The following is a 115,343-nucleotide window of genomic DNA, read 5'->3' as shown; positions in this document are numbered from 1 at the left end:
GAAAATCTACCGAGCTGGCCAACGGGCTTATCTGCCTCAAAGGAGGCGACCTGGCACAGGAGATCAGCGAATCAGGCCTCAGGCCTTCGCTATGGTCTATAGATCAGATATTTCCGGAACCACATTTCGCAGACAAATATGTGGTGTGGGCGGGCAAATAAAATTTCCGTATATTTAACTCCGTTAATTAACTCTTTCTTCAATTCTTATAATGCCTCAAACCCCATAAGAATTGAAGAAGAACCAAAGAGTTGAAGTTGATCAAGCCTGAATCTACCTTATATGAAGACATTAATGCGCTCTGCCGCTTTCCTGGCCATTGCCTTTGCGGTTGCCGGCAACAGCTATGCACAATCTATCGTCGGCGCCGGCAATACTACTGCCACCACCGATGCCGAAACATTCGTACCCAACGCCTTTAGTCCTAACGGCGACGGCCTGAACGACAAGCTCGTACCGGTTTTCTCCGGTAAGAAGCAATATACCCTTTCCAGCTTTAAGGTATTCAACCGCGGGGGACAAGAGGTCTTCAGCGCGGGTAATGGCACCGAGGGATGGGATGGCACCTTTAAAGGGCAACCTGCCGAGTCGGCAACCTATACTTATCTTCTCCAGTTGGTTGACGCCGATGGCAAAGAGAAAAAGGTAACCGGCTATGTAGCCCTTATCCGCTAAGCGCTGCGCTTTCCTTATGGCTTTACTATATAGCCTGAGGGCTGCTGGTTTGGCTTTCTACGCCTCCGGCTGCCGGCCATTTACCAAAATTTGCTATTTTTGAAGACAATTTGCGGAAGCTGCTCCCGGGCTGCTTCCGTTTTCATTAGCGGAAGGTGCCCTGCGCCAGGTTCATTTCTTAAGCATATGCCTTATTCCATACAGATAGAAGCGCTGCGCAAACATTATCCGGGCGCCGAGAATGTAGCGCTGCAAGGCCTTAGCCTGAACTTCAGGAAGGGGATCATTGCCGGACTGCTGGGCCCCAATGGCGCAGGCAAAACCACAACGATCTCCATCATCTGCGGATTGGTGCACCAGGATTCCGGTAGCGCCAGGGTACTGGGACTCGATTGCCGCCACGACATTGTAGCCATCAAAAGCAAGATCGGCGTGGTGCCGCAGCAGATCGCCCTCTATCCGCAATTGTCGGCACAGGAGAACCTTGAATATGTGGGCAGGCTATATCGTATCCCCTCCCGTATTCTGAAGGATAAAATTGCTTTTATGCTCGAACGTTTCGGCCTCGACAGCCATTCGCATAAGCGTATTCACCAGTACAGCGGCGGGATGAAACGCCGCACCAATATTATCGCCGGACTGCTGCACGAGCCCGAGATACTGATCCTGGACGAGCCTACAGCCGGCGTGGATGTGCAGTCGCGGAACATGATCCTGGATTTCCTGCAACATTACAACGAGGAAGGTAAGACCATCATCTATACCTCACATTTGCTCGAAGAAGCAGAACGGATCTGCCACGAGGTGGCAATTATCGACTCGGGCCGGCTCATTGCTCAGGATACGCCGCAGCAGCTGATCGCCAATGCAGCCGATTGCCGGAACCTGGAAGATGTATTCCTGCATTATACCGGCCGTACCGTAAGGGAATAATACCGGTCGTCTTCACCAACTTTTTATACAAAAAATACCAGATCAATTTGAGCAGCGCCAGAAAAATGGTCAAAAGGGCACCCGTCGCAGTCTTTTCCAGGCTGAAAAGAGTACGTATCCCCGGCGCCCACGGCGCCAATGTATATGGGATTGGCGCAGCCTTTTTTAAGAGCATCAAGAGCATACGCCTTGCCGAAAGGGCTGCGGCCATATCGTTCAACTTCCTGATGGCCATACCACCTTCGCTCATTTTCCTGGTATCGCTCGTTCCTTTTCTGCCGCTGGACACAGCGCAGGAGACCATTCTCAGTTCCATTCGCATGTTATCGCCCAATCCCAGGCTGTTTGCGACGGTTGAAAGCATTATCACAGACTTCATGAACAATAAACGCAGGGAATTGCTGTCCTTCGGTTTCCTGTTCACCATCTTTTTGTCTTCCAATGGCGTTATGGGCATCCTGCGCAGCTTCGACCGTGATTCTCCCGGGCACATACGACGCACGGGCATGGTACGCCGCTGGAAGGCCATCCGGCTCACCCTCGGACTGATGCTCGTTTTTCTTATTTCCATTGCCCTTATTATCATCCAGACCAGCCTGCTCGACCGCTACCTGGTGAACCTGCTGGGCAGTACTATGATCATCAAGCTCTTCAGCTGGATCACTTTGGTAGGCATCATTTATATCACCATCTGCATCCTGTACAAATACGGGCCTTCGCTGCAGCATCAGTTCCGCTTCTTTTCCACGGGAGCGTTTATTGCCACCGCGCTGTTCGTCATCATTACCTACGGCTTCTTTTTCGTGGCTAACCATTTTATCAATTACAACAGGGTCTATGGTTCCATAGGCACCCTGCTGATGTTCATGGCCTGGATGTTCATTACGGGGCTGGTGATCCTTATCGGCTACGAGATCAACCTCGCCATATTGCTGCAAACCGGAAAAATACCGCTGGAAGCACCCCCGGAAGGTCATGAGGCCCCGAAGGAGTAATGGCGATCCGTGGCGAATGGCTATAATTCCGTAACTTTCCGTTTCCGTAATTTCAACAATACACACATACTATGAAAAAGCTACTTGGTTTATTCGTTGGCACGGCGCTGATGAGCACCTCATTTGCCCAATCCGGCTCCCTTGCGATCGGAAGCGGATACCCGTCCCAGCCTTCACACTTGTCTGATGTCTTTTCGGGACAAACGCCCGCTTCGCTTAAAGAGCTAAAGACCGGCAAAGGCCTCCTCGTTATGTTCACCTGCAACACTTGTCCGTTTGTGCTCAAAAATGCCGTGCGTACCAAGGATATCCTGGCCATGGCCAAAGCAAAGGGATTGGCCGTTGCGCTCATTAATTCCAATGAAGCGCAGAGAGGCGATGCCGACGCACCGGCGCAAATGCTGGCCTATGGCAAGAAAGAAGGCTATACCAGCTATTACATAGACCAGAATTCTGAGCTGGCCAACAGCTTCGGCGCCTCCCATACTCCCGAGGTTTTCCTGTTCGACGGCAAAACGGACAAACTGGTCTATAAAGGCGCGATGGATGACAATCCTTCCGATCCTGCCAGCGCCAAAGAAATGTACCTCAAAAATGCCATCGATCATATGCTGGCGGGAAAGGCGATCGAGCCGGCAGAAACCAAATCTGTAGGCTGCAGCATCAAAAGGATCAAAAAATCTTAAGACCTATCGTCTTCCACGCAAGGGGCTGCCATACCAACGGCGGTCCCTTGCTGCTTATGGGGCTCCTGCCACCTGCCCGAAGCTATACCCGGCGATATCAGGATCACTTTTCCGACAGCATGTTTTGTTTTCTGTAATTTTAATGGATATTTGCCGCCAGTGATCCATGAAGCCGAAATAGCGCAGTTATTTGCCGACCATTACGAGTCGCTTCACCGCTATGCCTTTACCCTGCTAAAAGATGAGGATGAAGCCAAGGATGCCGTGCAAAGTGTATTCCTTACCATTTGGGAAAAAAAAGAAACGATACAGATCAACAGCTCGCCCAAAGCCTACCTTTTCCGCAGCGTCTACCATGAGTGCCTGAATTATATACGGAAGCAGGATGTGCTGAAAAAGCATCATGCACATGCCGTAGCCGGACTGGAAGATAGCCGGCAGCAACCCTTTGCTTTCGAAGACGCGCTTTTCATCAGGGAGAAAATCGACAAAGTGCTGCAGGAGCTGCCGCCACAATGCCGCGAGGTCTTCGTTAAAAGCAGGGCGGAACAAAAGAAATACAGCGAGATCGCTGCTGAACTTGGTATAGCCGTCAAAACGGTGGAAGCACATATGAGCAAAGCCTTGAAATTAATCCGGCAGGTACTAAGGGTTTTCATCCTGTTGTTTTGTCTATATAATGATCTGCCACAGTTATGATCGATTTTGATATAGTCATAAAATATATAGCCGGGAAAGCGGCGCCAGAGGAAGCGATCCACGTTGAAGAGTGGATCGGGGCCTCGGGAGAGCATCGCGCGTTCTTCCATTCGCTGCACCAGAGCTGGCTGGAACAAGGCCCTGAGGCTTACCAGGTACCCGATGTCAAAAAAGAATGGGAAGCCTTCAGGCAGAAAGTACAGCCTTCGGCGCCGGTTGTAAAGCCGCAGTCGCCCACCAGGTTATGGCTGGGCAGAGCAGCAGCTGCTGCCGCCATTATAGCGGTCGCCGCTGCCGGGTTTTACCTGTTCAACAGCAAGAACCAGAATGAGCCTACCCTGATTGCCGTAGCTAAAGACAAGCCGCAGGAAGTACGCCTGACTGATGGCAGCAGCATGATTGTGGAACCCGGTGGGGAACTGGTGTACCCGGTCCGCTTTAAAAAGGATAGCCGGGAAGTGACCCTGGTCGGCAGTGGCTCGTTCAGGATAGCCCCTCTGCCCGGACAGCCGTTTACCGTTCATCTTGGGGAGCTGCATGTGCGTACAGCCGGCACCTCCTTTTCGGTACACAGGGGAGATAAGGACCTGAGTGTGCGGGTTAACGAAGGCGAAGCCACTTTTTACAACAAAAAGGACACCCTGCACATCACTGCGGGGGCGACCGGACGATATATCTGGAAAGGTAGGCAGTTAAGGCTGGAAGCAGCCGTACCGCTTACCGGAACGTTTCATTTCAACAACACGCCACTAAACGTGGTCGTCGCTACGTTAAATGCACATTTCAAGGCGAACATACGGCTGGCAAATGCCCGGCTGAACAGCTGTACCCTGAGCGCCGGCTTTGAACGCCAGACCTTAGACGACATCCTAAGAGATATCGCCGAAACCTTTGACCTGAGTTATAAAACCAACAAAAGCTATATCGATATTAATGGCGCAGCCTGCAAATAATTATCCAAGGTTATGCCTGTCTCTTATCGTCGTTTTGTTTTCTGTATTCCCAGCGCTTGCTCAGAAAACAAACCCTATGTTTTACAAGGAGATATTGCTTGGGCATAAACCTTACACCCTGCATACGCTCACGCGGGAGATCCAGCGGCAGAGCGGTATCACTTTTTCCTACAACGCCGCGAAGATCGATCCCAAACAAAAAGTGAGGATCAGCAAGCAGTTGGACAGGCTCACCGTTAGTGATCTGCTAGGACTATTAAAAAAAAGAACCGGTGTCGGCTACCGGATCATCAATCAATCCCATATCATTTATATAGCTGCCGGGTCATCGCCGGGCAAGCAGAAAAAGCGTCAAAAGCGCGCCCCGTCAAAGCCGGAGAAAGACAGGCAAACCTTTGCGCAAATCGACAGAAAATCGCCGCCGGCAACAGTTGCTGGGGTCGCCGGTCCCGTGCCGGAACTGCAATCGGTAGTGATCGTAGGGGATTCTTCCCTCGCCATGAGCTATTATCTTTCGGGAGGTGGTGGTAGTGGCGGCGTTTATGGAGGCGATGAAGCGCCCCGGAAATACCCGGTTGTGGATGAAGCAGAAGATGAGGAGACAGACGAGGTACAAAACGGGAATGGAACTACCACACGGATCCGCAGCAGTAACGGATTCTACACCCCTTTGGGACAAAGTGCTACCGTGCTTTATCTGAAACAGAACATCCTGATGGCAGGCGGGCTCTCAGCCGACGAGCTTTACTATATCGACCCCACGGTGCGGGCCGGCTTTAGCTTCCTTTATGGAACGATATCCTACAATACGGGGAGTAATGCCCACTGGCGCTATGGCCTGGGCAGTACTGTTCCTATCGGTGAGCGCTGGAGTCTGCGCCTGGAATTCAATACGGGCGCCCCACAGGGCTCGGCCTACAATATCCATGCTTTTGACACCACCCGCATCCCTATTGATTCCGGCGGCGTACGGCTGGTGATCAATGAGCGCAATACGCCCCTGCTCGTACAGTCGAAGCTCAGCCGTTTTGTATTGGGTGCAGAGTGGAATATGACGGGAAATTTTTACCTGGGAGGTAGCCTGGTCTTCAACCACCTGCATACCACCTATTCCAGCAATGGCAGTCCGGTGACCCTTAGTGATATCCTGCCCATCGGCTACGATGCCGACGAGAAATACCGGTCCATAAACCCACCCTACCTGCTTGGCAACAGCTATTCGGGCAACAGCACTTCCAATAACAAAATCTGGATCGGCATACAGCTAAGCCTGATCTACAAGCTCAGTTTTTTTAACCAGTAGTAGCACCGTAATCGGGGTTACAAGTATTGATCGGCAAGCCAGACGATAGCCATCATAGTACATGCGCCCAGCTTCAGCTCTCTATGGCTTATTGCTTCAAATACATCGTTGCGGCTATGATGCAGGTCAAAGTAACGTTGCGAATCCGGTAACAGGCCGGCCAGGGGTACCCCCTGTTTTCTCAACGGACCAATATCGATACCACCCTCTTCCTGGGTGAAATCATATACACCATAAGGCAGCAGCAAGGGCGCCCAGGAGCGTATTTTCTGCTTCAGCGGCTCCGGCATTTCCAGGCCGATGCCTCGTGGCGAAAAACCACCGGCATCGCTTTCCATCGCCAGAATATGCTTTTCACCCGCCGTCCTGGCAGAATCGGCATAGGCAACGCCGCCTTTGGCGCCATTTTCCTCATTCATGAATAGTACTGCTCTGATGGTACGCCGGGGCCTTTTGCCTGATGCCTTCAGGGCACGTAATACTTCTATGGATTGCACGCAGCCGGCGCCGTCGTCGTGAGCACCTTCGCCTACATCCCAGGAATCCAGGTGCCCGCCCACAACGATAATTTCATTGGGAAGCGTAGCGCCCTTCAGCTCTCCGATCACATTGTAGGAACGTTTTGTACCCTTCATGCTACAGTTGGATACCAGCTGTGCTTTGGGCTGTCCCTTGGCGCAAGCCGCGGCCAATTTATCGGCCGAAAAGTTGCCGATGGCTACTGCGGGTATATGTGCGACACCATCGTCGTAGCGGCTGGCGCCCGTATGCGGCACATCGTCGGCGCCCGTACTGACAGAGCGTATGATCACGGCGGCGGCATGCTTCCCTGCAGCCTTGTTGAGGGCAACCCAGCGGTATTTGACTGCATCCCCGTATCCTTCGAAGGTGTTGACAATATCCTGGCGGAACTTGTAGTTAAAAAAGATGATCTTATCCCGTACCTGGTCTTCCTCAAGCTTTTCAAAAGCGGCCAGATCGGGTACACATACGATCTCACGTTCCAGCGTCTTGCCTCCGGTACCTTCCGTATTGCCCAGCGATAGCATAGGTATTGGCTGTAAATGGCCGTCCAGCTGTACCTTCAGCGTCTCTTTTCCCCTTATCCACAAAGGCACGTCGACGGGTTGCAGCCATACGCGGTCGGCGCCGGCCGCTTCCATTGCTTTTTTTCCCCAGGCCACCGCTTTATCTGCTGCAGGCGATCCGCTAAGGCGGTGCCCGATCGTTTTGGTGAGCACCCTCAGGTTATCGTAGCAGACGCCGTTCCAGAGAATATCGTCTGACAAGCGCCGTAGTGTCGCCGAATCGGGGTTTTGAGCAAAAGAAGCCATTGCTGCGGCCAGCAGCGGAATAAGGACCATCATTTTTTTCATGGGGTAAAAATAAGATAAAGATCGCTAGATAGCTTAGCCGCGGGCAGGCAAAAAAGCGGTATGACGGCCATTCTCTTCGTGTTCCACTACCCTTCTCTGCAACAGGCTTGCGCCGTTTTTCGTAAGTTTGAGGCCTATTGATATCTCTGATGCCGGAACTGGAACTACCATACGAAGAGCTGATCATTCAAAAGATCATTACCGAAACGCCCGACACCAAAACCTTTGTGCTGCAGCAAGCTTCAGGAACGCTCTATACCTACAAGGCCGGTCAGTTCCTTACACTGGTCTTTCCGAGGCCTTCCGGCGAGCAGCGACGTTCTTATTCTCTTTCTTCTGCCCCTGGTATTGACCCGGCTCTTGCCATAACGGTAAAACGCGTGGAGAACGGTGAATTTTCAAGGTACTTTATCGATCACGCACAGGAAGGCGAACGGCTGCTGAGCGCAGGTGTTGGCGGGCTTTTTACGTTACCAGATGATACGGCCGTTTACCGCCAGGTGTTCTTTGTTGTTGCCGGAAGCGGGATCACGCCCGTCTTTTCCCTTATTAAAACGATCCTCAAAACCCGTCCGCATCTTTCTGTGGTACTTATCTACAGCAACCGCAGCGCAAAGGGTACTATTTTTTATGAAGCGCTGATCGAGCTGGCACAGCAAAGCCAGGGGCGGCTCATTATTGATTTCCTGTTCAGCACTTCCAACAATATCCTCAAGTCCCGGCTCAACAATAGCCTGCTGGCTAGCTTGCTGAGCGAATATGGCCAGGCCAGGCCCGAAGAGATACTGTGCTATATCTGCGGCCCGGTTGACTATATGGATACCGTAAGCATTACCCTGCTTACCGAAGGCATACCGCGCGACAATATCAAAAAGGAAAACTTTGTGAGCTATGTGCCGGAGCTGACAGAACAGCCGCCCGATACCGATCCGCACCAGGTCAGCATTAAGCTCAAGGACCGCACGGTGGCCCTGACGGTACAGTTCCCGGTATCGATATTGCACCAGGCGCAAAAAGAAGGCATTGCCCTGCCCTACAGTTGTGAGTCGGGGCAATGCGGCAGTTGCGCCGCCCGCTGCACCCGTGGAAGAGTATGGATTGCCTACAACGAAGTGCTCACCGACAAAGAGCTGAACGAAGGACTCGTGCTTACCTGCCAGGGCTTTCCCATCGGCGGCGATGTGACGCTGGAATATGATTAAAACAGAGGAATCAATCTGCTTATGCCATCAGCAGGAAGATCACCGGGCGTTTATGCAGATCTGGCGGGGCTTTGGTCCAGGCGCCTATCGTTTGGGTGCTGATGCGTTCCTGTTCACCCGTAATATCGACGGCGATGCACAGCTTCGTGCTATGCTTGCACAGTCGCAGCAGCTCTTGCAGCAATTGGTTGTTGCGATATGGCGTTTCAATAAATATCTGTGTTTCGTTGTGCTGCGCCGAAAGCTGTTCCAGCTCTTTGATCGCCTTACCCCGCAAGGGATCTTTTACCGGTAGATACCCTGCAAAACGGAACCCCTGCCCGTTGAAGCCCGAGGCCATCAGCGCCAGCAATACCGAGCTGGGACCGGTTTGCGGCACCACCAATGCGCCCATTTCCTGCGCAGCCGCCGCCAGCACACTACCGGGGTCGGCCATACCCGGACAACCCGCTTCGCTCATCATGCCCACTTCATACCCGGCCTTCAGCCATTGCCGCAGCAAAGCCAGATCCGGCGCCGTTTGGTTATTCACTTCCACAAAGCGGATCGCGTCTATGTCTACCTGGCGATCGATGCTTTTAAGATAACGCCGCGCCGTGCGAATGTTTTCGACAAAGTAGAACTTCAGCCGGCAACTGAGCGCCTTTACGCTTTCCGGTAGGGTATGCAGGGCATTTTCGGCCAGGGGAACCGGTATCATGTATAGCTTGCCCTGCGCTGCCGCCTGTGGGGTCATTTCTGGTTGTGCCATAGCGGTAAAGGTAAGCATGAAAAAAGGCCGTACAAAATAGTACGGCCTTGATATGATCATGAAGCGACGCTAAGCGAACATCTTCTCTTTAGATTTCTTGATTTGTGCGACCAGCGAATCATAAGCCTGGTCGAAAGATTCTTCAAACCCCTTGGATTCATGCTTGGCAAAGAGCGAGCGCTTGGGCACCGATACTTTAATTTCCGCCACCTTGTCCCTTACTTTCTGAGAGAGATTTTCGAGACGAAGATAGACCTCAACGCCCGTTATTTTATCATGGAAGGTTTTCAGCTTATCAAGTCTCTTTTGTACATGTTCCAGCAGCTTCTGGTCTGCGTCAAAATGAACGGTCTGAATTTGTACATTCATAGTTCTTCATTTTAAAGTTAAACAATAAATAAGGTCGGGTAGCGGTGCTTCATAATGGAAAGGTATAAAAAATATAATGACAAAATAACTTTCGGAAAGGCTTTATCTAACTTTTAGGATGCGCCTTCCGGTACACCTCTCTAAGCCGCTCGATATTGTTGTGTGTGTAGATCTGTGTCGCGGCCAGACTGCTATGTCCCAGCAGCTCTTTGATGGCATTCAGCTCTGCACCTTTGTTGGAAAGCTGTGTAGCAAATGTATGCCGGAGCACGTGCGGACTCTTCTTGCTCAATGTCGTTACAGATTGAAGATGCTTGCGAACAACACGATATACGTACTGGGCATAAACCGGCTTGCCCTCCTTGATACATAACAACGCCGGGCCGGCTTGGTTGAAAAGTCTTCTTTTTTCTGCCATGTATTGCTGTATATCCGTTAGCAGCATTTCGCTCACCGGTATCAGCCGTTCCTTGTTCCGTTTGCCCAGTACGCGTATCTGCTGGCGGGCAAATTCGATATCCTGCTCTTTAAGACCCACCAGCTCTGCCCGTCGCATGCCGGTCTGGTACAACAACTCGATAATGAGCCGTTCGGTATCGCCTTCAAAACCTTCGGGATATTGCACGGCCTCGCTGATCTGCTCGGTCTGCTGTTCTTCGAGGAAGGAAGGAAGCCGTTTCGGCGCTTTGGGTGTGCTTACCTGCCGGGTTGGGTTTTCCGATACCAGTCCCAGGCGCAGCAGGTATTTGAAAAACGACTTCACAGCCGACATCTTGCGCTGCAGGGTCCGCTCGCCCATTTGCTCTTCCTTGAGCTGCGCCAGCCAGGAACGGATGTGAATATGACGGATAAGGCCTACTTCGGCTATATCGAACTGCCCATGAAGAAAATGAAGGAATTGGTCGAGATCATTACGGTAAGCCGTAAAAGTATGCTCAGACATGCGCTTTTCGAAGCGTATATATCGGAGAAATTCGGGTATTGCAGCTTCAGTAAGCAAGAGCAAATCATTTAGGGTCACTGACCGCCCCGAACAAAATAAGGCGGACTGTAAATATACGAATTTACAGTCCGCCAAAAAAAATTATAATAAACTAAATGGCCACCCCGGAGGAAGGACCATGGAAGTCTATAGATAAGTCATGCGAAAGCTTACAGTTCCACTTTTCCAGCAAGGATCTGCTGACGGTAAGCCGCCTTCAGGATCTCTTTACGGCGCTGAACGGAAGGCTTGGTAAAGGCCTGACGTGTACGCAGTTGGTTCAAAGTGCGGGACTTCTCAAATTTTTTCTTGTATTTTTTGAGCGCCTTGTCTATGTTTTCGCAATCTTTAGCATCTAAAATAAGCATAATAGTATACCCCCTTTTTTTCCTTTGGGAGAGCAAAGGTAAATATATTTTTTAAATTCAACAAATCGTTGTCTGGATTTTCATATATTTTTGCAGCTTCCTTTATGCAACGTTCCTCCTCTGTAATCCTGGCTATTGAATCTTCCTGCGACGAGACGGCTGCCGCTATTCTCATCGGCGATAAGGTGGTCAGCAATATCATCGCTACACAAAAAGTACACGAACAATATGGGGGCGTAGTACCCGAGCTGGCCTCCAGAGCGCACCTGCAGCAGATCGTGCCCGTGGTCGACAGGGCCATAAAGCAGGCGGGTATCGGAAGAAAGGAGATTACGGCGGTAGCATTTACCCAGGCCCCGGGGCTTATCGGCTCGCTGCTGGTGGGCGCCTGCTTTGCCAAAGGCCTGGCGCAGGCCCTGGATGTACCGCTGATCGCGGTACATCATATGCAGGCTCATGTGCTGGCCCATTTTATCGACGACCCGAAGCCTTCTTTCCCCTTCCTGTGCCTCACCGTATCGGGCGGCCATACCCAGATCGTGCTTTGTCATTCCCACCTGGAAATGGAAGTGTTGGGCGAAACCCTGGACGATGCCGCAGGCGAAGCTTTTGACAAGGTAGCCAAAATGCTGCAGCTACCTTACCCCGGTGGTCCCCTTGTCGACAAGCATGCGCAAAAAGGGGATCCGGAGCGATTCCCATTCCCCATACCCGAGATCAAAGGGCTCGATTTCAGCTTCAGCGGGATCAAAACTTCCGTATTGTATTTCTTACAGAAGCAACAAAAGACCGATCCCGACTTTGTAGCGCATCACCTGGACGATATCTGCGCTTCGGTGCAGCATACTATTGTAAAGGCACTGCTGCAAAAGCTGGAAAAAGCTGCCCGCCAACGGGGCATTAAAGATATAGGCATTGCCGGCGGCGTATCGGCCAATAGCGGTCTCCGCCAAGCCCTCGAAGCCAGCGGCCGCAAAAACGGATGGCATGTTTACCTTCCTAAATTTGAATATTGTACCGATAATGCCGCCATGATCGGCATGGCCGCCTGGTTCAAGCTGCAGCAGCAACAATTTACCGACCTCGCCGCTGTTCCTTCGGCGCGGGCACAATGGACATAAATGCCCAATTCCTGGTTCCAGTTCAAACAATTTCGCGTGGCACAGGACCGTTGCGCCATGAAGGTATCGACCGATGCCTGCATTCAGGGTGCCTGGACGGCCCGGCAGCTGCATAACCTTCCTCCTGTGCATCGTATCCTGGACATCGGTACGGGTACAGGCTTGCTTAGCCTGATGCTGGCGCAGGAACAGGAACAAGTGACTATCGATGCCATAGAACTTAATGAAGACGCTGCCTTGCAGGCCGCAGAAAATTTCCTTGCCAGCCCCTGGAATAGCCGGCTAAAGGCGTTGCACACTGCATTGTCGGATTTCGGCAGCCGGCCCGGTCAGTACGATCTTATTATCTGCAATCCGCCATTCTTTCACAACCAGCTGGGTTCGGAGCGGCGGGCTCGCCACGATGCCCGGCATAGCACCGCCCTGAATAAAGATTCCCTGGCCCGGGCCATAGCCATGTTGCTGCACGAAAAGGGATATGGCAGCATTATGTACCCGCTAAGCGAATGGGACGACTGGTTGGCCACCGCAGCGCGCCACGGCCTGTATCCCGCCGCTGTGCTGGCCATACATCCCGGGAACCATACTGCAGCCAACCGGATGATCGGCATTTTCAGCCGGGCAGCGCAGCCTTATGAGACCTCAGACATGGTGATCTACGAAGATGACAGAAGCTATACGGCAATGTTCCGGGAGTTATTAAAATCTTACTATCTATATTTATAGTTGACAATGAAAAAACAAAAATTGTTTTGGCATAATATTTGATGATATTTTTTTTAAAAATAATTAAATATGAAAATCAAAATTCTTTTTGCGATTATCCTTTGTGTATTTGTAAAAACTAATACCAAAGCACAATTCACAATTCCCACTGTAAACGAACTGACTGTAGTTTGGGAAGGAGCTGCAGACTACAGACCTACTACTACATTTACCATTAAAGTCACAAAAAACGGAACTCAATTTTCACACACATTTAGCGGTCCTGGGGTTTGGGCGCCACCGATGTTCATTGGTAACAATGTTATAGGAGACATACAGGGTCTTATAAATGGCGTGCCAGCATTTTACACAACTTACGCAGATTGGAGCAGCAATGCTATTGTTGTCGGCGGTCCCGAAATGAAGTGGTACTTTGACACCTGGAATGGTAAAATTTGGTATTTTTACGTAAGTAAGGGTACATCAACGGAATGGCACTATCGCATTGGCAACTAAGGCTAAAGCAGGATACTTGAGGCTATCTCAGACTTTTTGAGATAGCCTCAAGCATTCTATCTCTTCACAATTTCTTGTAAGCGCTTGCGCTTCATGCTTCAAAGAATTACTTAGTTATTTTCTACTGCCCAAGGATTACCCTGTATCCTATGCGGAGTTGACCTAGTCTAGCTTGGACTAGAACTCAAAGGAATATGTGGGTCACAACCTCCTCATGTCGCGCCTGCGGAGCAAGAACGATGAGTATTATCCGGCTTCGTCTACAAACGCTTTATTCTTATGGAACAATATTCGCACTTCTGAGTTGTAAGACGACAAAGGTTAATCTAAATAAACGCCCCAGCTAAGGTAATATCTCAGGCCAGGGCTAAAAAAAGCTGCCCGGAAAACCGGGCAGCTTTGCATCATTTTTATTATTATTTCGCTTTAGTTATTTTCCACAGCCCGCAGGACTACGCTGTATCCCTTTTTGAAACCGCTGCCGCCACTACCGCCTACCTTGGGCTGGAATTCCCAGTAGATACGCTCGCGATACACCAGGCCTACATTATAAGCATATACTTCCTGGCTGTAATTGCGGTATGCATAAGCGGTGCTGTCGACATCAGGATCATTGAGCTGATCGTCGATCTGGTTTACGGTAACCGTATGCTCGTACAGGTTGTTGCCGGGATCAAATTCGTTATCGAAATTAGCGTAGGTATATTTCCACTTGTCGTTATCGTATTCGGCATTGTCCTTATCGCCAAGTGCGATGAGGGCATTGCCGTTCCAGCTGGGGCTACTGGCCACAGGGAAAACCATTTTGATAAAGGTGAGGCCACGCTGCATCAGCTCGACCCTGTTTTCTGTGGGGGTTACGCTCAGCACATCGTTGGGCATATAAGGATCAGTATCGTTCTTGCGACGTTCCACGTTGATGCGGTAGCTGAGCCGTCCGGCGGCATCGCGAAAAGTATCAACTACCGTATAGCGCAACTGTCCCTTATAAGGTAGAGGCACTCCCAATTGGTCGTTCCAGATGGTCGAATCGTAATCGTAAACGATATACTTGCCAATCTCGGTAGGGAAGAATTGATTGCCCTTTGCGATCTCGGAAAGATCTTCTTTTTCTTTCTTACAGGAGTACAGGCCAACCGATAGAAGCAGGAGCGGTAATAGAATTTTACGCATAGCTGAATTTCAGAATTAAAAGGATGCCGCTACGATAAGCGATACAACGAAAAACGGACGTAAGATAAAAAATATTTTTTCATTCAAAAACATTTTTTGTCTTAGGTCCGTGAGAAATATATCGTGCCCCGTTAAAGGTTGTCGCTGCGCCACCCGGAGCGTATAATACCGCCCGCGATCACATCGTCGCCTTCGTAGAACACGGCCGACTGGCCGGGAGCGATCCCTTTTACTTCTTCATAAAAATTCACTTCAACGGTATCGCCTGCCAGATGCAGGTGGCTCAAGGTTCCGGGATCCTTGTAGCGTATCTTGGTAATGGCCTCCATACCCTCGGGAATGGCCGCATATTTCACCATATTGAGCCCGCCAACGGTCATGATATTCTGTTCGAGCTCATGCGCATCACCCAGCACTACCGTATTGGTCTCGGGAATGATGCGGGTCACGAAAACGGGGCGTCCCAGAGCAATGTCAAGCCCTTTGCGTTGACCGATGGTATAGAAAGGATAGCCTTTGTGCTGTCCTACAATGCTGCCGTCGGCCAGCACGAAGTTGCCGCCGTTTACCCTTTCTTCGAGCCCGTCTACGTTCCGTTTCAGGAAACCACGGTAATCATTATCGGGCACGAAGCAGATCTCGTAGCTTTCTGCCTTTTTCGAAAGCTCGGGATAACCCATGTCCAGCGCGATTTGCCGCACTTCTGTCTTGAGATAATCGCCCAGCGGGTAAAGGCTCCGGCTCAGACAATCCTGGCCCAGCCCCCACAGTACATAGCTTTGGTCCTTTGTCAGATCTTTGGCCTTTGACAGCACGAAACGGCTGTTCTCTTCGCGTATTTTTACATAATGCCCCGTGGCAATAAAATCACAATCGAGGGCATTGGCCCGCTTCAGCAGGGCCGACCATTTGATATGGGTATTGCACAACACACAGGGATTGGGTGTGCGTCCGGCAATGTACTCGTCAATGAAATTTTCGATAACGGCGCCGCCAAATTCTTCGCGTATATCCAGCACATAATGCGGGAAACCGTGCTGCACAGCAGCCTGGCGCGCATCGTTAAAAGAATCCAGGTTACAGCAGCCGGTTTCCTTACGGCTTCCGCCTGCCGAAGCGTAGTCCCAGGTCTTCATGGTGATGCCCACCACTTCATAACCCTGCTGATGCAGCATCAGGGCGGTAACGGTGCTATCAATGCCACCACTCATCGCAACCAAAACTTTTCCGTTACGGCTCATAACTATCTATTTGTAAAAAAGAATGCAAAGGTACGGAAATGCTGAAAAAGGAGCTTTATGCCCCTATTCAAAATACTTATCCCTAAGCCTATTTAAAATCGGCCGGATCAAGCTGCGAGAATTTCTTTTTCCCGCGGACAAAATATTGCATGATGATACTTCTGCGATAAATGCCTTTTTCATCCCGAGTCGTTACCAGGCTTTTCACGGTAAGCCGTTTACGATGCCATTTACCGAAAGACAAGAAAAAACTCCAGTGCGCTCTCATAATGGCCAGGATGTTCTTTACCTGGCCGGAAGCCAGGAGCTGCAGACCAGCGACTCCGTCGAGCAACAACCGAAGTGGCAGGAGCCAGACGAGTTTGCCACCCTTTTCATTCTTCAGCAACAGCACCAGGCTGTTCCGGAAGTTATAAAAGGTCTTCTGAGGACTGCCATAGGAAATAATGCTGCCACCAACATGGAAGACAGTGCTCCCGGGTACATACCCGATCTTGTAGCCGGCATTTTTCATGCGCCAGCACAAATCCACTTCTTCCATATGGGCAAACAGATCGGGATCGAGCCCACCGAGGTGATGATAGATCTCGGAACGCACCACGAAGCAGCCGCCGGAAGCCCAGAACAGGTCGGCAGGCGTATCGTATTGCCCTTCATCGGGCTCCAGCGTAGAAAAGATACGGCCACGGCAGAAGAGGTAGCCCCATTTATCCATAAAACCACCTGCAGCGCCTGCATATTCAAAATAAGCACGGTCGCGGTAGTAGCGGATCTTTGGCTGGCAGGCCGCCATATTTTCATCGGCTTCCATGGCCGCGTGAATAGGCGCAAACCAATTGTCGGTAACCTCGAAATCGGAGCTGAGCAGGATATAGTATTTTGCCTGTATCTGCTTCAATGCTTCGGCGTAGCCCCAGGCAAAGCCATGGTTCTCGCTTAGCCGGATCAGCTGTACGTAGGGAAAATGATGTTGTATATACTCGGAAGTATCGTCGGGAGAGGCGTGATCGACTACGAAAACATCATAGCCTTGCCTGGCCTGCTCTACGATTTTTGGCAGAAACAACTCATGCCATTTGCGGCTGTTATAGCTCAGAATGACAACGGCAGTATCCTGCGAGGCAACGATCATGGTAGTCCGGGAAGGATACTTTACGGATTAGTCTGATATTCAGGATTGTACAGTGAGCTTTTGTTCACAGGCACATCATCGGCAGGTTTGAAGGAATGCGTCCACAGGCTATAGCATCCGGCCCAGGCGAAGATGAATGTACCGAAAAAGCCCAAAACGAAGAAAAACCGGGAAGTTGAGGTTTTGGAAGTCCTGATGTCCAGATCGTCCTCAATAAATTGGTTGTTTTGATTTTCCATTGAAAGCTGCATTGCGAATAAGGCCACAAAAGTAATAGAATTTGGCAAAAAGTCTAAATATTTTTTGATGTCCCTCCAACAATATTGACCACTGAATGTACTTACAACATTGGCTGGCAAGGCTTAAATAAAAAATAAATCCGGTTCTATATCTTTTTCGTATCTTTGCACACTTTTTTTCTCATAAATTAAACTATCCATATCCTGTAAGATATGAAATTATCCCAATTTAAGTTTGACCTTCCGATTAACCTGATCGCCCAGCACCCTTCCAAACAACGTGACGAAAGCCGCCTGATGGTGGTACATAAAGATACCGGAAAAATAGAGCATAAGATCTTTAAAGATGTGATGAACTATTTTGACGATAAAGATGTGATGATCGTCAACAATACGAAGGTGTTTCCTGCGCGTCTTTATGGACGGAAGGAGAAGACCGGCGCACGCATCGAGGTATTCCTGCTGCGTGAGCTGAGCAAGACGAACCGCCTGTGGGACGTAATCGTGGACCCTGCCAGAAAGATCCGGGTGGGCAACAAGCTTTACTTCGGCGACAACGACGAGCTTGTGGCAGAAGTGATCGACAACACTACCTCCCGCGGTCGTACGATCCGTTTTCTTTTTGACGGCAACGAACAGGAGTTCAAAACTGTTCTGGACAGCATGGGCGAAACGCCACTGCCCAAGTACATCAAGCGGAAGCCAGATGAAGAGGACCGCGAGCGGTACCAGACGGTTTATGCCAAGTATGAAGGCGCTGTCGCTGCACCTACTGCCGGCCTGCATTTCAGCCGCGAGTTGATCAAAAGAATGGAGATCAAAGGCGTAAAGTTTGCCGAAGTGACCCTGCATACCGGCCTGGGCACCTTCCGCCCTATCGAGGTAGAAGACCTGAGCAAGCACAAAATGGATGCGGAGTATTTCAATGTTGACGAATATGCCTGTGACATTGTCAACAAGGGCATACAGGAAAAAAGAAAGATCTGCTCTGTAGGCACCACTACGCTGAGGGCGTTGGAAAGCTCCGTAACAGCACGCGGCCTGTTGAAGCCGGAGGCCGGATGGACTAACCTGTTCATTCATCCGCCGTTCAATTTTTCCATTGCCAATTCATTGATCACCAATCTGCACCTGCCTAAGACCAGCCTGCTGATCATGGTAGCGGCTTTTGCCGGCTACGATCTGGCTATGGAAGCTTACCAGACAGCGATCAAGGAAAAATACCACTTCTTCAGCTACGGCGATGCCATGCTGGTAGTATAACGGTTATAGAAACTCACAAAAAAGCGCTCTTTCCTTTGGAAAGAGCGCTTTTTTGTGAGTTAGACGTTAGAGATTAGATGCTAGATATTAGATACTAGATACTAGAATTGTGTATTGGCATTGGGGATATCAGAATTTGGAATTTGAATATCTGATACCTAATACCTGATACTTAATACTTGATACCTAGTACCTAATACCTGATACATAATACCTAATACCAACCCTCATCACTCCCATTTAAACACCCGCGATGCGATAAAATAGCCGATGACGCCCCAGAGCAGCAAGATACCGATATCTGTTTTTACCGCCCATAAAGAAGCGCCTTCAAAGGCTACTTCGCGCAGGGCATTGTTGAGATAAGTAAGGGGCAATGCCTTGGATACCGGCTGCATCCAGGCAGGAAAGGCCTCGACGGAGAAAAAGGTGCCCGCCAGCAGGAATTGTGGTAAGGTAATAATATTGGACAGCGGCGGAATGGTCGCTTCGCTGCGGGCCAGGCCACTAATGATAAAGCCGAAACTCATGAAAACAAGCAGACCAATAGCACAGATCACCAGCATATTGATGACGGTAAGCACTCCCTGTACCAGGGTATAGCCAAAGAAAAAATGACCTACCAGGATGATGAACAGCGCGCCGGCCAATTGGAAGAGCATGCGGGCTACCCCTTCGCCCAGGATAATGAATTCGCGCCGTATGGGCGTGGCAAAAAAACGCTTCAGCACCAGCGCCTGCCTCAGGTTAAAGAAGACGAATGCGGTACCGAATACGCTGGCCGCAAGTAAGGAAAAGCCCAGCTGCCCGGGAAGAATAAAGTCGATGGTCTTGAACTTGCGGCTGCGCACAACGGTCTGCTCCACCTGCAACAGGCTACCCAGCCGTGCCGCGGTTTGCGGGTCGGTGGTCAGAACAATTTTTTCGATCACCGATTGCAGCTGGCGGGCTTTGTCCTGGTCGGCGGCATTAATATCCATACTTACCTTATAGCCCCCGCCCTGCTGCATTTTTGCAATTGAGAGCAATACGCTGATGTCCCCTTTTTCCAACTGCTGTCGCAGCTCCGGCGCTTCCCGTGTAGCAGTAAGCTTTACGATGGCGGACTGCTTCAGCCCCATATACACGGGATTAAGGGTATCTGAAGCGGGGGCAATACCGACTTTGATCGCATATTGGCTACCCTCGCCCAGGAATCCGAATACAAGGATAAACACCAGGGGGAAAGCGATCGTAAACACAACCGAGGAGGGGCTTTTGGCGATAGAGCGTAATGCTGCTTTCGCTACGGCGGCAAAGGCCTTGAACTGACTATAAGGATGCGGCATCGTGGGGCAAATAATGAGCAAAGATATGCCGTAACGCTTTGAAGCAGATAAAAAAGCGGGTGCAGCTAAATAAAAAGCGCCGCAACGGATACGGCGCTTTAAGTAACGCTACCGGCGCAGCTACCAGAAAAGGATATTGGCGCCTACCTGCCAGCCTCTGGACGATATAGAATAATCTACGAAAGAGGCCAATGCAGAAACCGGTATATTATACTGCCCGTAAATATCGACCCGCTCATGGAGCATCACGCCGGCACGTACCGGCACGCTCATCCATAAAGCATCCATTTTAGGTTCCGTTTCCTGGTCGTAATGGCCGCCGATCACCCCGGCTATCGTGTATTTCTGCTCATAAAGGTTATTTTTGTAGATAGCATAATTAGCCGTAAGACCTACGCCGGCATTGATCTTCAGCTTATGGGTGTTGTAGAAGTTATAAATAACCTGGGGACTGAAGGCAATGTTGTATTGATCAAATTTATGCCCGATATAGCCGTCACCATCGCCCTTGGGCTTATGCAGGTCGGCCTTGGATAAGGAGAAGGCAGCATCGAGACGAACGATCACCTTTTTTACATAGGGATTGGTAAACAGGTCGATACCCGCCGATACTTTAGGCATATAAGAGACTTTGCTCTCGGCACCGGAGGCGAGCTCATGGTTACCATTGTATTTTACAGAACTGCTGAAAAGGCTAAGGCCGGCATAAAACGCAACATTACTTTTCTGACCGGTCTTCTTTTCCTTGGCTGTAGCGCCATTGAGCAGGTCTACGATCGCCGCAATGCCTGGGCTGGTGTAATTGGCACGCTGTAGCTTCTCCAGGAAGGCGGCGTTATTTCCATTATGCGTTGCGGCAATATTGCTCAGCTGGTTCCGGTATCGTTCATCGGTAATCACTTTCTCACCTGCTTCTACTTTGGGCGAAAAGTATTTTTTATAGATCAGCTCCTGCACCTCCCGCGCATTGACATCCCTGATGTAATACCTGGTTTTAAGCTGATCCTGGTAGCTGTACAGGTCTAGCACACTGCCTTTGCGCAACACCCGCAGGAAAACGGTATCCTTAGCCACAGTATTATCCGGGCCTACGCTCAGTTGCTCGATAGGCGCTATTTTATCCATGCTCTTGTTCAGCACGAAACGTTCAAAATGGTCCATACCCTCTATTTCGAAATCACTGATCTCCTTTACAGTATAGATTTTGGCATCCTTACCGCTCTGATCGGTAGCAAAAGTAAACTGAACAGGATTCCGGTCCCATTCTTTAAAGTCGATCCAGCCACTTTGCTTTTCGCTGTTGCTGGTTGTGATAGTAGCCTTCTGAAAGTTACGCTGGGCCAGAACCGGCGAAGCGATCCAAAGGAATGCCAGAGAGAGTGAAATTTTTCTCATAGATAATGTATGGCGGTAAAAATGTTTTCTTATTAAATTATAAAACAGGGTACCGCAACTACGGCACCCTGCAAATATAACAAATGCTATATTCAATTAAAAAATAAATCAAACTACAAACCAAACCATACCGGTGTTGTCAAATCGGGTGTAGGTGCGTTGGGATTCGATACCCTTTCGTTCTGCGGCGTGGGATAGCGTTTGGGGATTACATTGAGGCGACCATTGGGATTGACCCTCAGTGCCGGGAAGCCTGTTCTGCGATAGTCGCTGTAGGGCTCGCCTGATCCGAATAAGGCGATCCACTTTTCATAAATGATCCGACTGACGTTGATATTGGCTGAGGTATAAGTGGCTATATCGGCGCCGTCATAAGCACCATTGGTCACCAGGCTGCAGGATTCCTTGATGGCATCATTCAGTGCAGTAGCAGCGTCTGTCGCATTACCCTGCCGGAACTTCACTTCAGCTTCCATAAACTTGGCTTCCATAAAGGAGATAATATGCACACCTACGGTTGGGCCTCCCGCCAGGTAGCTGCCCCATTGGGAGACGCCTTCGCTGACAGGGTTATCAATGGGCGTACCCACTACATCGCCAATGTCGGTAGAATCAAAATAGTAGTACAAACGAATGTCTGTAGGGCGGAGCTTAATGGAATCCACGAAAGGTTCAGAAGCCATTGCATAGAACTGGCGGTTGTTCTGGAAGTCGTACCATTGGTTGAATTCGTTGGTACGGGTGCCGTGGCGGGTGACAAAATCATCATCCCTGCTCTGGATACCGTCGGTCAGGCTAGCCAGGATCTTGGCCGGATCATAGCCGGGCTTGTTGCTGAGACGCAGCAGGTAGCGGGCCTTAAGCGTATTGGCGGTTTTTATCCAAAGGCTTACATCACCATTAAAAGCGACATCATCGCTACCAGGCACCAGCTCATTGGCCCCGACATCCATATTCAGCTTGGTAATTGCATCGTCCAGCAAGCCTACGATCGCCTGTATCACGCTTTCCTGCGAATCGTATTTGGCCTGATAATTGGTCTGTCCCTGCAAGGCTTCCGAATAAGGCACATCGCCCCATAGGTCTGTTACCTGCCCCAGGTTCATGGCCATCAATACGTCGGCCATACCGGAATAATATGGATTGACAGCACCATAACGGGTTTGCAGGTCTTTACAGGAGAACATGGCCTGGTAGTTCTGTGCCCATTGGTTGTCGAACTCGTTTTCGGCCATGATATAATTATTGATCGGCAGCAGCTGACCATCTACGCCGGCATTCTGCTGTACCAGGACGGAAGCATCCTTAACCAGGAAACCCTCGTAGGAGTTAAAGGTAGAGACTTCAATAGCCGTCAGCAACAACCCGGGGGTAACCTCCACCGGCGAATTGGGACTAACGAAAAAATCATCGCCACGCTTGCACCCCGAGAAGCTGAGAGCAGCCAGAGCTGCGACCAATGTGATATATTTTATATTGCGTTTCATATTGCTAAATTTTAGAGGCCAAGCTTAAGGTTGAAGATATAGGATTTGGAACCGGGGTTATTGAAGTAATCCCATCCGCCAATATTAGAACCGGAACCGGTAAGGCTGGTCTCAGGATCCACGCCTTTATATTTGGTGCTCAGGAAGAGGTTCCTCCCGGTAAAGCCTACCTCTACATATTTGAAGGGGTTGCCGGAACCCGTGTTGCGGAAGGTATAGCGATAGCTCAGTCCTATAGAGCGGAGGCGTACCCAGCCACCATCCTGGACAGCATTTTCCGCGGCGCCCAGATCGCCCAGGTAATAGCGGAAATAATCCTGTGCGGGCATCGCCGTGGTATTGGTTTGTCCTTCTTTCGCAGTACCAGGCGCATATACACCCGGAATCACATAGTCGTGATCGCGTTCGGCCGATTCATCGGTCCTGCCTACGTTATTCAACCTGGCCCAGGTGCCGTTCCAGATCGAGCCGCCATGACGGATGTCCCAAAGCATGGAGAAGGTGAGCCCTTTGTAGGATACATTACAGTTCAGCCCCATAAGCCAGTCGGGGTTGGGGTTGCCTATATTTTTGGCCACATCCAGTATAGGATAGCCATCTTCGTCGACCAAAAGCTGGCCCGATGCATTCCGCTCCCAGGTGGTGCCGTAGAATACCCCATACGGTTCGCCCACGATGGCAAAAGAGCCGATAGCAGTAAAACCGCTTTCAATAGACAATTCTGTTACGCCTTGCGCCAGTCCCAGCACCTTGGAAACGTTCTTGGACCAGTTACCGCCGACACTCACATTCCAGTCTTTATTTTTATAGACATCAAAATTCAACGACAACTCTACCCCCTGATTACGGAGTTTACCGGCATTTACATATTCGGCTACATAACCGGAGCTGGGCGCCACAGGGCGCTGCAGCAACAGGTTGTTACTCACCTGGTGATAATAAGTCGCCTCGAAGCTGATACGATTATCCCAGAAACGCAGCTCGGTACCGATCTCCTTACCGGTAACAGATTCTGCTACCAGACCACCAGGCTGGTTTACGTTGCCGGGCATATAGCCACTCTGTCCCAGGTAGGGGAAACCGTTACCGTTGGTAGAACCGTCGGTAAGGAATGGCTGTAAGTAGTAATTACGATCGGCATAGATCTGCGGCGGAATACCCGCTTTGGAAATAGCCGCCCGCAGCTTACCATAGGAAAGGAAGTTATTGGAGGGTATATGCTCGGAGAAGATCCAGGACATATTGGCCGTAGGATAAAAGAACGATTTGCCTCCTTTACCAAAGCTGGTATTCCATTCGTTACGTCCTGTAAGCGTGAGGTACAGGAAAGACCTGTAGCCCAGGCTCAACTCACCGTAGATCGCCTGCGACCGCTGGTAGCCATCAGTGTTACTAGCATACAAGGTAGCAGCATTGTTCAAGTTATAAAAATCAGGTACGGACAACTGGGTACCCCTGATGAAGCTGGTACGGGTTTCGGTGTACCAATAGTTATAACCGGCCATGGCGCCGAAATCAAAATCACCGAAGCGTTTGTTGTAGCGCAAGATCAGATCGGAATACACCTGGAGGAAATTGGTGCTGGATTTATTGACCTGACCGGTTCCGTCGGAGGCATCGTTGCCTTTAGAGCCCAGATCATAGATCTGGCGATCTTGCTTGCCATAGGCATCCACACCGATCTTGTAGGTGAGCACCAGCTCCTTCATGATATTGGCGGTGAAGTAAGTATTACCGAAGACTCTGTCGATATAGCTGTCGTAAGGATTGCGGTTTACAGAAAAGAGCGGGTTGTCGTAAGCCGTGATATAGTTTTTGCCTGTATGGGTGGTGGGGTCATAAAAATCTTTAGTCACGTCATAAGAAACCGGCATACGGAACAAAGACAGCATGGGACCCGATACATTGCTACCGTTCTGTACCATGCGGGTCTCCGTATGTGTATAGTTGGCCGTACCACCTACCGTAAGCCAGCTGGCAAGCTTGGCTTCACCGTTCATGGTAAGATTGGTGCGTTTCAGCTTTGAATTGGGGATGATGCCTTTTGTGGTATAATTACCCAGACTTACCCTGAAAATAGCATTATCTGAACCGCCGTTCAGGGCAAGGGTATTGTTGAAGCCCATGCCGGTCTGGAAGAAGTTGCCGAAGTTGTCGTACCGCGACAGGTTGGTGGTATCGATACGTGGTCCCCAGCTGTTGGGCGTATTGCCGGTCTGGAAAACCCCGTTATTACCCTGTGCATATTGGTCCTGTGTCTTGGGCAGCCTGCTTACTTTGTTCACTTCGACAGAAGAAGTAAAAGTGATGCCCAGTGCCTGGCCTTTGCCATAGCGGCCTTTTTTGGTCGTGATCACGATGGCGCCGTTACCGCCGTTGGCTCCATACAGTGCCGCAGCGGCGGGGCCTTTCAGTACCGATACCGATTCAATATCGTCGGGGTTCAGGTCCAGCGCACGGTTCGATTCGTTTACCCCGGTAAGGTTAATGTTGAACGGATTATCACCGGCAAAGGATTGATTGGACACGTTGGAAGAGCCGTTATCGACAGGAATACCGTCGATTACCACCAGCGGCGCATTGTTACCGGTGAAGGTAGAGTTACCACGCAGCAATATTTTGGTGGAAGCACCCGGCGTACCTGCGCTGGAAGTAACCTGCACACCCGGCGCCTTGGCCGAAAGCGACTGGATAGCATTACGCTCTCCTGACTTTTCAATCATATCGCTATTGACCTCGCTGACCGAATAGCCCAGCGCCTTTTTTTCCTTTTTGATACCCAGGGCCGTTACTACGGTTTCTCCCATCACCTTGGATGTGGTCGACATGCGCACCGACACCGCGCCGGAGCCATCGCCTGCCTTCACTTCCTGCTGACCGAATCCTATGGCGCTAATGACCAGGATATCGGATTCATCCGGCACCTCTAAATTAAAGTTCCCGTCTACGTCGGTTATGGTACCGGTGCTCGTCCCTTTTACCTGAACGCTCGCACCGGGAATACCTTCCCCTTTGTCATCTAAAACCTGTCCTCTGACAGGCCGCCCTTGTGCCATGGCTAGCTGCAATCCTGACCATAAAAAGATTGCAAGCATGAGTAGTAGTTTTTTCATACACGAGTATATTTAGTTAACCAAATATACTCGCATCACATGATAAATCAAAGCGTTATGACGCAGTTCCATAATAATTTATTAACAAAATAGAAATAGGCAATAATTAACCTACTTCTAAGAGCAAGAAAAACAATTATTTGAATGCCATATTTCAATCATATTCATGAATGCCAAAAATTATGTTAACAAATATCTGTTAATGCAAACAACAAAAATAGCCTCCGCATAAGCGAAGGCTATTTCATTGAAAGCGAACAAATTAATTATTCTTCTACCTGTGTCTGGTATAAGTATAGTTTAGCATATTGACCATCCTGTTTCATCAATTCCTCGTGGTTGCCGGTTTCAACAATATGGCCATCCTCCAGCACAATGATTTTATCAAAATTCCAGCCCTTAAAGATCCGGTGGGTGATCACGATCGCCGTTTTGCCCTCCAGGTATTGCCCCAGGTTGTGCTGGATCGTTTGTTCTGTGCGCGTATCGACTGCTGAAAGGCTCTCGTCCAGGATGAGCACAGATGGGGCCTTTATCAGGGCCCTGGCCAGCGAGATCCGCTGCTTTTGCCCACCCGATAGCATCACACCTCTTTCTCCCGTTATGGTCTCATAACCTTCCGCCAGCTGACGGATATCGCCGTCGACAGCGGCCATTACCGCTGCATTTTGTACTGCAGACATATCCTGCTCTTCCAGGCCCAACCCTATATTGTTCGCTACAGTATCCGAAAACAGGAAAACATCCTGCGGTACATAGCTCACCTGGCCACGCAGGCTTTCCAGCTGCCATTCCTTAATCGGCACATCATCGATCCGTATTTCGCCTTCCGCTACATCATACATGCGTAGCAGAAGGTGCACCAGCGTCGACTTGCCCGAGCCCGTCTTGCCTATCACTGCTATCTTTTGCCCCGGAAGTATGTCCAGGTTGAAATGCTCCAGGGCTTTGATACCGGTGTGGGGGTAAACAAAGGTCACATCCCTGAACGATATTTTACCTTTCAACGGCTGCGCCAGGGCTTCCGGCGCATCAAAAATATCGGGCTCCGACAGGAGGAACTCATTGATCCGCCTTTGCGATACGGCTGCCCGCTGGATCATGTTCGCCGTCCAGCCGATGGCCGAAATCGGGAACATGAGCAGGTTGATGTAGAAGACAAATTCGGCAATATTCCCCGGCGTCACCTTTCCTTCTATGGCCTGCCAGCCGCCTACCAACACCGTAAGCAACATGCTAAGCCCTATGAACAGGTTCATCGCCGGAAAATAGATCGACTCGGTAAGCGACAGGTTGATGGTGCTTTTCCGGTAGGCCTGGGAGATGCGGGCAAAAGTATTGATAGCGCTTTGCTCCTGCACAAAAGACTTGATTACTCTGATGCCGGAATAGGATTCCTGGGCCTGCGAGGTAAGCGACGACAACTCGGCCTGTATCTGCTCGCTCTTACGGTTCACGATCTTATTCACATAGAAGATCGAAAGCGCCAGGAAGGGTAAGGGCGCCACTACATAGAGTGTCAGCGAGGGGCTTACAAGGATCATTTTCCAGAAACAAAGTGCGATCAGGATCACGAGATTGATCACGTACATCATAGCCGGCCCGGTATACATCCTTACACGCGATACATCTTCCGATATGCGGCTCATCAGGTCGCCTGTAGCATTGCTCTTATAAAAGGCAGTGCTCAGCTTCTGGTAATGCCCAAACACCTCATTCTTCTGATCATATTCAATATGGCGGGACATAACAATGATCGTTTGCCGCATAAAGAACATGAAGATGCCGCGCAATAAAGCATAGGCCAGCAACAAGAGTCCTGCCATCATTACCAGGTGCATCAGATGTCCGCGAAGGCCTTGCGCTGCAGGACTGTTGCCCAGCACATGATACCGGCTTACATTGCGATACACCTCGTCCAGTGTATTGCGTACGACCTGGGGTGAGAGTACTGCGAAAATATTGGAGATAATAATGAATACGGTACCCAGCAGCAAATGCCATTTGTACCGCAGAAAATATTTGTTCAGAACTGAGAGCTGCTGCAATGGTTACAGGTTTTGAGGCCGAAATTCAGGAAAACCGCGGTCCGCCGTTGTTTTCCAAATGTGAAAACCTGGGCAAAGATACGACAATACGCCCTGCATTGCTTATCTTTGGCCGTTTAGCTTCTCTATGAAGGTATCTGCAAAAAATATAGCTACGCACCTGCTTTTGTTATTGTTGCTCCCAGCTTGTGGGAAAAAGGAAAAAGAGCTCAGCCCTGCCCGGATCAATGCGCTTGCGGACAGCATTGTGAACAGCAGAATGGATAAACTGCGCCGGCAGGCGAAGGAAGACCTGGACCGGCGTATGCCCATCGAGCTGAAACCAAAGATCGATTCGATCCGTAATGTTTCGCATGAGATAGGACCGGTACCGGTTTTTCCGGGCGACGACGGTACGCCTGCCAGAGCCGATACCGGCAGCATGCTGCAGCTTCAGACCCGGACGCCGTCCAATGATACGCAGAGATAAAGCGGTACAGCCGCCTTCCCATAAAAGCAAGGAGCCGTTCCCCTCGAAACGGCTCCTTGCTTTATTATTTCCGCAGCTGCTGCTAATAGCCGCGTCCTGCCTTGTTTTCCATATAGTTCATAAAGGCGCGGTTGGCCACTTTGTTGCCACCCGGTGTGGGATAGTTGCCGGTAAAATACCAGTCACCCTTGTTGTGCGGACAGGCCTCGTGCAAGCCTTCGATGGATTGGTAAATGATCTGTACCTCTGCTTCAACATCTTCGGGACGCAGCAGCTGACCTATCTTTTCGCTGATCTCCTCAGGCGTGAACGGCGCATAGATGTCTTTGACAAAGTTCTCCTCGTGCAGCCGGTTGTGCTCTCTTGCCGTATTACATTTGAGATAGGCCTCCGTAAGCACATGGTTCATATTACGATCCTTCAGCAGCTCTACGGCAGCCTGGAACGCAATAAAATCGGCCATACGGCTCATATCGATGCCATAGCAATCGGGATAGCGGATCTGTGGCGCCGAAGAGACTACAATAATTTTTTTGGGCTTGAGCCGGTCCAGCATTTTGATAATGCTTTGCCGCAGCGTGGTACCTCTTACAATGCTGTCGTCGATCACGACAAGGGTATCCTGCTGAGGCTTTACCGTACCATAGGTAATATCATATACGTGTTGCACCATCTCGTCGCGTGTCGAGTCGGAAGTAATAAAGGTGCGCAACTTTACATCTTTAATGGCCAGCTTCTCGATACGCACCCTACGGCGGATCAGCTCGCTGATCTCTGCATCGGTCATCGTATTCCGGTTGCGGATGATCCGCTGGATCTTCAGTTCTTTCAGGTAATCCTCCAATCCCTTGATGAGGCCGTAAAAAGCCGTTTCAGCAGTATTAGGGATAAAAGAGATGATCGTATTCTTTAAATCGTTGTCTATCGCCTTCAACACCTGGGGTGCCAGGTTATTGCCCAGTGCCATGCGTTCCTGGTAGATATCGGCATCGCTGCCACGGCTAAAGTAGATCCTTTCGAAGCTGCAGGCCTTTTTTTCCGCAGGCTCCAGTATTTGCGGCACGCTCAGGGTACCATCTGCTTTTACGATCACGGCACAACCCGGCGGCAATTCTTTGATCTCGTGCTGCTGCACATTGAAGCTGGTCTGGATAGCAGGACGCTCCGACGCAACGACTACGATCTCATCGTCGTGATAATAATAGGCCGGCCGTATGCCATGCTTATCGCGCAATACGAAGCTGTCGCCATTGCCGATAAGTCCGCCGCAGACATAGCCGCCGTCGAAGCGACTGGCCGCGTTGCGCAGCATCGCTTCCACATCGGGATTCTCGGGCGACTTGGCTTCTTCTTCGCAGAGGAAGTGATGCACGGTATCGATCATCGCGCCCAGGTCGCTGGTCCGCATGGTCTCGTCCGGGTTCTCCTTCAGCATCGCAAACAGCTCATCGGTATTCACCAGGTTGAAATTGCCCGCCATGGTCAGGTTACGGGCAGGGTTAATGTCCGATTTTACAAAGGGGTGGCAAAATTTCACGCTGTTTTTGCCCTGTGTACCATAGCGCAGATGCCCCAGCATCACTTCGCCCATAAAACGCAGGTATCCTTTCATTAAGCCGGGATAGTCCCGCAGATTGGGATACATACGTTCAAGCTCTGTTACTTCGTCCTGTACCGATGCAAAAATTTCCTTGATCGCTCCCGGTCCTGCGATGCGCAGACGGTGCATGAATTGGTAACCCGGCTCTACGTTAAGCTTCAGCGTAGCAATACCGGCCCCATCCTGGCCCCGGTTATGCTGCTTCTCCATCAGGAGGTAAAGCTTGTTCAATGCGTAAAAGGAAGTACCGTATTTACGGTGGTAGTAAGAAATGGGCTTGAGCAGCCGAATGTAGGCAAGCCCGCATTCGTGTTTTAAAGCATCTGACATGAGGACGCAAAGTTAAGTCTAAATTAATAAAATGCGCAAATGTGCAGCCCTGATACAGATATAAACAAAAACGTTCCGGTATCGGTACCGGAACGTTTTTAACAGGCCTACCTGCGGGGTAAAGGCGGGTGCGGCGGTAATGGCGGATGTGGCGGTAATGGCGGGTGCGGCGGGCGATGGTGTGGCAACGGCGGCCGGGGCGGCAAAGGTCTTACGTAAGGTCGGGGATGCGACCGGTAATAATGGCGGCGGGGATGGTATCCCCGGTGATACCGCTTATTGTAATGCTTGTAATAGCCACGATGTGGGCGTCGTTGCGCGTAGCTTTCCGGTGCCGAAAATAATCCGAGCGTCAGGATCAATACCACGTACCAAATTAATTTTCTCATGTGTTTTAGATTTTTACAGGAAAAAACACTGGTTTTCCCGATCTGTTATGATGACAAGCTAAAAGCAAAAATGTTCTGGCAATCGTCTTGCCAGAACATCAGATAGCAATAGTATTCAGATAGCTATTTAAGGCAAAGGTGGATGCGGTGGCAAAGGCGGGTGCGGCGGCAAAGGAATATTGATGCTGATGCCTCCTGTTGCATAGGGCCTTGGTGGTGCATAATACGCCGGGCGGTAATAGGGACGGCGATAATACCTGCGGTATGGCCTTTGATAGCTGTAATAACGGGCCGGGGCATAAGGTCGCTGATAACCATAACCCTGCCGTGCGCCCTGATAATAACCATGCCTGTAGGCTCTTTCTACTCTCCGTTGCTCTTTGTAGCGTTGCTTGTAATGGCCTCTGTGCCAGCCTTGGGCTCCTGCGGTGAAATTCATGAATAATCCGAAGAACGCGATAAGGGCCGCTGTCAAAAGATACTTTCTCATAAAATGGCTTTTATTCAGTTAACGATGTTTCCTGCGCAGGGATCATCTTTATAGCGATAATTGGCAGCATGCACAACCATCATATCAAGATGCACTAATAAGACGAGGACTGAGGTTGAAGGTTTAGCGCCTGCCCGCCAATATAAATACAAAAATGTGTTAACATAAATCGTACTTTTGAGCTCCTACGGATTACAGATTAAAACAATGTTCCATTTCAGCCCACTACCCCTTAATGATGCCTTTCTGGTTACCTTGCCTGCTTTCAACGACGACCGCGGCAGCTTTATAAAGGTTTTTCAGCACAGCATTTTCGCACACGAAGGCATTGATTTTCGCCTGCAGGAGAGCTACTTTTCCCTTTCGGCCAAAGATGTGATCCGGGGCATGCATTTCCAGTTGCCGCCTCACGATCATGCCAAGGTGGTGTACTGCCCTTCGGGCGCTATACTGGATGTAATGGTCGACCTGCGCAGCGACAGCGATACTTATGGCAGGTACTATGCGACAACGCTTTCGGCCGACAATCACCTGGCTTATTATATTCCAAAAGGATTTGCGCATGGCTTCAAGTCGCTAAGCGAAGGCGCGATGACCTGCTACCTGGTCTCTTCGGAGCATAGCCGCGAACACGATACAGGCATCCGCTACGATTCTTTTGGCTTCGATTGGGAATGCTATGCCCCGGTGCTTTCAGAAAGGGACCTTTCTTTTTCCCGGCTGGAAGACTTCAGCAGCCCCTTTTTGCGATAAACACATTGCATAACAATTGCTTTACAGTACAAACTGTTTTATTCCCTGAAATTTACCGGGTAAACAATAAAAACATTTTATGGCAAAAACAGCATTGATCACCGGTAGCACAAGCGGCATAGGCCTCGCTACCGCCAAAGCCTTCGCGGCAAAAGGATACAACATTGTCTTTAACGGACTGGAGGAGAACGGCGCAGAGATCGCAGCCGGCGTAGCCCAGGAGTTTGGCATAGGCTATCTCTTTTCTCCCGCCAATATGATGCAGCCCGAAGCGATAAGGGCGCTGGCCAAGGAAGCGCTGGATAAATTCGGATCGGTTGAAGTACTGATCAACAATGCCGGCATACAATTCGTGGCGCCCATTGAAGATTTCCCCGAGGACAAGTGGGATGCCATCATCGCCATTAACCTTACGGCTGCGTTTCATTTAACCAAAGCCATACTGCCCTCGATGAAGGCCAATAAGTTTGGCCGGGTGATCAATATATCGTCTGCGCACGGCTTGATCGCATCGCCTTTCAAAAGCGCCTATGTTGCCGCCAAGCACGGCATTATCGGCTTTACCAAAGTGCTGGCGCTGGAAGGCGGCGAGCACGGCATTACCGCCAACGCCATTTGCCCGGGCTATGTGCACACGCCTATTGTCGACAAACAGATCCCCGACCAGATGAAGGCGCATAACATGACGCGCGAAGAGGTGATCGAAAAAGTATTCCTGGCGGAGCATGCCATCAAGGACTTCATTTCGCTCGATACCATTGCCCAAACGATCCTTTACCTGGCCGACAGCGAAGCGGCAGCTACCATCACGGGCATTGCTATGCCACTGGATGCCGGCTGGACCGCGCACTAAGCTTATTGTTCATCAAAACAACTTATAGTGACAGATTACACGATCAGCACCAATAATATCGAGCTACATTACGTCGAATACCATCCTAAAGGGAATCCCACCCTTGTGCTGATGCACGGCCTGACCGCCAATGCCCATGCCTTCGACGGATTGGTCAATCATGGCCTTACAAGACATTTCCGTCTTATTTCTCCCGACCTCCGGGGCCGTGGCCTTAGCAGCAAGCCGGCCTTTCGCTATGGCTTGGAAGACCATGCCCAGGATATACTGGGTCTGCTGGACCATCTCGGCATTGAAAAAGCATTGTTGGGCGGTCATTCTTATGGCGCCTTGCTTAGCGTATACATGGCAGCCCATTATCCCGAACGCGTGGAACGGCTGGTGATCCTGGATGCTGCTGCCGAAATGAACCCCAACGCTCCCGCTATGCTGGGGCCTACCCTTAGCAGGCTGGACAAGACTTTCCCTTCTTATGCCAGCTTCCTGGAAGAGATGAAGGCGGCACCCCAAAACACTTTCTGGGACAAGGATATGGAAAGCTATTACAAAGCCGACGCCCACATAAGGGAGGATGGTACTGCCAATCCCTATCCCAATCTTTCCAATATTATAGAAGTGGCTACCGGTGTGGCACAACAGCCCTGGGTACAGACTTTTGAGCAGGTAATGCAACCTGCGGTACTCATCAACGCGCTCGACAACTATACCATGGACGAGCCGCTGCTGCCCGATTTCAAAGCAAAAGAAACGGTGGAGCTGATGCACCATTGCCGGTACGTAGGCGTAGACGGCAATCATCAGACCATGCTTTACGGCGCCAACGCCGACCGCGTTGTACGGGCGATCGAAGCCTTCCTCCTCTAAGCATTACCCAAGATATACTACAGAGCGCCTGTCTATATTTTCGTATTATTGCGAAAAACAAGGCAGGCGCTTTTTCTGCGCCTTGGTTATGCGTAAGGAACAATATCTCGGATCACCGCTGCTACTACAACAGCTGCCGGTATTTTTCCAGCCCTGGTGGCTGGATATCGTCAGCAACGACTGGCAAATAGCCCTCGCACCCGGCCCCGATGGCGCCCCGGCAGGCATATGGCCTGTTGCGAGGGAAAAGAAAATAGGATTAGCTATAGCCCGTAATCCCTTGCTGACACCTTACCTGGGACCGCTGTTCCTGCAATCCCTTTCCGAAAAAGAAGAAGCGGCTGTTTTTGAGGCGCTCTGGCAGCAGCTTCCCCGCTGGGACAGCTTCGATATGGAAACTACCGTTGCTTTTCACCAGGCGGCATTATTGCAGCAGAAAGACTTTGAGGTATCGGAAAAGATCACTTTTGAGATTGGTCTGGCGCCGGAGGAAGACATGCTCTGGCGCGCTATGAACAGCAATCACCGCAACCTGATCCGGCAGGCTGAAAGCCACCATTCCGTTGTTGAACATACCGGCTCAACCGAACGCCTGCTCACGCTTCACCGCGAAACCTTCGCCCGGAAGAATAAAGCCTATCCTTTCGATCCGGCGCTCATCGATCGCCTGGTGCATACCAGCAGGGAAAAGAATAGCGGCGGCCTGTGGTACCTGCAGGACGAGCAGGGCCACACCAATGCAACTATCTTCACCGTTTGGGATCATCAAAAGATGTACCTGCTGCTAAGCGCGGTAGATCCTGAAGCGGCGCATCCCGGCGCTGTAAGACTGCTGATATGGTATGCCATAAAAACGGCAAGGCAAAAAGGCTTGTCTGCATTCGACTTCGAAGGCAGTATGGATCCAGGTATCGCCGCGTTTTTCCGCCGTTTCGGCGGCAGCCAAAAAACGTACCTTTGTGCTTCCAGGAACCGTTCTTTGCTCTGGAAAGTAAAAAAGACACTTCTGGGCTGATCAAACAATAGTGCTATGACAAAGAAAAAGCTCAACAGCTTCAGCGGACTGGTATTTTCTACCAATCCTGACATGATGAAGGAGGAGCCACCGGAACAGCAGGACACAGCTGAACCCAAAGCCCAGAAGCTGCGGGTGCGTATCGAAAAGAAACACCGCGGCGGCAAAACAGTAACCATAATTGATGGCTTTGACGGTACAGAAGACGACCTGAGCGAGCTGGGCAAAAGGCTAAAAACCAAATGTGGCACGGGCGGCAGCGCCAAGGATGGGGAAATACTGATACAAGGCGACTACAAAGACAAAGTGATTACATGGCTGAAAGAATGGGGCTACACCCAAACGAAGGGCTGATACTCAGGGCTTACGCAGTACTATTTCGACTCTCCGGTTCTGCTGCCGGTGTTCCTCGCTGTCGTTTGGGGCAATAGGATCGGCATCGGCCCAGCCCTGGATGTGGATCTTATCGTCGCCAATGCCCATTGCTCCCAGCAGACTGGCCAGCGTTCTGGCGCGGGCAGACGATAGTTCCTCATTGATGGCCGGCGTACCGGAGTCATCGGTATAGCCATTCACAAAGAATTCGACGCGCGTCTGCTCCAGGTACGGAGCGATCATGGCCTTCAGCTGTGCCTGGTCGCTATCGCTGAGTTGCACATTGCTGCGCAGGAAATAAAAGCGGGCCAGCAACGTATCGTAGAGCGGAGGGCTGTAGTTGAAGTCCAGCAATGGAAAATTGAGCGTATCCGGCGCCAGTACATGCGCCGTTGTGAAAGAAATGGTATCGTTATAATCGGCATAGCCCACGCGGTACACATGCAGGCCATATTTGCGATGGAGTAGTACAGAAGCCATATAGCTGGCATCGCCCCTGTTGCTCTGGTAATGGTATAGCTTTTCCCCAGTCTCCGCATCGCTCCATTCGATCTGGGCATAATTAAGTCTCCGCTTATCGAGGCTGTCGTAAGCAATACCAAAAACATAAGTATAAGGTTCCGGCTGCGCTGTCTCCGGCATGCGGACCTCGTACAGATCCATGTTACCCAATCCCCCCTCCCTGTTAGAAGCCAGGTAAGCCTTCCGGCCATCGGCGCTCAGACACAGGCTTACGTCATCGAAAGGCGTATTGAAGGGATAACCCATATTTTCGGGCCGCTGCCATTTATCCTTCTTTTTGCGGCTGTAGAAAATATCGTTGCCCCCCAGGCCGGGATGGCCGTCGGAAACAAAATAAAGGGTCTGGTTATCGGAAGCGATAAACGGAGCCGTTTCATCGAAGGGTGTATTAACCTCAGGCCCCAGGTTCTCCGGCACCTGCCACAGGCCGTTCTCAAAGCGGGACACCCAGATATCCTTTCCCCCATAGCCTCCCACCCGGTCGCTTACGAAATACAGTTCCTTATTGTCACAGGATAGCGCAGGCATCCCTTCGTATCCCGGCGTATTGATGGTAGCGCCGAAGGGCACAGGCTGCGACCAGCCCGCGTCTTTGGTATAAGAAAAATAGAGGTCGCAACCACCCGCTTCCCATCCGTTCTCGCTACGGTTGCCACATCGCATAAAAAAGAGGTAGTGTCCATCTGCAGAGCGCATTTGCGCTCCTTCCTGCATTCCCGAATTGGGCGGGCTGCCCATATCGCGGGCAATGAACCAACCGCCGCAGGAGTCGCGCTGTGCTATATAAAAGTCCTCATCGACCCCATTGGTGCGACGGGTAAATACCAATGTGCTGTCGTCGATACTTACCGAAGGAAAGTATTCATCGTATACCGAATTGATGCGTGCGCCCATGTTGATGGGCGTATCTGTAGGCCTGGCATTGACCGCATACTTTCCAAACTGGGCATTTTGCCGGAGGCGGTCGTATTCCCCTTTGAGGGATGGCGAAAGCGCGGCGGACCTCTTCCATTGATCCAGTACTGACGAGGCCTGTTCGTATTGACGTGCCTGGCATAAGGCGCGGGCGAGCGGCAGCACAAAAGCCTGCGTACAGGAAGGGCAGGCGCCGGAAGCCTGCCGGAATACATCGGCAGCTTTGCTGTACTGACCGTTGTCACAATACAGCATGCCTAATGCCGTGTACGCATCGGTAAAATTCGGAGCTTCACGAAGACATTTTTGAAGTAGTGTTTCTGCCTCTGTGCTACGATGCAGGCGAATGCATTCCTGTGCACGGCTATACAGTCGCTGTGCTTTTGGCGTTACAATCCCCTGCGCATTCGACATTCCGGCACTGTACAAAAGGACCATAAGTAAAGCCAGGTAACGCATCGGGGAAATTATCGCTGTTTATTAGGGCTTCGCAATAAACAGATTTTTTCCCAGATTTTAAAATAAACGGGTCGCAATTTATGCTATAGGCCAGACCCTCCCTCCCATATTCCGGGAACATTCCTTGGGTGCCCTGCCGGCAACAATGGGTAAACCACAGGGGCAGGTAATGGCAAGTACCCGTTTTTCTCCTATCTTTTGCCCGGAAGATATGAGGCAAATTAATTAGTGTTTTAAATAGTTTTTTAGGGTTATTTTCGCTTCGTCTAATCCATTATACATTTTATGCGTAACAAGATAATAATGGCTTTCGTTGCCTCTGCCTTCTCTTTCGCGGCTTATGCCCAGCAACAGCAGAATGTGGCCGTATGCTCCGACAAAGCCATGCATTCCGAACTGGTATCGCTTGACAAATCACTGGAAGAAAGAGGATTTGCCCTGGAACAGTTCAAGATGATGAACATGCCTTCAGGTTCCTATGTCCCGGTAACGGTAACCATGCAGGAAGGCAAGATGTACCAGATCAATTTCATCGCCAGCAAGAACTTCCAGCAATACCACCTTACCATAATGGACAAGGACCGCAAGAAGCTGGTCGACAAAAAGATCAAGACAGGCGGCGACCGGCAGCTCTCCGAAAGCTTTGCCGCACCCTATACCGGCAATTACCTGGTTATTGTATCGCAAAAAATAAAGGGACAAGCGGAAGCCTGCGGCGGCCTTTCCGTGCTGAAAAACAAGTAAAGCAAGCGTATCTATGATCCAGGCTATCAAAAGGAAATTGAAGCTCAGACCCGAAATGGGCTTCAATTTCTATATGGCCGATTTCGTATTCCGGAAGCTCCTCCGTCAGAATGCCCGCGTAAAATGGGCCATTCACCATACCAGCACTATACACAGCCCCGAAAAGATTACGAGGGGCCGTAGCACCTGGCCAGGGGATTCGCCCGGCGTATACATCAATGCGCTCAATGGCATCCTCATCGGCGACTTTACCAATATCGGTCCCAACGTAGCGATCGTGTCGGCCAATCATGATTTTATCAATAACGATGTGCATGTGACCGCCTCACCGATAGCGATCGGCAGGTTTTGCTGGATCGGTGCGGGGGCAGTGATCCTGCCGGGCGTCCGGCTCGGCGACTTCACGATGGTAGGTGCGGGTGCTATCGTCACCAAAAGCTTCGAAGAAGGCTATTGCGTGCTGGCCGGCAACCCTGCCCGGCTGCTACGTACGCTCGACAGGGAGGCCTGTGCTGCTTTTGCCGCGGCAAAAGCCTAGGGCTTATCCGCCGAGATGATCTTCCAGCCAGGCAATGTACCAGGCCGTCTGTATGCGGTTGATGTTTACTTCCTTATTGCTCCAGCGCAGGCCCAGCTGCCGGTCTTTTAGAAAACTACGTGCGATCAGCTTGAAATTGACCGGATCGGAAAAGAAGATTCGGCGCATCCGGTTGCGGGCGCCGGCGATTTTTTGCAGCACAAAAGGATAGCGTTTTTTGGGGAAAGCCACACTATACGGTTCAAAAAAATAGCGAAACACGACCTGGTCAAATAATTTCCTTCCCCATTTATACTCCCAGGGCAGATTTTGAAAGAAGAGCAGCAGATCCTTATCCCATAAGGGAACCAAATGCTCGTGGCCCCAGAATTCATATATCCTGTTGGAATTGATGATAAATTTTGACTGGCGCTCTTTCAGGTTCCAATGCTCAAAGTATTCGTAAGGCTGTGCTGGTATGGCCGGGAGGTGGATACGGGAAAGCAATGACCGTTTATCACCAGTACGGAATACATAATGCCGCTGCAGCAACCGCTCCGCAACATTATCTTCCGTAAGGCCCGCCTCCAGGTGCCCGCCGGCGATAAAATCCCCGGTATGGCCGGGAACGATCACCGCATCTTCCGGGATCATTTTTTGTGTTACCAACTGCCTTATCGCGAAGTAATCTTGTGTAAACAAGGCTGAAGTGCCATTGACCACGAAAGGCAGGTAAGCTTTGAATTCCGGTGTGTGCAGGAAGTCACCCACCAAACGCGGCGTGTAAGCAATAAAATGCCAGGGAAATCCCAACTCCGCCGCTACTCTTGCCGACATGCGCACATCGGGGCTGGAAGGAATGCCATAGGTGAAGCAGATCACTTTGCTATAGCCCTGCTTTTTCAACAAAACGGCGATCAACCGCGAATCGTAGCCCCCGCTCAGCGGCACCACGGCCGTGCGCCCGGCCAGGGCTTTGACCAGGCGTTCTCCTGCCTTATCAAATAAGCCCGCCAGCTGATCCGGCAAGGCATCGAAAGTCCCTGTAAGGGGTTTATCCGCTACATAGAAATGATAGCAATATTCCTGCACCTGGTCGTCCACTCCTACCAGGCAGGCGCCGGCCTGTACCTGGCATACATCCTTCAGCAAGGTGCTGTTACCGGTAACATAACCGGTGTATAAAAATTCCTCCTTTGACAGGGTATCCATCTGCAAGAGACCAGGCGCCGCGTGTTCCACCGCATCGCTGATCCGCAATACACCTTTATCCAGAGAATAGTATAAGGGAAAGGTCCGCGTCCGGTCGGTGGCACAATACACACCGGCATCCGTCTGTATCACCACGGCAAAAAGCCCGTTGGCCTGCCGAAGGCGATCCTGCAATGTCTCTGCGCTGTCGGCACCGCGGAAAAACGCTACAAGACCGGCTTCACGCAAAGGATTGTCCTCCGTATCGTAGATAAAGCCTTTTACCGAGATACCATCGCTGGTATACCAGGTGTAACCGTAATTGTATACAAGCCTGACTTCAACTTTCATGACAGCCATTGATCGATCAGAAAAAAAGGAAGGATACCGGCAGCAAGCACGGCGAGCGTGTACACCAATATCTGAAGCTTTCCTATGCCCGCCGAGGACAGCAGGTAAAATACGAAGCAGAAGAAGATAAGCGCACCTATCGCACCAAACCACACCACTGTAGCTGCCGCGTCGTAGTGCCGCCAGAGGCACAGCAGGAGCACCAGCGCCCGGGAGACAAAAATGATGACCTGGAGCAGCAAGCCCTGCTTTTGCTTACCCTGTACAAAAAAAAGATTGGACAAAGGAGAGGAGATGAACACAAACAGGAACCACAGGCTCAGGGATTGGGCATACTGCCCTGCAACGGTCCAGCTGCTACCAAAGAACCAGCCGAAGAGCTTATCGCCCCAGAACAGCAATGCCGCCATGGGCAAGGTCCCCAAAAGGAGCAGATGCTTGTACAATGCCCAGGTAAGCTGCCGCAGCTGTTCCTTATCACCGTTACCGGAAGCCGCCTTCTGAAAATAAACCTGGCCTATGGCCGCGCCCACGAGTGTCATGGGAGCATTAAGCACCCTTTGCGACAAGGCGTAGAAACCGACAACGGTATTTGAAAAAAAGGTAGCGAAAACATAAACCGGAAGCTGTAAGGAAGCCGTATTCAGTAAGAGAGAAGGCAATGTGAACTTTGGGAAATTGCGATAACGCCAGGCCATGCGCCTGAGATCCGGTGTGATCCGGAACGGTTCTTCCTTTTCCTTCTTTTTCAAGTAAACCCTGATAACGCCCAGGTTGCCGCCCAACAAAGAAAGCAGGTTGCCCCATAGCAAGCCGGCGGCCTGAGCCCCGGCCATTCCTGCAGCGACCTGCAAGCCACCTGCCGTGCCCGACCGTATCACAGTAGCTACGGCAATGCCCTTGTAAGCTTGCTGCCGCACGCTATAGTACCGTAATATTTCAAAAACGCCGGAAAACAATACTGCTACCGGCACCAGGTACAGCCAAAAGCCGATCCGTTTGTCCTTAAAGCATGTGAGCAACGGCGCGTGCAGCAGCAGAACAAGCAGCAGCAACAATATGGAAGCGCTTACCGTAAGCATGAGCGCCAGCCGTACCAGCTTCCGGGCATCTCTGTCAACACCGGGCAACAGGATCGACAATTCATATTGCCCCGTTACCACCACGGTAAGCAGGGAGGTAAGGGAAACGAACAATGTAAGCAAACCAAAATCGGCGGGTGTATACAAGCGGGTGAGCACGGGTGTGATAAGAACGGGTATGGCCTGCGCCACCGTGGTTCCGGTGGTCAGCGTCAGCACATTGCGCACAAAATCGGTAAGTTTTATCTTTCTTATCATCCGTAGAAGCCGCTCATATCGCGGGTTCCTTTTGCAAAAGAAACAAATTAAATCCGAATGCTCCTGGTTAATTGTTTCCCAGCCGGTTATCGCTTTTCGATGATTATTCCACGGCACATCGGTATATTTGCAGGCTTTTTTGTACTATAAGTAGCATATGATCGACAATAAAAATATTATCTCCAACGAGGAACGTGCCGTGCTGGTGGGCCTGATGCAGAAGAACAATACCGAAGCGCAGCTCATGGAGTATCTGGATGAGCTGGCTTTCCTGGCAGAAACCGCCGGGGCGACCGCCATCAAAAGTTTTTTTCAAAAATTACCACATCCCGACAGCCGCACCTTCGTAGGTAAAGGCAAGCTGGAAGAGATCAAGCAATACGCCATACGGCACAATGCCACGCTTATCATTTTTGACGATGAACTGACCGGGTCGCAGATCAGCAATATCGAAAAAGAAACGGGCATCAAGACCATCGACCGCTCCGACCTGATCCTGGATATTTTTGCCCGCAGGGCCAAAACGGCACAGGCCAAAACCCAGGTGGAGCTGGCCCAATATCAGTATATATTGCCCCGCCTGAAGGGTATGTGGAAACACCTGGAACGGCAGGGCGGCGGCATAGGCTCGCGTGGTCCCGGTGAGACCGAGATCGAAACAGACCGTCGTATCGTAAAAGATAAGATCACATTGTTGCGCAAGCGCCTGAGCGAGATCGACAAACAGTCTTCCACGCAAAGAAAGGAACGCGGCACCTTTATACGTGTGGCCCTTGTAGGCTATACCAATGTAGGCAAAAGCACGCTGATGCAGGTGCTGAGCAAATCGGAAGTATTTGCTGAAAACAAGCTTTTCGCCACCCTGGAAACCACCACCCGTAAAGTAGTGTTTGAACGTACGCCCTTCCTGCTCAGCGATACGGTAGGATTCATTCGCAAGCTGCCGCACCACCTGGTAGAAAGCTTCAAATCTACGCTCGATGAAGTACGCGAGGCCGATATTCTGCTGCATGTGGTTGATGTGTCGCACCCCCAATACGAAGACCAGATCGCAGTGGTGAACACCACCTTGCAGGATATCGGCGCTTTCGACAAGCCGATCCTGATGATCTTCAACAAAATGGATCAATACGAGTTGCGCACCTTCGACGAATGGCTCGACGACAGCGTAAAAAAAGACCTGTTGAAGCAATTACACCGGCGCTGGGACAATGAAACGCATGGCAATGCCATTTTTGTTTCTGCCACCGAGCGCTCCAACATCGACCTGTTGCGCGAGACCATACTGGAACGGGTGAAACGCCTTTATGAAGAGCGCTACCCCTTTCTCAACAGCTTCTATTAATCCGTGCTATTGTTGAGATGAATCACTTTATTGCTACCTGGAAAGGCGAAGAAGTAGGTATATTGAGCGATCCATGGAATGACATGTGGCGACTGGAAGGCCAGTGGACATTTAAAAATTCACCACAAGCCGTCATCATGCAACAGTTGCTACAGGAAAAGGACGCTATGCAACGCCTTGAAGACCCTACCTTAACCATCAACCTGGTACTCACCAACGCAGAGGATTGCACTTTCAAAAAATATGCTTTGGCCATGATCCTTGAAGAGGAAAGGCTTGTATTGAGGGAAGTAGTGAGCGCAGAAGGACTGGCACGTTTTTTTTCCGGCCATGGCCATTGACTGAGCTATCGTAAGGACACTTCCTGCAAATAACCTTCAGGATAATTGACCGCCTCCAGGTACAACCCATGCCCGGCTACGCTGAAATCGGCCAGTGTACAGTCCTGCGCTTCGATAATACGGCGGAAATCCTCCGGGCTATGCCTGCCGCGGGCCACCTGCAGCTGCGTACCTACCAATCCACGCACCATCCCCCTCAGGAACCGGTTGGCTTCCACTACATAATGCAGCTCTTCGCCGGCGGTTTCCCAATAGGATTGAAAGATCGTGCACAGGAAAGTATGCGTTTGGGTATTGCGTTTGGAAAAGGTCTCGAAATTGCGGTATGCCATCAGCATCTGAGCGGTATGGTTCAGCACCTCCCGGTCAATAGCAAAAGGATAATACAATGCCCGGTGGTGGCGGAAAGGATCTTTACGCGTATAGATACGGTAACGGTAACGCCGGCTCACCGCATCGAAGCGGGCATTGGCCTCTGGCTTTTCGCTGGTATACACAGCATGAACCGCCATGCTGAACGGCAAAATGGCATTGAGCTTATAACGAAACTGGGGATGCAGCGCCTCTGCTTCGTCAAAATGATAAAAATTGCTGAGTGCATGCACGCCCTCATCGGTACGGCTGGCGCCGAAGGTCTCTACAGGCCTACGCAGCAAGGTAGACAAGGCCTTATTGAGCGTACCCTGAACGGTAAGCAGATCGCCTTGTACCTGTGAACCATGAAAGGCCGTGCCTTCATAGCCTACTTCCAGGAAATAACGCATGAAACAGGTTTAAGAAAGCTTTGCTTTAGCCAATCCCGCCTTAGTCGCGGCTTCACGCTTTAATTTCTTCTCAACGACAAAAGGGGCAAATGGCAGCAGGGAAGCAAAGAAGACCAGTGCTGCCCGGCCAAAGGACCACTTATACCGGGCCCAGCAGGCGATAAGAAAAGTACCATAAAGCACAAACAACAAGCCATGCACCCAGCCGGCATAGAGGCTGAAGTCGACCGCCCAGGGCAGCTTGAGCCCATATTTGAGCGGCATGGCCACGCCAAGGAGCAACAGGTAAGATATCCCTTCGAGCAGGGCGATAAAGCAAAAACGGTTCAACAATCGGTTATCCATAAGCCTGAAAAATTGGGGCAAAGGTACTACCCATTTCGCTATTGACCGGGATGCTTTCGGCGAATAATCGGCAGACACAATAAGGCACAGCCGCAAATACTATCTTTGGCCTGTAAACAAAAGACAATATGACTATACTGGAACAGCTGGCTTCCGCCGCGGGCCAACGGGTGCAGGATCTGAACATAGCCCTGGCGCAGCAGATCGCTGCAACAAAGGACAAAAAAGCCGTACAGGAGCTAATTGCCGGCCTGGAGCACAAAACAAAAGCACTGCGGCACGATTGCATCAAGACAATCTATGAGGTCGCCGCGCTGCAGCCTGGCCTGGCGAGCCCTTATGTACAGGTATTCCTGGCCTTGCTGGACAGTAAAGATAACCGGCTGCAATGGGGCGCCATGACGACGCTTTCGGCTATTGCTGCTCAAGTACCTGCCGGGCTGTACCAGGCCTTACCGCGCCTGGTAGCCATAGCCGATGCCGGCTCGGTGATCACGCGCGACCACCTTGTACGAATATTGGTGAGCCTTGCCGGTATCCCGGCCTACGCCTCCGATGCCGTACCGCTGCTGCTGGAGCAGCTGCTCCAGGCGCCGGTCAACCAGGTACCCGCTTATGCCGAACAGGCGATGCCCGTAATCCCGCCTACAGACAAAGAAAAGTTCAGGCAGGTGCTGCACACGCGCCTGAACGATATCGAACAGGAAAGCAAAAGAAAACGCATCGAAAAGGTGCTGAAAAAGCTGAAACCCTAAAGGAGCGTGCCGCTCAGGAAGAGCACCGCACAAATAAAGTAGATCAGGAGTCCTGTCACATCAACCAGGGTCGCGACAAAGGGCGCGGAGGATGTGGCAGGGTCGGCCCCAAGCCGCTTCAGTAATATCGGTAGCATAGAACCGCTCAGCGATCCCCACAGCACCACAAAGATGAGCGATACACTAATGGTGCCGGCGATCAGCAGCCAGTGTTCGCCATAGATATTGGGCGCGATCAGGTGCCAGATAAAGATACGGAGGAAGCCTACCAGGGCCAGGCAAACGCCCAGCATAAAGCCGGAGATGATCTCCCGGCGCATAACCCGCCACCAATCCCGGATGGTGACCTCACCCAGGGCCATAGCCTGGATAATAAGCGTAGAGGCCTGCGAGCCGCTGTTGCCGCCGCAGGAAATAATAAGGGGAATAAACAGGGCCAGCACCGTGGCTTTATGGATCTGGTCTTCAAAAAAGCCCATGGCTGTGGCCGTCAGCATTTCGCCTACCATCAGGATAGCCAGCCAGCCTACCCTCTTTTTTACCAACTCAAAAATGGAAGTATCAAGATAAGGCTCGTCCAGGGCTTCTGTACCACCGATCTTCTGGATATCTTCGGTGTACTCTTCCTTCGCCAGCCACAGGATATCATCGACCGTAACAATACCCAGCAGGATATTATCGTGATCCACGACCGGGAGCGCCACGCGGTTGTTCATACGGAACACCTCAATAGCCTCCTCCTGCGGATCATAAGCATTAAGTGCAATGAGACGGTCGTCAGTAAGATCGCTTACCATCGCTTCGGGCGAGGCCAGCAGCACTTTTCTTATACGAAGATCGTCCAGCAGCACGCCTTTATCATCGATCACATAGATCACATCGATCGTTTCGGAGTTGACACCGTAACGGCGGATGTGCTCCAACACCCGCGCCACGTTCCAGTGTTTTTTCACGGCAACATAATCGGGGGTCATCAGGCGGCCTACACTGTCTTCTTCATAACCCAGCAGCGCCAGGGCCTCTTTACGGTCTTCGGCGGGCAGCAGGATAATCAACTTTTTTACCACATCGCCATGCAGCTCGCTGAAAAAAGAGGTACGGTCGTCGGGCGGCAGCTCGTTGATCAACTCTGTGATCTTAGTACCCGACAGCTTCTTTATGATACGCTCCTGAACAGGAAAATCCAATATACGAAACACATGGACCGATCGGCTCAAGGGTAGCATTTCGATGAACCGCGGCCCATGCTCGGGTAGCTCATCGACAAGGTCCTTGACTTCCGAAATATTCAGCTCTTCCAGCAGATGGTTGAGCGCCTGATCGTCGTTACGCTCGATCAGCAGTTCGGTTTCTTCGATAATGGTTTCGATATTCCTTTCCATAATAGAGGAGCAGTCTGTATTTGCTGGTAAATATTAAATTTTGCGCAAAAGTCGGGTATTTTTCCCGGCAATGAAAATTAAGTTTAGCCGCCGGATTTTTTCATTTTTCTCTTCTAAGAACCGGCCGGCCGGCAACGTCTTTTATTGTAACGAGCCCCTTTTAAATCTGTCCTCATGAAGATTCCCCTTTTGGCCCAAACAGCACAGGCATGCGCTAAATATATGGCGATCGCCGGATTCCTGGTCCTGATGCTTTCAAGCACTGGTTGCCGGAAACAGGAGCAGGAAGCGACCTGCGACTGCGATCAGCTACGCACCGGCTTGCGTGCAGGCGACCATACTTCTGTTGCCCTGGAGATCCTTCACCTCACGACAGACTTACAACCTGTGCCGACCGCTAACGATGCGTACGGCCAACACGATAACCTGTTCCTGCTGGCCGACCGGATGAGCCGGCAATGCGGCTTCCGGGCCACCGTGCTGCACTACAACGGCATCGAAACACTCCCACCGCAATCGGAGATCAGGGTCGCCGACGGCCCGTCCTTTTATAAGATACTCGATATCGGCTACGACGACCAGCATAAGCTGAACCTGCAAGGCATGCACGAGTAGCCGGATGACACTACTGCAGGCGCCGGAAGGAATGATCTCCTCACCGGGGAAACAACACGTCCTATAACCAATAAACAATCTCTTATGTACAAGAAGCTACCTGCGGCGGCACTATGCACCGCCCTTCTCCTGCTTACCGCACAGAGCAAAGCCCAGATCGCCCTGCCCTATTTCAGCGGATTCGATAACGACGCCCAGAAAAATGGATGGCAACAATTCAGGAAAGGCGTTGCTTCCTCTTATCAGTGGAACTACACGGCAACCGCCGCCTTTTCGGCACCCAACTGCCTCGCACACAACTACCCTGTGGGCGGCACCGATACGACCAACGACTGGTTTGTATCCCCACCGTTTAACCTGAGCACCGGCGGCAAGCTCGATTCGCTACGCTATGCCTTCAGCGGCTTTGGCGTGCCTGGCGCCGGCGATACGATTGCAGTGTATTTATTAAAAGGCAGTCCCGATCCTGCTGTGGCAGCCGCCCGTACACTTCTGTACGATTTCAGGGGCGAGCACTACAGCAGTGATAACGTCTGGCGCAATCTCACTTCGATCAGCTTGCCACCTACAAGCAGCGTTTGCTATATCGCGGTCCAGTACAGAACTGTAGCCAACTGGCTCGACACGCGGTTCGACAACGTCAGGATCAGCGGTAATACTCCCATCAGTATTCCCTCAACGGGAAAGCAGGCTCCTTTCGCGTCTCTATACCCCAACCCAGTGGGCGATAAGCTGATGATAAAAACTGATGCTGCCTTTACCCAAATGGCGTTCTACGATATTCGCGGCAGGCAGATAGCCACAATACCTTTCCGGAAGGAGACCGACCTGTCGTCATTCGCACCGGGAACATATATTGTCGTTTGCAGGGCAGAAGCCGGCGCCGTATGGCAGCGTACTTTTCTGAAAAAATAGCTGCTGTTCTATGCCATCAGCAAAGCGCTGCGCCTCCCCGGCGCGGCGCTTTGTTCGTGCACACCATCTGCGCTATCGCTCCCAACGATCTTATTTCCTGTTCATTTTGTATCTTGCCCCGTTTTTTACACAAAACAATACAATGGACAAACTGCATATACTCAAGGAAAAGACAGCACAGGCCCAGCTGGGTGGCGGGCAGAAGCGGATCGACAGCCAACACAGCAAAGGCAAGCTCACCGCCAGGGAAAGGGTTCAGCTACTGATGGATGAAGGCTCGTTTGAAGAGATCGGCATGCTGGTTACACATCGCAGCCGCGACTTCGGGATGGAAAAGGAACAGTATTTGGGCGATGGTGTTGTTACCGGCTACGGTACGGTAAATGGCCGCCTGGTCTATGTGTTTTCTCAGGACTTCACCGTATTTGGCGGCAGCCTCTCCGAAACACATGCCGAAAAGATATGCAAGATCATGGACCTTGCCATGCAGAACGGTGCCCCCGTGATAGGGCTTAATGACAGTGGCGGCGCCCGTATACAAGAGGGCGTGGTATCGCTGGGCGGCTATGCCGATATCTTTTACCGCAATGTACAGGCCAGCGGCGTAATCCCGCAGCTGAGCGCGATAATGGGACCCTGCGCCGGCGGCGCGGTGTATTCTCCCGCGATCACCGACTTCATCTTAATGGTGGAGCACAGCTCTTATATGTTCGTGACCGGCCCCAATGTGGTGAAGACGGTAACCCACGAAACCGTAACCAGCGAAGAGCTGGGTGGCGCACAAACGCATGCCCAGAAATCGGGCGTGACACATTTTGCCTGCGAAAATGAAGTGGCTTGTATCGAGCATGTAAAACAGCTGCTGAGCTATATGCCTCAGAACTGTGAAGAAGATGCACCGGTGTATCCCTACGAAGCCGGCAACGAAAGCCGCCCGGCGCTGAACAACGTTATACCCGAAAACCCCAACCAGCCCTACGACATCAAAGAAGTGATCGACCAGGTAGCCGATAGCGACAGTTTTCTTGAAGTGCATAAAGATTATGCCGAGAATATTGTGGTGGGTTTTGCACGGCTGGCAGGGCGCAGCATCGGCATTGTAGCCAATCAACCTGCTGCTATGGCCGGTGTGCTGGATATTAATTCTTCCAAAAAAGGCGCGCGCTTTGTTCGCTTCTGTGATGCTTTCAATATTCCCTTGCTGGTACTAGTCGATGTTCCGGGATTCCTGCCGGGCACCGACCAGGAATGGAACGGCATCATTACCAATGGCGCCAAACTGCTGTTTGCATTGAGCGAAGCCACCGTACCAAAAGTAACCGTCATCACCCGCAAGGCTTACGGCGGCGCTTACGACGTAATGAACTCCAAGCACATCGGCGCCGATCTGAACTACGCCTGGCCTACGGCGGAGATCGCGGTTATGGGCGCCAAAGGCGCGGCGGAGATCATCTTTAAAAAGGAGATCGCCGAAGCTGCGGATCATGATGCGAAGTGGAAAGAAAAGGAAATGGAATACACCGAAAAATTTGCTAATCCTTACGGCGCTGCGGCCCGTGGCTTTATCGACGAAGTAATCGTACCCGACACTACGAGAGAAAAGCTCATCCGCGGATTCCGCATGCTGGAAAACAAGGTGGCGCGTATGCCCCGCAAAAAGCACGACAACATACCTTTGTAATTTTTAGGGGTTAAATAAAAAAAAAGCCGTTTAGCGGCTTTTTTTTATTTATTGAACAAGCGATACCAGAAACGCCAGAAAACACGTGAACGTTCCGATCTACGCGATACCGGGGATGGCTCTTCCTCCGGCTCGATATAGTATGTTTCGGGATGTGTATAAGGGTAAGGCTCTTCCTTTGTCTGCTGCTGCTCGTCTATATCTGTATTGGTCCTGGTTTTCCCCCTGCGTAACTGCGCCGGTGGTAAATGCTGCAGCAGCGTTTCATTCCAACCGGCCTGTGCAAAAGCCTTCGTCAATTGCGACAGGAATTCAGGCAATGTAACCGGCAATGCGCCGGCATCTGTTATGAGCGAGGCATGATCTGCAGACAGTAAAGGCGCCCGGCTATCACTATAGCCTTCGTGCCGCCAGTGCTCCCAGGTCTTCTGCAAGCTGCCCGGCGGGCACAATGAAGCCACATTGCCGGAAAACAAGGCGCCCAGGCGACGGATATCGACCTTATCCGCAGCACATTCATTTACTAAAGCCTGCAGGCTTTGTTGCAAAGTTTCCCGATTCCAGGAAGGATGCTGCAGCAGATGGATCAGGTCCAGCAGGTCTTTAAACCGTAACCGTACTAGGGTCTGGTGTATTTTCCAGGATACCTGCAGGCTCAACGGCGCGGTAAAAGGCAGTACAAAGGGCTCGCCTCTTAACGGTGTATACAACATCGGGACCGGCGGAGCATCAATATCCAGGTTAAAGGATATATCCAGGTTCAGGTATTGCAGTTGCTCACCATCTACCGTACAGGACAGGTCTGTATTCACGGTCGGAAAATCGTCGTCCATCGCATAGTCGATCAATCTCCAGAAACGGTTTTCTGTAAAGCTTGTATAGACTACGCCGTCATCTGCTTCGGACTCTGTTACGGCAATGGCCCAATTATCGAATAGCGTTTCGGCCACTTCCACATCCTGCAAAGGTTCCAGACAAACCCAATCCAGGTCTGCCGGGATACGCTCGCCGGGATGGGTATAGTATTGCCTGGTCACATAGCTGCCCTTCAGCATAAAAGGCATATTGAGCGCGGCCGCTCTCCTCAGGAAAGCTTCATAGGCCAGCATTTCCGGTAATCTCGATTCTGGAATGTTCATGAGAGAAAAAATTCAGAGCGACAACCAGCCCTTATCCAGCGCAAGGTTATCGTCGTACACACAATATTCCGATTGCTCCTTAAAAAGCGTCCAGGCACCTGCCTCCAGTTCGCTTTTCAGCACATCCAACCGCGTCGAAAAGTGCTGCTCATCGCCATATTCCCGCAGCGTTATGAAACGGGTTTCGGCCTCCTGTCGTAAAGCATTGCGCGACAAATGCACGGCAAACCGGGCACACAGCAAATGTAAAGCCGCTACCTCACGGTAAGCTATGCGGCCATGCCATTCATAGTAAGGTTGAAAATCCGCCGTTTCAGGCAAGGTCGCCCTGCAGGCACAGGCGGCAGGTACTTCCATCTTCAAGCGGCAAACGCTATAACCTGCAACTTCCAGCAAAGCCGCATTGGCCCGCATTTGCCTAAGGGCTTCCTGTATCGACAGACAGCTAACTACTTTGCTGAACATGGGTTGGCTGGAGGTTTGCCCCCTGGCCAGCTCGATCAGTAGCGGCTTAGCGGCATTACGGGCGCAAAAATCCAGGAAAGCCTGTTCCTCACCCTGTTCCAGACCGCGTAGCGTCAGGTGCAGCTCGTAAGGAATAGCATCGGCGATCATAAGGCAAACGTAAACAAGCGGCTAATAAATGGTAACGTATCCTTTGTCAAACTCCTCCTTATTCTTCAGAAGCTTGAACTTAAAAAGGCCGGTGGCCTGGAAGTTACGTTTGTCCAGGATCACGATCTTATCGTTGATCCGCGGGACCTTTAACACGACCCTGTCCTGCTGATCGTAGAAGATGAGCGAGTAGTTTTCTTTCAAGGCATCCTGTATTTCAATATTGATATTCCCGGTGAACGGATTGGTGAATACATATTGCGATTTAGGATAGGAAACTGTATTGAGGTTGTTCATTGCCGCCGTATTGCCCGACTGGCTGATCAGCTTTTGCAGCGAATCGCTGGGAGGCAGTGGTTTGCGGTTGGCTATAGCGCTGCTATCCACAATTACTTTTCCCAGGCTGCTTTTCCACTCCATATCGGAGCTAAACAGGATAATGAGCCGGTACCAGTTCTTACCTACAGCAGGATGTGCATCGACAAAGCTTTGCACGCCTTTTTTGAGATTGGCAACGTAGCCAAGGGTGACAAAATTATAATTGCTGTCGGCCGACCGTTGTACGGCAATGGATTTCAGTCCGCTTTCGTAGGGGTTATTCCAGCTGAGCACAGAAATACCGCCCTGGGTAACAACGGAGATAGCTGGCAGATCGGGCTGGGCATGAAGACTAAAACTTAAAGAGAATAAAAGGAATATAAAAACAACGGATCTTTTCATACTATTCATGCCTCAAACTTACGTCAATAATGTGAAAATACCGGAAGGCCTTACTGTGAAAATTTAGCTATCGGCAGGCCCGTAGCATAAGTGCCGGGCGATGGAACGGTTACCCTGCAACCCGCCGGTATGGATAGCGATCACGTGACTGCCGGGGGGCAGACTTCCGGCCTCAATCATTTCAAAAATACCGCACATCATTTTGCCCGTATAAACAAAATCGAGTGGAATACGGTGTCGTTCGTAAAAATCGTTCATAAACGAGAGCAAGGCTTCTGTATGCCGCCCGAAACCGCCAAAATGATAGGCATCGCAAAGCGACCAGTTGTTTTGCGTGGAGGGTATGCGATCTTTCAGTATGGCTTCCAGGTAAGCGCCGCCTTTCATCACGGGGAATCCGAGCATAGCTATCCTTGCATCAAGCGTAGCACGTATTCCGGCGAAAGTAGTGCCGGTCCCTATAGCCACAGCGATATGTGTACTATCGGCCGGCAGATAGCGGGTAATCGATCCGGCGCCTTTTGTCCCGGCCTCGTTATTACCCCCTTCAGGAATGATCCACGTTTGCGGATAACGGCTGCGCAGGATATCCAGGAATCGAGGGCTTTCTTTCTCATTATACTCCTCCCTGCTGAGAAAAACCAGCTCCATGCCCAGTGCGGCGCATTCCTGCAAAGTGCCGGTAAGCGCCTCCCGGGCATGCAGCCCTCTCACCATGCCTATACTTTCCCATCCGAGGTGGTGCGCAGCAGCGGCAGTGGCCAATAAATGATTGGAATAAGCGCCACCAAAGGTCAACAGACGCATAGCGCCGGCTTCCCTGGCGGCATTCAGGTTTTCTTCCAGCTTAAACCATTTATTGCCGGAGACCCTGGGATGCAACTCATCGAGTCGCAGTATGCCCAGCCTTATACCGGCATGCCTGAGCCGTTCATCATCGGGATAATCGATCCGTAGCTGCTCCTGCAGCTTAATAGCCATATTCTTTCAGGTAGTTATCATTCTCCCGCCATTTGGGCCTTACCTTGATAAAAAGCTCCAGGTATACTTTTTTGTCCAGGAAAGCCTCTATGCTTTCCCGCGCCTGGGTTCCCAGCTTTTTGATCATGGCGCCGCCCTGTCCCAGCAGGATCATCTTCTGGGTTTCGCGGGTGGCAATAATATCGGCGCGGATCTTGGTCACATGCGGGAGTTCTTCATAGGTCTGCACCAACACAGCAGTATGGTAGGGTATCTCCTGCTCGTAGAGTGCGTATATCTTTTCACGGATCATTTCTGAAACAAAGAAACGCATCGGCCTGTCGGAGATATCCTCATCGGGATAGAAGGCCGGCGCCTCGGGCAGCAGCTTCAGTATTGCGGGAACAATCTTTTTGGTATTGATTTTTTTCAGTGCAGAGATCAGCATCGTTTTCTCCGGCCTGATCCGTTCTTCAAATGCTTTGACCATTGTTGCCTGCTGTTCCTTATCGGTCACCAGGTCAACTTTATTCAGCAGCAGGATCTTGGGCGTCTTGAGCGCCAGCGCGTCGATAAGGGTGGCAAACTCCCCGGGATCGTCGGTAATATCTGTCATCAGCAGAGCCACATCCGCATCCTCCACCGCGCTGCGTACCTGCTGCATCATCCGGTTGTGCAACTTGTATTGCGGATCGATAATGCCAGGCGTGTCGGAAAAAATGATCTGGTAATTTTCTTCTGTGAGAATGCCCAATATACGGTGCCGGGTGGTTTGCACTTTGGGCGAAACGATCGCCAGGCGCTCTCCCAGCAAAGCATTCATTAGTGTTGACTTACCTGCATTGGGCGGACCGAAAATATTGACAAAACCGGCTTTGTGCGCTGTTTCCATAAGAGAGCAAAGGTAAACAATCCGGGCGCTTTCATTTTTTTTCTAAAAAAATTTTGCTGTTTCAACTAAAGGTTATAATTTCGCACCCTCATCGCGAGGTAGAGCAGCGGTAGCTCGTCGGGCTCATAACCCGAAGGTCCTAGGTTCGATCCCTAGCCTCGCTACAAAAACGCCCGGTTTTCCGGGCGTTTTTCTTTTATCCGAATCGCTGCTTTTGGCGACGCCACGGATCGGACAAAGGCCACTCCGGTATACTGCATTTTTGCTGCAGTGCTAATAGGGAACTTCGTAGTTCACTAAAGAAATCAGATCTTATGAAAAAGAAAAGCCTCAACCTGGGCCGGAAGCTCATGCTGCAAAAGCAAACAATCACTGCACTGGATAGCGGCAAGCAGAACCATATTGCCGGTGGCGCTACCATCACAGGCAATTGCTGCTTAACGGAGACTTGCCCGGCCAATAGTAATCCCTGTGGCTGCATTCAGACTATCGGATGCCCTACCTTACGGGGATGCCCGTTGACCGCCAATTGCCAACCTTCCATCAACATTTGCCCGGCTACCAATGGCTGCGGCGGAACAGACACCTCGCCTAACTGTTGTGTGGCCAATACCGCTACTCCGGCCTGCCATTAACCTTATTTATCCTATTCATATTAAAAAAGCCACCTAACTCAAGGTGGCTTTTTATGCTTGATGCAAACCTTTAGGCAGACGATATACGCATGTCACACCTTGTTGATAGCCATTCGGCAGATCATGTTATTTTCCGATCAGGGTACAGTTAGTTTTACGTCATTGTTCGCTATTAAATATTTCTATATGAAAAAGAAAAGCATTCAATTTGAAAAAAAGCTGGCATTAGGCAAGCAAGAAATCGCGCAATTATCTGATCGGGCAAGGGGGCGCGTAATTGGCGGGGCTACGGATTCCTGCAGAAGCTGTATCACAATTTGTTATGCCAGCCAATGCTGTATGTCCATCAATAATAACTGCTGGCCTACAGGTTAACACCAAAAAGAGGCTGTCTCCTACATTTGACAACGCAAACATAGGAGACAGCCTCTTCTTTTATCTGCCGCTTTTGACCTCGCCACGGATTGGGTAGAACTTCAGTTACCAATGGCAGGCTAATCCTGGGATGGTACTAACAGAACCCGCAAGATTTTGTCTTTCCGACGGAGCCATATTATTGCCATAGTTTTACTTAGGTTGTCGCCAGCAGATAATAAGTATTTCCCGAAATAACGATCGGTATCTTCACCGTAGAGGACGTACAAACCGAGCTTATGGGCGTATGGCCAGTCCCCAATGCAATTTGGTCGGTGATTATATTGTTTGCTGTTATTCCGGCTGCTGACAAATGAATATTAAATGAAATCGAGGCCGCGCTGTTAACACCGTTGACAGATAAGTTGCCTGTAGTTTCGGTCTGGATTGTAATCTGGGTATTTGTTCCGCCTTTGAAGGGCAATATAGGGAGATATACTTGGTCAAGGGTCATACTAGGGTATCCACCGCCTTGGCCCGTAAACGTTATGTCACCTCGACTATCTGATGAAATTGATATCTGAGCATGTGTTCCGCCTTTGAAAGGTAGCGCTGGAAGATACACATGATCAAGCGTCATACTAGGGTATCCACCGCCTTGGGCTGTAAACGTTATATTACCTTGACTGTCTGCTGAAGTGGATATCTTGGTATCGGTACCTTGGCTTAGAAAGTTCTTCAGATTCCGCATAAGCTGATTGGTGAAAAGGCCGCTGCTCTCCTTATGACCTGTTCCATAGGATTTGCCGGCAATATTTACCTGGTTAGGATTTACAGTACTCTGCTCTTCATTAACGAACAGCGAATTGCCATTGCCCGATGCAAAATTCAGCAGAGAGGTTCTTACACCCACACCTACTCTGACCTCGCTGGCATTCCGGTTCAGTTCTGCATAATCCGTAGCAATGTTGCAGCCCATCGCGCTATCTACATTTATACCAAAACGTGAATTATAGGAGAAGTCGCCGCCGGTAACACGAATACCTTCTGGCGTACGGCTGGGCAAACCTTCAGGGTTTCCCTCATCATTTTCGGAAATAAAAAGACCGTCAAAGTCGGAAATAAATCCGGCAATCTTTGTCAGATCGACATTGTACCCTGGTGTACCGTTCCACCTGGCGACCACATTGCTGAGCTGGATTGAATTTGCTCCTGTTCCCAGGCAAATGCCATGCTCACCGGAGTAATCGAAATAACAATTTTCAATAGAGCTGTAGTAGGCGCCATGATCTTCTGCAGCATTCTGATGGAAAAACAAGTTGGATTTTTTGAAATGAGAAACATAGACATTGTTCATAATAATCCTCCTTTCCGCTTCAATACCATAACCTAAAGCCCCGTCGGCCGCATCCCAGGATTTGGCCTTAATCGCCAGGTTATCAAGCGATATTTCGTAATCCATGTTCATATTAGTCATTGCAGGCTGTGAAGCGCTAAGGCCGGAAAACAACAGGGTTGAGCTGCCCATTGCGGCTCCGGAAATAGCTTTTGTCAGCGGAATCGTCTGCTTGATCAGGTAGCTTCCTTCGGGAACGAAAATATTGGCCAATGAAAGTGCGCTGAGAAAAGGAGTGGTATCATCAGTAACGCCATCTCCTTTGGCACCAAACCATCGTACGTTAATCGTTCCCGAATACAAACGTTTCCATCTGCCGGGATTGACAATGGTAGTGGGGTCTGCGGGATCAAGATAGCACGCGATCACAGTACCTTTATTGTCGGCTTCAGTAGATGTATTATCCCAGTAAAAGTCACCATCGCCCCCGTCACCGGGTGCATAATATCCCAAAAGCCGGCTATAATCATCAGGCGAGGCCCCCGTAGTGGTGCTTAAATGAGCAATCGTTTTAAATACTTGCATAAAAGTTTTTTTAGGTTTACAAATTTTTGTTACATCTATTCAGTCGATGTAATGCAAGCTACGATGTGTTTACGCCAGGATGCGGCGTTTCATTTGGTTTCTTAATATCTCCTCTACAGACGTGGTCCAATGTCGCGCCAAGTCCCGCTACACACCGGCAAATAAATTTTCAGCTTTACTTCTAAGAACCGCACCGGAATGCCCGTCTCTCTATTAAGTACTACAATTTTCGACTCAAAAATCCCATCCTCCTCTATGAAATACAAACTCCTGCTGCTACTGCTTTCTATTCCCGTACTGACCACCGCACAATCACTTTCGCTTGACTCCGGCTTTGGCGACAATGGCGCCGCTACTACCCAAAACACCAGCTGGGGCCAGGAAGCCTATAACATGATCCGTCAACCGGACGGCAAGCTACTGGTCGTCGGTGTTGAATATACAAAGGGCAACGTCCCCTATACTTACCACTCCCTCATCAGCCGCTTCCTGCCCAATGGCCAGCCAGACAACAGCTTTGGTGTTAATGGCAGTGTACGGATCGAGACCGGCAACAAGAATAGCGCACAGGCATTAAGCCTTCAGGCCGACGGCAAGATCGTGATCGCCGGTGACGAAACCATTATCCATGAGTATGGCAATCCGCCATCTGCCGAAATTATTTCCAAGCCTTTTATCGCCAGGCTTCTTCCCAACGGTGCACTGGACAATAGTTTCGGCACTAATGGCATTCACGGGCTTGATGTGCTGGATACTTATTTCTCCAACAAAGAGCTTGCAACCATTGCTGTTCAACCCGATGGCAAGATCGTTGCCGGTGGTACCGGCGTCGCTGTTGCAGAGGCTAAAATGTATCTGGTCCGGCTTCATACCGATGGTACTTACGATAATAGTTTCGGCACTTCCGGGCTGGGGCAATACACCATAGAAAACGGCAAAAATGCGGCGCTGTGGGATATGGCCATACAAAGCGACAACAGAATAATACTGGCAGGCGCTACCGGAAGCGCCAACCTGCCATCAGCAGAAGATATGAGCTTTGCCCTGGCAAGGATCAATACCGATGGTACACCGGATATTTCGTTTGGTACGCAAGGTTCGGTAAGCACACGATTGACTACGGACTACGCACTCGAAATCGTCGACGTCGCGTACAGGGTAATCTTATCGCCGGATGGTAAAATATGTGTGGCAGGCGCTGCCGGATCCCGGCTGGGCATGGCGCGCTATCTCGCCAACGGCACACCCGATCCCACTTTCGGACAAAACGGAAAGATTGTACACCCCCAGCATCCTGCGGGAGAAGGTCTGGTATGGCGCGATGGCAAACTATATACCTGCTCATCGGTAACGGTTGCCGACTATACAACCGATATCAGCATCTCGGCATTCAATGCCGATGGCAGCACCGACAATAGCTTTGCCCCCAATGGCAAAATGACCACCCATATTTTCCAGAACAATTATGCCCACACCCTGCTGGCACAGCCGGATGGCAAGCTGCTAACTGCAGGCGCTTTCAGCGACGAGGATCGCAAAGGCGGCTTCCTGCTGACGCGTTTCCGCTCCGCCGGCGCCAACGGTATTTCCGGAACAAAAGGCGGACAACTATCGTTATCGCTGTATCCCAATCCTGCCAGCGACCTGCTGATCCTCAGCTGCAGCAATGCCGGCTCCTCCTTACAAGGCGACATTGCTATCATCAGCGCTTCGGGACAATCGGTTTATGCCGCTAAGCTTACAGGCAGCCGCACCACGATACCGGTAAGTCAGCTGGCAGCAGGCGTTTATGGGCTTCGCGTCAGCACAGGCACGGGAATACAAACCCTGAGCTTTGTAAAGAAATCTTTTTAGACCCCCACCCTTCTATACAGCAGAACGCCCGGTCAGCGCCGGGCGTTCTGTATTAAAGCTTCAAAAGGATATACACGGGGAATGCTCCCGATGCCTTATCCACCACAAAGCTTACCTGTGGGACTTGTTTGAGCCCTTAGTTTGTGGGCCAGTGTGTACAAACCGTATTGTCTTTTGCTTTGTTGAGTGTCGGCCAATGGGTATCCACCGTGGTGTTACCGCCGGATCCGCCGGATTCTTCACCACCGAATACCCTGCGCTGACTGTCGGTGTTTATACCCAGCGCTGTAATGTTTTGCTTCTGCAGGATCAGGCGCGGTTTCTTTGATCCCATCCGTTTCTTGTTCATAAGTAGTGGTGTTTTGCTTCTACTCAAAGATAGGAATGTTTACAGGATTGCGTCAGGTACTGCCATTGTGCTTTAGACAAATCGCTGTCGCAACAGACCGCAGCGGACAATAGCATTCAAAAAAAACGATCAGCCGGGATAGCATTCCGGATAGGTGAACGGACAGCAATGCGTATTCTTAGCCACAACCGAGGCATTGCAGCAGATTGGCGTGGTATAGGGCGCGGTGATACAGGCCGAAGGATCGGCAGTAGGGCCGGCTCCGCCAGCAAGCCCGAGTTGCGCGTTATCTTCCAGCGGGCTGATCTGCTGCTTGCTCAACAGCAGTTTTTTCGTAAGGGGCAAATGTCTCCTTTTCATATGTTCGGTTTAAAATGTACTCTCAAAATTAAAAAATGTCACTGCAGCAATCATGCAGTCGGAGCAGCTCGTATAGCCGTAAAAAAAGAGGAAAGGGAGCCTGGAAAGGCCCCCACAAAACATGGTTGCGAAAGAAACGTGGTGAGCCCACATCGTCTTCCATTAAACTTATTCTATTCAAAAATAGTCTTGTATACTAATACTTTTATTCTTTTTCTACCAAGGGCGGCAACGATTATACCGGCCGGCCGGTTTTAACGACAATGCTTCCCGGCGACAATACCGGAAGCAAAAAAGAACAATAAAAATCCCTGGAGGCTTACCGGGCGGTTGAATCCGGTGGAACAGGATTCGTATCTGCTATAGGCGGCTGTACCGGTACCGAGCTTTGCGTATCGGTAGCACTCATTGAACTACCCTCGGGATTGCCCTCTTTACCTTCACAGGAATAAAGTGCAACAGAAGCCATCAGGATGGTGGTGTACAATAGCTTGTTCATAAAGTCTGGCTTTACCTGTAAAACAAGCAAAGGGCGACAAAGTTCACCGGGAACAATACTCCCACAATCCGGGCTTCACCGGATAAGAGAAAATTGCCCGGGTGTGGCCACACCCTTGACCGGCAATAGTGCTGTTCGATGGAAGACAAAGGCATCATGGTGGGACTGCCTTTTATGGTTGTGGTCGAACCAACAGGTATTGTTGCGGCGGCAATTTTTATATGTAATAACGGGGCCTCATTTGTTACACAAAGATAGCCCGGGCATACGCCAGGGGAAGGCGCAGGGCTAAAAAAACAGGGCATGTTTTTTAAAATGACTATCCGGATATAGGAAGCAGGACACAATTTGCTCCTAAATAACGGTTGCTGAGCTTGTCGAAGCACCATCTTTGTCCTTTCGACACGCTCAAGGACCGCTTTTGTTTCCTATATCCGGAATACTCAGATTTTTTAATTTAAAAAAGAGGCGATGATATCTTCTGCCCTGCGCCGTTACCGGATCCTGATTATTCCCGCAGGATGCATTGCTGCAGCGGGTTGGAACATTCATAGTTTTACCTGGCGGATCACCCGCTTCAGGTTCAACTCGAGAATATCGCCCATATTGCGGCAACGGAGATAGTGCGGATCTGCATAGTGCTCAGCCAGGCCCTGGCGCAACTCGGCGATCTTTTCAGGCGGGGATACCTGGTCCTGCTGCAATACATCTCTCAGGTCGGTAATGCGATGCCGTTCGCTGCGCAGCCGGTGTACAATAGAAGATGATTCTTCCTGCTGGTATTGGATAAAGGTCTTTTCGGTAAGATGGTCGATCCCCAGCTTCACAAAGGGGTAATTCTCCTTGAAAAACTGCGGCAGATATACTTTTTTATTGCCTTCATAGAATTGCTGATCAAAGTCGATACAGCGGATGCGGAACTGGAAATCATCGAAATCGGGCGTGATCTGCATCACGAAGTTATAGGCCCTCATATCACCCAGGAGCGTGATAAAGCAACGTTCATTAAACTTGACAAACTCTTTTGCGATACGCTTGGGATTGTATTCCGGATGCCCGAGATAATTTTTCACAAAGAGATCGCCGGGAATACCCGGGATATGCTCTTCCACCAATGTTGTGTTATCGACCAGGTAATTGAGCTGGTTGGGCGACAGCAGGTGCTCCACTTCCATACCATAGATACGCGAAGCGTCGCCGACCTTGATGTAAAAATAATCGTACACATCATTGAGCCGGTTGACGATCCGCACCCTGAACGGATGCGTATTGCCAAAGGTGCAAAAATCGATGCGGTCGATATACTTATGCTCGACAATGCGCAGGTTGCCCGATGCTTTCAGCATGGCGTAGACCTTCTTCAGGCCGCTGTGCAGCCTTTCGATCTCGCTAGGGGGATAAATGGGGCATTCCCATAGGGTATCCTTGCCTTTTTTATCCATGAGCGGAACAGCCTCCCTGAACTGGCGCAGGTCCGTATAAGAAACAGGCAACCTGGCCTCACGCTGATAGTGCTTCAGGTATTTATACAAAGGGTCATTGATAGGATAGACCGGCTTTTTGCGGGATATTTTTACATCTTCTGCCATAACATGGGCACATCGCCGGTATGAAAATAAGAAAGGAGCATCACTTATGACGCTCCTTTTCTTTAAAAATATCGTAATGATAGCCTACAGGTCCTGGTTGTACAAGCTTTCGTCGGTGCTACGCTTGATACCGTAGAACTGGAAAGTCTTCCGGCGATATCCTTTTTTATAATAGGCATCGGTATCACCTTCTTCGGGCACAGTAACCCAGTCGCGGGTCTTAGGCACATACCAACGGTATACCGCAACACGGTTGTCTCCGCGACGGATGGGCGCATAGAACTGGATGTGCTTTTCTTTATAGCCCATTTTCAGCAGCTGGTCGTCGGTATACTCATCTTCGGCGACACTGATAATATCTTTAGTAGTGGGGTTGAACCAGCGATAAACGGCAATGCGGTTTGGCCCGGGTTCCCTGTATGCGTAAAAGACAAGCGTCTTGTTATTGTATTTCCAATTGAGCAACTGGCCTTCCTGGTATTCACCTTCGGCCACTGTCACGTAATTTCTATCAACTTGGCTGAACCAGCGATAAACGGGGACCATTTCATCGCTATCTTGTGCCTGTGCAGTGGTTTGGTTTCCCAGGAACATGCCCGCTACAAGCGCAGACACAAATAATAATTTTTTGTTCATAGTTAAATGCTATTTTTACGAAATCGCTACCAAAATACATAAAAATTTTTCGGACTTGCAATAGTTTGGAAAATTTTTTTTTTGAGAGCCGATTTCTGACCCGTTGGTACATTTTTCTGACAGGTTTCTTTTTTATCCTCACAAATAATATTTTAGCCAAAAATCAGTTATTCATTGTAATATCGTGCTTAAAGGAAAGGAAATTTGAAACGGGTTATTAATTTTTTATCAGGGTTATTTGTATTATTAATAATATTGGTAAGTCACCTGCCGGCCTTCTCCCAATCCAGGGCCGACAGCCTTAAAGCTGCGCAAAAGAGACAAACGGATAGCATGCAAGCTGTCCGTAAACAGCGGAGCGACAGCCTGAACTTCATTCGCAATTACCGGCAAAGCAAACACTACCAGGACAGTGTCGAAAATGCCCGGCTCAAACGTGTAACTCAGCAAAAAGAGGCACAAAAAGCCACATCGGAGGCGCAGATCGCAGAACGCAAAAGAATAGCGGATAGCATTATGAACTATCGCCGCCAGCATAGCGATAGCGTACGGCTTCACAACGACAGCATACGGCAAGCACAGCAGCGGGAGCTGGAACGGGTAAAGCTTGAGCGGAAACGGATAAGCGACAGCCTGACGGCGCTGCGGGTTTATAAGGAAAGTAAACACTATAAAGATAGCGTCACCAATGCCCGCGAAACCAGGAAAGCGGCACAAATAGCTGCCCGGAAGCATACCTCGGATAGTCTAAGAACCATTACCAAAACACGGACCGATAGCCTCACAGCGATCAGGAAAGCATTTAGCGATAGCTTGAAAACGGCTATGGCCTCAGCTAAAGCCGTACGAACGCAGCAGCTGGACAGCCTTAAAGCAGTAAGGGCAGCCAGGGCCGACAGCCTTTCAAAAGTACGGGAGGCCAGGACTGCGCTGCGAAAACAGAAAGCGGAAGAAAAAGAAAAGACCAAGGAAGACAAGAAAAAGCTTGCCCTGGAAATCAAGATCAAGAAAAAGCAGGACAAGTATACCAATGAGGACATGCGGAAAAAGAAATGGACCCTACCGCGAAAGGTGGTTCAGAATACTTTCACGCGGTATAACTATTACTTTAACGCCAACAAGAAGATGGAAGAGGCCATCGGCAATATGGTCCGATCGCATACCGACAACTTCGACAGCCTCATTGCACTCTTTCCGTTCAACCCCGACAGGGATTCGACCAAGCTATTGTCGGATATGGATACCATTATCCGCAAGGCCTCAGTGGGCATACAGATCCATGATCCGCGCGCCAAATGGCAGGACGATCTCTACCTGCTTGTAGGACAAGCCTATTACTATAAGGGCGATTATCAGAACGCCGGCGCTGCATTCAAGCAGGTCGTAAGCCAGGCCGAGATCGCAAAAAAAGAAGAAGCCAAAAGAAAGGGAACAACCAAGCAGGACAAAAACAAACCCACCAACTATAGCGAACCGGAAAAAACAGGCCTGGCCGGAGCGCTGGAGCACAAGCCAGCCAAGAACGATGCCATGCTCTGGCTTTCACGTACCCTCACCCAGGCGGGCAAGGAGGGGCAGGCCCAGACCCTGCTCGACATGCTGCGTAACGATGCGCTATTCCCCGAACGGCTCAAAGGCAAACTAGCCCTGGAGCAAGCGTTTATAGACCTCAACCGTAGCGATATCGCCGGGGCCTCTCAGCATCTCGCTATAGTATCGGCAGACAAGGAATTGCCAAGGTGGTTGCGCCTGCGCGCCAATTATCTCAATGGGCAGATCATGCAGCAGCAGCTGCACTATATCGAATCGGACCAATATTTCAAAGAGGTGCTGCAGCTGAAGCCCGACCTGGAAATGGAATTCTATGCCCGTAAAAATATCGTCTCCAACAGCATCAACTACGGAAGTAATACTATGAATACTGCCGATATGCTGGACAAAATGGCTTCCGACGAAAAGTTCCGACCCTATTACGACCAGATCTACTATGCCATGGGCAAGGCGGCGCAAAAAAACAAGCAGAACGATAAAGCATTGGAACATTTCCGTAAAAGCGCGAGGATAGGCCAGAGCAATAAAAAGCAAAAGGGCTTGTCCTATGCGGCCCTGGGCGACGAATACTATGCCCGTAGCGACTACAACAATGCCAAGCGCTCCTACGACAGCGCGTCGATGTTCCTCACCCCGGCCCAGGACCCGGTATACAGCCTGGCCCGGCAAAGGGCTGCGGCGCTGGATCGCGTAGCGATACCCGGCACCGAAGTAAAAGAACAGGATAGCCTGATACGCCTGGCGGCTATGAGCGAAAAAGAACAGCGCAACGTGATCCGCGATTATATCCGCGACCTGGAACGCAAAATGCGGGACAGCGCTTTCCGTGCGGCCAACGGCAATACGGGAGCCATGGCCGGCAACAACATGATGAACAACCAGGGCAACCAGGCCTGGTACTTTGCCAACCCCAACCTGATGCGGCAGGGGGAGAATGATTTCAAGCAAAAATGGGGCAATCGCACGCTGAAAGATAACTGGCGCCGGAGCAGCGCCTCCAGCGATTTTGCCTCCGAAGACAATGGCCAGCAGGAATCGGAAACCAGCAATCTGCCCGATGAGGATAGTCTTTATGCAGCGATCCCACATAGTCCCGAAGCGCTCAAAAAGGCTAACGAACGTGTGAAAGAAGGCTTATTCGGCCTGGGTAAAGCCTACTATACCTACCTGGAGGACTATGGCAAGGCTACGGCAACCTTCGATACACTTGATCGCCGCTTCCCGGCGCACAACCACCAGGCCGAAGTGCTGTATACCCGCTACCTGATGAGCCTGCGTCTGAACCAGCCTTCTGTGGCCGCCCAATACAATGCCCAGCTGCAAAGCAAATTCCCGGATTCGGAATGGGCCAGGCTGCTTAAGGGCGTCAGCGCTGCACAGGAGGAGCCCGATCCTTTTGCACATGTCAGCAACCTACCCAAAGAAAACCTTTCCAATTTCTACGACGAAACGTACGGACTGCTGATCCAGCGCCAATATACCGATGTATTAAGGAGGGTGAAGGAGGCCGATGACGAATACAAGAACCAGGGCAGCTTCCGCAAGAAATTTGACCTGATGAAAGCCATCGCTACCGCAGGCACAGGCAACTATCCCGAGGCAGATACGCTGCTGAAACAGTTTGTATCGGCCAACCCGCTGGACTCCCTTACCAACTGGGCCAATGCCGTACTGGAATACATTCATAAAAACCCGCAATCCGGCGGCATGAACAACCTCCAGCCCGGCAGCAGCAACAAACCGGATACCAGCGGCCTCACAGGTGGCAGCCTGCAATACGACTATAAACCGGGAACGCCGCATTATGTGATCTTCTCGGCCCAGCAGGATGCCCGGTTCTCGGGCTTCCGTTCCGGTCTATCGGACTACAACCTGATGAAACAGGGCAACGAGCATATCACCGTTACCATGTCGACGCTCGATGCAGGCCGGGCGCTTATCGTATGCAAAGAGTTTCCCAATGCGGCAGCGGCCAAAAAATACATAAGTGAGATCCGGGGCGTCAATCTCCTTTTCAGAGAATACAAACCGGCCGACTATGACCTGCTGCTGATCTCTGCCGATAATTTCCCCAGGCTTTTCCTCAAGAAAGATTATACTGTCTACAAGGCATTCTACAACAAAAACTACAAATAGGATAAGGCTGCCTTGCCGGCAAAACAGCATGGTGGGCAGCTTTATTCCGGGCTATCTTGCAGGAGTTCCCTGCAAGATTTTTTTTATTTATCTTCAACCCGCTTTTTTTATACCATAGCATCATGATGGAAACACCCCGTTATCTGCAATTGAAAGAGAAATATAACCAGGCTGCTACCGAAAAGGAAAAGATCGACCTGCTTACGGACATGACGCTGGAAGTGCGCAACGACAACCCGGAAGAGGCGATGCTGATGGCTGAAGATATTATTGAACGCTCCGAAGCAATCCACTATGCCGCCGGCATCGGCAACGGCCTGAATCATAAAGGCGCCTGCTACTGGCTGATGGGGGAATACGAAGATGGGCTCGATGAGCTTACCGAGGCCTATATTATTGCCCGCGAGATCAAGGACAAGACCCTGGAAGCAAAAGTGCTCAACAATTTTGGCCGTATTTACCGCAACCTGGGCGATCTCGACAGTGCACTCAGGGATTTTGAAGCAGCGCTCGATATCAACGAGCGACTGGGCAACGAGCTGAATCTGACCATCAACCTGACCAATATCTCCAACCTGTATTACGACCTGGGCGACTACGATACGGCACTGGAATATGCGCTGAAATGCCAGCCGATCTTTGAAAAGTACGACGACAACAGCCGCCTGGTGAGCATATACAATACCCTGGGCGATATCTATTTTAAAAAGGAATATTTTGCCGAGGCCCTGAGGTATTTCCAGAAATGCCAGGAGCTTACGGAGGAAGATACGCAGGGCCGTTCACTGGCCGACAGTGGTGTGGGCAAGGTCTACTACCGGCTCAATGACTTTGACAACGCGAAGAAATACCTCGACAGGGCCTTGGTCCAGGCCAAGGAGCTCAACAATCCCGAGGCAGAGATCGTAGCCGAATTCTACAAGGGCCGGCTGTACCTGCACCAGGGCAATTTCAGGAAAGCGCTGGAATTCCTGGAGCATGCTTACGATCTTGCCAAAGATTCGCTGCGCCGGCACGACCTGATGAGCATTCACGAGTTCCTCAGCGACCTGTACGATAAGATGGGCAATATTCCCAAGGCTTTTTATCATCTGAAGGCCTATGAAAAGCTGAAGGAAGAGATCTTCCAGCAGGCCACGCTCAATAAGCTACGCAACCTGCAGATCAAAAACCAGATAGAAGTAGCCAAAAAAGAAAAAGAGGTAGCAGAGCGCACAGCCGAGCTGAAGCAGCAATTCATGGCCAATATGAGCCACGAGATCCGTACACCCATGAATGCTATTGTCGGCATTACCCGTCTGCTGCTAGACAAAGAGCCCCGTCCAGAACAGCTCAAGTACCTGAATGTGATACGGCAGTCGGCCGACAACCTGCTCGTCATCATCAACGACATCCTGGATCTGTCCAAGATCGAGGCCGGTAAGATCGTGATCGAGAAAATCGACTTCTCCATCAGGGATATGATCCAAAGCATACAGGAGATCATGCAGCTAAAGGCAGAGCAGAAAGGACTTGAGCTCCGGATCAGGGTAGACGATAAGATACCCGACCGGCTGATCGGCGACCCTACCCGTCTCAACCAGATATTGCTCAACCTCGTCGGGAATGCCGTAAAATTCACAGACAAAGGTTATATCGCCCTGCAGTGTGAAGCCACGCAAAAATGGGAAAAAGAAGTAGCCATCCAATTCCGGATAGCCGATACCGGCATCGGCATTTCCAGGGAGTACGTCGATAAGATATTCGAAAGCTTTACCCAGGCTGGTACCGATACGGCCCGCAGGTTTGGCGGCACCGGCCTCGGCCTTACCATATCCAAACAGTTGGTAGAGCTGATGCAGGGAAGCATCGAGGTGGAGAGTGAAGAGGGCCAGGGCACTGTATTTACCGTTACCATTACGCTCCAGGTAGCCAGTGAACAAACGGCAACCATCAAGCCCAGCCAGGTATCGGAAGAGGTATACGACCGGCTGAAGCACCTGTCGCTGCTCCTGGTGGAAGACAATGAATTCAACCGGCTGGTTGCGGAAGATACCCTGAAGGAATTGCTGCCCGATATCCGGATTGCCGTAGCAGAGAACGGCGCTATCGCCGTAGACAAGGTACGTACCCACGAGTACGACCTGATACTGATGGATATACAGATGCCGGTAATGAATGGCGTGGATGCTACCCGTACTATTCGCTACGAACTACCCGAAGACAAGCGGCACATTCCCATCATCGCAATGACAGCCAATGTATTGCAGGAAGATGTGCAGCGCTATCTGGATGCCGGCATGAATGCCTACATCAGCAAACCATTCCAGACAGATGATCTGCTGCTGAAGATGTCGTCTGTTATGGCCAACAAAAATCATCCGGCAACAGGCGAAACACCCACCGTTACCGGCGTAGGCAATCTGCAGGCCCTGCCCGATAAGGTGACCGACATGAGCTTCCTCAACCAGTTTACCGGCGGCAATCCCGAAAAGAAAAAGAAATATATCGGAATGTTCCTCGACAACGGGCCGAAGCTATTGGAAAAGATAAGGCTGGCGCTGCAGGATCAGGACTATGAGAGCCTGAAGGTTGCCGCCCATTCGATGAAGCCCCAGCTTTCCTACATGGGCGTAAAGGAGGAAGTCAGCAATATTTTCCTGATCGAGCAATCGGCCGGACAGACCGCTCACCAGGAAAACCTGCCGCAGCTTGTTGCCCAGCTGGAAAAGCTTTGCCTCAAGGCATTCGAAGAGCTGGGCCAGGTAATTGTGTAAGTTGGCTTTGACGAATCAAAAACTATCATTATCTTTCGCCATCCATACTAAAATCTTATTCTTTCTATGGCAAATACGACCAAACGCTACCTGTTCCTTGTTGACGACGAGCCCATTCAAAACGAGATGTTGAAAGACTACTTGAATGAGCGCTTCCTGTATGAGATCAAGATCTTTGACAATGGAGAAGAAGCGTTGCAGAATATGCACCTGAACCCCGAGATCGCGATCCTCGACTATCACCTGAGCGCGCATAACGCAACGGCCAGGAATGGTGTGGAGATACTGAAAGCGATGAAAGACCAGCATCCCGGCACCCAGGTGATCGTGCTTTCCGGACAGGATAAAATCGATGTGGCAATCGACACCATGAAATACGGCGCCTATGATTATGTGGTAAAGGGCGAAAGCGCCTTCTCGCGTATCGAAAATGTGATCAACAATGCCAGCGAGCTGCACAAAATGCGGACGATCAACAAGGGTTACCGCAATACCATTACGATGCTGAGCGTGGTAATCGGTTTAATTATCCTGGGCGCTATCTACTTCCTGGTAGTCAAGCCCAAAATGTAAACACACAAATTAATTAAGAAAGCAAAAAGCTGCCCCAGGGGCAGCTTTTTGCTTTCTTAATTATCTTTAACTGTACCGGTATAAATAAACGAAATTGTATCTGTATTGGCATTCATTTTACACCCAACTTTGTACTGCTGTGCCGGATGCCTGCCCGCAGTGATCCCTAAAAAGTGCAGCCGCAATTTATGCCTACCGTAACGACCATACCGGTTACCCGCACTACTGCAAGCCGGCTTCCGGACTTCGACCCCGACCATATCGTCTTTGGCAATAATCCCACCGATCATATGTTCACCGCCCGCTATAGCAATGGCAGCTGGGGCGAGGCACGGGTAGAACCACTGCACCAGCTTACCCTTAGCCCCCTGGCGCTATGTCTACACTACGGACAAACGGTATTTGAAGGATTGAAAGCGTACCGGCTGGAGAATGGCGACATCAGCATCTTCAGACCTTATAAACATCATAGCCGCTTCAACAAATCGCTGGATCGCCTGTGTATGCCCGAAGTACCTGAGGCTTTATTTATGGATGCGCTGCATACCCTGGTATCGCTTGACCGGGACTGGATACCCGCCCGTGCCGACAGTTCGCTGTACCTGCGCCCGTTTGTGATCGCCACCGAGCCGCGGGTAGGTGTAAAGGTATCGGACGAGTACCTTTTCATGGTTGTGGCGCTGCCCATGTCCAGCTATTATGCCGGAAACCTGAAAGTGAAGGTGGAAACAGAATTTGTACGGGCCGTCGAAGGCGGTACCGGGGCGGCCAAGTGTGGCGGGAACTATGGCGCGGCCTTCTACCCTACACAAAAAGCAAAAGAGCAAGGCTACGACCAGATACTGTGGACCGATGGCAAGCATAACGAATTTCTGGAAGAATCGGGTACTATGAACCTGATGTTCCTTATCGATGGCGTACTGATTACCCCACCGCTGGCCGGCTCCATACTTGATGGCGTTACCCGCGATTCGCTCATGGCGATCGCCCGCGAAATGGGCATTGTCGTGACAGAAAGACCATTCAGCTACCACGAGCTGGAAGCCGCGCTGTTAGCAGGCAAACAGGTGGAAGCCTTTGGTGTAGGCACCGCAGCAGTCATATCGCCTATCGAGCTCATCGGTATCGGGGCCAACCAGTACAAGCTCCCCGTTACAGACGATGCTGTGTTGTTCCAATTGAAGCGAAGGCTGCAGGATATACGCCTGGGCAGGGTTGCCGATCCCTTTGGCTGGAACGATATCATACCGGCCGGGGAATAGCAGCCGGATAAACCGATCGACTTAAAATAATAAGCGTGGGACTGTTTTGCAGTGCTGCGCTTTATTGTTTTAGGGACCGGCAACAGCAAAAGGTGAACGCGCCTGTCCGGAGCGCGTCGGCATATCTTCTTTCCCCATTTTCATTGAAGCCAGGCTCCCCTTATTCCGGCCATGCGTGAAATTGCGTAATTCCACGCATGGATTAGGGTGTCTTCACGCTTGTCGCCGCCTAAACGCGACAGTACCTTCGCTAAAGACAAGCGACTGGGGATACCAGCACGCCATTTTCACCCCAAATACGATTACTTATGAGCTCCGGAAACAAGTTCAAAATGGGTTGGATACCCGACCTGCCCGATCCAAGGGACACCCTTTTTTCAGCATCGGCAGAAACATTCAAGGCCTTACCCGGTTATATCAATCTCCGCGATCGATGCGGCCCCGTACTGGACCAGGAAACACTGGGTAGCTGCACAGCTAATGCGGCTGCCTCCGCTTTCAGGTTTGACCTGCAAAAACAAGGTGCAAAGGTCTTCGATCCATCCCGTCTCTTTATTTATTACAATACCAGGGAAGCCATGGGTACGGTGGACGAAGACAGGGGCGCAAGCTTACGGGAAACCGTCAAAAGCATGAATAAGCTTGGGGTTTGCGGCGAAAAAGCCTGGCCTTACAAGATCGATAAATTCAGCAACCGGCCTGGCGCAGCCTGCTTTAAAAGCGGACGCGACAACCAGGTGCTCCAGTATAAAAAACTGGATAATACCAGCCTGATACAGCTGAAAGGCTGCCTGGCCGAAGGCTATCCTTTTATATTCGGGTTCCGGTTATGGGATAGCTTTGGAAAAATCGGGAGCGATGGGATGATGCCTATGCCCGGCCCGGGAGAATCGCCCTCAGGCGGCCATGCCGTAATGGCGGTAGGATACGACGACATCCGCCAGGTCTTCGTTATCCGCAACAGCTGGAACGAGACCTGGGGCGATAAGGGCTATTTCTATATGCCTTACGCCTTTATCAGCGATACCGGCTACGCCCAGGACTTCTGGACCATCCGCCTGGTAGAAGAAGCACCTGTAGCTAACCAGCCGGAACTTGCCACCCTGAAAGCAGCTCCGTTAAAAGCAGCCGCCGATGTCGTATTCCGGATCAAACAGGCCTTGCTTTATGTAGCCGGCAATACGGCCTACGATCCCAACCGGCTTGAGGACAGCTACAAGCTTGAATATTTCAATTACAACGACATGCAGTGGAACGACCTGGCCCAACGGCTAACGGCGATTAAGCGAAGCGTCACTCCCGGCGCGGCAGCGATCACCCGGGCCGCCGTTTCAGATTGTACTACCGTCGGCGACTGCGTTGCCCTGGTATAACCCTTAATACAAGCCTTATGAAAAAGCATATACTATGGATCACATTCCTGCTTCATACAGCTGTTGTCCAGGCCCAAACAGATATATGGAAACAGCTGCAGATCCGCCAATCTATGGAAACAGCCGAGACACGGGAAGAGCCGGCACAGCTGCTGCTCACCCTGCCTAAAGACAAAGATGCAAGCTGGGTGATGGATATAGGTGTCGCTTATAAATTTAACACGAATGACCCGGGAAGCACTTCATTTTCCTCTAAGATCCTCTCCGAATTCCATCGCAATACGCAAACTGACAAGGAGCAGAACAATTTCCAGCTGGGCTATGGCTATTGGCTGCAGCTCATTACTGCTCCCGCAGGCAGAACCAGCTATTATCTGGAAGGCGATATCAAATATGCCTACGACGGCATGGCTATAAACCACTCCCTAATCCTGGATGCCACGGTCACACCTTATCGCGCGCCTGGCGGGAACACTGCAGGGCCATATTGGAATGCTTACGGTTATCGCAGGCATTATTCCTACTTCTTGTCGCCGCATATCGGCCTGCAGGGCCAGGAAGTGTTCAAAGCGCCGGATGGGAAGGACAGTACCGAGGGTTTGATCCTTCGTCCTTTATTTGACCTGCAGGCTGTCTTCCGGTATAACTACGAGTCCGATGTAAATAGTCCCAACCCTAATGCCACTCCCCTGCTGGAGCTTTCGCTGAAATATGTAGGGCGATATGATGTGGTCAATACCACTTCAGGAAAGGAGGATTATACAAACCTTTTTACTGCAGGCCTCAGGTACTATCCCATTAAAAGTAACGAGGTTAAGGCCTCGGTCGGTCTTTCCTACAATATAGGATCCGATCCGGCCAAAGGGCTCGCCCAGCAGTCCTATTGGCTCTTCTCCATTAACCTGAGCAAATAGATACCGGCCGGGAGCGGGGCGCAGCCTCCCTTAGACCGGGATAATATTACGCCGGTCTTCGGTTGCTCAGTCGGTGGGAACTGCTAACCTGGGTGATATGCTTGTAGCCGGCAATAAAAAATATAAGCCGCTTTATAAACATTTCGGGCGCCTTTGTAAAAGCAGGTCTGCTGACTATGGATGGATGTCCTAGTTTCGATGCTTTGTTTAACCAAAATTTTTACCCGATGAAAAAGAAAGTTCTCAGCAAGAAGCTCAGCCTCAACAAGAAAGTGATTACTTCTATGGATGCCAAATCCCAGGCAGCGCTTAAAGGTGGTAAGACCACTACCGCTCACGGTCCTACAGAAGAACGTATATGCTATAGCGGAACAGGTTATTGTGTTGAAACAGAAAATTGCGCTTGATTTTTCCAGTATAATTTCTAATCAGGAATGTTGTTAAAAAAACAACATTCCTGATTTTTTTATAGCTCCGGTTAAACGATCAGGCGCCTAAAATTCGGCAATAGTACAATGCACTTCCGGTGAGGTGGGGCACATATTGCTGGTAGTCGGACAACCATCTGTATTCTTGACAAAACAGACACCCAGCGTACATTGCAGCTGAAAGGTAGGACTTGTGGTAGGGCAGCCTACTGCTATCGACTGACAAGTCGCCGATCCGCCCATTATGTGGCCTGCGCTGTCGCCGGCCAGGGAGGTGATGATCTTTTTCTTTAAATGCAGTTTTGCTGAGCGGTTTATCTTTTTCATATAAAGAGTGTTTGAATTCGTGAAATTACAGCTCAGTAACCATACAAAAAATAGATGTAAACCTTGATTGTGCTGCTTGGCCCAGGGCTCGGCCGAATTATGAGAGATGGTGCAGGTATGAGAAAAGCCGCATGAAGCGGCTTAAGAAAGATTAGTGTAGTTCTACCAGGATTCGAACCTAGACTAACTGAACCAAAATCAGTTGTGCTACCTTTACACCATAGAACTAACTCCCTTGCGGGGTGCAAAAGTAATCAATAATTTTTAACACCAAAAAAAATCGGTGAAAAAAAATTGAAGATTTTTTTATTGCCATACAAATTTATACAGCACTACCAGCACCCCAATAAGGATCATGCTCATCAATATTCCCCTCACCGTAAGGTATTGCTTCCGGTTCAGGAAAAAATAGAAAGGGGCGAGGTTGGCGATCATCGATAGCGAAAGAGCCTTGGATGCCGTGCTCATCATGATCGGGCTGCTGATCGCCGTAAACATTTGCAGATACTTACTGAAGCTGATATCGCGCGACCAGATAAAATACAGCAGAATAAGCCCCAGGGCCGGGAACAGCAGCCCGATCAGCAGGCCGAAGACCGCGGTATCGGGGCCCACCTTCTTTTTGTAGGGACGTGAGCCCGTAGGCGAGGCAGGATTAGGTATGCTCATAAGATTTCTTCGTTTGTAGAGATCACGGCTTTCGCCGTAAGACCTCTTATCGCTTCATGGCTTTTTCAATTTCTTCTACGGTAATGGGTATCCCTTTGAACAAATCTTTGCTGCCGTTCTTGGTGAGCCAGTAATTGTTCTCGATGCGGATGCCCATTTGCTCTTCTTCGATATAGATGCCCGGTTCGATAGTGAACAGCATACCCTCTTTTACGGGCTGGTTGCGCGTGCCCACATCGTGCACATCGAGGCCCAGGTGATGCCCGATGCCATGATAAAAATATTTGCGGTAAGCTGGATTGGCCGGATCCTGGTTCTTAATGTCGGCTTTGGAGATCAGACCGATGTCCATCAGCTGCTTTTCCATTTCCTTATTCACTTTATCAATGTACTCGGCGTAATTGATACCTGGCTTCAATATGGCTTTGCAAAAATTGTGCACGTTAAGACAGGCATTATACACTTCCTTCTGCCGCTTGGAGAACTTGCCGTTCACCGGTATCGTGCGGGTAAGGTCGGCATTATAATTGCCGTATTCGGCGCCGAAGTCCATCAGCAGCAGCTCACCGCTCTTACACTCCTGGTTGTTGTCCACATAGTGCAGGGTACGGGCCCTGTCGCCGCTGGCCACTATAGCGCCATAAGCATGCCGTGTGGCCCTGTTGCGCAGAAATTCGTGTGTGATCTCGGCCTCTATCTCGTATTCCATCACCCCTGGTGCTACAAACTGGCATACCCGCAGAAAAGCCTTATGCGTGATATCAACAGCCTGTTGGGCCACTTCTATTTCTTCTTTGGTCTTGATCGCCCGTACTTCCTTGACGATCCGGGCTGCCCGTTCGTAACGGTGCAGCGGGAACTGGCGCATGAAGTCGTGTACAAACAGCAGGTCGGTACGCAGCACAGCGCCGCGACGGTCATTCTCATTGGTATCGAGATAGACGATGTCGGCATAATGCATCCACAGCTGGATCTGGTCCTCGATGCTGTCGACAAACTGCACGTTAGCGATACCGCTGATGGCGGTCGCTTCCTCCTTGCGCAGCAAGTGACCATTCCATTTTTCCAGCAGCTCATTGGGGCGCTGGATCACCAATACTTCTTTTGCTTTCGGATCGGGATTATCGGGATACAGGATCACCATGGTCTTTTCCTGTACCACGCCGGAAAGCCACACCACATCCGAGTTGGCTTTGTAAGCATATACCGCATCGCCGTTCTCGGCCACTACGGGGTTGGCCTGGAATATCGCGATGGCGTTGGATTTCATCTGTTTGGCAAACCGCTCGCGGTTCTGCCGGTATAATTCGGGATTAATGGGCTCGTATTTCATTATATCGAAGAAAATAAGCAGCAAAGTAAGCAAAAAAAGAAGAATGCGCTGCGCAGGGACCATAATTACCCCTTATAGGGTCAGTGCGGTGAACACGTTTCAAATGGGCCGGATCGAATACCTTTGCATTATGGCCGGCATCTACCTCCACATTCCTTTCTGCAAACAAGCCTGTAACTATTGCAATTTTCATTTTTCCACTTCGTTGCGATTGAAGACCGAAATGATCGATGCCCTGCAACGGGAAATGATCCTGCAGCAACATTACCTGGAGGGGCAGACCATCGAGACGGTCTATTTTGGCGGCGGTACCCCATCCCTGCTGTCGGCCGCTGAGCTGATGCGGCTATGGGAAAGCCTCGAAAAGCATTTTCCGCGGCAGGAGCTTAAGGAAATCACCCTGGAAGCCAATCCCGACGACCTGAGCCCGGCTTTCCTGCGCGAGATGCGCACCACCCCTGTCAACCGGCTTAGCATAGGTATCCAGTCTTTCCACGATAAAGACCTCCGTTATATGAACCGGGCGCACACAGCAGCTGAGGCAGACTATGCGGTCAAAGCGGCCCAGGACGCAGGACTGGAGAACATCAGCATAGACCTGATCTACGGCACGCCTACCATGACCGATAAAGAATGGCAGGAGAACATAGCGACCGCCGTCGGCTTGCAGGTATACCACATCTCTTCTTATGCGCTTACCGTAGAGCCCCGTACCGCCCTGGCACATGCCATCGCCAAAGGCAGGACTAAGGAACCGGACAACAGCCAGACCGCGGCGCAGTTTGAGCAGCTGATGGAACGACTGGGGGGCGCGGGCTACGAGCATTATGAGATCTCTAATTTTGCCCTGCCGGGAAAATATGCAATGCATAACACCAATTACTGGAGCGGCAGGCATTACCTGGGGCTAGGACCATCGGCGCATTCTTTCAATGCTGAAAGTCGCCAATGGAATGTCGCCAACAACCAGGCTTATCTCAAAAGCATCCTTACAGAAGGGAAAGTACCCTTTGAAAAAGAAACGCTTAGCCCCGAAGACCGCTTCAACGAATACCTGATGACCTCGCTACGCACCATGTGGGGCGCCGATCTTGGCCATATCGCGTCCGTATTCGGTGACGGTGTGCGTACACAGTTGCTCGCCGAAAGCGAACCCTTTCTCGATAAAGGCTGGATGAGGATCGAACAGGAAAAAATGATCCTGACCACTGCCGGCAAACTTTTTGCCGATGGTATTGCTGCTGACCTGTTCCGGGGGGTGGCATAAAAAAGCGTGCGCCGGCTGCGGCGCACGCTTCGTATTTTTATAGAGCAGATTAAAACAGATCGCAGGTTTCTACGGTATGAATGCCACCGTTATCATAAGTGCCGGAAGCAGCCTGACAGGCGCTCCGTGCGTTTTTCTTGGTATCGGTAATGGGATATTCCCGTGTATCGCCCTGGGGAAGGCCTGGCACACCGGTATAGGTCATTTTGCACTGACAGGTATACTTCCTGGTACAGGAGGTTGTTCCTGCCAATAATACCAACACTGCCGATGCCCATAAAAGAGAAGTAAAACGTTGCTTCATTGCTGTAAAGTTTACAAGAGATTTTCCAAAGATAATTAACGCAAATTATATTTCCAATGCCGGTGGCATAGTATTCCGGCCGTTACTCCTGCAATACCTGCTTTTTGCGCCAGCGCTCCGCCGTTCGTCCGATCCACCAGAAAGAAAAGGCCAGGATCGCGAAAAATAGTCCTTTGTTGGTCTTATCCCAGAAATATTCGAAATAGCGGGTATAGATATTGATCAGGAAAAAGATGAGGCAAATATCCCTGAGGAAGGCATCTTTCCTGCGGAAAGCATAAACGATAAGGCCCAGCAGCATCAGCGAAAAAGCCAGGGCCCAGACCCATAGCCGCCCCTGCCGTATCTGTAGCCATACATCAAAATTGCTGCTGTTGCCCAGTATGGAAAGGCTCCAGGCCGCTACCAGGAAGAAGACCCAGCCCATGATGCGCGTAATACGGGCAAAAGACATCAGCACCGGAACCCTTTGTACCAGCTGTTGCAGCAACAGGATGAGCGCACCGAACAGCGACATGCGCAGGGCATAATTCATCTGCAGGAAATAATCGTTGCCATGGCTCCAGTAATAGGTTTGCGCTCCCCACCAACCGGCAAGAGCCAGCAACAACGTCGCCCATAACAGCTGGGAGCGCAGGAACACAGCGATACTGCCATACAATAATGCCGCCACCAGCAATATAGGGGCATAATTGCCGTTCTGATAACCGATACTACGACCTATATATGCCATGCCTACTGCCAGACCCAGCACAATAGTAATGTTGAAAGCCTCGTTGGCCGCATAGAGACCAGGCTTCCGGCAACGGCGGCGGTAGCTGAGGTACACCAGGGCGGCGCTAAGCAAGATAAAACAGATACCCACAATAACTTCTGAAAAACCGAAGCGCCGGCGCACCAGCTCGATCCATTTCTCATCCATCACCAGGGCGCCAAAAGCCAGGAGGCCACAGGAGACGCAGGCGATGAGCGCATAAATAGATAAAATATTGCTATCGCTGTCTTCGAGCGCATAGCTCTCTTTCATCTTCACCGCGGTAGGCTCATCCACAATACCTTGCTCGCGCCAGTGCACAATGGCTTTTTCGATCAGCTCCGCTTCCCTTTTGTCTACTTGCATCGGTTAAAAATAACTATTTTCGTGCTATTAAACGCTCCTGATAAAATAAAGCGATCGCTTACGAAGCCGCTCCGATGCGCTTCTTAGCCGGCACAGCTGCCCGGCAGGTTAATTTATTTCCCATTCTCAAAAGCGTTTTTTTATGAATAACCGTCTTATCGCCGTCATCGGCGGCGCCGGCAAGTCCGGACAATACCTGGTGCAGGAACTATTGCGGCAGGGTTATCCCCTCCGTTTATTACACCGTCATCCCGGAAACCTGCCTCCTTTCCCTGCTTCCATACAGGTACTTAAAGGCGATGCCCGCAACGCAGCAGACATTGCCCGGCTGCTGGAAGGTTGCAGCGCCGTGATCAGCACTCTGGGGCAGCCGGCCAACGAGCCGCCCATTTTCAGCACAGCTACACATCATGTGCTGGAGACCATGGCGCAACATAGTATAGGCCGCTATATCGTTACCACCGGCCTTAGCGTCGATACTCCCCAGGACCGTAAAAGCCCCTGGGTGCAGGAAGCCGGCGCGTGGATGCACGCCCACTACGCGGCTACCACGACCGACAAGCAAGCCGAGTACACTATGTTACAGGCCAGCGTGCTCAACTGGACACTGGTGCGGCTTCCCCGCATTATCCTTACCCATGAGGCAAAAGAAATACAGGTCAGCACGATCGATTGCCCCGGGCAACAGGTCCATGCCTGCGATCTGGCAAACTTTCTAGCCAGTCAGTTGCTGCAAGCGCAATATCATCGGGCGGCCCCCTTCATTGCCAGCCTGTAATCCAACAAGCGGCCCTCCGGGGTCGCTTGCTAAACGTCTAAATTTGTACTTTTACGTCCTCAAAAAAAAGATACATGAGCACGATCCTTACCCGTACAGAAAATAACGTCGCGTATATCATCTTCAACCGCCCCGACAAATTCAACAGCTTTAACCGCGAAATGGCCCTGGCGCTGCAACAGGAGCTGGATCGCTGCGCTGCCGACGAATCGGTGCGCGCCGTTTACCTCAGCGCCGAAGGCAAAGCCTTCTGCGCTGGACAGGACCTTGCCGAAGCCGTAGACCCGGCCGGCCCCGAACTACGCGCTATCGTACGCGATCATTATAACCCCATCATAGAGCGTATCCGCAATATGGAGAAGCCTGTGGTGGCTGCAGTGAACGGCGTAGCCGCCGGCGCCGGCGCCAACATTGCGCTGGCCTGCGACATTGTGGTTGCCAAAGAAAGCGCCGCGTTCATCCAGGCTTTCAGCAAAATAGGACTGATCCCCGACAGCGGCGGCACCTGGCTCCTACCCCGCCTCATTGGCTTCCAGCGGGCATCAGCCCTCATGATGACGGGCGATAAAGTAATGGCGACAGAAGCAATGAACATGGGCATGATCTATAAAGCGTTTGCCGATGATAGCTTCGAAGCAGAAAGTAAAAAGATAGCGGAGCAGCTCGCAAAGATGCCGACAAAAGCCCTGGCCTATACCAAGGCAGCGCTGAATCAGAGCTACAGCCATTCCCTTACGGAGCAGCTGCAGGTGGAAGAGGAATACCAGGCGACATGCGCCAATACCGCCGACTTTAATGAAGGCATCGCCGCTTTCCTGGAAAAACGGCCACCGGTTTTCAAAGGAAAATAAGGAAATATTTTTTAATGACCATCCGCGTATAGGAACCCAGCCCAAAAGATAGGAACAAAGAAAAAATGATCCTTTGGGTAATTATTAAAACGTTGACCTATGGTCATATGCCCTGCAATGCTGAATTAAAGTTGCTATCTGTTTTAAGCCGGCGTGCGCTGGCCACAAAAAAACAGCGGAGCATTGTTTTTTTGCAGCCTTTTTTCTTTCTTTTTTGGCGGAGCAAAAAAGAAAAGATATCCGTATAGTCGCTATTTTTTTACAACAACAGGGCTTGCAGCAACAGGCAGGCCCTGTTGTTCATAAATGCAGCGCCGCACCCTTAGCCTATTTTGCCTTGAAATAACCTTTGGTCTGCTTCATACGTACGTTCCCGTTCTCGGCCCGGATATCGTATAATTCGTGAAAGATCCCGTCGCCGGCCTCGAAGCCCAGCAGGCAGTGGTAATCGCCTTCTGCCTTTTGCAATACTGGTTTCAGCACCACACCGGGCGTCCATTCGGGCAACATGATATCGGTCTCGTTAATATTAAAGCCATACTCCAGCTTCAGCTTGAAATTACCTTCGGGGCTGGCTTCGGTGGCGATAACCGTAATGCGGAAATATTTTTCGTTTAGATTATCCTCTTTGACCCGTTCCTTGTATTGTGCTACCTGGGCGCCGGTGGCCGGTGGCTGCCATTGTTGCACGGTCGCAGGCGCTTTTGACGTGGCAGGATCAGTTTTGGTACCGGAACAAGCTGCCAGTAGCAGCAAAGAAAAAAACAACACGAAACGGTAAAACATAACGAAGGAACTGGAATTATTTCTGCAAAGAAAATTATTTTTACCATTCCAAAAGGATTACCTTTTACAATTAGCTATGACGAACCAGGGAATTATTCCGCCGTATCTGCAGCCCGGCGACACGATAGGCATTACCTGTCCTTCCGGATACCTCCCTGCGGCACGTACTGTGCAGGCCAGGAAAACCCTGGAAGACTGGGGATTTAACGTAGTGGTGGGCAGCACGGTTGGCAGCGGTCATTATTATTTTTCCGACAACGACGACCGCAGGCTGTACGATCTGCAGACCATGCTGGACAATCCTGAGGTAAAGGCCATATTGATGGGACGCGGTGGCTATGGCCTCAGCCGCATTATAGACCAGGTAGATTTTACAGCCTTCTGCCGGCATCCCAAATGGATATGTGGCTTCAGCGATATTACCGTATTACACAGCCATATCCAGGCCCGCTACGGTATCGCCACCCTGCACGGCCCTATGTGTGGCGCTTTCAAGGAGGATACTGTCGACAGCCCGGGAATACTTTCGGTGCTGCAGTCATGGACAGGGCAGCCCTTCAGCTATCCGGCAACTCCCAATGAGCACAATCGCAACGGCAGGGCCGAAGGGATTGTCGTCGGCGGCAACCTGGCCATACTGGCTCACCTCTCGGGATCGGTATCGCAGATCGATACCCGGGATAAGATCCTTTTTATAGAAGACATTGGCGAATACCTGTATAACATTGACCGCATGCTGCTCAACCTGAAGCGCAGCGGCATGCTGACCGGCCTGAAGGGGCTTGTTTGCGGCGGTTTCACCGATATGAAAGATACGGAAAGGCCTTTCGGGCAAAATATTTATGAGATCGTCCGGGAAAAGGTAGCGGGATACGACTATCCCGTATGCTTCGATTTCCCGGCCGGCCACCAGGATATCAATTACAGCCTGGCACTGGGCACGGCTCATGTGCTGGAAGTATCGGACAACCGTGTCAGCCTGAGTGCCAAAAGCAGGTTGGATGCAAGTGTAACCTTCGCTGATTGATTTTCCTTATGAATAGATTAAACATCCAATCGTTGTATCTACAGTTATTTCTTAACTTTGCAAAAAATCAAAGCATCATCGAACACATGAGAAAATTGACTTTAACCGCAGCAGCAGCTGCCTTGTTATTTGCAGCCACGTCCTGCAACAACGCTACTTCCGATACGGCCAAGACCGACACCGCTAAAACGGCGGCTGTAGCCACCGGCAAAGAATATGCTGCCGACGTTGCTACTACCGTGATCAAATGGCGCGGCGTACACAAGGGCGGTATGAATCCCCGCTACGGCACCCTCAACATTACCAACGGCTCCGTTTCTGTAGACAACGGCAAAGTTACCGGCGGTTCTTTTGAAGTAGACCTGAACACATTGAAGGTAGACAGCGCTTCAGTAGGCGCCAGCGAAGGCAAAAAGCCTGCGGACCTGGAAGGCCACCTGAAAAGCCCCGACTTCTTTGATGTAGCCAAACATCCTACAGCTAAGTTTGTGATCACTGGTGTAGATGCATTTGACGCCGCCAAAGACCAAAGCTTGCTGGCAGGCGCTACCAATATAGTGAGCGGTAACCTGACGTTGAAAGACAGCACACTGAACATTAAATTCCCTGCCAAGATCACTGTAGCCGACAACGGCGTTACGGTTGAAGCTAAATTCACCGTGGACAGGACCTCATGGGGCTTAAATTATAAAGCTGAGGGCGACCCTGCCAACTGGCTCATCAGCAAAGATTTTGAACTGGACATCAACCTAAAGGCCGTTCAAAAATAGCTTTTTCATGGCTGTAAGTTTTAGAGGAAAGAGCCCGCTGTTCTCAGCGGGCTTATTTTATTTTTCCCCTTGGCCATTTTATACACCAATCACCTCTTTCATAGGAAAAAACTATAGTCTGCCTGCCGCCTTTAGCCCAAACAGGCGTACATTTGCCGCCAGGCAAGCCCAAAAAATAACATCCATATGGAATCTAACCAGCAATTTCCGGAAAGCCTTATCGAACAGGTAAAACAGGATCCGGAACTACAGCAGATAGCAGAAAAAGTGATCAGGGAAGAACGTATTACAGAAGCAGAAGGGCTGGCGCTTTTTGAACGCGGGGAGCTGAATTTCCTGGGTGCGCTGGCCAATTTTGTAAGGGAACGCCGGCATGGCAACAAGACCTATTTCAACCGCAACTTCCATATAGAACCGACCAATGTCTGCATTTTTACCTGTGGCTTCTGTTCTTATTCCCGCACCTACAAGCATAAGGAAGACGGCTGGGAACTTAGCCTGGAACAGATGATGGACATCGTGCGTAAGTACGATGGCGAGCCGGTAACAGAAGTGCATATCGTGGGCGGCGTGCACCCCAAAATGAACCTTCAGTTTTTCTGTGACCTGCTCGAGCGTATCAAGGCGCATCGCCCCGAGCTACACCGCAAAGGATTTACTGCTGTTGAGCTGGACTACATGATCAGGAAAGCTAAGCTGAGCATAGAGGAAGGTATGGCCAAGCTGAAGGAGGCTGGTCTGCAATCGCTACCCGGTGGCGGCGCCGAGATATTTGATCAGGCCATACGCGACGAGATATGCCCCGATAAAGTAGATGCCGACGGTTGGCTGCACATTCATGAAACGGCGCATAACCTGGGCATGCACAGTAATGCAACTATGCTGTATGGCCATATTGAGACCTACGCCCAGCGCATCGATCATATGAGCCGCCTGCGTACCCTCCAGGATAAGACCGGCGGCTTTAATTGCTTTATCCCGCTTAAGTTCCGCAATAAGGACAATGATATGGGCCACCTGCCCGAGTCATCCATCGTAGAGGATCTCAAGCTGTACGCGGTAGCACGCATCTTCATAGACAATATCGCGAACCTGAAAGCCTACTGGCCTATGCTGGGCCGCCAGACAGCCCAGCTTACACTGGACTATGGCGTAAACGACCTGGACGGCACTATCGACGATACGACAAAGATCTATTCGATGGCCGGCAGCGAGGAACAGGTTCCTGCTATGAGCACAGAGCAATTATGTGAGTTGATCCGCTCTGTAAAACGGCTCCCGGTTGAGCGGGATACCCTGTACAACGAGATCCATGTGTACGAGGAAGAGCCCGCATAAGCGCTCCCGGGGAACGTTAAGTTTACGATAAAAAACGTAAATCAGCGCCAGGAAAGTTTATATTTCACAATAATTGCTATTTTTGAAATATCAAAACAAACCTCTTTCAAAACGCTTATTTATGGAAAACTACAACCCTGTACAACAAACGGCTTCGGAAGCTGAAGGTAAGACAGCCGGCATCGTCAGCTATTTTACCATCATCGGCTGGCTGGTAGCTTATTTTGCCATGCACAAAGACAAGAAAACCGATATCGGTAGCTATCAGTTGAGGCAAACCCTGTTATTGCACCTGACTGCCCTGGCCCTTAGCATCATTGTCAATATCCTGGTCTTTTCTATGGCCATTACAGCGATCCTGTATGTGAGCTACCTGCTTAATATCGTGCTGTTTATCTTCTGGATCATCGGTTTTATTGGCGCGGTTAACGGTCAGAAAAAGCCCATACCTGTACTGGGCGAAAAAGCACAAACTACTTTCCCCAGCATCTAAAAAAGAGAAACATACAAACGAGCGTCCCTTCCCGGGACGCTCGTTTTCATTTACCGATGTTTGGGCCGCGCCGGCAACCTAAACGGCAACGATTGAACATTGGAGGCTATAGCCTTTCGCTTTTGCTCCTATCGCAACTGCATGGCTCCGCCGAAACATGCCCCACGTTTCAACTTGATCCGCTTGCAGGTCCAACGGCATTCGCTTGATCCTGCTTTAGCTAAGCATTATATAATCCATGAAATAAGCCAGCCGGAGGTTCCGGCTGGCTTATTGAATTATCAACTGCTCAGGTTATTTAGAACCGCAGCGTAATGCCCAGGTTTACGTCGCTCATATTGTCATAACCGCCTTCGGCGTATACGCCAAACATACGGGTAAAATAGTAGCGGGCGCCCACCTTGAACAACGGCATCACATCAAAGTCGGAGCGGTCGTCGTTGAAATTGCCATTGTAATCGTCATCATAGCTGTAGCTGATATTGCGGAAACCTACACCGGCGCCGGCGTACACATCTAGCTTACGCACAGGGATGAGCTTATTGAAGTGATAATAGCCCATAGCACCCATACTTACAGAGAAAATACGATCGGTATAGCGCCTGTCAGGGCCATACTTGTAACGCGCCGCAGCGCCGGCTACGTAGCCTCCGATGCCTATCTCGTCGGTGATGCCATGCTCATATTTGATATAACCCGGGCCTATACCCAGCCGCCTCTCGTTACCGCCCCAGTAATCGAAGCCGGTACCCGAATTGTTGGGAAAGCCAAAACCGAAAGAAAGTAAGCTGGAACGGCGATCAAAGGAACCGCTGTTACGGCTTTTGTAGGATGTCTTGTAAAAAGCCCTTGCATTTTGGGCTTGTGCTGCCGTGAAGGCGAGCATACCTGCTGAAAACAGCAACGCCAGGGTCAAGATCTTCTTTTTCATAAATAATTCATTTGGTAAAGAACCGCAAAGGTCTTCCGAAAGTTTCAGACATACTATGAAGGAAAAGCTAAAAATTAAACCCTTACTCCTTATTCTTATGGGTTTAAGCCAAAAACGGCCCGGTAAGGTGGCCGGGCTGTTTACGCATGCTGTAAAGGGGAAAGGGGGAAAGATAAAGGCCTATAATCCACTCAGCACATCATTGATCTTAAACGGGCTCAGGTCGAAATATTTCTCGTCGGCCGACGGTTTCAATTCAACAAGATCGCGTTGCATTTCGGGCTTTCCCTTTTTATCGTAAAGAATGGAGCGTACCATAAATCCGTTGATCATATCCTTATATTCGGGATGGTCGGGAAATTTATAGCTGCTGAGACGGGCGCCCAGCATATAGTTGCCGCTCAGGTCCAGCTTCACTTCGGTAGATACCCAGGCATCCATGGTGGCAAAGTGCGGGTTATCGGGATACGTATAGATAAACTTACGGCAGTTATAGCCGTTAATCGTTTGCCGCTCTTCGGTGGCCTTCCAGGAGGCTTTGTCGTCGCTGCGGCTGCGTTCGGCTTCCTTCTGCGCACCTTTTTCGATCATCTTCTGCATATTGATCAAGGGCATTTTCATTGCAGAGCCGTCGCGTACCATCACCATATAATTGGCTTTGTCCGCATAGTTGAAGACCATCCACATCTCATCCTTTTCACCTTCACGCATCACCATGCATTCACCAGTTTTGCCGAAGACGATCTTATCCTTTGTCGTGGTCTTTACATCACCTTTTTTATTGAACTGTTTGCTCTCAAAAGCTATCGTCGCCTGTACTTTGTTGTTGGGATCTTTATAACGTTTGTCATTTTCATAGGTGACCTTTGCAATCTCCTCTTTGCCTTTTTTACGTTGGGGATCGCCATATTTTTGTTCCATGCTCTTTTCGATACCTCTTTTTACGGCCGACGGCTGTGCGGAGGAGATCAGGGGCAGGTAAAGGAGGGCGGCCAACAGAAAGGCCATACCCGTACGGGTTCGGGAATTCATAGGGTTTAGGGGATTGATGGGTTTAAGAAAAACAAGGATCAGTTGAGCCCCAGGCGCTGAATGTTCTCTACTGCGAAGCGTACCAGCACGGCGGTATTGCGGGCGCCGATCTTGGCCAGCATGTTCTGACGATGCGTATCGACCGTGCGGCAGCTCACATAGAGCAGGCCTGCGATTTCGCTGTTAGTGTACCCGTTAATGATCAATCCTAAAATTTCTCGCTCGCGGCGGGAAAGGAGACCGGCCGCTTTTTCTGCGCCGATGCAGGGCATGAAGGAGGGCTGCATGTTCATGGGTTAAATTTGAGGGTTTAAGGTATAGGTTTGCGTGACGCCTGGACTATCCTGCGCAGGAAGACAGATCAAAGAAAACGGCCAATGGACATGTAAAGGAAGCGGAGCCGGATAAGGACGGTCTGTTCGCTTTCATAGCCAGCCGGGTTAATTTCTTTTCACAATCCAAAGATGCGCCTTATGTGTTCCCTTTTCCAAAAAAAATCGACGAACGTCATGCAAAAATCGACGAAGGGAAAAAGAAACGATCTACATTTGGTTTTACCTTCTCCGGCAAAGACATATGAATTTAAGAGAAGCCATACTGGAAGAGCACTCCCGGCAGCAAGTTTCCCGGATCGTGCAATGGATTGGTGCAAACACCGGCAGGATCGCCGCGCTGATCGATATCTTCTGCCACGACGAATACAGGGTGGTGCAACGTGCCGCCTGGATCGTAAGCGATGTAGCACGTCAGCATCCGGAACTGATGCTACCGCATATCCCGGCCCTGGTACAACGGCTTGAAGACGACAATACACACATCGCCGTCAAAAGGAATGTTTACCGGGTAATGCAATACCTGGAGCTGCCCGAAGCCGTACATGCTCCGCTCATGAACAGTTGCTTCGATTCACTGGCCAACCCCCGGGAGGCGCTTGCCGTAAGGGCCTTTGCTATGAGCATCCTGGCAAGGCTTGCTCTGGTTTATCCCGAAATTGGTCATGAGCTGAAGCTGCTTATCGAAGATAACCTGTTGCAGGAACCTGCGCCAAGCTTCAAAAGCCGTGCCAGGAAGGTGCTTCAGCAATTGGAGAAGCACATTCGTTAATCGCTTTTATCAAAAGAACAACAGGCCGTTCTGCCGGGATGAGTGATATATTCAATACCTTTACCGGTGAAATAGCAGCCATGAAAACTCCTGAACAGCAGAAAGATACTTTCCTCGCAAAAAGCGAGGTAAAAGCGCATGACCTGGACCATAAGCGGAAGATCATTTTCAATATCGATCGCTACAATGCCGCCGTAGTGAAGGGTAAGGCCCAGTTTTCGGCTTTGGATACGGCGCGCAAGCAGGCCAAAAACACCAAGTGGCGGGCGATAGAGCAGTTGGACAAACACCTGGAGCTGTTTGAAAAAAACTTTACCGAACGTGGCGGCAAGGTGATATGGGCCGAGGATAAAGAAGATGCCCTGAATGCGATTCTCGCCATTTGCCGCGATAAGAATACCCGCACCGTAGTGAAATCGAAATCGATGGTCACGGAAGAGCTGCATCTGAACGACTTCCTGGCCGCTAACGAGATAGAGTCGCTTGAAACCGACCTGGGCGAATACATACAACAACTGGATGGAGAGCCGCCTTATCACATTGTGACACCGGCAATGCACAAGAGTAAGGAAGATATTGCCCAGCTTTTCCACGAGAAACTCGGCGCGCCCCCGGGCCTAAGCCCATCTGAACTGACGCTGATAGCAAGAGAAAAGCTACGCCACAAATACACCGAGGCTGAAGTAGGCATTACCGGTGGTAATTTCCTGATCGCCGATACCGGCGCGGTATGTGTTACCGAAAACGAAGGCAACGGCCGGTTGTCGACGGCTTTCCCGCAAACGCACATTGCTATCGTGGGCATTGAAAAAGTGCTGCCTTCGCTGCAGGACCTTGCACTCTTCTGGCCGCTGCTGGCCACCTACGGTACCGGCCAGACGCTCACCGCTTACAATTCGGTCTTTTGCGGACCAAGGCAGGCAGGCGAAACCGATGGCCCGCGCGAGATGTATGTGATCTTGCTAGACAATGGCCGCACCAACCTGTTGCGTAAGGAAGTACGGGAATCGATGTACTGCATTCGTTGCGGCTCCTGCCTCAATGCCTGCCCGGTATACAAAAACATAGGCGGGCATTCTTACGGCAGCACCTATAGCGGCCCTATAGGATCGGTCATTACCCCGCACCTGAGCGGGATGGCCGAATTTGGCCACCTCAGCTATGCATCCAGCCTTTGCGGTGGCTGTACGGAGGCGTGTCCGGTCAAGATCAATATTCACGAAATGCTGCTGGAGAATCGCCATATTTATACGGAAGAGAAATATGGTGGTCTGACGGAAAAATTTGCCTGGCGCCTGTTTAAGAGAGGCGTACTGCACCGCGGCCTGATGAACAGCGCCAGCGGAAGAATGAAGAATTTTGTATTTGAGAAAGCCCTGCGCAGTGCCTGGGGCGACCGGAGAGATAAAATAGTATTTGCCCCCAAATCCTTTAACCAGCTCTGGAAAGAGCGCAAAAAGGCCTGAACGTTCCTTTAAATAAGCTATTTTTGTTACAAGGCCCAAATTGATACTGAATGAATTTACGTCCGACCCTGCGCGAAAAAGGTGAACCGCATACTTCCGCATTGAACGATATCCTGTTTATCCTGCTATTCTTTTTCCTTATCATCGCCACGCTGGCCAATCCCAATGTGATCCGTATGGCGATTCCGAAAGCCAATAAGGATACCAAGGCCAAGCAAACGGTAGTGGTATCGATCAATGCCGGGAACCAGTATTTCGTAGGCACCAGGCAGGTGGCGCCCGAAGCCCTGCAAGGAGCTATCGCCGAGATGCTGGCCAAGTCGCCCGATGCCGAAAAGACCGTTGTGATCAATGCCGACAGCACCGGCGCCATCTATAACCTGGCAGCAGTGCTAAGAGCCACACAGGCACTGAAAGTAAAAGCGGTAATGGCCGTCAATAAAGAAAAATAACGTTATTTACATATCCCGTTGTACCATCCCGCCTTTATGGCGGGATTTCTTTTTTAACCCCTTCAGTATAATTGCCAGATTGCTCCATGTCATTTTTTACATTTATAAAAAAGGGGGAAATGCTTAAGAAAGAAAAAATGTTATTCATTGGTTAACTACCAAAGACGATTAGTGGTTTTACGGGCTGGTTCTTTGTCTTAGTGCTGTCTGCAGATGAATTCAATTAAATTAAAGCAAGTCCTTTCCGGAGAGGGCCCCGCTATCCTTAAACAATCGATACGATGTTTCAATCCGAGTTTTTAGACAGCTCTTTTCATGAACTTTACGAATCGGCAAAAAAAGCACATACCGTGTATCATACGGCCGAACCATTCCCCTACATCTGTATAGACAATTTTTTCAAGCCGGAGCGCTTAAAGCAGGTCTTACAGGAATTCCCCGACATGCAAAAGGACAATGATATCCGGTACAAAAACGTAAATGAAGATAAATATGCTTCCCGCAGCGAATCCCGGTTTGGCGAGGTTACCCGCAGGTATGTTCACTTTTTGAACTCACAGCCTTTCCTGGCTTACCTCAGCCACCTTACCGGTATTGAAGGCCTGCTGCCCGATCCCTATTTCTGGGGTGGCGGCTTTCATCAGATCAAATCCGGTGGTTTTCTCAAGATCCACGCCGACTTCAACCGGCACCCGTATCTGAACCTGGATCGCAGGCTCAATCTCCTGGTATATCTCAATGAAGACTGGGACGAAAGCTATGGCGGGCATTTTGAGCTTTGGGATAAAAAAATGAGGGGTTGCGTGGTAAAGCTATTGCCGCTGTTCAACCGGATGGTGGTCTTCAACACGACAAACGATTCCTATCATGGCCATCCCGATCCCCTTGCCTGCCCTGAAGGCCGCAGCCGCAAGTCGCTCGCTCTTTATTACTATACCAATGGCCGGCCGGCCAATGAAATAGGAATGTCCAGGATGGCTACCGACTTCTGTGGCCGCGAGGGATTGGACAGCAGGCATATGAAGCATTATAACAAAATGATCCAGCTGGTATCGGCTATTACACCGCCTATACTGTTCAAGTACTATAAAAAATACATGAATAAGTAGTGGGGGGCTGCCTTCCCTGCAATTGTTTAGATGACCGTGATGCAGCCGGGCTAAAGATAGCGCTCCTCCAGAATAAGCCGGTGATGCTTGAGATGGCCTACAATAATGTATAATAAAGCCCTTACGCTTACGGTATGCCCTGAAGCGGTTCCGGATCTTTGCAGTGTTTCTTCGGAAAAGGTTTCAAAAAGAAAAAGATTGCTACGTCGTATCAGCTCCAATTCTTCCAGGAGGGAGGTAATGTCCCTGTCCTTAAAATGGGCGTTTGCCACAAAGGCATCCTCATCAAAACCGGGAAGCGGGGCATCGTCCATCCGGGCAATACGCAAGGCTCTGTAGGCCATAATGCGCTCTGTATCGAGCAGGTGCCCCAGCACTTCTTTTATGGTCCACTTTCCCGGCGCATAGGCGTAATCGCCCTTTTCTTTGGGTATACCGTTGATAAAGGCGGTAAATGAGGCCGGCTGCTCCCTCAGCTCATCCATGATATCGCCGGTCACCATTTTGATGTAACGGCCGTAGTAGGGAGCATATTCGTTTTCGGCAGGTTGCATGCAGATAAGGATTTTAGATGTACACAAAGATAGCGTGGGTGTCCATCCAAAAATCAGATTTGCGCAAAAGGCTTTGTTATCGGGCTTTGTCCTTTCAGCTATTTTGTTATTTTTGTCGCGCTTAAAACAACATTTCCCCGCTCATGAACTTCAGGAAAGTCAACAACATCACCGGCTGGGTGGTATTTGTGATCGCCTATGTCACCTATTTGCTTACTATGGAGGCGACCGCCAGCCTTTGGGATTGCGGCGAGTTCCTGTCTACCGCTTACCGGCTGCAAGTAGGCCACTCTCCCGGTGCACCTTTGTTCATGATGCTGGGCCGCCTCTTCGGTGTGGTCGCTCCCAGCCCCGATAAGGTAGCGATCTTCATTAACTCGATGAGCGCGCTGATGAGCGCCTTCACCATACTGTTCCTCTTCTGGACCATTACCCATTTTGCGCGTAAGCTGGTGTGGAAAGAGGGCGAGCAGCCTGGCCAGGGTAGTCTTATCGCCATTATGGGCGCCGGCATTGTAGGGGCGCTGGCTTACGCCTTCTCCGATACCTTCTGGTTCTCGGCAGTAGAGGCGGAAGTATACGCTACTTCATCATTCTTTACAGCCATTGTATTCTGGGCGGTACTGAAATGGGAAGAGTCGGCCGACTCACCACATGCCGACCGCTGGCTCGTATTGATCTTTTACCTCACAGGCCTGTCCATCGGCGTCCATCTGCTGAACCTGCTGACCCTCCCGGCCATTGTGATGGTTTATTACTTCAAACGTTATAAATCCACCGTTCCCGGCGGTATCATCGCTTTTGTTATCGGCTGTGCCATCCTGGGTTTTGTTCAGTTTGGCGTGATCCAGTATGTTCCCATCTTCGCATCCTGGTTTGAGCTGCTGTTCGTCAATTCCTTCGGCATGCCTTTCAATTCCGGTGCGATCATCTTCCTTGTTTTCATTGCGGCATTGATCGGTTGGCTCGTGGTATGGTCCAAGAAGAAAGGACATTACCTGCTGCACCTCGGTGTGCTCTGTATCGCCTTTACCATTATCGGCTATTCCAGCTATATCAGCATCGTCGTACGCTCCAAAGCCGATGTGCCTATCGATATGGGCAATCCCGACAACGTGATGACGCTGATCCCCTACCTGCAGCGCGATCAATACGGTGAAATGCCCCTGGTATCGGGACCGGACTTCGACTCCCGGGTAGTCAATGTAGACGAAGGCCGGGCGATTTACGCCCCCGTAACCAAAGATGGCAAGCAAAGCTATGAGCTGGTGGACCACAAGCCGAAATACGAATATGATCATACCCGTCTCTTCCCGAGGATACACGATTGCCTCGATCCCGGGCATGTAAGCTTTTACAGAGGCTACCTGGGTCTTGGTCAGGACGATGCGCCCTCGGCGCTGGACAACCAGAAGTTTTTCTGGGGCTACCAGGTCAACTGGATGTACTGGCGTTATATCATGTGGAACTATGCCGGACGGCAAAACGACATGGAGGGCCAGGGCGAGGCGCATAACGGCAACTGGATATCGGGGATCAAATTTGTCGATAAGATAGCGGGCCGCGGCGATATAGACCTCATGACCGATGCCTACCGGAACAACAAAGCCAGGAACCAGCTGTACCTGCTGCCGCTGGCACTGGGCATCATAGGCCTGGTATACCAGTTCAACCGCAACAAGAAAGAAGGGACCATAGTAGCGTTGCTCTTCTTCTTTACCGGTCTGGCCATTGTGATCTACCTGAACAATACGCCCATGCAGCCCAGGGAAAGGGACTATACCTATGCCGGCTCCACTTACGCCTTTGCCATATGGATCGGCCTGGGTGTGCTCATGGTCACCGATTGGTTCCGCAAATTCCTCAAAGGCAGCACCCCAGCGCTTGCCGCAACGGCAATATGCCTGTTGGCTGTACCTGTGCTGATGGCTGCCCAGGAATGGGACGATCACGACCGTTCGGAAAAGACCATTGCACGCGATCATGCCTATAACATGCTCATGAGCTGCGATAAGAACGCCATCCTCATTACCTATGGCGACAACGATACTTACCCGCTGTGGTATCTGCAGGAAATTGAAGGCGTCCGTACCGATGTGCGTATTATCAACTATAACCTGCTGGGTACCGACTGGCAGAATGAGCAGCTGACCTTTAAGGTGAACGATGCCGACGCCCTGCCGGTGATCTGGAAGCCGGAAGATTACCGTGGTGGCAAGCTGAACTATATTCCCTACTATGAGGATAAGCGCCTTCCCGCCAACCGCTATTTTGACCTTGAAGAGGTGATCCACTTTTTCACCTCTCCCAAGAATACGATGCCCAACAATCCAGATGTGAGCTACCTGCCCACGAAGAATCTCTCTGTGAAGCTCGACAAAAATGCGCTGATCAAAAGCGGGCTGGTACCGGCGGCCGATTCGGCCAATATCCCGGCTGAAATGCAGTTTACCTTCAACGATAATGCTGCACGCCGCGCCGACCTGGCATTGATGAACATCATCGCCGGCCAGGCCAAAACCGGTTGGACGCGTCCTCTTTATATGACCGACGGTACACCCAATCTTGGCCTGGACGCCTATTTCCAATCGGAAGGTGGCCTGCGCAAGCTGGTTCCGGTGGTGAAGCAAAGCCCTGTCGCAGGTATGGCGCCGTTCACGGACCTGGACAAGAACATCAAGCTGCAAACCGAAGTGTTCACTATGGGTAAAGCCGGTAAGAACAATGTTTATTACGATGAGAAAAATCGCCTGATCTTCCTGGTATACCGTCAGAATGCGGCAGAGCTGGCCTTTGCGCTGGTGGCCCAGAACAGGAAAGCCGATGCCGTTAAGGTGCTGGACAACTATATGAAAAAAGTGTCTGAGACCTCCATGCCTTTCGATGTGCTGCTTTACGATCGAAGTATCATGTACCTGGTAGACGCTTATTACCGTTCGGGCGCTATGGACAAAGCCCGGAAAGTAGCCAACAAAATGGTGAAGAACATCAGCGACGAGGTTAAATACTTCCATTCCCTGAGCGACAATATGCAGTCGGGGACCGATCTTTATATTGTGCAGCAGAACCTCGTGGCGTTGAATTACCTGGTCAATGCCGCCGGACAGAGCAATGATACCGAGTCGGCTAAGAAGTGGGGGCAAACGCTGACAGGGCTCAGCGCCGGTATCCCGATGCCACAGCAACGTTAAATTTCGAAAAACAAATTCCAAAGGGTAAATTCCAAAGGGTAAATTCCAAAGGGCAAATTCCAAGGAACAAATTCAAAAAAAGCAAGGCGCTCACCGTAAGGAGGAGCGCTTTACTTTTTATACCCGGATGACCTTATGCCGTCATAGCGCATTTAACGCCTTGTCATTGTGTAATTTCAGCAGCCATGCGTTTACTTTACCAATAATCCTTATTTTTGTAGTAACTTAGGTATAAAGCGGCGAAAAAAATCAAAGGATTGCTGCTTTTGCCTCTTGAAAAGCGGCTTCTGCATCGTTGATTACGCGGGGTGGCATTTCCTGACTAATTTATCCTACAATGGACACAGAACCCGTCTCGATACTGAAAATACTCTTTACCCTTTTCCTTGTTCTTTTAAACGGTTTTTTCGTTGCAGCAGAATTTGCCATCGTAAAAGTCCGCTCCTCCCAGATCGAAGTCCGCACCGGCCTCAACAAAAGCCTGTCGGCAGCAGCCAAATCCATTGTCAGCAATCTTGATGCCTACCTGGCGGCCACACAGCTGGGCATTACGCTCGCGAGCCTTGGCCTGGGCTGGGTAGGAGAAGAGGTGATGACCCATATGATCCGCAGGTCGTTCCAGGTATTCAATATTGCTATCGCTGAAAAGACGGCCCAAAACGTTTCCATCCCTGTTGCCTTTGGTATCATTACTATTTTACATATCGTTTTTGGCGAGCTGGCTCCCAAATCACTGGCCATACGCTATCCTACCAGGACCACTTTTTTTGTTGCCCTGCCCCTCAAAGTCTTTTATTTTGTCGGAAGACCCTTTATCTGGGTCCTTAATGGCCTGGCCAACCTGATCCTGCGCATACTGGGCATTAAGCCGATCCACGGCTCCGAAATACACTCGGAAGAGGAGCTGAAGGTGATCATATCGGAAAGCCACGAAGGCGGCGCCATCGAAGAAACGGAGCGTGCGCTGATCCAGAATGTATTTGAGTTCGACGACCGCCGGGTAAGTAATATCCAGACCCTGCGTAAAAACATCTCCGCGATCGAGATCAGCATGAATATGAAAGAGGCGATCGACTTTGCTATACAGGAGGGCTATAGCCGCTACCCCGTATACGACGATTCGCTGGACAATATCAAGGGGGTGCTGTATACTAAAGATATGATCAAGCATCTCTTCAATAAACCCGAAGAGAAAAGTATTGAGCCTTTGCTGCGAAAGGCCAATTTCATTTCGGAAAGCGCCAAGATCAAGAATGTGCTGAAGGAATTCCAGCAAAAGCATATCCAGATGGCCATCGTGACCAACGAGATCGGTGAGCTTACAGGTATTATCTCTATGGAGGATATACTGGAAGAGCTGGTAGGCGAGATACAGGACGAATATGATAACGAAAAGCCGATCGTGGAAAAGACCGGCGAGCATACCTATCTTATCAACGCCCATTATACCCTGTCGGATATCAATAAGTATATACCGTTCCGGCTGGAAGAGGGCGAACACTTCGAAACCCTCGCGGGGCTGATCAATGAGGTGAATGAGGACAAAGAGCTGCAGGAAGGAGAGAGAATAGACATCGACAAGTACGAAGCGGTAATTGTGAAAATGTACCGCAACTCCGTAGAAACCGTACAGCTTAAAGTAAAAGAAGAATATATTGAAAATAAGAACTGGCCTTAAGCCGGCATAAACAGTAGATTAAGTGAATTACAGGACCAACGAAGAAATAGAAATCCAGAGACACAGCGCGCTGATGGTGAGCGCAACCCTGACCGAGGTAACTAAAATACTAAAACCCGGCCTCAGGACTATCGACATCGATAAGATGGCCGAAACCTTCATCCGCGATAATGGCGGTATTCCATCTTTCAAAAATTACGGCGATCCCCGCAATCCCTACCCTTACGCACTTTGCATTTCGGTGAACGAGGCAGTGGTACATGGCTTCCCCAGCGACTATGAGCTGAAGGACGGTGATATCGTTTCTATCGATTGTGGCTTCTACAAGAACGGCTTCCATGGCGACCATGCTTATACTTTCGCCATCGGCGAGGTAAGGCAGGAAGTGCTGGATCTCATCAGGGTAACGAAGGAGTCGCTTTACCTCGGTATTGCCCAGGCGATCACGGGCAACCGTACGGGCGACATCGCTTTTGCGATAGAGAACCATACCAACCGCAAGCATGGCTACGGCGTGGTACGGGAGCTGGTAGGTCACGGTGTCGGCCGCGATATGCACGAAGATCCACAGGTGCCTAACTACGGCAAAAGGGGATCGGGCAAGCGCCTGCAGGAAAACCAGGTGCTGGCTATTGAACCAATGATCAACCTGGGCACCCGCCATATCTATACTGCCGATGATGGCTGGACCATTGTGACCGAAGATGGGCTTCCTTCCGTGCATTTCGAACATGATGTTTGTGTTAAGAAAGGCAAGCCGGATATCCTTTCGGATTATAGTCCGATCGAAAAGGCGGAGAAGGCGAACAGCAATCTGAATTCGAGCTATTATACTTTGTAAATGAAAGAGAAGTCAAGTTTTTGAAACTTGACTTCTCTTTTACACGCCGGCATATCATTTTGCCGGCGTTCTTTTTACCCTTACTTTTAAAAATCATTCCCCATCAAAAAATAAAAGCCGATCATGAGTGCATTTGAAATACGCGGCGGCAAGCCTTTGCAGGGCGAGATCCAGCCGCAAGGCGCCAAGAATGAGGCCTTACAGGTCCTTTGCGCTGTACTGCTTACCGACGAAAAAGTGACGATCACCAATATCCCCGATATCCTCGATGTAAATATGCTGATCGAGCTGCTGGGTGATCTTGGTGTTACGATAGAACGTCCGAGCCGCGACACCTGTGTGCTGCAAGCCAAAACGGTGGATATCGAGTTTCTGCAATCGGAATCGTATAAGAAAAAATCGGGCAAGCTGCGTGGCGCTGTAATGCTGGCCGGGCCATTGCTGGCGCGCTTTGGCCGTACTTACCTGCCACAGCCGGGCGGGGACAAGATAGGGCGCCGCCGCCTCGACACCCATATCCGCGGCTTCGAAAAGATGGGCGTCGACTTCAGATACGATCCGGAACACAAAGAATTTGTGCTGAGCGCCAGTAAGCTGCAAGGCACCTACCTCCTGATGGAAGAGCCCTCGGTGACCGGTACGGCCAATATTGTGATGGCGGCCGTATTGGCCGAAGGCACGACTACTATTTACAATGCTGCCTGCGAGCCTTATGTACAACAGCTCTGCAAAATGTTGAACCGGATGGGCGCCAGGATCAGCGGCATCGGGTCCAATCTGCTGGTGATCGAAGGCGTATCTTCTCTGGGCGGCTGTACCCACCGGCTACTGGCCGATATGATCGAAACAGGATCTTTTATTGCCCTGGCGGCTATGACGCAGAGTGAGCTCACAATCAGGAACGCCGATGTAAACGACCTGGGCCTGATGCCTGAGACATTCGGCCGCTTTGGCATACAGATGGAGGTAAGCGGCAATGATATCTATATTCCCCGCCAGGAACATTATCGCATTCATACGTTTATCGACGGTTCTATACTCACTGTTTACGATCATCCCTGGCCGGGCGTATCGCCGGACCTGCTGAGCGTGATCCTGGTAATGGCTACCCAGGCTAAAGGCAATGTGCTGATCCATCAAAAGATGTTTGAGAGCCGCCTGTTCTTCGTCGATAAGCTGATCGAAATGGGCGCACAGATTGTGCTCTGCGACCCGCATCGCGCCGTAGTAATGGGACTTAACCGCCAGGCCTCGCTAAGGGGTATCCGTATGGCTTCTCCGGATATACGTGCCGGTGTGGCCTTGCTGATCGCGGCATTGTCGGCCGAAGGCAAAAGCGTTATTGAAAATATTGACCAGATCGACAGGGGCTATCAGAATATTGACGGCCGGTTGAATGCATTGGGCGCAGACATCAGAAGAGTTTGATAACAAATAGCTTACATACATTTTCGCCAAGAGGAAACGCATAAAAAAACACATTTTATGCAATAAAGTATCTTCTGCTGTTCACTTACAGCATTATTATCCTAATTTCTATTTAATAGCCTGCATATCAATATGAAGGCTATTTTTATTGCTCAAGCCTGTTTCTATAAACCCCATGCGACCTCTCCAATTTGGCCCATTCATAATTTTTTATACTTAAAAACAACGTACATTTTACTATTTTCGCATACAATAAGCAGCTTTAACAAATAAATAATAGCCCACAATGAAAAAAATATTGGGAGAAATACTGGTTTAATATCATATACATTCTCACTTTGCAACCAAAAACCAAACCTCAGCTGATCAATACTACAAACACTGCCAATGAAGCACCTTCTACACCTTCTGATCCCCATCTTTATTTTTTTTCATTTTCAGGCCAATGGCCAGGGCTACAAAACACATTACATTGCACCGGCTCCCTGGCAATACTGGAGCAGCGCCAATGAACTTGTTCTGTCGACCAATACTGCCGGTACCATTGTTCTGGTCAAAAAAAGTAATGGCAGCCTGATCACTACGCTCAATGTGGGCGTCGACACACCCATGGTATACCGCTTTGCCGGCAATGCCAACAACCTGCCAACAAACGCATTGAATACAGTGCTTTCGGACCGGGGCCTGATCCTGGAGAGCAATTATCCCATCAATGCTAACCTGCGTAACGTCGCCTCTGACCAGCTCACAGACGCCAACATCAAAGGCAACGCAGCCTTATTCAGCTTTGGTGATGCAGCGGTAGGAACAGCCTTCCGTGTGGGCTATTACCGCGACGGCTTTATTTCGGGCACTACAGGCAAGCCCGTGTACAGCGTAATGGCTATCGAAAACAATACCACCGTTAAGATTAACGGAACAGCCACCACGACACTGAATGCGGGCCAAAGCTACCTGTTTCAGGCTGCGATAGGCTCACTGGTAGAGACCTCAGGACCTGCGGTCATGAACTCAGGCAGTAATCTGGATGCCCCGGTAGCCTGCGGCGACGGCGTCTACAACCCTGTGCCGCCTGTTTCGGCCCTTGCGAAGGAATATGTGGTGGTACGCGGACAGGGTAACAATACAGCAGAGCAAACAACCGTAGTCGCTACCGAACCCAATACAACGGTAACCGTATCGAACTTTAATGCCCTGGGCGTATTGCAAGGCACTAATTCCTATACACTCGTTGCTGCGGGCAGCTTTGCCACCTTTCCCAATGGCGTCACCGTAGCGGGTACCGGATCGGGACAAATAGGCACGGTCTATTCCGCCTCCCGTATCATCAGCAATAAAAACATTGTTGCTTATGCCGGCACAGCTAATAACTGTGAAGTGGACATGGCTACCCTGGCTCCCATCGCCGACTGCGGTGGCAGCCAGAAAGTGCAGACCTATAAATTCAGGACCTTCACCGGTGGCGATCTCCCCTATTTTGCCTATATCGTGATCAGGAACGCTACGGATAAGGTGTACCTGACCACGACGGGTAGCGCAGGGACCAACTACACCAATAGCGACATAGAAGCCATTGCCGGTGTAGGCATCCGCCGTCAACTTGGTAGCTCAGGCGACTATGTGATCGACTTTACCAATACCAATATCGGCACGCCTTCGACAATCACGTTGACCAGCACCTCGCGCATTACCACGGCTATGGTGCAAACCGGCGGCGGCTTTTCCATGTCCAACTTCATTTCTCCATTTCCACAGAAAGCCCTTAAACCAACACTCACCCAATCCAATTGTGCTACAGCGCAACTATCTGCCGATGCCAGCAGTACCGCGCCTTATCAATGGTATCTCGATGGCAATCCGATTGCCGGCGCCACGGCAAGCAGTTATTCCGCTACGCAATCGGGTACCTACACTGTCACTTCGGGGCTCAGCTGCGGCATCAGCGCACAGTCTCTACCGATCACTGTAGCCCTGTGTAATATCGACAGAAGCATTACTAAAACGGTTGACGATCCTGCGCCCCCGGTGAATGGTTCGGTCAACTTTACACTTACTGCGACCAACACCGGCGCTGGCAGCGCATTGGGTGTATCGGTGACCGATCAGTTGCCTTCGGGATACACGTATATCAGTCATAATGCATCTGCCGGCACCTCCTATAACAGCAGTACCGGCTTATGGTCTATCGGGGCTATGGCGTCCAATAGCAGCATTACGCTTGTGATCACGGCTAAGGTAAATGCCTCCGGCGTCTATACCAACACAGCCACCATTTCGGGTACGCAAACAGATGCGAATACCACCAATGATGCCAGTTCCGTATCCACCACGCCTATCACTGCCATTACCCTCACATCATCTACATCTCCCCCCAGCGACGCCCAATCAGTTTGCATCAATACAGCAATCACCAACATCACCTATGCCATAGGCGGAACGGCCACCGGCGCCACTGTAACGGGCCTGCCCGCCGGCATTAGCGCCAGCTATAACGCCTCCACCAAGGTGGTCACCATTTCCGGAACACCAACCAACCCTACCGCAGGTGGACAGGTCTATACCGTGACCACTACAGGCGGTAGTCCCAACGTATTTGCTACCGGCAGCATTACCGTTAATGGTCTTGCAGGCACACCGGTGTTTGCGCTGGGCAGTGCTTCCTCGCGCTGCCAGGGCGCCGGCACGCAAACCTATACTGCCACAGCAGCCAACACTACGGGTATCACCTACAGCATCAATACTACGGGGTCGCAGGCTGTGATCAACCCCAACACGGGTGAGGTTACCTTTTCCTCCCTATTCAGTGGCACGGCCATCGTTACCGCAACGGCAGCTGGCTGTACGCCCAAAACGGCCACACATACCATTACCGTGACCTCCAGCGGCACCGTAAGCGGCACCGTACCGGTCTGCAGCAGCGCCAATGGCACGCTTACCCTTGCCGGCACCACGGCGTCTGTAGTCCGCTGGGAATCTTCGATCGACAATGGGGCCACCTGGAATACCATTACCCCCAATGTAACCACGACCACGCTCAACTACAGCAACCTGATGGCAACCACATCCTTCCGGGCTGTGGTAAGCGGTGGTGGCTGCAACGGGGCTTTCTCCACACCCTTAACGGTTATTGTGACGCAAAGACCTGTTGTTGCTAATCAGTCCTATACCCTGTGCACATCCGGAAGCTTCGGCTTTGCCCCTGTCGACGTGCCTACCGGCACCACCTTTACCTGGGGCGCACCCGTAATAACCGGAAGTGTAACAGGCGGGACTTCCGGCACCAACCAGACATCGGTAACCCAATCGCTGGCCAACTCTGGCACTGCAACCGGAACGGCTACCTATACCGTAACACCGACTAATGCAGGCTGCGCCGGCACCCCTTTCACCATCACAGTGACCGTAACGCCGGCACTTTCCGCAACTGTAAATAACCCCGCTGCGCTTTGCAGCGGCGGCACTTTCAGTGTAACACCGGCGACCAGCGTTACCGGGCTGCAATATACCTGGACTGCAAATCTTACGAGTGGCGCCAGTGTCACCGGCTTCAGCGACCAGGCAACGCCTGTAACAGCACCCGTAAGCCAAACACTGATCAACAATGGCAGCGCTACGGGTGTAGTGCGGTATACCCTTACGCCCACACTTAACGGCTGCACCGGTACCCCTCTTGTTTTTGATGTATCAGTACAAAGTAAGACAACACCGGGCCTGATCGGCGCCGACCAGCTGATATGCAGCAATACAGCACCCACTGCACTTACATCCCTGCTTGACGGCACCGGATCCGGCGTCCTCTCTTACCGCTGGGAAAGCAGCACCAACGGCATTACCTGGAATACGATCAGCGGCGCTACTGTTGCAGGTTATGCCCCCGGCGCCCTGAGTCAGAATACACAATTCAGAAGATTTACCCTTTCGGCCGTAAACGGCGTGACCTGCGCATCGGCGCCCTCCGATACCGTGACCATCAGGACCGGAACGGCGGCAACTATTACCACACAACCGGCCGATCGTACCGTGCGTAACAGGCAAGACACCTCGTTCGCTATAGTGGTATCCGGTGGCTCCGGCGCTACCAGCTACCAATGGCAGGTGAGCACCGACAACGGTAACAACTGGAACGATATTGCCAATGGCGGCATCTATGCCGGGGCGAACAGCGATACCTTAAGGCTAACGGGCATACAAAGTCCTATGGATGGCTACCGTTACCGGGTAAAATTAACCCAATCCGACAGCGCCTGTGCCAGCCAGCTATCCGGGCCGGCGCAACTGCGGGTAGATACCGACGGCGATGGGGTCTCCGACAGCAATGATCCCGATGATGATAACGACGGCATTCCCGATAGCGTAGAAGGCATTACGGATAAAGACGGCGATGGCATACCCAATTACCTCGATATCGATGCCGACAACGATGGCATTACCGATGCCATAGAATCGAATGGCAACCCCGCCAATGATCCCGATTTCAACGGGCGCTTTGGCGATGGTCTTTTTGCCGACACTGATGGCGACGGTCTGGCCGACGCTGTTGATCCCAACAACGGCGGTACACCCCTGGTGATACAGGATAAAGACGGGGATGGCATTCCGAATTATCTCGACCTGGATTCGGATGCCGACGGCATTCCCGACACTTATGAAGCCGCCTTTTATATCCCTGATGGAGAAAATGACGGTGTGATCGGTACCGGTCCTATCGTTGATGCCGACAAGGATGGCTTGTCGGATCTGAACGATCCCGATTTTGTGACGATCAGCACCAATCCCGCATTTAACCAGGATCGTGATTTTGATGGCCTCTCCAATTACCTGGATATCGACAACGACAATGATGGTATTATTGATAATATCGAAGGGCTGCCAACCAATCAATATATAGCCCCCAGCGGTCTGGATACAGATGGCGACGGCATCGACAATGCCTATGATGTGAACAATGGCGGTATCGCCAGTGGCTATTCCAACGCCGATGGTGGTAGTGGCCCCGATTATATCGATACCGATTCTGACAACGATGGTTTCAGGGATTGGCAGGAAAATAATGTGACCAGCGTGCTTGAAGTGGATAATGTGAACAACCGGACCAACGCGCCGGGAGCAGATGGCATCATGGACCTACTGCCCGATAGTGACCACGATGGTCTGGCCGATATTTATGATATCGACAACGGCAATACCAACCCGGTCACTTATGCAACCAACAGTAACCAAACGCCGCTGACTATGCCCGACAACCAACTACCGGGGGGTGACAGGGACTGGCGCAGCACATCTGATTATGATAAAGATGGCATTCCCGACGGCATCGACTTGGATAACGATAATGACGGCATCCTCGATAGCGTCGAAGGTACTGCAGACGCCGATGGCGACGGCCATCCCAATTACCTCGATCTGGATTCGGACGGCGACGGCGTACCGGATGTGATCGAGGCCGGCGGCTCCGATCCCGACAACAATGGTCTACCCGGCACCGGCCTTATTACCAATGCCGATGTAGGTCCCACCGGTATTCCGCTGATTGCCGGCCCGGGCTATACGCCCCCGGATAAAGACAACGACGGTATGCCCAATTACCTCGACCTGGATTCTGACGGTGACAACATCTTCGACGTAACTGAAAATGGCGGCCCCGATCCCGACAATAATGGTATCGCCGGCAGCGGAATGGTCAATGATGTAGATAACGATGGCATATCCGATATCGTAGACGATTACAACAACCTGTTGGGTACTACATCGGGCATCCCTACGGGAACACCGGTGGTTGTACAAAATACAGACGGGGATGCATTGCCCAACTATCTCGACCTCGATTCGGACAATGATGGTATCCCCGACAACACCGAAGGTGCTGTCGACGCCGATGGCGATGGCAAAGCCAATTTTGTGGATATCGATGCCGATAATGACGGCATTGTGGACAATATAGAAGCGCAATCTACCGCAGGCTATATCCCGCCTTCCGGTAATGACAGCAACAATGATGGCCTTGACAATGCCTACGATGCCGCCTCTGGTGGTATGGCTATTGTGCCGGTCAATACCGATGGCGCCGATAACCCGGATTATCTAGACCTGGATTCGGACAACGATAACGACAGCGATGCACTTGAAGCGCATGACACCGATAATGACGGCATCGCCAATGTGGTCCCATCGGGAACGGATGCAGACAACGACGGCCTCGACGACGCTTACGACAACAACGACACGGCTATCAATCCGACCAACGGGCAAACACCGGCATCCTTCCCCAACCTGGATACGCCAGGTACGCCCGAACGCGACTGGCGTGAAGACTACAACATCGCGCCCGTGGCAACTGCACCCGCTGCGATTCCTGTAACGGAAGATGTAGCCAGTCCATTGACCGGTATCGTCTTTTCGGATGCTGATGCGGGTAGCGCGCCGGTCAATATCTTCTTTAATGTTCCTGCAGGTACATTAAGCGCCTCGGGTAGCAGCGCCATAACCATTGTGAGCGGAAATGGCACAGGCAACCTGGTGCTTTCAGGTAATATTGATAGCCTCAATGCCTTTATCGCAGCCGGAGGACTTAGCTATACAACCGCTCTCAATACCAACGGCAGCGTACCACTTACCATAGCGATCAATGACAATGGCAATACCGGTGGCCCTGCATTGACCGATACGGCCAATACTACGCTCAATATTACAGCGGTGAATGACCTGCCGGTGGCTGTTTCCGATACCGCCTCGGGCCTGGAAGACATGCCCCTTAACGGTAATCTTTCACTCAACGACACCTTGAGCGGCGACGGTGGCAACCGTTACAGCCTTGTCGCCGGTCCTGCCCACGGTACGGTGACTGTGGATACGAGCGGAACGTTTGCCTATGTTCCCAATGCTGATTTTAATGGCGCCGATACTTTTATATACCAGCTCTGCGATATCGACGGTGATTGCGATACAGCGATGGTATTCCTCAGCATCACGCCGGTAAATGATCTTCCTGTCGCCAATCCAGATACAGCCATAGCGAATGAGGATGCGCTTGTCGCCGGTAATCTGGCGCTGAATGACATCTTAAGCGGAGACGGCGGCAATACTTTCAGTGTCGTTACCCTCCCGGTCAATGGCACAACCGTTGTGAACACAGATGGTACCTTTACCTATATTCCGGCGCCAAACTATAACGGTGCGGATAGTTTCCTGTACCGGCTTTGCGATGTGGACGGAGACTGTGATACAGCCGTAGTCAGACTTACCATTATCCCCATTGATGATTTTCCTTTTGCTGTCAACGACACAGTAACGGTAGCAGAAGACAATGTGCTATCTGGCAATGCAGCCCTCAGCGACCACCCAAGCGGTGACGGCGGCAATGTATGGTCTCTTTCGGGAGCGAATGGCGGCGCTACCCATGGCCAGGTAGTGATGAACCCGGATGGCACTTATACTTATACTCCCGACCCGGATTACTATGGACCGGATATGGTCCTGTACCAGCTCTGCGATGCCGACACCGACTGTAGCATTGCCCGTATTATTATCACCGTAACGCCTGTAAACGATGTACCGGTTGCCGTAAACGATACCCTCAGCACCAACGAGGACATACCGCTTACCGGTAATGTAAGCACCAACGACACCTGCGGCGATGGCGGTTGTAGCTATGTACTCAATACAGCGCCGGTCAATGGTACTTTAGTGCTTAACGCCGACGGTACCTTTACCTATACGCCCAATGCGAATTACAATGGCGCAGACAGCTTCCGGTACCGTGTTTGCGATGCGGATGGCGACTGCGATACGGCTACGGCAGTATTGAACATTACACCAGTAAATGATGTACCAGTTGCGGTAAACGATACCCTCAGCACCAACGAGGACATACCGCTTACCGGTAATGTAAGCACCAACGATACCTGTGGCGATGGTGGTTGCAGCTATGTACTCAATACAGCGCCGGTCAATGGTACTTTAGTGCTTAACGCCGATGGTACCTTTACCTATACACCCAATGCGAATTACAACGGCGCCGACAGCTTCCAATACCGCGTATGCGATGTGGATGGAGACTGCGATACGGCTACGGCAGTATTGAACGTTACACCAGTAAACGATATTCCGTTTGCCGTAAACGATACCCTCAGCACCAACGAGGATACACCGCTTACTGGTAATGTAAGCACCAACGACACCTGTGGCGATGGCGGTTGTAGCTATGTACTCAATGCAGCGCCGGTCAATGGTACGCTGGTACTGAATGCCGACGGCACCTTTACTTATACACCCAATGCGAACTACAATGGTGCCGACAGCTTCCAATACCGCGTATGTGATGCGGATGGGGATTGCGATACAGCTATGGTGGTACTGAGCATTACACCAGTGAACGATGTGCCGGTTGCGGTGAACGATACCCTCAGCACCAACGAGGATACACCACTTACCGGCAATGTAAGCACCAACGATACCTGCGGTGACGGCAACTGCAGCTATGCACTCAATACAGCGCCAGTCAATGGTACGCTGGTCCTGAATGCTGATGGTACCTTCACCTATACGCCCAATGCCGATTATAATGGCGCCGACAGCTTCCAATACCGCGTATGCGATGTGGATGGAGACTGCGATACGGCTACAGTAGTATTGAACATTGCGCCTGTAAACGATGTGCCAGTTGCGGTGAACGATACTGCGGTATCCACAGGCGGCAACCCGGCCACTGGCAATGTCGGCAGCAATGATACGGGCAAAGGTGACGGCGGCTTGTCTTTTGCTGTGGTGACCGGCGCCAGCAACGGCACCCTGACCTTCAATCCTGATGGCACCTTCAGCTATACACCTGCTACAGGCTACAATGGGGCCGATACCTTTACGTACAGTCTGTGCGATGCAGACGGCGATTGTGATACTGCCTTCGTATTCCTCAACATCAACGGCAACCCGCTACCGGCCGACCTGCTTTCCTTTAAAGGCCGTGCCGTAGACCAATGCCACATCCTGCTGGAGTGGGCTACCGGTGTGGAAACACAATTCAGTCATTTCGAACTGCAAGTGGGCATCGATGGCCGGCAATTTGTACCCATCGCCCGCATCGAAGCGACCGGCTCTAATAGTAGCTACCGGTATACCTGGAATGATGCACCGGAGGGTATCAGCTATTTCAGGCTGAAGATCACAGACCGGGACAACAGTTACAAGTACAGCAGCATTATTCCTGTGACGGCATCCTGCGATCCGGCACGGCATATCAGCGTATTCCCCACACCCACCCTGGATAAAGTACAAGTAACGGGGGTAAGGGTAGGAGAAACCCTGATGGTGTTCGACGGCAGCGGCCGGCTGCTCATCAGGGAAAAGGCACAGGGCGAAAAGGTAGCGCTGGATCTTAGCCCCTATACTGCTGGTGTTTACCATCTGGTTATTCTCACCGACAAACAGGAACGGTTGAGCTATAAAGTGATCAAAAAGTAAAAAGGCCGGCAACGGTCGGAGCTGTCCCCTTCCGGGGGACAGCTTTTTTTTGTCCGGGAGGTAACAGCGCACTTGTGCCGCGGCGTCCGGACAGGGGGCCCCCCTTTCCCCGTAACATTTTCCTATCTTTACGCCATGACCACCATTCCCCAGCAGTCTGCTATCGAAAACCTGGAGCTGATCGCCCGCCAGGTTGTGGAAGGTTTTATTATAGGCCTGCACAAAAGCCCCTTTCACGGCTTTTCGGTAGAGTTTGCCGAACACCGCCTGTACAACCAGGGCGATAACCTGAAATATGTGGACTGGAAAGTTTACGGGCGTAACGACAAAATGTTTGTGAAAAAGTTTGAAGAAGAGACCAATCTTCGTTGCTGCATTGCCATCGACACTTCAGCCTCTATGTTTTTCCCGGAAACAGGCACCACCAAGCTTCAGTATTCAGGTATTGCGGCAGCCTGCCTGCTTTACCTGTTCAAAAGGCAGTTGGATGCGGGCGCCCTGGCCTTTTTTGACGAGACGCTATACAGCCTTACCCAAGCCCGCTCGGGCAGCAGGCACTACCGGATGCTGATCACCGAGCTGGAGCAGTTGTTGCAGCAACAAAACCGGGGCAGAAAGACCAATGCGCCGGAAGCCCTGCACCAGATCGCCGAGCGTTTGCACCAACGTTCGCTCGTAATCGTCTTCAGCGACATGGCAGGATCTCCGGAAAAGGGGGAAGAATTATTTTCGGCCCTGCAGCATCTGCGGCACAACAAACACGAGGTTATTCTTTTTCATGTGATCGACGGCCGGCAGGAGCTGGAATTCAACTACGACAACCGGCCCTATGAATTTGTCGATATGGAAACCAATGAAACCTTGAAGATCAATCCCTCAGATATACGTGAAGAATATCTTTCACGAATGGACGCCTACCGGAAAAATCTGGAGGCACATTGTCTCCAGTACCGCATCGACCTGGTAACCTGTGATATACGTGAGCCGGTAGAAGCCATCCTCCATCGCTATTTACTGAAGCGAAATAAAATGATGTAAATTGAAGAAAATCGTTTACCTTTGCAGCCCGAATTTAATATTTTGGCGAAAGCTGTGCACAACGGCAGGATCCAGGATGAATCCGGCGATAACCGCCTTTTGAAATGAAGCATCATCGTGAATTTGAGATACCCTGGTTTGGATTGAAGGATGGTATGCACGAGTACCGTTTCCAGGTAACGGACAAGCTGATCGAAGAATTGGGCTATGAACATCCTGATTTTGAGCATCTTGATACGTCAGTAGTCCTTAAGCTGGATAAGCATAACGGATTCCTGCAACTTCATTTTGATGTAGACGGCAATGTGGACGTGCCCTGCGATCGTTGCGGTGATACGTTCAGAATGAGACTTTGGGATGAATTTGACTTGATCGTTAAGTTTACCGGTGAGAGCGAAGAGAAGGAAGAAGACGAGGAGGAGGAAGCCGATATCGTATTTGTACCGCGCAGCGAGACCATATTGGACGTATCGGAGTGGGTATACGAATTTATCATGTTGAGTATGCCTATGCAGCATATTCACCCGGATAAAGAAGATGGCACACCAGGCTGCAACCCGGAAGCCTTGAAGCTGCTGGATAAGATGAGCGGGACCGAAGATGTCAAAAAGCGGCTGTGGACGGGATTGGATAAATTCAAGGACCTGGACGCGCCGGAAGAAAAGAATTGAGTAAAGTGCTGCCTGGCAGCAAGCAAATAACTGATTTTTATTTTTTTAATTTCATCATTCATAATTTTCAATTATGCCTAATCCTAAACGCCGCCATTCGGCGCAAAGAGGCGCTAAACGTCGTACTCACTACAAAGCAGTAGCCGGTACCATCAGCACAGACGCAGTAACCGGAGAAGCTCACCTGCGTCATCGTGCGCATTGGAGCGAAGGAAAATTAGTGTACAAAGGTAAAGTTGTTATCGACAATACGCCTGCCACCGAAACCGGAGCAGCGGAATAATGTAAACTTAATCGCCGGTAAATTGTATTTTGATATAACTTGCCGGCAATTTCCTTTTTCCTCAATTCCTTAACCGGAGAGCGTATCTGATAAATGAAAATAGGGATTGATATCATGGGTGGCGACTACGCCCCCGAAGAAGCAATCAAAGGCGTTATTTCTTATCTCACAGCGAATGCAGGCACTGGTGCCGATGTGCATTTCCTGCTGATTGGTAACCCCGACCTTGCCGCTCCCTATCTTTCGTTGCTTGATGCATGGCAGAGTCACTATACCCTGGTGCCTTCAGCTACGGTGATCGGCATGCATGAGCACCCGACCAAAGCCCTTAAGGAAAAACAAGATTCGAGCATCGCCATTGGTTTTGGTTTGTTACAGGCCGGTAAGATCGATGCTTTTTTCAGCGCTGGTAATACCGGCGCTATGCTTGTTGGCGCGATGTATACCGTTAAGGCCATACCGGGTGTACTGCGACCAACCATCGCTTCGCCTATTCCCAAGCTCGACGGTCAGTACAACTTTTTGCTTGATGTAGGCGCCAATGCCGACTGCAAGCCGGAGCACCTGGTGCAGTTTGCGCTCATGGGTTCGCTGTATGCCAAACATATCCTTAACCTGAACAATCCCCGCGTGGGCTTGCTTAACCTGGGAGAAGAAGAAGGCAAAGGCAATATCCTGGCCCAGGCTACCTATCCCCTGCTCAAGCAGCACTCCGGCATTCACTTTATCGGCAATGTAGAAGGCCGCGACCTTTTCCTCAACAATTGCGATGTGATCGTATGCGAAGGATTTACGGGCAATGTAGCCCTGAAAATGGCCGAATCCATCTATAATATCTTCACAGAGAACCGCAAGATCCAGGACAATTTCCTGAACCAGTTCAACTATGAGATCTACGGCGGCACGCCGATCCTGGGTGTTAACGCTCCGGTCCTCATCGGTCACGGCATATCCAATGCACGGGCATTTTGCTCTATGATCGAAAGCGCCATCAAGCTGGTTGCCTCCAATTTTACGGAGATCCTGCGTAATTCCTTCGCCGGTACCACCGAAGTATCCCTGGAAAAATAAGCCATCCCGGTTATCTGCATACAGGCGACACCGGATCAATTTGCTGCTCCTGACGACTACGCTGTGCTGCGGGTCAGCCCCCCTTCCCCGTCAGGCAGGAAACCTGTCTTCAAGCGATAAGCCCATCAGGTAATCATTCATGAAATATCCTTTCCCGATATCGATATCTTCCTCGCCTACGATCTCAAAACCATAATGCCGGTAAAAATCCAGCGCTTTGTTATAGCGGTTTACATTCAATAGCAATCGTTGCTGTCCGTTGGCGACGGCGCTTTCCGCAACAGCATTCAACAGCATTTTACCCATCCCCTGTCCCTGTGTTTCCGGCAGGAGATAGATCTTATGTAGCTTACAGGTCCCTGCTTCGGGATAATCATATTCGAAACCGGCGAAACCAAGCGGGGTCCTGTCAGCGCTCAGGATCAGGAATGTATGCCCTTGCTGCATTTGCTGCTGCAGCGTGCCGGCATCGTACATCCGCTCCAGCATATAGTCCATTTGATCGTCAGACAATATTTCCTTATAAGTAGGCTTCCATATTCTTTGTATCAGCGAGCGGATCACTTCGACCTCCAGGGGGCTGGCTTCATGTATATCAGGTATCATAATTGCAAAGATAGCGGCAAAACTTTCGTCGCTATCCCGCTATCCGTATAAAAAAATCGGTACTGAGAAACTTTTTCAGGCCCGTCAACGTTACTATGGAAATAAATATATACTTTACTTGTTTAAACCGACGCCATGTCAGCAAACGGAAAAGAGCGCCTGATCGCAAGAGGACGGACGAAATACAAGCTGCTGCCTAAATGGGCCAAGATCATCATTGTCAGCTTTCTGATACTGCTGTTGCTGTTGGTCATCGCCTGGTTTGTAATGGCCTGGTATATCAACAGCCATAAGAAAGAGCTCCTGGCTACGATCACTACTGAAGTGAGCGAAAAGATAGACGGCAATTTCCACATCGACGACATGGAACCGGCCCTGCTCAAAGGCTTTCCCAATATTTCTGTCAGGCTTAAAGGTGTTACCCTCAGCGACAGTATGTACCGGGTACATCATAAAAACATGGTCGAAATGCAGTCGGTATATGTAAAGATCAATGTGCTGTCATTGCTTTCCAAGCACCTTCAGGTAATGAAGGTAACCATAGCGGATGGCGCCATTTACCTGTTTACCGACAAAGCAGGCTATTCCAACACTTATTTGTTCAAGCCCAAGCAGCCCGCCCCTAAAAAGAAAAAGGGAAAAGAAGTTGAGATCAACAATTTCGGCATCGAGAATGTGACCTTCACTTTCGATCATTTTGAACGGAACAAGCAATTTAAGATCACGGTAAAGGAGATGGATGGCCATATCACCAATAAAGGCGATCTTATGGATATCGAGACGGATACCAAGGCTCATTTTCATCAGTTGGGCTTCAACCTCGACAAGGGAGGCTTCGTAAAGAACAAAGACCTCGATGCCCCGCTGCATATCCTCTTCAACAAAAAAACCAAGCAGGTAAAGCTACCGAAGCAGGAGATCGAAGTGGACGGAACAGACATACAATTCGGCTGTGAGTTCAACTTCGGCAACAAACCGGCCAATTATACTATCGATATTGATGCGCCCTCGATCGGGTTTAAAGAAGGCACGTCCTATCTGTCGCGGCATATTGCAGCGAAGCTGGATAGCTTTGACCTGGAAAAGAAGCTGGCTGTGCAAGTGCTGATTAACGGTTCGTTCCAGTATCCCGATACGCCCTTGATCCATGCCCGCTGGCAGGCAACCAACAACGTGCTGCTCTCTACTTTTGGCAAAGTGGAAAAGGCCAATCTCAAAGGCGAATTTTATAACAACTATGTACCCGGTAAGGGTCGTGGCGATGGCAATTCGGCCGTTACGATCACGACACTTACCGGAACGTATGCCGAGATTCCGTTCAAGGCCGATTCCATTGTAGTATATGGGCTCATTAACCCACTGATGAAGCTCAAGCTGCAGTCGCGGTTCCCGGTAGAACGCCTGGATGCCGTTATCGGCAATACTTTCGATTTTAAAGGCGGCGATGCCGATATTAACCTCAACTATACGGGGCCGGTCTTATCCAAAGATACTTTCCGTCATTCCATGTATGGCCATATCCGCATCCGGGATGCGGCACTCACCTATATACCCCGCTCGCTAGCCTTCAGCAAATGCAATGTGAACATCGAGTTCATCGGGAACGATCTGCTGCTGCGCAATACGACCCTTTCTTCGGCCAGGAGCAGTGTGAAGATCGATGGTATGGCCCGCAACTTCATGAATGTTTATTTTCTCGATCCGGGGAAGGTCATATTTGACTGGAATATCACCAGCAACCAGATCGATCTCAACGAATACAAGACCTTCCTGGCGCCAAGAAAGACCCGGAAAGTCGCCTCACGCAGGAAGCAGAATTATAAGCTGGCCAGTATATCGAACCGGCTATCGATGTTGCTCGACAAAAGCAGCATGTACCTTCATGTCACGATAGGCAAATTGCTGTACAATCATTTTAATGCGCAGCAGATCAGCGCCGATGTTGCGCTCACCAATGAAGCCATTGACCTCAAGAATGCCCGGCTGCAGCATGCCGGCGGCGCGGTTGCTGCCGACGTGCACCTGAACACTTCGGGCAGCAATACCCCTTTCGATATTAATGCCAAAATCAATAATGTCAAGATCGATCAGCTGTTTTATGCCTTTGACAATTTCGGCCAGAGCACGCTCAGCTCCAAAAACCTGGAAGGCGCACTTTCGGCCGGCGTTAATGTGCGGGGCGCCCTCACCGAATCCGGCACCCTGGTGAAGAACTCGATGAACGGCAAGATATCTTTTGTGCTGAACAATGGTGAGCTGAACAATTTCCCGCCTTTTGAATCGATCCGGAAATTTATGTTCAAGAAACGCAACCTGTCCCATATCACCTTCAATACCCTGAAAAACGATCTCGATGTTACCAACGGCAAGATCAACATTAACCCCATGAGTATTGAATCCAGTGCTTTGACCATTAACATTGCCGGTGTATATGCCTTTGATAAGGGTACCGACATCAGCGTAGCCATCCCCTTGCGTAATCCGCAGAAAGACCGGGACCTGATCGCACAAGGTAAAAAGCCAAAAAAGGATAAGGGTATCGTGATCTACCTGAGGGCCAGGGATGGTGACGACGGCAAGGTGAATATAGCCTGGGACCCCTTGAAAAAGGGTCTGAAAGACTCTACGGACGTCGATCCTGATGAGGATGTCAAACAGGAATAACCGGACACATCAATGCAAGCCAATAAAGCCTATCGCTAATAATTGGCATCCTGGTAGTTCTTTCGCCGCGTCAGCTTGAGGTCCTGCAGCACTGAGGATTTTACCTGGAGCGTAAAATTGAAGCTTCTCAGATAGCCGAAGGGGATGAGGTTGAGACTCATTTGCCAGCAATGCAGGTCTCTGGAAATATTCAGCTGCGTCATGGCGATGTCCACTTTTTTGAAGCCAACAAATTGCAGGCCACTGGTCACATCTACTTTCCAGCGCTCGGTAAGATTAAAGCCACCATTAAAGGTTAGGTTGGGCGTGAATATAGTCGTATCGCCGGTATTTACCCGCGTAAGGCGTTGTACGTTAAGGCTGGCATTGATGCTCAGGTTCCAGGGAATATTGAAATCATAATAGTCGTTGTAGCCGCCGTTCTGCAGCAGGCGCTTGACCTCGCCATTCTGGGATTCAGCCGCCGCCTGTTCTTTTTCATTCTTCTTTTTCCCCTGGAACGACATGCTCAGGCCGCCATTGGCGTTTCTTAGCGCCGCCAGCCCGCCACCCGTATTGAACAGGTATTCCGGCGTCCGCCGGCCGTCAGAGTTGTAGCGGTAAGGATCGAAAGTGGCCGATCCGTACAGGTTGAATTTCTGCAATATGGAGGTACGGAAATTCATAGTGATATTCGACAGCCGGAAAGAGTCTGCGAACATATTGTAGCTGGCGTTAAGACCCAAACCATCGATAAGGCTGATATTGGTCGTTTTGGCCTTTCCCGTGGAATCCCTGTTACGGATCTTCATTTGAAGGGTATTGCCTAGTGAAAAGCTAACCGACCCATTGTCTTCTGCATTACTGGGGCCGCCATAGGGCGCCGTGGAATAAGGCGAAGCAAACGTACGCCGGCCATCGGTCCCAACAGTCTCGTACATATAACCGAAAGGTGCAAAGGCAAAGCCCGGCTGATAAGACAAGCCGATGCTCGGTGTAATGACATGGCGTAACCCGGCGATCTTCCCCTTTTTAAACAGTGCCATACCGTAAATACGGGTGCTGAGCGAGGTGGTTACATTGAAATCGCGGGTGGCAAAAAAGCCGGTACGCGAAGTAGAGTCCGTATGTTGTGTAACGGGATTGTAGCGTTGAAACAGCTGACGGGTATTCCAGTATTCATTGTAAGGAATGCTGATGCTCCAGTTAAAATAACGGAAAACATTGTAGTTGGCCTGAATCGAAGCAGTGTGCTTGATCGCGTTGTTCATATCATTCCACGCGATCTTGCTGAGGCTGAATAAGGAGTCGTAAGTATTGAGCTGATTGATAAGGCTGACAGAATAGGTAGCCGTGATCTTTTCGTACCATCGCGGCGTTCCATTAACGATTTTGCGCTGGAACGGAGAAAATTGCCCCAGGTTGAAGTTAACCTCGGGCAGTGTAATGGACATAGCCCCCCCCTCAGTACTTTGGCTATGCCGCAGGCCAATGGTAAGCGAATAGGGCTTGCCTACCCATGTTTTCCCATAGGATATGGACGAGCTGTATTGGTTGTTCAGCGAGTTGACGATATTCATACTGTTCCGCAGGTTAAAGCTGCGGGTACCGAAATTAACAGAGGCGCTGAAGCTGGTGCCGGGATGCGCCTTGGGATCGACCTGATGGGTCCAGGTTACTTTAAAGTCCTTGCTGTTGCCTACCTGGCTATTGGGATTGATCTCGTAATCCTCCCCTATTTTCTGATAGCTGTACTCTAGGGCAAGCGAACCATTGTACCGGTACCGGGTGGCATATTGTCCGGTGATGAAAGCCGCCCAGCTACCTTTCGAAAAGA

General features: G+C 50.7%; 104 protein-coding genes and 2 tRNA genes (2 of these 106 cut by a window edge). 59 read left to right on the top strand and 47 right to left on the bottom strand.

What is annotated here, in order from left to right:
- From rsmG to DZK30_RS01960, 8 genes are all read left to right on the top strand, one after another.
- On the top strand, positions 1–161 hold the 3' portion of the coding sequence (gene rsmG / locus DZK30_RS01995; RefSeq protein ID WP_162902757.1) for a 16S rRNA (guanine(527)-N(7))-methyltransferase RsmG. Its footprint begins 481 nt before the window's first position; the window shows 161 of its 642 coding nt (coding positions 482–642); the start codon falls outside the window, past its left edge; the stop codon is at positions 159–161.
- A 121-nt stretch (positions 162–282) separates the two neighbouring features.
- The gene (locus DZK30_RS01990; protein WP_118972405.1) at positions 283–675 is read left to right on the top strand and encodes a gliding motility-associated C-terminal domain-containing protein; all 393 of its coding nucleotides are present in this window, start codon (positions 283–285) and stop codon (positions 673–675) included.
- A gap of 186 nt (positions 676–861) precedes the next feature.
- Positions 862–1,608, top strand: a complete 747-nt coding sequence (locus DZK30_RS01985) for an ABC transporter ATP-binding protein (protein ID WP_118972404.1) — start codon at positions 862–864, stop codon at positions 1,606–1,608.
- Positions 1,609–1,655: 47 nt separating this feature from the next.
- On the top strand, positions 1,656–2,603 hold the full coding sequence (locus tag DZK30_RS01980) for a YihY/virulence factor BrkB family protein (protein WP_118972403.1): 948 nt from the start codon (positions 1,656–1,658) through the stop codon (positions 2,601–2,603).
- A 71-nt stretch (positions 2,604–2,674) separates the two neighbouring features.
- Positions 2,675–3,289, top strand: coding sequence for a redoxin family protein (locus tag DZK30_RS01975; protein WP_118972402.1), 615 nt, complete (start codon positions 2,675–2,677; stop codon positions 3,287–3,289).
- A gap of 159 nt (positions 3,290–3,448) precedes the next feature.
- Positions 3,449–3,988 (top strand): RNA polymerase sigma-70 factor, encoded by a 540-nt coding sequence (locus DZK30_RS01970; protein ID WP_162902756.1) that lies wholly within the window; start codon positions 3,449–3,451, stop codon positions 3,986–3,988.
- Positions 3,985–4,941, top strand: a complete 957-nt coding sequence (locus DZK30_RS01965) for a FecR family protein (RefSeq protein ID WP_118972400.1) — start codon at positions 3,985–3,987, stop codon at positions 4,939–4,941. The genes DZK30_RS01970 and DZK30_RS01965 overlap by 4 nt, the downstream gene beginning before the upstream one ends.
- A gap of 76 nt (positions 4,942–5,017) precedes the next feature.
- Positions 5,018–6,244 carry a hypothetical protein gene (locus DZK30_RS01960; protein ID WP_118972399.1) on the top strand — a complete coding sequence of 409 codons (1,227 nt, stop codon included), beginning with the start codon at positions 5,018–5,020 and terminating at the stop codon, positions 6,242–6,244.
- A gap of 17 nt (positions 6,245–6,261) precedes the next feature.
- Here the strand turns inward: DZK30_RS01960 and DZK30_RS01955 are convergent, their stop codons facing one another.
- The gene (locus DZK30_RS01955) at positions 6,262–7,620 is read right to left on the bottom strand and encodes a M20/M25/M40 family metallo-hydrolase (RefSeq protein WP_118972398.1); all 1,359 of its coding nucleotides are present in this window, start codon (positions 7,618–7,620) and stop codon (positions 6,262–6,264) included.
- Positions 7,621–7,769: 149 nt separating this feature from the next.
- On the opposite strand from DZK30_RS01955, the gene DZK30_RS01950 reads away from it, so the two are divergent.
- Positions 7,770–8,822, top strand: a complete 1,053-nt coding sequence (locus tag DZK30_RS01950) for a flavin reductase family protein (protein ID WP_118972397.1) — start codon at positions 7,770–7,772, stop codon at positions 8,820–8,822.
- A gap of 19 nt (positions 8,823–8,841) precedes the next feature.
- Here the strand turns inward: DZK30_RS01950 and DZK30_RS01945 are convergent, their stop codons facing one another.
- The 4 genes from DZK30_RS01945 to rpsU form a co-directional block, all read right to left on the bottom strand.
- A complete protein-coding gene (locus DZK30_RS01945; RefSeq protein ID WP_240432836.1) occupies positions 8,842–9,573 on the bottom strand; it encodes an SAM-dependent methyltransferase in 732 nt (243 codons plus the stop codon).
- Between the two features lie 69 nt (positions 9,574–9,642).
- Positions 9,643–9,942, bottom strand: a complete 300-nt coding sequence (hpf, locus tag DZK30_RS01940) for a ribosome hibernation-promoting factor, HPF/YfiA family (RefSeq protein WP_118972396.1) — start codon at positions 9,940–9,942, stop codon at positions 9,643–9,645.
- Between the two features lie 106 nt (positions 9,943–10,048).
- On the bottom strand, positions 10,049–10,963 hold the full coding sequence (locus DZK30_RS01935; RefSeq protein ID WP_262706871.1) for a tyrosine-type recombinase/integrase: 915 nt from the start codon (positions 10,961–10,963) through the stop codon (positions 10,049–10,051).
- A 131-nt stretch (positions 10,964–11,094) separates the two neighbouring features.
- On the bottom strand, positions 11,095–11,292 hold the full coding sequence (rpsU, locus tag DZK30_RS01930) for a 30S ribosomal protein S21 (protein WP_118972395.1): 198 nt from the start codon (positions 11,290–11,292) through the stop codon (positions 11,095–11,097).
- 104 nt (positions 11,293–11,396) lie between these two features.
- Here rpsU and tsaD point away from each other — a divergent pair, with 104 nt between their 5' ends.
- The 3 genes from tsaD to DZK30_RS01915 all read left to right on the top strand — a co-directional run bounded on the left by tsaD (position 11,397) and on the right by DZK30_RS01915 (position 13,634).
- Entirely contained in the window at positions 11,397–12,413 is a 1,017-nt protein-coding gene (tsaD, locus tag DZK30_RS01925; RefSeq protein ID WP_118972394.1) for a tRNA (adenosine(37)-N6)-threonylcarbamoyltransferase complex transferase subunit TsaD, read from the top strand.
- Positions 12,414–13,139 carry a tRNA1(Val) (adenine(37)-N6)-methyltransferase gene (locus DZK30_RS01920; protein WP_118972393.1) on the top strand — a complete coding sequence of 242 codons (726 nt, stop codon included), beginning with the start codon at positions 12,414–12,416 and terminating at the stop codon, positions 13,137–13,139.
- Between the two features lie 69 nt (positions 13,140–13,208).
- Positions 13,209–13,634, top strand: coding sequence for a hypothetical protein (locus DZK30_RS01915; RefSeq protein WP_118972392.1), 426 nt, complete (start codon positions 13,209–13,211; stop codon positions 13,632–13,634).
- 426 nt (positions 13,635–14,060) lie between these two features.
- Here the strand turns inward: DZK30_RS01915 and DZK30_RS01910 are convergent, their stop codons facing one another.
- From DZK30_RS01910 to DZK30_RS01895, 4 genes are all read right to left on the bottom strand, one after another.
- The gene (locus DZK30_RS01910) at positions 14,061–14,807 is read right to left on the bottom strand and encodes a hypothetical protein (protein WP_118972391.1); all 747 of its coding nucleotides are present in this window, start codon (positions 14,805–14,807) and stop codon (positions 14,061–14,063) included.
- 131 nt (positions 14,808–14,938) lie between these two features.
- Positions 14,939–16,048, bottom strand: a complete 1,110-nt coding sequence (mnmA, locus tag DZK30_RS01905; protein ID WP_118972390.1) for a tRNA 2-thiouridine(34) synthase MnmA — start codon at positions 16,046–16,048, stop codon at positions 14,939–14,941.
- An 88-nt stretch (positions 16,049–16,136) separates the two neighbouring features.
- Positions 16,137–17,180, bottom strand: coding sequence for a glycosyltransferase family 2 protein (locus DZK30_RS01900; protein WP_118972389.1), 1,044 nt, complete (start codon positions 17,178–17,180; stop codon positions 16,137–16,139).
- A gap of 20 nt (positions 17,181–17,200) precedes the next feature.
- Positions 17,201–17,419 carry a hypothetical protein gene (locus DZK30_RS01895; protein WP_162902755.1) on the bottom strand — a complete coding sequence of 73 codons (219 nt, stop codon included), beginning with the start codon at positions 17,417–17,419 and terminating at the stop codon, positions 17,201–17,203.
- Positions 17,420–17,632: 213 nt separating this feature from the next.
- Between DZK30_RS01895 and queA the strand changes: the two genes are divergently transcribed.
- Positions 17,633–18,682, top strand: coding sequence for a tRNA preQ1(34) S-adenosylmethionine ribosyltransferase-isomerase QueA (gene queA, locus DZK30_RS01890; RefSeq protein ID WP_118972387.1), 1,050 nt, complete (start codon positions 17,633–17,635; stop codon positions 18,680–18,682).
- A gap of 230 nt (positions 18,683–18,912) precedes the next feature.
- Here queA and DZK30_RS01885 read toward each other — a convergent pair whose 3' ends face one another.
- The 5 genes from DZK30_RS01885 to DZK30_RS01865 form a co-directional block, all read right to left on the bottom strand.
- Positions 18,913–20,010, bottom strand: a complete 1,098-nt coding sequence (locus tag DZK30_RS01885) for an ABC transporter permease (protein WP_118972386.1) — start codon at positions 20,008–20,010, stop codon at positions 18,913–18,915.
- Between the two features lie 120 nt (positions 20,011–20,130).
- On the bottom strand, positions 20,131–21,405 hold the full coding sequence (locus tag DZK30_RS01880) for a hypothetical protein (protein WP_118972385.1): 1,275 nt from the start codon (positions 21,403–21,405) through the stop codon (positions 20,131–20,133).
- Positions 21,406–21,518: 113 nt separating this feature from the next.
- The gene (locus DZK30_RS01875) at positions 21,519–22,892 is read right to left on the bottom strand and encodes a SusD/RagB family nutrient-binding outer membrane lipoprotein (RefSeq protein ID WP_118972384.1); all 1,374 of its coding nucleotides are present in this window, start codon (positions 22,890–22,892) and stop codon (positions 21,519–21,521) included.
- Between the two features lie 11 nt (positions 22,893–22,903).
- A complete protein-coding gene (locus tag DZK30_RS01870) occupies positions 22,904–26,005 on the bottom strand; it encodes a SusC/RagA family TonB-linked outer membrane protein (protein WP_118972383.1) in 3,102 nt (1,033 codons plus the stop codon).
- Positions 26,006–26,271: 266 nt separating this feature from the next.
- Entirely contained in the window at positions 26,272–28,053 is a 1,782-nt protein-coding gene (locus tag DZK30_RS01865; RefSeq protein WP_118972382.1) for an ABC transporter ATP-binding protein, read from the bottom strand.
- Between the two features lie 127 nt (positions 28,054–28,180).
- On the opposite strand from DZK30_RS01865, the gene DZK30_RS01860 reads away from it, so the two are divergent.
- Positions 28,181–28,522, top strand: coding sequence for a hypothetical protein (locus DZK30_RS01860; protein WP_118972381.1), 342 nt, complete (start codon positions 28,181–28,183; stop codon positions 28,520–28,522).
- 82 nt (positions 28,523–28,604) lie between these two features.
- On the opposite strand, the gene DZK30_RS01855 is transcribed toward DZK30_RS01860, so the two are convergent.
- The 3 genes from DZK30_RS01855 to DZK30_RS01845 form a co-directional block, all read right to left on the bottom strand.
- Entirely contained in the window at positions 28,605–30,452 is a 1,848-nt protein-coding gene (locus DZK30_RS01855; protein ID WP_118972380.1) for an amidophosphoribosyltransferase, read from the bottom strand.
- A gap of 107 nt (positions 30,453–30,559) precedes the next feature.
- Complete coding sequence (locus DZK30_RS01850) at positions 30,560–30,841, bottom strand: hypothetical protein (protein ID WP_118972379.1); 282 nt, start codon at positions 30,839–30,841, stop codon at positions 30,560–30,562.
- A gap of 127 nt (positions 30,842–30,968) precedes the next feature.
- The gene (locus DZK30_RS01845; protein ID WP_162902754.1) at positions 30,969–31,331 is read right to left on the bottom strand and encodes a hypothetical protein; all 363 of its coding nucleotides are present in this window, start codon (positions 31,329–31,331) and stop codon (positions 30,969–30,971) included.
- A gap of 207 nt (positions 31,332–31,538) precedes the next feature.
- Between DZK30_RS01845 and DZK30_RS01840 the strand changes: the two genes are divergently transcribed.
- The 5 genes from DZK30_RS01840 to DZK30_RS01820 all read left to right on the top strand — a co-directional run bounded on the left by DZK30_RS01840 (position 31,539) and on the right by DZK30_RS01820 (position 35,170).
- Positions 31,539–32,084: a dTDP-4-dehydrorhamnose 3,5-epimerase family protein gene (locus DZK30_RS01840; protein WP_118972377.1), complete on the top strand. Its 546-nt coding sequence runs from the start codon at positions 31,539–31,541 to the stop codon at positions 32,082–32,084.
- A 79-nt stretch (positions 32,085–32,163) separates the two neighbouring features.
- A complete protein-coding gene (locus DZK30_RS01835; protein ID WP_118972376.1) occupies positions 32,164–32,937 on the top strand; it encodes a 3-hydroxybutyrate dehydrogenase in 774 nt (257 codons plus the stop codon).
- Between the two features lie 27 nt (positions 32,938–32,964).
- Positions 32,965–33,801: an alpha/beta fold hydrolase gene (locus DZK30_RS01830; RefSeq protein ID WP_118972375.1), complete on the top strand. Its 837-nt coding sequence runs from the start codon at positions 32,965–32,967 to the stop codon at positions 33,799–33,801.
- A gap of 88 nt (positions 33,802–33,889) precedes the next feature.
- Complete coding sequence (locus DZK30_RS01825) at positions 33,890–34,816, top strand: GNAT family N-acetyltransferase (RefSeq protein ID WP_118972374.1); 927 nt, start codon at positions 33,890–33,892, stop codon at positions 34,814–34,816.
- 15 nt (positions 34,817–34,831) lie between these two features.
- Positions 34,832–35,170, top strand: a complete 339-nt coding sequence (locus tag DZK30_RS01820) for a translation initiation factor (RefSeq protein WP_118972373.1) — start codon at positions 34,832–34,834, stop codon at positions 35,168–35,170.
- Between the two features lie 3 nt (positions 35,171–35,173).
- Here DZK30_RS01820 and DZK30_RS01815 read toward each other — a convergent pair whose 3' ends face one another.
- Positions 35,174–37,042, bottom strand: coding sequence for an OmpA family protein (locus DZK30_RS01815; protein WP_205529343.1), 1,869 nt, complete (start codon positions 37,040–37,042; stop codon positions 35,174–35,176).
- Between the two features lie 330 nt (positions 37,043–37,372).
- On the opposite strand from DZK30_RS01815, the gene DZK30_RS01810 reads away from it, so the two are divergent.
- Together DZK30_RS01810 and DZK30_RS01805 are read left to right on the top strand one after the other, a co-directional pair.
- On the top strand, positions 37,373–37,831 hold the full coding sequence (locus tag DZK30_RS01810; protein ID WP_118972371.1) for a hypothetical protein: 459 nt from the start codon (positions 37,373–37,375) through the stop codon (positions 37,829–37,831).
- A gap of 13 nt (positions 37,832–37,844) precedes the next feature.
- The gene (locus DZK30_RS01805; RefSeq protein WP_118972370.1) at positions 37,845–38,369 is read left to right on the top strand and encodes an acyltransferase; all 525 of its coding nucleotides are present in this window, start codon (positions 37,845–37,847) and stop codon (positions 38,367–38,369) included.
- A 3-nt stretch (positions 38,370–38,372) separates the two neighbouring features.
- On the opposite strand, the gene DZK30_RS01800 is transcribed toward DZK30_RS01805, so the two are convergent.
- Positions 38,373–39,890: an asparagine synthase-related protein gene (locus tag DZK30_RS01800; RefSeq protein WP_162902752.1), complete on the bottom strand. Its 1,518-nt coding sequence runs from the start codon at positions 39,888–39,890 to the stop codon at positions 38,373–38,375.
- Positions 39,887–41,230: a lipopolysaccharide biosynthesis protein gene (locus DZK30_RS01795; RefSeq protein WP_118972368.1), complete on the bottom strand. Its 1,344-nt coding sequence runs from the start codon at positions 41,228–41,230 to the stop codon at positions 39,887–39,889. Before DZK30_RS01795 ends, DZK30_RS01800 begins: the two co-directional genes overlap by 4 nt.
- Positions 41,231–41,387: 157 nt before the next feature.
- Between DZK30_RS01795 and hflX the strand changes: the two genes are divergently transcribed.
- Together hflX and DZK30_RS01785 are read left to right on the top strand one after the other, a co-directional pair.
- A complete protein-coding gene (gene hflX, locus DZK30_RS01790) occupies positions 41,388–42,575 on the top strand; it encodes a GTPase HflX (protein WP_118972367.1) in 1,188 nt (395 codons plus the stop codon).
- Between the two features lie 17 nt (positions 42,576–42,592).
- Positions 42,593–42,916, top strand: coding sequence for a hypothetical protein (locus tag DZK30_RS01785; protein WP_118972366.1), 324 nt, complete (start codon positions 42,593–42,595; stop codon positions 42,914–42,916).
- A gap of 5 nt (positions 42,917–42,921) precedes the next feature.
- Here DZK30_RS01785 and DZK30_RS01780 read toward each other — a convergent pair whose 3' ends face one another.
- The gene (locus DZK30_RS01780) at positions 42,922–43,680 is read right to left on the bottom strand and encodes a tRNA pseudouridine synthase A (RefSeq protein WP_118972365.1); all 759 of its coding nucleotides are present in this window, start codon (positions 43,678–43,680) and stop codon (positions 42,922–42,924) included.
- Positions 43,681–43,689: 9 nt separating this feature from the next.
- Entirely contained in the window at positions 43,690–44,025 is a 336-nt protein-coding gene (locus DZK30_RS01775) for a DUF3817 domain-containing protein (RefSeq protein ID WP_118972364.1), read from the bottom strand.
- Positions 44,026–44,153: 128 nt separating this feature from the next.
- Here DZK30_RS01775 and DZK30_RS01770 point away from each other — a divergent pair, with 128 nt between their 5' ends.
- The gene (locus DZK30_RS01770) at positions 44,154–44,780 is read left to right on the top strand and encodes a hypothetical protein (RefSeq protein WP_118972363.1); all 627 of its coding nucleotides are present in this window, start codon (positions 44,154–44,156) and stop codon (positions 44,778–44,780) included.
- Here the strand turns inward: DZK30_RS01770 and mgtE are convergent.
- Complete coding sequence (gene mgtE, locus DZK30_RS01765) at positions 44,777–46,162, bottom strand: magnesium transporter (protein ID WP_118972362.1); 1,386 nt, start codon at positions 46,160–46,162, stop codon at positions 44,777–44,779. The genes DZK30_RS01770 and mgtE overlap by 4 nt on opposite strands.
- Positions 46,163–46,336: 174 nt before the next feature.
- Between mgtE and DZK30_RS01760 the strand changes: the two genes are divergently transcribed.
- The 3 genes from DZK30_RS01760 (at position 46,337) to DZK30_RS01750 (ending at position 49,373) form a co-directional block, all read left to right on the top strand.
- Positions 46,337–46,777 (top strand): hypothetical protein, encoded by a 441-nt coding sequence (locus tag DZK30_RS01760; RefSeq protein ID WP_118972361.1) that lies wholly within the window; start codon positions 46,337–46,339, stop codon positions 46,775–46,777.
- An 84-nt stretch (positions 46,778–46,861) separates the two neighbouring features.
- Complete coding sequence (locus tag DZK30_RS01755) at positions 46,862–47,692, top strand: T9SS-dependent choice-of-anchor J family protein (protein ID WP_118972360.1); 831 nt, start codon at positions 46,862–46,864, stop codon at positions 47,690–47,692.
- A gap of 142 nt (positions 47,693–47,834) precedes the next feature.
- Entirely contained in the window at positions 47,835–49,373 is a 1,539-nt protein-coding gene (locus DZK30_RS01750; RefSeq protein ID WP_118972359.1) for an acyl-CoA carboxylase subunit beta, read from the top strand.
- 44 nt (positions 49,374–49,417) lie between these two features.
- Here DZK30_RS01750 and DZK30_RS01745 read toward each other — a convergent pair whose 3' ends face one another.
- The 5 genes from DZK30_RS01745 to era form a co-directional block, all read right to left on the bottom strand.
- Positions 49,418–50,512, bottom strand: a complete 1,095-nt coding sequence (locus DZK30_RS01745; protein ID WP_162902751.1) for a nucleotidyl transferase AbiEii/AbiGii toxin family protein — start codon at positions 50,510–50,512, stop codon at positions 49,418–49,420.
- 12 nt (positions 50,513–50,524) lie between these two features.
- Entirely contained in the window at positions 50,525–51,127 is a 603-nt protein-coding gene (locus tag DZK30_RS01740; RefSeq protein WP_118972357.1) for a hypothetical protein, read from the bottom strand.
- Between the two features lie 21 nt (positions 51,128–51,148).
- Entirely contained in the window at positions 51,149–51,847 is a 699-nt protein-coding gene (locus DZK30_RS01735) for a hypothetical protein (RefSeq protein WP_118972356.1), read from the bottom strand.
- 63 nt (positions 51,848–51,910) lie between these two features.
- Positions 51,911–52,828 carry a 1-aminocyclopropane-1-carboxylate deaminase/D-cysteine desulfhydrase gene (locus DZK30_RS01730; protein ID WP_118972355.1) on the bottom strand — a complete coding sequence of 306 codons (918 nt, stop codon included), beginning with the start codon at positions 52,826–52,828 and terminating at the stop codon, positions 51,911–51,913.
- Complete coding sequence (era, locus tag DZK30_RS01725) at positions 52,818–53,699, bottom strand: GTPase Era (protein WP_118972354.1); 882 nt, start codon at positions 53,697–53,699, stop codon at positions 52,818–52,820. Before era ends, DZK30_RS01730 begins: the two co-directional genes overlap by 11 nt.
- A 92-nt stretch (positions 53,700–53,791) precedes the next feature.
- On the opposite strand from era, the gene DZK30_RS01720 reads away from it, so the two are divergent.
- The 3 genes from DZK30_RS01720 to DZK30_RS25605 all read left to right on the top strand — a co-directional run bounded on the left by DZK30_RS01720 (position 53,792) and on the right by DZK30_RS25605 (position 54,709).
- Positions 53,792–53,863: transfer RNA gene (locus DZK30_RS01720), tRNA-Met, on the top strand.
- A 150-nt stretch (positions 53,864–54,013) separates the two neighbouring features.
- Positions 54,014–54,334, top strand: coding sequence for a class I lanthipeptide (locus DZK30_RS01715; protein ID WP_118972353.1), 321 nt, complete (start codon positions 54,014–54,016; stop codon positions 54,332–54,334).
- A gap of 186 nt (positions 54,335–54,520) precedes the next feature.
- Positions 54,521–54,709, top strand: a complete 189-nt coding sequence (locus DZK30_RS25605; protein WP_162902750.1) for a class I lanthipeptide — start codon at positions 54,521–54,523, stop codon at positions 54,707–54,709.
- Positions 54,710–54,905: 196 nt separating this feature from the next.
- On the opposite strand, the gene DZK30_RS01705 is transcribed toward DZK30_RS25605, so the two are convergent.
- Positions 54,906–56,609, bottom strand: coding sequence for a glycosyl hydrolase family 28-related protein (locus DZK30_RS01705; RefSeq protein WP_118972351.1), 1,704 nt, complete (start codon positions 56,607–56,609; stop codon positions 54,906–54,908).
- A gap of 255 nt (positions 56,610–56,864) precedes the next feature.
- On the opposite strand from DZK30_RS01705, the gene DZK30_RS01700 reads away from it, so the two are divergent.
- On the top strand, positions 56,865–58,463 hold the full coding sequence (locus tag DZK30_RS01700) for a T9SS type A sorting domain-containing protein (protein ID WP_162902749.1): 1,599 nt from the start codon (positions 56,865–56,867) through the stop codon (positions 58,461–58,463).
- Positions 58,464–58,599: 136 nt separating this feature from the next.
- On the opposite strand, the gene DZK30_RS01695 is transcribed toward DZK30_RS01700, so the two are convergent.
- The 5 genes from DZK30_RS01695 to DZK30_RS01675 form a co-directional block, all read right to left on the bottom strand.
- A complete protein-coding gene (locus tag DZK30_RS01695; RefSeq protein ID WP_118972349.1) occupies positions 58,600–58,812 on the bottom strand; it encodes a hypothetical protein in 213 nt (70 codons plus the stop codon).
- Positions 58,813–58,941: 129 nt separating this feature from the next.
- Positions 58,942–59,172, bottom strand: coding sequence for a class I lanthipeptide (locus DZK30_RS01690; protein ID WP_118972348.1), 231 nt, complete (start codon positions 59,170–59,172; stop codon positions 58,942–58,944).
- Positions 59,173–59,491: 319 nt separating this feature from the next.
- Positions 59,492–59,671 carry a hypothetical protein gene (locus tag DZK30_RS01685; protein ID WP_118972347.1) on the bottom strand — a complete coding sequence of 60 codons (180 nt, stop codon included), beginning with the start codon at positions 59,669–59,671 and terminating at the stop codon, positions 59,492–59,494.
- 548 nt (positions 59,672–60,219) lie between these two features.
- Positions 60,220–61,260, bottom strand: a complete 1,041-nt coding sequence (locus tag DZK30_RS01680) for a hypothetical protein (protein ID WP_118972346.1) — start codon at positions 61,258–61,260, stop codon at positions 60,220–60,222.
- A gap of 84 nt (positions 61,261–61,344) precedes the next feature.
- Positions 61,345–61,896: a hypothetical protein gene (locus DZK30_RS01675; RefSeq protein ID WP_118972345.1), complete on the bottom strand. Its 552-nt coding sequence runs from the start codon at positions 61,894–61,896 to the stop codon at positions 61,345–61,347.
- A 333-nt stretch (positions 61,897–62,229) separates the two neighbouring features.
- Here DZK30_RS01675 and porW point away from each other — a divergent pair, with 333 nt between their 5' ends.
- From porW to DZK30_RS01640, 7 genes are all read left to right on the top strand, one after another.
- Positions 62,230–65,583 carry a type IX secretion system periplasmic lipoprotein PorW/SprE gene (porW, locus tag DZK30_RS01670; RefSeq protein ID WP_162902748.1) on the top strand — a complete coding sequence of 1,118 codons (3,354 nt, stop codon included), beginning with the start codon at positions 62,230–62,232 and terminating at the stop codon, positions 65,581–65,583.
- 122 nt (positions 65,584–65,705) lie between these two features.
- Positions 65,706–68,339, top strand: a complete 2,634-nt coding sequence (locus tag DZK30_RS01665; RefSeq protein ID WP_118972343.1) for a tetratricopeptide repeat protein — start codon at positions 65,706–65,708, stop codon at positions 68,337–68,339.
- A 66-nt stretch (positions 68,340–68,405) separates the two neighbouring features.
- The gene (locus tag DZK30_RS01660) at positions 68,406–68,912 is read left to right on the top strand and encodes a response regulator (RefSeq protein ID WP_118972342.1); all 507 of its coding nucleotides are present in this window, start codon (positions 68,406–68,408) and stop codon (positions 68,910–68,912) included.
- Between the two features lie 188 nt (positions 68,913–69,100).
- Positions 69,101–70,174 (top strand): branched-chain amino acid aminotransferase, encoded by a 1,074-nt coding sequence (locus tag DZK30_RS01655; protein WP_118973366.1) that lies wholly within the window; start codon positions 69,101–69,103, stop codon positions 70,172–70,174.
- Positions 70,175–70,482: 308 nt separating this feature from the next.
- On the top strand, positions 70,483–71,547 hold the full coding sequence (locus tag DZK30_RS01650; protein WP_118972341.1) for a C1 family peptidase: 1,065 nt from the start codon (positions 70,483–70,485) through the stop codon (positions 71,545–71,547).
- A gap of 17 nt (positions 71,548–71,564) precedes the next feature.
- On the top strand, positions 71,565–72,461 hold the full coding sequence (locus tag DZK30_RS01645) for a hypothetical protein (protein WP_118972340.1): 897 nt from the start codon (positions 71,565–71,567) through the stop codon (positions 72,459–72,461).
- A 227-nt stretch (positions 72,462–72,688) separates the two neighbouring features.
- Positions 72,689–72,868: a class I lanthipeptide gene (locus tag DZK30_RS01640; RefSeq protein ID WP_162902747.1), complete on the top strand. Its 180-nt coding sequence runs from the start codon at positions 72,689–72,691 to the stop codon at positions 72,866–72,868.
- Between the two features lie 87 nt (positions 72,869–72,955).
- Here DZK30_RS01640 and DZK30_RS01635 read toward each other — a convergent pair whose 3' ends face one another.
- The 4 genes from DZK30_RS01635 to DZK30_RS01620 form a co-directional block, all read right to left on the bottom strand.
- Positions 72,956–73,216 (bottom strand): hypothetical protein, encoded by a 261-nt coding sequence (locus DZK30_RS01635; protein ID WP_118972338.1) that lies wholly within the window; start codon positions 73,214–73,216, stop codon positions 72,956–72,958.
- A 157-nt stretch (positions 73,217–73,373) separates the two neighbouring features.
- Positions 73,374–73,444, bottom strand: a tRNA-Gln gene (locus tag DZK30_RS01630).
- Between the two features lie 78 nt (positions 73,445–73,522).
- Positions 73,523–73,885 (bottom strand): hypothetical protein, encoded by a 363-nt coding sequence (locus DZK30_RS01625; RefSeq protein ID WP_118972337.1) that lies wholly within the window; start codon positions 73,883–73,885, stop codon positions 73,523–73,525.
- A gap of 46 nt (positions 73,886–73,931) precedes the next feature.
- Entirely contained in the window at positions 73,932–75,218 is a 1,287-nt protein-coding gene (locus tag DZK30_RS01620) for an aminopeptidase P family protein (RefSeq protein WP_118973365.1), read from the bottom strand.
- A 130-nt stretch (positions 75,219–75,348) separates the two neighbouring features.
- On the opposite strand from DZK30_RS01620, the gene hemW reads away from it, so the two are divergent.
- Positions 75,349–76,485 (top strand): radical SAM family heme chaperone HemW, encoded by a 1,137-nt coding sequence (hemW, locus tag DZK30_RS01615; protein WP_118972336.1) that lies wholly within the window; start codon positions 75,349–75,351, stop codon positions 76,483–76,485.
- Between the two features lie 49 nt (positions 76,486–76,534).
- Here the strand turns inward: hemW and DZK30_RS01610 are convergent, their stop codons facing one another.
- Together DZK30_RS01610 and DZK30_RS01605 are read right to left on the bottom strand one after the other, a co-directional pair.
- Positions 76,535–76,789, bottom strand: coding sequence for a hypothetical protein (locus DZK30_RS01610; RefSeq protein WP_118972335.1), 255 nt, complete (start codon positions 76,787–76,789; stop codon positions 76,535–76,537).
- A gap of 82 nt (positions 76,790–76,871) precedes the next feature.
- Positions 76,872–77,909 carry a hypothetical protein gene (locus tag DZK30_RS01605; protein ID WP_118972334.1) on the bottom strand — a complete coding sequence of 346 codons (1,038 nt, stop codon included), beginning with the start codon at positions 77,907–77,909 and terminating at the stop codon, positions 76,872–76,874.
- Between the two features lie 142 nt (positions 77,910–78,051).
- On the opposite strand from DZK30_RS01605, the gene DZK30_RS01600 reads away from it, so the two are divergent.
- Positions 78,052–78,687 (top strand): NAD(P)-dependent oxidoreductase, encoded by a 636-nt coding sequence (locus tag DZK30_RS01600; RefSeq protein WP_118972333.1) that lies wholly within the window; start codon positions 78,052–78,054, stop codon positions 78,685–78,687.
- Positions 78,688–78,761: 74 nt separating this feature from the next.
- Positions 78,762–79,538, top strand: a complete 777-nt coding sequence (locus tag DZK30_RS01595; protein ID WP_118972332.1) for an enoyl-CoA hydratase-related protein — start codon at positions 78,762–78,764, stop codon at positions 79,536–79,538.
- 327 nt (positions 79,539–79,865) lie between these two features.
- Here DZK30_RS01595 and DZK30_RS01590 read toward each other — a convergent pair whose 3' ends face one another.
- Positions 79,866–80,324, bottom strand: a complete 459-nt coding sequence (locus DZK30_RS01590; RefSeq protein WP_118972331.1) for a hypothetical protein — start codon at positions 80,322–80,324, stop codon at positions 79,866–79,868.
- Between the two features lie 76 nt (positions 80,325–80,400).
- Between DZK30_RS01590 and DZK30_RS01585 the strand changes: the two genes are divergently transcribed.
- The 4 genes from DZK30_RS01585 to DZK30_RS01570 all read left to right on the top strand — a co-directional run bounded on the left by DZK30_RS01585 (position 80,401) and on the right by DZK30_RS01570 (position 83,952).
- A complete protein-coding gene (locus DZK30_RS01585; protein WP_118972330.1) occupies positions 80,401–81,351 on the top strand; it encodes a S66 peptidase family protein in 951 nt (316 codons plus the stop codon).
- A gap of 86 nt (positions 81,352–81,437) precedes the next feature.
- The gene (locus DZK30_RS01580; RefSeq protein WP_118972329.1) at positions 81,438–82,121 is read left to right on the top strand and encodes a YceI family protein; all 684 of its coding nucleotides are present in this window, start codon (positions 81,438–81,440) and stop codon (positions 82,119–82,121) included.
- A gap of 186 nt (positions 82,122–82,307) precedes the next feature.
- Complete coding sequence (gene mqnE, locus DZK30_RS01575; RefSeq protein ID WP_118972328.1) at positions 82,308–83,459, top strand: aminofutalosine synthase MqnE; 1,152 nt, start codon at positions 82,308–82,310, stop codon at positions 83,457–83,459.
- A gap of 121 nt (positions 83,460–83,580) precedes the next feature.
- Positions 83,581–83,952, top strand: a complete 372-nt coding sequence (locus tag DZK30_RS01570) for a hypothetical protein (RefSeq protein WP_118972327.1) — start codon at positions 83,581–83,583, stop codon at positions 83,950–83,952.
- Between the two features lie 298 nt (positions 83,953–84,250).
- Here the strand turns inward: DZK30_RS01570 and DZK30_RS01565 are convergent, their stop codons facing one another.
- The 3 genes from DZK30_RS01565 to DZK30_RS01555 all read right to left on the bottom strand — a co-directional run bounded on the left by DZK30_RS01565 (position 84,251) and on the right by DZK30_RS01555 (position 86,202).
- Complete coding sequence (locus DZK30_RS01565) at positions 84,251–84,883, bottom strand: hypothetical protein (protein WP_118972326.1); 633 nt, start codon at positions 84,881–84,883, stop codon at positions 84,251–84,253.
- 180 nt (positions 84,884–85,063) lie between these two features.
- On the bottom strand, positions 85,064–85,915 hold the full coding sequence (locus DZK30_RS01560) for a DUF4412 domain-containing protein (RefSeq protein WP_118972325.1): 852 nt from the start codon (positions 85,913–85,915) through the stop codon (positions 85,064–85,066).
- A gap of 38 nt (positions 85,916–85,953) precedes the next feature.
- The gene (locus DZK30_RS01555; RefSeq protein WP_240432835.1) at positions 85,954–86,202 is read right to left on the bottom strand and encodes a helix-turn-helix domain-containing protein; all 249 of its coding nucleotides are present in this window, start codon (positions 86,200–86,202) and stop codon (positions 85,954–85,956) included.
- Positions 86,203–86,491: 289 nt separating this feature from the next.
- Between DZK30_RS01555 and DZK30_RS01550 the strand changes: the two genes are divergently transcribed.
- From DZK30_RS01550 to DZK30_RS01535, 4 genes are all read left to right on the top strand, one after another.
- Entirely contained in the window at positions 86,492–87,019 is a 528-nt protein-coding gene (locus DZK30_RS01550; RefSeq protein WP_118972323.1) for a hypothetical protein, read from the top strand.
- A gap of 80 nt (positions 87,020–87,099) precedes the next feature.
- Positions 87,100–88,485: a LutB/LldF family L-lactate oxidation iron-sulfur protein gene (locus DZK30_RS01545; protein WP_118973364.1), complete on the top strand. Its 1,386-nt coding sequence runs from the start codon at positions 87,100–87,102 to the stop codon at positions 88,483–88,485.
- Between the two features lie 50 nt (positions 88,486–88,535).
- Positions 88,536–88,937, top strand: a complete 402-nt coding sequence (locus DZK30_RS01540; protein ID WP_118972322.1) for an ExbD/TolR family protein — start codon at positions 88,536–88,538, stop codon at positions 88,935–88,937.
- A 281-nt stretch (positions 88,938–89,218) separates the two neighbouring features.
- Positions 89,219–90,046, top strand: a complete 828-nt coding sequence (locus DZK30_RS01535; protein ID WP_118972321.1) for a 2OG-Fe(II) oxygenase — start codon at positions 89,219–89,221, stop codon at positions 90,044–90,046.
- Positions 90,047–90,096: 50 nt separating this feature from the next.
- Here DZK30_RS01535 and DZK30_RS01530 read toward each other — a convergent pair whose 3' ends face one another.
- Positions 90,097–90,600, bottom strand: coding sequence for a DinB family protein (locus DZK30_RS01530; RefSeq protein ID WP_118972320.1), 504 nt, complete (start codon positions 90,598–90,600; stop codon positions 90,097–90,099).
- A 143-nt stretch (positions 90,601–90,743) separates the two neighbouring features.
- Here DZK30_RS01530 and DZK30_RS01525 point away from each other — a divergent pair, with 143 nt between their 5' ends.
- The 9 genes from DZK30_RS01525 to plsX all read left to right on the top strand — a co-directional run bounded on the left by DZK30_RS01525 (position 90,744) and on the right by plsX (position 110,257).
- Entirely contained in the window at positions 90,744–93,791 is a 3,048-nt protein-coding gene (locus DZK30_RS01525; protein WP_118972319.1) for a glycosyltransferase family 117 protein, read from the top strand.
- A 337-nt stretch (positions 93,792–94,128) separates the two neighbouring features.
- Positions 94,129–95,469, top strand: coding sequence for a hemolysin family protein (locus DZK30_RS01520; RefSeq protein ID WP_118972318.1), 1,341 nt, complete (start codon positions 94,129–94,131; stop codon positions 95,467–95,469).
- 22 nt (positions 95,470–95,491) lie between these two features.
- Positions 95,492–96,310 (top strand): type I methionyl aminopeptidase, encoded by an 819-nt coding sequence (map, locus tag DZK30_RS01515; protein WP_240432834.1) that lies wholly within the window; start codon positions 95,492–95,494, stop codon positions 96,308–96,310.
- 123 nt (positions 96,311–96,433) lie between these two features.
- Positions 96,434–97,738 (top strand): UDP-N-acetylglucosamine 1-carboxyvinyltransferase, encoded by a 1,305-nt coding sequence (murA, locus tag DZK30_RS01510; protein ID WP_118972317.1) that lies wholly within the window; start codon positions 96,434–96,436, stop codon positions 97,736–97,738.
- Between the two features lie 387 nt (positions 97,739–98,125).
- A complete protein-coding gene (locus tag DZK30_RS01505; protein WP_118972316.1) occupies positions 98,126–107,194 on the top strand; it encodes an Ig-like domain-containing protein in 9,069 nt (3,022 codons plus the stop codon).
- A gap of 135 nt (positions 107,195–107,329) precedes the next feature.
- Entirely contained in the window at positions 107,330–108,232 is a 903-nt protein-coding gene (locus tag DZK30_RS01500; protein ID WP_118972315.1) for a DUF58 domain-containing protein, read from the top strand.
- Positions 108,233–108,336: 104 nt separating this feature from the next.
- Positions 108,337–108,903, top strand: a complete 567-nt coding sequence (locus tag DZK30_RS01495; RefSeq protein WP_118972314.1) for a YceD family protein — start codon at positions 108,337–108,339, stop codon at positions 108,901–108,903.
- Between the two features lie 73 nt (positions 108,904–108,976).
- Entirely contained in the window at positions 108,977–109,186 is a 210-nt protein-coding gene (gene rpmF / locus DZK30_RS01490) for a 50S ribosomal protein L32 (protein WP_118951452.1), read from the top strand.
- 93 nt (positions 109,187–109,279) lie between these two features.
- A complete protein-coding gene (gene plsX, locus DZK30_RS01485) occupies positions 109,280–110,257 on the top strand; it encodes a phosphate acyltransferase PlsX (protein ID WP_118972313.1) in 978 nt (325 codons plus the stop codon).
- Positions 110,258–110,347: 90 nt separating this feature from the next.
- Here plsX and DZK30_RS01480 read toward each other — a convergent pair whose 3' ends face one another.
- On the bottom strand, positions 110,348–110,863 hold the full coding sequence (locus tag DZK30_RS01480) for a GNAT family N-acetyltransferase (RefSeq protein WP_118972312.1): 516 nt from the start codon (positions 110,861–110,863) through the stop codon (positions 110,348–110,350).
- Positions 110,864–110,998: 135 nt separating this feature from the next.
- Between DZK30_RS01480 and DZK30_RS01475 the strand changes: the two genes are divergently transcribed.
- Positions 110,999–113,527 carry an AsmA family protein gene (locus DZK30_RS01475; RefSeq protein WP_118972311.1) on the top strand — a complete coding sequence of 843 codons (2,529 nt, stop codon included), beginning with the start codon at positions 110,999–111,001 and terminating at the stop codon, positions 113,525–113,527.
- A gap of 35 nt (positions 113,528–113,562) precedes the next feature.
- Here DZK30_RS01475 and DZK30_RS01470 read toward each other — a convergent pair whose 3' ends face one another.
- Positions 113,563–115,343 carry the 3' portion of a putative LPS assembly protein LptD gene (locus DZK30_RS01470; protein WP_118972310.1) on the bottom strand. Its footprint extends 901 nt past the window's final position, so the window shows 1,781 of its 2,682 coding nt (coding positions 902–2,682); the start codon falls outside the window, past its right edge; its stop codon occupies positions 113,563–113,565.

It is taken from the genome of Taibaiella koreensis (assembly GCF_003545715.1).
In the GTDB taxonomy this organism is placed as follows: Bacteria; Bacteroidota; Bacteroidia; order Chitinophagales; family Chitinophagaceae; genus Taibaiella; species Taibaiella koreensis.
The sequence above is the reverse complement of the archived record's forward strand: the minus strand, read 5'-3'. Positions and strand labels throughout refer to the sequence as shown.

Coding starts and splice junctions, on each gene's coding strand:
- DZK30_RS01990 (WP_118972405.1), top strand. CDS start 283: ATGAAGACATTAATGCGCTCTGCCGCTTTCCTGGCCATTGCCTTTGCG.
- DZK30_RS01985 (WP_118972404.1), top strand. CDS start 862: ATGCCTTATTCCATACAGATAGAAGCGCTGCGCAAACATTATCCGGGC.
- DZK30_RS01975 (WP_118972402.1), top strand. CDS start 2,675: ATGAAAAAGCTACTTGGTTTATTCGTTGGCACGGCGCTGATGAGCACC.
- DZK30_RS01965 (WP_118972400.1), top strand. CDS start 3,985: ATGATCGATTTTGATATAGTCATAAAATATATAGCCGGGAAAGCGGCG.
- DZK30_RS01960 (WP_118972399.1), top strand. CDS start 5,018: ATGTTTTACAAGGAGATATTGCTTGGGCATAAACCTTACACCCTGCAT.
- DZK30_RS01955 (WP_118972398.1), bottom strand. CDS start 7,620: ATGAAAAAAATGATGGTCCTTATTCCGCTGCTGGCCGCAGCAATGGCT.
- DZK30_RS01950 (WP_118972397.1), top strand. CDS start 7,770: ATGCCGGAACTGGAACTACCATACGAAGAGCTGATCATTCAAAAGATC.
- DZK30_RS01945 (WP_240432836.1), bottom strand. CDS start 9,573: ATGGCACAACCAGAAATGACCCCACAGGCGGCAGCGCAGGGCAAGCTA.
- hpf (WP_118972396.1), bottom strand. CDS start 9,942: ATGAATGTACAAATTCAGACCGTTCATTTTGACGCAGACCAGAAGCTG.
- rpsU (WP_118972395.1), bottom strand. CDS start 11,292: ATGCTTATTTTAGATGCTAAAGATTGCGAAAACATAGACAAGGCGCTC.
- tsaD (WP_118972394.1), top strand. CDS start 11,397: ATGCAACGTTCCTCCTCTGTAATCCTGGCTATTGAATCTTCCTGCGAC.
- DZK30_RS01920 (WP_118972393.1), top strand. CDS start 12,414: ATGCCCAATTCCTGGTTCCAGTTCAAACAATTTCGCGTGGCACAGGAC.
- DZK30_RS01915 (WP_118972392.1), top strand. CDS start 13,209: ATGAAAATCAAAATTCTTTTTGCGATTATCCTTTGTGTATTTGTAAAA.
- DZK30_RS01910 (WP_118972391.1), bottom strand. CDS start 14,807: ATGCGTAAAATTCTATTACCGCTCCTGCTTCTATCGGTTGGCCTGTAC.
- mnmA (WP_118972390.1), bottom strand. CDS start 16,048: ATGAGCCGTAACGGAAAAGTTTTGGTTGCGATGAGTGGTGGCATTGAT.
- DZK30_RS01900 (WP_118972389.1), bottom strand. CDS start 17,180: ATGATCGTTGCCTCGCAGGATACTGCCGTTGTCATTCTGAGCTATAAC.
- DZK30_RS01895 (WP_162902755.1), bottom strand. CDS start 17,419: ATGGAAAATCAAAACAACCAATTTATTGAGGACGATCTGGACATCAGG.
- queA (WP_118972387.1), top strand. CDS start 17,633: ATGAAATTATCCCAATTTAAGTTTGACCTTCCGATTAACCTGATCGCC.
- DZK30_RS01885 (WP_118972386.1), bottom strand. CDS start 20,010: ATGCCGCATCCTTATAGTCAGTTCAAGGCCTTTGCCGCCGTAGCGAAA.
- DZK30_RS01880 (WP_118972385.1), bottom strand. CDS start 21,405: ATGAGAAAAATTTCACTCTCTCTGGCATTCCTTTGGATCGCTTCGCCG.
- DZK30_RS01875 (WP_118972384.1), bottom strand. CDS start 22,892: ATGAAACGCAATATAAAATATATCACATTGGTCGCAGCTCTGGCTGCT.
- DZK30_RS01870 (WP_118972383.1), bottom strand. CDS start 26,005: ATGAAAAAACTACTACTCATGCTTGCAATCTTTTTATGGTCAGGATTG.
- DZK30_RS01860 (WP_118972381.1), top strand. CDS start 28,181: ATGAAGGTATCTGCAAAAAATATAGCTACGCACCTGCTTTTGTTATTG.
- DZK30_RS01855 (WP_118972380.1), bottom strand. CDS start 30,452: ATGTCAGATGCTTTAAAACACGAATGCGGGCTTGCCTACATTCGGCTG.
- DZK30_RS01850 (WP_118972379.1), bottom strand. CDS start 30,841: ATGAGAAAATTAATTTGGTACGTGGTATTGATCCTGACGCTCGGATTA.
- DZK30_RS01845 (WP_162902754.1), bottom strand. CDS start 31,331: ATGAGAAAGTATCTTTTGACAGCGGCCCTTATCGCGTTCTTCGGATTA.
- DZK30_RS01840 (WP_118972377.1), top strand. CDS start 31,539: ATGTTCCATTTCAGCCCACTACCCCTTAATGATGCCTTTCTGGTTACC.
- DZK30_RS01835 (WP_118972376.1), top strand. CDS start 32,164: ATGGCAAAAACAGCATTGATCACCGGTAGCACAAGCGGCATAGGCCTC.
- DZK30_RS01825 (WP_118972374.1), top strand. CDS start 33,890: ATGCGTAAGGAACAATATCTCGGATCACCGCTGCTACTACAACAGCTG.
- DZK30_RS01820 (WP_118972373.1), top strand. CDS start 34,832: ATGACAAAGAAAAAGCTCAACAGCTTCAGCGGACTGGTATTTTCTACC.
- DZK30_RS01815 (WP_205529343.1), bottom strand. CDS start 37,042: ATGTCGAATGCGCAGGGGATTGTAACGCCAAAAGCACAGCGACTGTAT.
- DZK30_RS01810 (WP_118972371.1), top strand. CDS start 37,373: ATGCGTAACAAGATAATAATGGCTTTCGTTGCCTCTGCCTTCTCTTTC.
- DZK30_RS01805 (WP_118972370.1), top strand. CDS start 37,845: ATGATCCAGGCTATCAAAAGGAAATTGAAGCTCAGACCCGAAATGGGC.
- DZK30_RS01800 (WP_162902752.1), bottom strand. CDS start 39,890: ATGAAAGTTGAAGTCAGGCTTGTATACAATTACGGTTACACCTGGTAT.
- DZK30_RS01795 (WP_118972368.1), bottom strand. CDS start 41,230: ATGATAAGAAAGATAAAACTTACCGATTTTGTGCGCAATGTGCTGACG.
- hflX (WP_118972367.1), top strand. CDS start 41,388: ATGATCGACAATAAAAATATTATCTCCAACGAGGAACGTGCCGTGCTG.
- DZK30_RS01785 (WP_118972366.1), top strand. CDS start 42,593: ATGAATCACTTTATTGCTACCTGGAAAGGCGAAGAAGTAGGTATATTG.
- DZK30_RS01780 (WP_118972365.1), bottom strand. CDS start 43,680: ATGCGTTATTTCCTGGAAGTAGGCTATGAAGGCACGGCCTTTCATGGT.
- DZK30_RS01775 (WP_118972364.1), bottom strand. CDS start 44,025: ATGGATAACCGATTGTTGAACCGTTTTTGCTTTATCGCCCTGCTCGAA.
- DZK30_RS01770 (WP_118972363.1), top strand. CDS start 44,154: ATGACTATACTGGAACAGCTGGCTTCCGCCGCGGGCCAACGGGTGCAG.
- mgtE (WP_118972362.1), bottom strand. CDS start 46,162: ATGGAAAGGAATATCGAAACCATTATCGAAGAAACCGAACTGCTGATC.
- DZK30_RS01760 (WP_118972361.1), top strand. CDS start 46,337: ATGAAGATTCCCCTTTTGGCCCAAACAGCACAGGCATGCGCTAAATAT.
- DZK30_RS01755 (WP_118972360.1), top strand. CDS start 46,862: ATGTACAAGAAGCTACCTGCGGCGGCACTATGCACCGCCCTTCTCCTG.
- DZK30_RS01750 (WP_118972359.1), top strand. CDS start 47,835: ATGGACAAACTGCATATACTCAAGGAAAAGACAGCACAGGCCCAGCTG.
- DZK30_RS01745 (WP_162902751.1), bottom strand. CDS start 50,512: ATGAACATTCCAGAATCGAGATTACCGGAAATGCTGGCCTATGAAGCT.
- DZK30_RS01740 (WP_118972357.1), bottom strand. CDS start 51,127: ATGATCGCCGATGCTATTCCTTACGAGCTGCACCTGACGCTACGCGGT.
- DZK30_RS01735 (WP_118972356.1), bottom strand. CDS start 51,847: ATGAAAAGATCCGTTGTTTTTATATTCCTTTTATTCTCTTTAAGTTTT.
- DZK30_RS01730 (WP_118972355.1), bottom strand. CDS start 52,828: ATGGCTATTAAGCTGCAGGAGCAGCTACGGATCGATTATCCCGATGAT.
- era (WP_118972354.1), bottom strand. CDS start 53,699: ATGGAAACAGCGCACAAAGCCGGTTTTGTCAATATTTTCGGTCCGCCC.
- DZK30_RS01715 (WP_118972353.1), top strand. CDS start 54,014: ATGAAAAAGAAAAGCCTCAACCTGGGCCGGAAGCTCATGCTGCAAAAG.
- DZK30_RS25605 (WP_162902750.1), top strand. CDS start 54,521: ATGAAAAAGAAAAGCATTCAATTTGAAAAAAAGCTGGCATTAGGCAAG.
- DZK30_RS01705 (WP_118972351.1), bottom strand. CDS start 56,609: ATGCAAGTATTTAAAACGATTGCTCATTTAAGCACCACTACGGGGGCC.
- DZK30_RS01700 (WP_162902749.1), top strand. CDS start 56,865: ATGAAATACAAACTCCTGCTGCTACTGCTTTCTATTCCCGTACTGACC.
- DZK30_RS01695 (WP_118972349.1), bottom strand. CDS start 58,812: ATGAACAAGAAACGGATGGGATCAAAGAAACCGCGCCTGATCCTGCAG.
- DZK30_RS01690 (WP_118972348.1), bottom strand. CDS start 59,172: ATGAAAAGGAGACATTTGCCCCTTACGAAAAAACTGCTGTTGAGCAAG.
- DZK30_RS01685 (WP_118972347.1), bottom strand. CDS start 59,671: ATGAACAAGCTATTGTACACCACCATCCTGATGGCTTCTGTTGCACTT.
- DZK30_RS01680 (WP_118972346.1), bottom strand. CDS start 61,260: ATGGCAGAAGATGTAAAAATATCCCGCAAAAAGCCGGTCTATCCTATC.
- DZK30_RS01675 (WP_118972345.1), bottom strand. CDS start 61,896: ATGAACAAAAAATTATTATTTGTGTCTGCGCTTGTAGCGGGCATGTTC.
- porW (WP_162902748.1), top strand. CDS start 62,230: ATGCAAGCTGTCCGTAAACAGCGGAGCGACAGCCTGAACTTCATTCGC.
- DZK30_RS01665 (WP_118972343.1), top strand. CDS start 65,706: ATGATGGAAACACCCCGTTATCTGCAATTGAAAGAGAAATATAACCAG.
- DZK30_RS01660 (WP_118972342.1), top strand. CDS start 68,406: ATGGCAAATACGACCAAACGCTACCTGTTCCTTGTTGACGACGAGCCC.
- DZK30_RS01655 (WP_118973366.1), top strand. CDS start 69,101: ATGCCTACCGTAACGACCATACCGGTTACCCGCACTACTGCAAGCCGG.
- DZK30_RS01650 (WP_118972341.1), top strand. CDS start 70,483: ATGAGCTCCGGAAACAAGTTCAAAATGGGTTGGATACCCGACCTGCCC.
- DZK30_RS01645 (WP_118972340.1), top strand. CDS start 71,565: ATGAAAAAGCATATACTATGGATCACATTCCTGCTTCATACAGCTGTT.
- DZK30_RS01640 (WP_162902747.1), top strand. CDS start 72,689: ATGAAAAAGAAAGTTCTCAGCAAGAAGCTCAGCCTCAACAAGAAAGTG.
- DZK30_RS01635 (WP_118972338.1), bottom strand. CDS start 73,216: ATGAAAAAGATAAACCGCTCAGCAAAACTGCATTTAAAGAAAAAGATC.
- DZK30_RS01625 (WP_118972337.1), bottom strand. CDS start 73,885: ATGAGCATACCTAATCCTGCCTCGCCTACGGGCTCACGTCCCTACAAA.
- DZK30_RS01620 (WP_118973365.1), bottom strand. CDS start 75,218: ATGAAATACGAGCCCATTAATCCCGAATTATACCGGCAGAACCGCGAG.
- hemW (WP_118972336.1), top strand. CDS start 75,349: ATGGCCGGCATCTACCTCCACATTCCTTTCTGCAAACAAGCCTGTAAC.
- DZK30_RS01610 (WP_118972335.1), bottom strand. CDS start 76,789: ATGAAGCAACGTTTTACTTCTCTTTTATGGGCATCGGCAGTGTTGGTA.
- DZK30_RS01605 (WP_118972334.1), bottom strand. CDS start 77,909: ATGCAAGTAGACAAAAGGGAAGCGGAGCTGATCGAAAAAGCCATTGTG.
- DZK30_RS01600 (WP_118972333.1), top strand. CDS start 78,052: ATGAATAACCGTCTTATCGCCGTCATCGGCGGCGCCGGCAAGTCCGGA.
- DZK30_RS01595 (WP_118972332.1), top strand. CDS start 78,762: ATGAGCACGATCCTTACCCGTACAGAAAATAACGTCGCGTATATCATC.
- DZK30_RS01590 (WP_118972331.1), bottom strand. CDS start 80,324: ATGTTTTACCGTTTCGTGTTGTTTTTTTCTTTGCTGCTACTGGCAGCT.
- DZK30_RS01585 (WP_118972330.1), top strand. CDS start 80,401: ATGACGAACCAGGGAATTATTCCGCCGTATCTGCAGCCCGGCGACACG.
- DZK30_RS01580 (WP_118972329.1), top strand. CDS start 81,438: ATGAGAAAATTGACTTTAACCGCAGCAGCAGCTGCCTTGTTATTTGCA.
- mqnE (WP_118972328.1), top strand. CDS start 82,308: ATGGAATCTAACCAGCAATTTCCGGAAAGCCTTATCGAACAGGTAAAA.
- DZK30_RS01570 (WP_118972327.1), top strand. CDS start 83,581: ATGGAAAACTACAACCCTGTACAACAAACGGCTTCGGAAGCTGAAGGT.
- DZK30_RS01565 (WP_118972326.1), bottom strand. CDS start 84,883: ATGAAAAAGAAGATCTTGACCCTGGCGTTGCTGTTTTCAGCAGGTATG.
- DZK30_RS01560 (WP_118972325.1), bottom strand. CDS start 85,915: ATGAATTCCCGAACCCGTACGGGTATGGCCTTTCTGTTGGCCGCCCTC.
- DZK30_RS01555 (WP_240432835.1), bottom strand. CDS start 86,202: ATGCAGCCCTCCTTCATGCCCTGCATCGGCGCAGAAAAAGCGGCCGGT.
- DZK30_RS01550 (WP_118972323.1), top strand. CDS start 86,492: ATGAATTTAAGAGAAGCCATACTGGAAGAGCACTCCCGGCAGCAAGTT.
- DZK30_RS01545 (WP_118973364.1), top strand. CDS start 87,100: ATGAAAACTCCTGAACAGCAGAAAGATACTTTCCTCGCAAAAAGCGAG.
- DZK30_RS01540 (WP_118972322.1), top strand. CDS start 88,536: ATGAATTTACGTCCGACCCTGCGCGAAAAAGGTGAACCGCATACTTCC.
- DZK30_RS01535 (WP_118972321.1), top strand. CDS start 89,219: ATGTTTCAATCCGAGTTTTTAGACAGCTCTTTTCATGAACTTTACGAA.
- DZK30_RS01530 (WP_118972320.1), bottom strand. CDS start 90,600: ATGCAACCTGCCGAAAACGAATATGCTCCCTACTACGGCCGTTACATC.
- DZK30_RS01525 (WP_118972319.1), top strand. CDS start 90,744: ATGAACTTCAGGAAAGTCAACAACATCACCGGCTGGGTGGTATTTGTG.
- DZK30_RS01520 (WP_118972318.1), top strand. CDS start 94,129: ATGGACACAGAACCCGTCTCGATACTGAAAATACTCTTTACCCTTTTC.
- murA (WP_118972317.1), top strand. CDS start 96,434: ATGAGTGCATTTGAAATACGCGGCGGCAAGCCTTTGCAGGGCGAGATC.
- DZK30_RS01505 (WP_118972316.1), top strand. CDS start 98,126: ATGAAGCACCTTCTACACCTTCTGATCCCCATCTTTATTTTTTTTCAT.
- DZK30_RS01500 (WP_118972315.1), top strand. CDS start 107,330: ATGACCACCATTCCCCAGCAGTCTGCTATCGAAAACCTGGAGCTGATC.
- DZK30_RS01495 (WP_118972314.1), top strand. CDS start 108,337: ATGAAGCATCATCGTGAATTTGAGATACCCTGGTTTGGATTGAAGGAT.
- rpmF (WP_118951452.1), top strand. CDS start 108,977: ATGCCTAATCCTAAACGCCGCCATTCGGCGCAAAGAGGCGCTAAACGT.
- plsX (WP_118972313.1), top strand. CDS start 109,280: ATGAAAATAGGGATTGATATCATGGGTGGCGACTACGCCCCCGAAGAA.
- DZK30_RS01480 (WP_118972312.1), bottom strand. CDS start 110,863: ATGATACCTGATATACATGAAGCCAGCCCCCTGGAGGTCGAAGTGATC.
- DZK30_RS01475 (WP_118972311.1), top strand. CDS start 110,999: ATGTCAGCAAACGGAAAAGAGCGCCTGATCGCAAGAGGACGGACGAAA.